99 protein-coding genes and 1 riboswitch are annotated in these 115,343 nt (G+C 64.9%); of the genes, 53 read left to right on the top strand and 46 right to left on the bottom strand.

The features are described 5' to 3' along the window. Positions 1-62: 62 nt before the first annotated feature. On the bottom strand, positions 63-1,577 hold the full coding sequence (locus B0G62_RS23615; protein WP_103706659.1) for an aldehyde dehydrogenase family protein: 1,515 nt from the start codon (positions 1,575-1,577) through the stop codon (positions 63-65). Positions 1,578-1,673: 96 nt separating this feature from the next. Continuing rightward, the gene (gene speB / locus B0G62_RS23610; RefSeq protein WP_103706625.1) at positions 1,674-2,648 is read right to left on the bottom strand and encodes an agmatinase; all 975 of its coding nucleotides are present in this window, start codon (positions 2,646-2,648) and stop codon (positions 1,674-1,676) included. Positions 2,649-2,845: 197 nt separating this feature from the next. On the opposite strand from speB, the gene B0G62_RS23605 reads away from it, so the two are divergent. Then, on the top strand, positions 2,846-3,760 hold the full coding sequence (locus tag B0G62_RS23605; RefSeq protein ID WP_103706624.1) for a LysR family transcriptional regulator: 915 nt from the start codon (positions 2,846-2,848) through the stop codon (positions 3,758-3,760). A 107-nt stretch (positions 3,761-3,867) separates the two neighbouring features. On the opposite strand, the gene B0G62_RS23600 is transcribed toward B0G62_RS23605, so the two are convergent. Both B0G62_RS23600 and B0G62_RS23595 read right to left on the bottom strand, forming a co-directional pair. After that, on the bottom strand, positions 3,868-5,130 hold the full coding sequence (locus B0G62_RS23600; protein WP_103706623.1) for a D-amino acid dehydrogenase: 1,263 nt from the start codon (positions 5,128-5,130) through the stop codon (positions 3,868-3,870). A gap of 158 nt (positions 5,131-5,288) precedes the next feature. Continuing rightward, positions 5,289-5,386: riboswitch (glycine riboswitch) on the bottom strand. A gap of 72 nt (positions 5,387-5,458) precedes the next feature. Beyond that, positions 5,459-6,409, bottom strand: coding sequence for a LysR substrate-binding domain-containing protein (locus B0G62_RS23595; protein ID WP_103706622.1), 951 nt, complete (start codon positions 6,407-6,409; stop codon positions 5,459-5,461). Between the two features lie 103 nt (positions 6,410-6,512). On the opposite strand from B0G62_RS23595, the gene B0G62_RS23590 reads away from it, so the two are divergent. After that, the gene (locus B0G62_RS23590; protein ID WP_103706621.1) at positions 6,513-7,826 is read left to right on the top strand and encodes a D-serine ammonia-lyase; all 1,314 of its coding nucleotides are present in this window, start codon (positions 6,513-6,515) and stop codon (positions 7,824-7,826) included. 154 nt (positions 7,827-7,980) lie between these two features. On the opposite strand, the gene ribA is transcribed toward B0G62_RS23590, so the two are convergent. Next, a complete protein-coding gene (ribA, locus tag B0G62_RS23585) occupies positions 7,981-8,628 on the bottom strand; it encodes a GTP cyclohydrolase II (RefSeq protein ID WP_103706658.1) in 648 nt (215 codons plus the stop codon). A 293-nt stretch (positions 8,629-8,921) separates the two neighbouring features. Between ribA and B0G62_RS23580 the strand changes: the two genes are divergently transcribed. Next, entirely contained in the window at positions 8,922-9,365 is a 444-nt protein-coding gene (locus tag B0G62_RS23580) for a CBS domain-containing protein (protein WP_103706620.1), read from the top strand. Positions 9,366-9,644: 279 nt separating this feature from the next. Here B0G62_RS23580 and B0G62_RS23575 read toward each other — a convergent pair whose 3' ends face one another. The 5 genes from B0G62_RS23575 to B0G62_RS23555 all read right to left on the bottom strand — a co-directional run bounded on the left by B0G62_RS23575 (position 9,645) and on the right by B0G62_RS23555 (position 14,960). Further along, positions 9,645-10,001, bottom strand: coding sequence for a DUF4148 domain-containing protein (locus B0G62_RS23575; RefSeq protein ID WP_103706619.1), 357 nt, complete (start codon positions 9,999-10,001; stop codon positions 9,645-9,647). Between the two features lie 191 nt (positions 10,002-10,192). After that, positions 10,193-10,861, bottom strand: a complete 669-nt coding sequence (locus B0G62_RS23570; protein ID WP_244193347.1) for a DNA-3-methyladenine glycosylase — start codon at positions 10,859-10,861, stop codon at positions 10,193-10,195. Beyond that, a complete protein-coding gene (locus B0G62_RS23565; RefSeq protein WP_103706656.1) occupies positions 10,858-12,234 on the bottom strand; it encodes a cytochrome c in 1,377 nt (458 codons plus the stop codon). Before B0G62_RS23565 ends, B0G62_RS23570 begins: the two co-directional genes overlap by 4 nt. Positions 12,235-12,245: 11 nt before the next feature. Then, a complete protein-coding gene (locus B0G62_RS23560; protein ID WP_103706618.1) occupies positions 12,246-14,501 on the bottom strand; it encodes a xanthine dehydrogenase family protein molybdopterin-binding subunit in 2,256 nt (751 codons plus the stop codon). Positions 14,502-14,504: 3 nt separating this feature from the next. Then, on the bottom strand, positions 14,505-14,960 hold the full coding sequence (locus B0G62_RS23555) for a (2Fe-2S)-binding protein (protein ID WP_103706617.1): 456 nt from the start codon (positions 14,958-14,960) through the stop codon (positions 14,505-14,507). A gap of 335 nt (positions 14,961-15,295) precedes the next feature. Here B0G62_RS23555 and B0G62_RS23550 point away from each other — a divergent pair, with 335 nt between their 5' ends. Continuing rightward, positions 15,296-15,688, top strand: a complete 393-nt coding sequence (locus B0G62_RS23550) for a hypothetical protein (RefSeq protein WP_103706616.1) — start codon at positions 15,296-15,298, stop codon at positions 15,686-15,688. A 25-nt stretch (positions 15,689-15,713) separates the two neighbouring features. Here B0G62_RS23550 and prpR read toward each other — a convergent pair whose 3' ends face one another. Further along, a complete protein-coding gene (gene prpR, locus B0G62_RS23545; RefSeq protein WP_103706615.1) occupies positions 15,714-17,702 on the bottom strand; it encodes a propionate catabolism operon regulatory protein PrpR in 1,989 nt (662 codons plus the stop codon). A gap of 209 nt (positions 17,703-17,911) precedes the next feature. On the opposite strand from prpR, the gene prpB reads away from it, so the two are divergent. The 5 genes from prpB (at position 17,912) to prpF (ending at position 24,375) form a co-directional block, all read left to right on the top strand. Next, positions 17,912-18,805 carry a methylisocitrate lyase gene (gene prpB, locus B0G62_RS23540; protein ID WP_103706614.1) on the top strand — a complete coding sequence of 298 codons (894 nt, stop codon included), beginning with the start codon at positions 17,912-17,914 and terminating at the stop codon, positions 18,803-18,805. 58 nt (positions 18,806-18,863) lie between these two features. Further along, positions 18,864-20,030, top strand: coding sequence for a bifunctional 2-methylcitrate synthase/citrate synthase (gene prpC / locus B0G62_RS23535; protein WP_103706613.1), 1,167 nt, complete (start codon positions 18,864-18,866; stop codon positions 20,028-20,030). Between the two features lie 96 nt (positions 20,031-20,126). After that, positions 20,127-22,721 carry a Fe/S-dependent 2-methylisocitrate dehydratase AcnD gene (gene acnD, locus B0G62_RS23530; protein ID WP_103706612.1) on the top strand — a complete coding sequence of 865 codons (2,595 nt, stop codon included), beginning with the start codon at positions 20,127-20,129 and terminating at the stop codon, positions 22,719-22,721. Between the two features lie 63 nt (positions 22,722-22,784). Further along, positions 22,785-23,195: an endonuclease domain-containing protein gene (locus B0G62_RS23525; RefSeq protein ID WP_103706611.1), complete on the top strand. Its 411-nt coding sequence runs from the start codon at positions 22,785-22,787 to the stop codon at positions 23,193-23,195. Continuing rightward, positions 23,185-24,375 carry a 2-methylaconitate cis-trans isomerase PrpF gene (gene prpF / locus B0G62_RS23520; RefSeq protein WP_103706610.1) on the top strand — a complete coding sequence of 397 codons (1,191 nt, stop codon included), beginning with the start codon at positions 23,185-23,187 and terminating at the stop codon, positions 24,373-24,375. The genes B0G62_RS23525 and prpF overlap by 11 nt, the downstream gene beginning before the upstream one ends. 111 nt (positions 24,376-24,486) lie before the next feature. On the opposite strand, the gene B0G62_RS23515 is transcribed toward prpF, so the two are convergent. Next, positions 24,487-25,344 carry a peptidoglycan DD-metalloendopeptidase family protein gene (locus tag B0G62_RS23515; protein ID WP_181315631.1) on the bottom strand — a complete coding sequence of 286 codons (858 nt, stop codon included), beginning with the start codon at positions 25,342-25,344 and terminating at the stop codon, positions 24,487-24,489. Positions 25,345-26,021: 677 nt separating this feature from the next. Here B0G62_RS23515 and B0G62_RS23510 point away from each other — a divergent pair. Then, positions 26,022-27,122: an OpgC domain-containing protein gene (locus B0G62_RS23510; protein ID WP_103706609.1), complete on the top strand. Its 1,101-nt coding sequence runs from the start codon at positions 26,022-26,024 to the stop codon at positions 27,120-27,122. Positions 27,123-27,263: 141 nt separating this feature from the next. Next, positions 27,264-28,163, top strand: coding sequence for an alpha/beta hydrolase (locus B0G62_RS23505; RefSeq protein WP_103706608.1), 900 nt, complete (start codon positions 27,264-27,266; stop codon positions 28,161-28,163). Between the two features lie 19 nt (positions 28,164-28,182). Here B0G62_RS23505 and B0G62_RS23500 read toward each other — a convergent pair whose 3' ends face one another. Continuing rightward, complete coding sequence (locus tag B0G62_RS23500; RefSeq protein WP_103706607.1) at positions 28,183-29,250, bottom strand: AI-2E family transporter; 1,068 nt, start codon at positions 29,248-29,250, stop codon at positions 28,183-28,185. Between the two features lie 450 nt (positions 29,251-29,700). Between B0G62_RS23500 and B0G62_RS23495 the strand changes: the two genes are divergently transcribed. Beyond that, complete coding sequence (locus B0G62_RS23495) at positions 29,701-30,009, top strand: DUF3331 domain-containing protein (RefSeq protein WP_103706606.1); 309 nt, start codon at positions 29,701-29,703, stop codon at positions 30,007-30,009. A gap of 180 nt (positions 30,010-30,189) precedes the next feature. Here the strand turns inward: B0G62_RS23495 and B0G62_RS23490 are convergent, their stop codons facing one another. Further along, positions 30,190-30,720, bottom strand: a complete 531-nt coding sequence (locus B0G62_RS23490; protein ID WP_103706605.1) for a thioesterase family protein — start codon at positions 30,718-30,720, stop codon at positions 30,190-30,192. A 154-nt stretch (positions 30,721-30,874) separates the two neighbouring features. Here B0G62_RS23490 and B0G62_RS23485 point away from each other — a divergent pair, with 154 nt between their 5' ends. Continuing rightward, positions 30,875-33,406, top strand: coding sequence for an adenosylcobalamin-dependent ribonucleoside-diphosphate reductase (locus B0G62_RS23485; RefSeq protein WP_103706604.1), 2,532 nt, complete (start codon positions 30,875-30,877; stop codon positions 33,404-33,406). A 4-nt stretch (positions 33,407-33,410) separates the two neighbouring features. Here B0G62_RS23485 and B0G62_RS23480 read toward each other — a convergent pair whose 3' ends face one another. After that, positions 33,411-34,286: a LysR family transcriptional regulator gene (locus tag B0G62_RS23480; protein WP_103706603.1), complete on the bottom strand. Its 876-nt coding sequence runs from the start codon at positions 34,284-34,286 to the stop codon at positions 33,411-33,413. 165 nt (positions 34,287-34,451) lie between these two features. Here B0G62_RS23480 and B0G62_RS23475 point away from each other — a divergent pair, with 165 nt between their 5' ends. The 3 genes from B0G62_RS23475 to B0G62_RS23465 all read left to right on the top strand — a co-directional run bounded on the left by B0G62_RS23475 (position 34,452) and on the right by B0G62_RS23465 (position 38,814). Then, positions 34,452-36,212 (top strand): acyl-CoA dehydrogenase family protein, encoded by a 1,761-nt coding sequence (locus B0G62_RS23475; RefSeq protein ID WP_103706602.1) that lies wholly within the window; start codon positions 34,452-34,454, stop codon positions 36,210-36,212. Between the two features lie 10 nt (positions 36,213-36,222). Continuing rightward, complete coding sequence (locus tag B0G62_RS23470; protein ID WP_103706601.1) at positions 36,223-37,434, top strand: CaiB/BaiF CoA transferase family protein; 1,212 nt, start codon at positions 36,223-36,225, stop codon at positions 37,432-37,434. Positions 37,435-37,506: 72 nt separating this feature from the next. Continuing rightward, positions 37,507-38,814 carry an MFS transporter gene (locus B0G62_RS23465; RefSeq protein WP_103706600.1) on the top strand — a complete coding sequence of 436 codons (1,308 nt, stop codon included), beginning with the start codon at positions 37,507-37,509 and terminating at the stop codon, positions 38,812-38,814. Positions 38,815-38,830: 16 nt separating this feature from the next. Here the strand turns inward: B0G62_RS23465 and B0G62_RS23460 are convergent, their stop codons facing one another. The 3 genes from B0G62_RS23460 to B0G62_RS23450 form a co-directional block, all read right to left on the bottom strand. Beyond that, positions 38,831-40,876 (bottom strand): EAL domain-containing protein, encoded by a 2,046-nt coding sequence (locus B0G62_RS23460; protein ID WP_103706599.1) that lies wholly within the window; start codon positions 40,874-40,876, stop codon positions 38,831-38,833. 231 nt (positions 40,877-41,107) lie between these two features. Then, positions 41,108-42,061: an NAD(P)-dependent oxidoreductase gene (locus B0G62_RS23455; protein WP_103706598.1), complete on the bottom strand. Its 954-nt coding sequence runs from the start codon at positions 42,059-42,061 to the stop codon at positions 41,108-41,110. 41 nt (positions 42,062-42,102) lie between these two features. Continuing rightward, positions 42,103-43,146, bottom strand: coding sequence for an AraC family transcriptional regulator (locus B0G62_RS23450; RefSeq protein ID WP_103706597.1), 1,044 nt, complete (start codon positions 43,144-43,146; stop codon positions 42,103-42,105). A 249-nt stretch (positions 43,147-43,395) separates the two neighbouring features. Between B0G62_RS23450 and B0G62_RS23445 the strand changes: the two genes are divergently transcribed. Together B0G62_RS23445 and B0G62_RS23440 are read left to right on the top strand one after the other, a co-directional pair. Further along, complete coding sequence (locus B0G62_RS23445; RefSeq protein WP_103706596.1) at positions 43,396-44,448, top strand: NAD(P)-dependent alcohol dehydrogenase; 1,053 nt, start codon at positions 43,396-43,398, stop codon at positions 44,446-44,448. 307 nt (positions 44,449-44,755) lie between these two features. Beyond that, a complete protein-coding gene (locus B0G62_RS23440) occupies positions 44,756-45,712 on the top strand; it encodes a LysR family transcriptional regulator (RefSeq protein ID WP_103706595.1) in 957 nt (318 codons plus the stop codon). 88 nt (positions 45,713-45,800) lie between these two features. On the opposite strand, the gene B0G62_RS23435 is transcribed toward B0G62_RS23440, so the two are convergent. Further along, positions 45,801-46,505 (bottom strand): C39 family peptidase, encoded by a 705-nt coding sequence (locus B0G62_RS23435; protein WP_103706594.1) that lies wholly within the window; start codon positions 46,503-46,505, stop codon positions 45,801-45,803. A 359-nt stretch (positions 46,506-46,864) separates the two neighbouring features. Here B0G62_RS23435 and B0G62_RS23430 point away from each other — a divergent pair, with 359 nt between their 5' ends. Then, positions 46,865-47,719 carry a helix-turn-helix domain-containing protein gene (locus tag B0G62_RS23430; protein ID WP_103706593.1) on the top strand — a complete coding sequence of 285 codons (855 nt, stop codon included), beginning with the start codon at positions 46,865-46,867 and terminating at the stop codon, positions 47,717-47,719. A 21-nt stretch (positions 47,720-47,740) separates the two neighbouring features. Here B0G62_RS23430 and B0G62_RS23425 read toward each other — a convergent pair whose 3' ends face one another. Together B0G62_RS23425 and B0G62_RS23420 are read right to left on the bottom strand one after the other, a co-directional pair. Beyond that, a complete protein-coding gene (locus tag B0G62_RS23425; RefSeq protein WP_103706592.1) occupies positions 47,741-49,576 on the bottom strand; it encodes an ATP-binding response regulator in 1,836 nt (611 codons plus the stop codon). 10 nt (positions 49,577-49,586) lie between these two features. Next, a complete protein-coding gene (locus B0G62_RS23420; RefSeq protein ID WP_103706654.1) occupies positions 49,587-50,084 on the bottom strand; it encodes a putative pterin-binding protein in 498 nt (165 codons plus the stop codon). A 340-nt stretch (positions 50,085-50,424) separates the two neighbouring features. Between B0G62_RS23420 and B0G62_RS23415 the strand changes: the two genes are divergently transcribed. The 3 genes from B0G62_RS23415 to B0G62_RS23405 all read left to right on the top strand — a co-directional run bounded on the left by B0G62_RS23415 (position 50,425) and on the right by B0G62_RS23405 (position 52,797). Beyond that, on the top strand, positions 50,425-51,372 hold the full coding sequence (locus tag B0G62_RS23415) for a phosphoribosyltransferase (RefSeq protein WP_103706591.1): 948 nt from the start codon (positions 50,425-50,427) through the stop codon (positions 51,370-51,372). Between the two features lie 114 nt (positions 51,373-51,486). Then, positions 51,487-52,113 (top strand): glutathione S-transferase family protein, encoded by a 627-nt coding sequence (locus B0G62_RS23410; RefSeq protein ID WP_103706590.1) that lies wholly within the window; start codon positions 51,487-51,489, stop codon positions 52,111-52,113. A gap of 78 nt (positions 52,114-52,191) precedes the next feature. Beyond that, positions 52,192-52,797, top strand: coding sequence for a Fur family transcriptional regulator (locus B0G62_RS23405; protein WP_103706589.1), 606 nt, complete (start codon positions 52,192-52,194; stop codon positions 52,795-52,797). Positions 52,798-52,942: 145 nt separating this feature from the next. Here B0G62_RS23405 and B0G62_RS23400 read toward each other — a convergent pair whose 3' ends face one another. The 3 genes from B0G62_RS23400 to B0G62_RS23390 form a co-directional block, all read right to left on the bottom strand. Beyond that, complete coding sequence (locus tag B0G62_RS23400; RefSeq protein ID WP_227473091.1) at positions 52,943-53,353, bottom strand: response regulator; 411 nt, start codon at positions 53,351-53,353, stop codon at positions 52,943-52,945. Positions 53,354-53,582: 229 nt separating this feature from the next. Beyond that, positions 53,583-55,079 carry a cryptochrome/photolyase family protein gene (locus B0G62_RS23395; RefSeq protein ID WP_322789242.1) on the bottom strand — a complete coding sequence of 499 codons (1,497 nt, stop codon included), beginning with the start codon at positions 55,077-55,079 and terminating at the stop codon, positions 53,583-53,585. Between the two features lie 120 nt (positions 55,080-55,199). Continuing rightward, positions 55,200-55,880, bottom strand: a complete 681-nt coding sequence (locus B0G62_RS23390) for a TetR/AcrR family transcriptional regulator (RefSeq protein ID WP_103706586.1) — start codon at positions 55,878-55,880, stop codon at positions 55,200-55,202. Positions 55,881-55,997: 117 nt separating this feature from the next. On the opposite strand from B0G62_RS23390, the gene B0G62_RS23385 reads away from it, so the two are divergent. After that, the gene (locus B0G62_RS23385; protein ID WP_103706585.1) at positions 55,998-57,527 is read left to right on the top strand and encodes an MDR family MFS transporter; all 1,530 of its coding nucleotides are present in this window, start codon (positions 55,998-56,000) and stop codon (positions 57,525-57,527) included. Positions 57,528-57,540: 13 nt separating this feature from the next. Here B0G62_RS23385 and B0G62_RS23380 read toward each other — a convergent pair whose 3' ends face one another. Next, the gene (locus B0G62_RS23380; protein ID WP_103706584.1) at positions 57,541-59,016 is read right to left on the bottom strand and encodes an aminotransferase-like domain-containing protein; all 1,476 of its coding nucleotides are present in this window, start codon (positions 59,014-59,016) and stop codon (positions 57,541-57,543) included. Positions 59,017-59,145: 129 nt separating this feature from the next. On the opposite strand from B0G62_RS23380, the gene B0G62_RS23375 reads away from it, so the two are divergent. The 3 genes from B0G62_RS23375 to B0G62_RS23365 all read left to right on the top strand — a co-directional run bounded on the left by B0G62_RS23375 (position 59,146) and on the right by B0G62_RS23365 (position 61,660). Beyond that, positions 59,146-60,048, top strand: a complete 903-nt coding sequence (locus tag B0G62_RS23375; protein WP_103706583.1) for a DMT family transporter — start codon at positions 59,146-59,148, stop codon at positions 60,046-60,048. Positions 60,049-60,150: 102 nt separating this feature from the next. After that, entirely contained in the window at positions 60,151-60,702 is a 552-nt protein-coding gene (locus tag B0G62_RS23370; protein WP_103706653.1) for a GNAT family N-acetyltransferase, read from the top strand. Between the two features lie 91 nt (positions 60,703-60,793). Next, on the top strand, positions 60,794-61,660 hold the full coding sequence (locus B0G62_RS23365) for a mechanosensitive ion channel family protein (RefSeq protein WP_103706582.1): 867 nt from the start codon (positions 60,794-60,796) through the stop codon (positions 61,658-61,660). On the opposite strand, the gene B0G62_RS23360 is transcribed toward B0G62_RS23365, so the two are convergent. Next, positions 61,661-62,215 (bottom strand): putative glycolipid-binding domain-containing protein, encoded by a 555-nt coding sequence (locus B0G62_RS23360; protein ID WP_103706581.1) that lies wholly within the window; start codon positions 62,213-62,215, stop codon positions 61,661-61,663. 187 nt (positions 62,216-62,402) lie between these two features. Between B0G62_RS23360 and B0G62_RS23355 the strand changes: the two genes are divergently transcribed. From B0G62_RS23355 to B0G62_RS23330, 7 genes are all read left to right on the top strand, one after another. Next, on the top strand, positions 62,403-63,326 hold the full coding sequence (locus tag B0G62_RS23355) for an urea transporter (RefSeq protein ID WP_103706580.1): 924 nt from the start codon (positions 62,403-62,405) through the stop codon (positions 63,324-63,326). 12 nt (positions 63,327-63,338) lie between these two features. Next, entirely contained in the window at positions 63,339-64,112 is a 774-nt protein-coding gene (locus B0G62_RS23350; RefSeq protein WP_103706579.1) for a class II aldolase/adducin family protein, read from the top strand. Between the two features lie 38 nt (positions 64,113-64,150). Beyond that, a complete protein-coding gene (locus B0G62_RS23345; RefSeq protein WP_027819518.1) occupies positions 64,151-64,339 on the top strand; it encodes a 4-oxalocrotonate tautomerase in 189 nt (62 codons plus the stop codon). Between the two features lie 455 nt (positions 64,340-64,794). Beyond that, positions 64,795-66,267: a cytochrome ubiquinol oxidase subunit I gene (locus tag B0G62_RS23340; protein WP_103706578.1), complete on the top strand. Its 1,473-nt coding sequence runs from the start codon at positions 64,795-64,797 to the stop codon at positions 66,265-66,267. Positions 66,268-66,318: 51 nt separating this feature from the next. Beyond that, entirely contained in the window at positions 66,319-67,323 is a 1,005-nt protein-coding gene (cydB, locus tag B0G62_RS23335) for a cytochrome d ubiquinol oxidase subunit II (protein ID WP_103706577.1), read from the top strand. Further along, positions 67,298-67,459, top strand: coding sequence for a hypothetical protein (locus tag B0G62_RS31780; protein ID WP_167401325.1), 162 nt, complete (start codon positions 67,298-67,300; stop codon positions 67,457-67,459). The genes cydB and B0G62_RS31780 overlap by 26 nt, the downstream gene beginning before the upstream one ends. A 122-nt stretch (positions 67,460-67,581) precedes the next feature. Then, positions 67,582-68,352: a hypothetical protein gene (locus tag B0G62_RS23330; protein WP_146055347.1), complete on the top strand. Its 771-nt coding sequence runs from the start codon at positions 67,582-67,584 to the stop codon at positions 68,350-68,352. 24 nt (positions 68,353-68,376) lie between these two features. Here the strand turns inward: B0G62_RS23330 and B0G62_RS32300 are convergent, their stop codons facing one another. From B0G62_RS32300 to B0G62_RS23300, 7 genes are all read right to left on the bottom strand, one after another. Further along, on the bottom strand, positions 68,377-68,589 hold the full coding sequence (locus tag B0G62_RS32300; protein ID WP_322789241.1) for a methyltransferase family protein: 213 nt from the start codon (positions 68,587-68,589) through the stop codon (positions 68,377-68,379). A gap of 173 nt (positions 68,590-68,762) precedes the next feature. Further along, complete coding sequence (locus B0G62_RS23320; protein WP_103706574.1) at positions 68,763-69,014, bottom strand: PAAR domain-containing protein; 252 nt, start codon at positions 69,012-69,014, stop codon at positions 68,763-68,765. 63 nt (positions 69,015-69,077) lie between these two features. Continuing rightward, positions 69,078-69,749: a hypothetical protein gene (locus B0G62_RS31430; protein WP_146055346.1), complete on the bottom strand. Its 672-nt coding sequence runs from the start codon at positions 69,747-69,749 to the stop codon at positions 69,078-69,080. Further along, on the bottom strand, positions 69,746-71,899 hold the full coding sequence (locus tag B0G62_RS31425; RefSeq protein WP_146055345.1) for a M23 family metallopeptidase: 2,154 nt from the start codon (positions 71,897-71,899) through the stop codon (positions 69,746-69,748). The genes B0G62_RS31430 and B0G62_RS31425 overlap by 4 nt, the downstream gene beginning before the upstream one ends. Before the next feature lie 20 nt (positions 71,900-71,919). Further along, positions 71,920-74,439 carry a type VI secretion system Vgr family protein gene (locus B0G62_RS23310; protein ID WP_103706652.1) on the bottom strand — a complete coding sequence of 840 codons (2,520 nt, stop codon included), beginning with the start codon at positions 74,437-74,439 and terminating at the stop codon, positions 71,920-71,922. A 213-nt stretch (positions 74,440-74,652) separates the two neighbouring features. After that, positions 74,653-74,955, bottom strand: a complete 303-nt coding sequence (locus B0G62_RS23305; RefSeq protein ID WP_103706572.1) for a hypothetical protein — start codon at positions 74,953-74,955, stop codon at positions 74,653-74,655. A 47-nt stretch (positions 74,956-75,002) separates the two neighbouring features. Then, positions 75,003-75,845 carry an arylamine N-acetyltransferase family protein gene (locus tag B0G62_RS23300; RefSeq protein ID WP_103706571.1) on the bottom strand — a complete coding sequence of 281 codons (843 nt, stop codon included), beginning with the start codon at positions 75,843-75,845 and terminating at the stop codon, positions 75,003-75,005. A 312-nt stretch (positions 75,846-76,157) separates the two neighbouring features. Here B0G62_RS23300 and B0G62_RS23295 point away from each other — a divergent pair, with 312 nt between their 5' ends. The 6 genes from B0G62_RS23295 to B0G62_RS23270 all read left to right on the top strand — a co-directional run bounded on the left by B0G62_RS23295 (position 76,158) and on the right by B0G62_RS23270 (position 84,099). Next, complete coding sequence (locus B0G62_RS23295; RefSeq protein ID WP_103706570.1) at positions 76,158-77,627, top strand: carbohydrate porin; 1,470 nt, start codon at positions 76,158-76,160, stop codon at positions 77,625-77,627. A gap of 96 nt (positions 77,628-77,723) precedes the next feature. Then, positions 77,724-78,881 carry an NHL repeat-containing protein gene (locus B0G62_RS23290; RefSeq protein ID WP_244193344.1) on the top strand — a complete coding sequence of 386 codons (1,158 nt, stop codon included), beginning with the start codon at positions 77,724-77,726 and terminating at the stop codon, positions 78,879-78,881. A 3-nt stretch (positions 78,882-78,884) separates the two neighbouring features. Continuing rightward, the gene (efeB, locus tag B0G62_RS23285) at positions 78,885-80,198 is read left to right on the top strand and encodes an iron uptake transporter deferrochelatase/peroxidase subunit (protein WP_103706569.1); all 1,314 of its coding nucleotides are present in this window, start codon (positions 78,885-78,887) and stop codon (positions 80,196-80,198) included. 62 nt (positions 80,199-80,260) lie between these two features. Further along, on the top strand, positions 80,261-81,280 hold the full coding sequence (locus tag B0G62_RS23280; protein ID WP_103706568.1) for an iron ABC transporter substrate-binding protein: 1,020 nt from the start codon (positions 80,261-80,263) through the stop codon (positions 81,278-81,280). Positions 81,281-81,345: 65 nt separating this feature from the next. Then, positions 81,346-83,001, top strand: coding sequence for an ABC transporter permease (locus B0G62_RS23275; protein WP_103706567.1), 1,656 nt, complete (start codon positions 81,346-81,348; stop codon positions 82,999-83,001). 45 nt (positions 83,002-83,046) lie between these two features. After that, positions 83,047-84,099 (top strand): ABC transporter ATP-binding protein, encoded by a 1,053-nt coding sequence (locus B0G62_RS23270; protein ID WP_103706566.1) that lies wholly within the window; start codon positions 83,047-83,049, stop codon positions 84,097-84,099. On the opposite strand, the gene B0G62_RS23265 is transcribed toward B0G62_RS23270, so the two are convergent. Next, complete coding sequence (locus B0G62_RS23265; protein WP_103706565.1) at positions 84,087-84,956, bottom strand: LysR family transcriptional regulator; 870 nt, start codon at positions 84,954-84,956, stop codon at positions 84,087-84,089. The two genes, B0G62_RS23270 and B0G62_RS23265, sit on opposite strands and share 13 nt — an antisense overlap. Before the next feature lie 106 nt (positions 84,957-85,062). Here B0G62_RS23265 and B0G62_RS23260 point away from each other — a divergent pair, with 106 nt between their 5' ends. Next, positions 85,063-86,004, top strand: coding sequence for a DMT family transporter (locus B0G62_RS23260; protein ID WP_103706564.1), 942 nt, complete (start codon positions 85,063-85,065; stop codon positions 86,002-86,004). A gap of 39 nt (positions 86,005-86,043) precedes the next feature. Here B0G62_RS23260 and B0G62_RS23255 read toward each other — a convergent pair whose 3' ends face one another. Then, complete coding sequence (locus B0G62_RS23255) at positions 86,044-87,342, bottom strand: MFS transporter (protein WP_103706563.1); 1,299 nt, start codon at positions 87,340-87,342, stop codon at positions 86,044-86,046. A 210-nt stretch (positions 87,343-87,552) separates the two neighbouring features. Between B0G62_RS23255 and B0G62_RS23250 the strand changes: the two genes are divergently transcribed. Genes B0G62_RS23250 through mdcH form a run of 8 tightly spaced genes read left to right on the top strand, consistent with a single transcriptional unit; the run spans position 87,553 to position 94,642 of the window. After that, positions 87,553-88,440: a GntR family transcriptional regulator gene (locus B0G62_RS23250; RefSeq protein WP_103706562.1), complete on the top strand. Its 888-nt coding sequence runs from the start codon at positions 87,553-87,555 to the stop codon at positions 88,438-88,440. Continuing rightward, complete coding sequence (mdcA, locus tag B0G62_RS23245) at positions 88,424-90,118, top strand: malonate decarboxylase subunit alpha (RefSeq protein ID WP_103706561.1); 1,695 nt, start codon at positions 88,424-88,426, stop codon at positions 90,116-90,118. Before B0G62_RS23250 ends, mdcA begins: the two co-directional genes overlap by 17 nt. Positions 90,119-90,123: 5 nt before the next feature. Then, positions 90,124-91,047 carry a triphosphoribosyl-dephospho-CoA synthase gene (locus B0G62_RS23240; RefSeq protein ID WP_103706560.1) on the top strand — a complete coding sequence of 308 codons (924 nt, stop codon included), beginning with the start codon at positions 90,124-90,126 and terminating at the stop codon, positions 91,045-91,047. After that, positions 91,035-91,340 carry a malonate decarboxylase subunit delta gene (locus tag B0G62_RS23235; protein WP_103706559.1) on the top strand — a complete coding sequence of 102 codons (306 nt, stop codon included), beginning with the start codon at positions 91,035-91,037 and terminating at the stop codon, positions 91,338-91,340. Before B0G62_RS23240 ends, B0G62_RS23235 begins: the two co-directional genes overlap by 13 nt. Continuing rightward, positions 91,337-92,221: a biotin-independent malonate decarboxylase subunit beta gene (locus B0G62_RS23230; RefSeq protein ID WP_103706558.1), complete on the top strand. Its 885-nt coding sequence runs from the start codon at positions 91,337-91,339 to the stop codon at positions 92,219-92,221. Before B0G62_RS23235 ends, B0G62_RS23230 begins: the two co-directional genes overlap by 4 nt. Continuing rightward, positions 92,218-93,033, top strand: a complete 816-nt coding sequence (gene mdcE / locus B0G62_RS23225) for a biotin-independent malonate decarboxylase subunit gamma (RefSeq protein ID WP_103706557.1) — start codon at positions 92,218-92,220, stop codon at positions 93,031-93,033. The genes B0G62_RS23230 and mdcE overlap by 4 nt, the downstream gene beginning before the upstream one ends. After that, the gene (locus B0G62_RS23220; protein ID WP_103706556.1) at positions 93,033-93,710 is read left to right on the top strand and encodes a malonate decarboxylase holo-ACP synthase; all 678 of its coding nucleotides are present in this window, start codon (positions 93,033-93,035) and stop codon (positions 93,708-93,710) included. The genes mdcE and B0G62_RS23220 overlap by 1 nt, the downstream gene beginning before the upstream one ends. Continuing rightward, the gene (gene mdcH, locus B0G62_RS23215; protein WP_103706555.1) at positions 93,707-94,642 is read left to right on the top strand and encodes a malonate decarboxylase subunit epsilon; all 936 of its coding nucleotides are present in this window, start codon (positions 93,707-93,709) and stop codon (positions 94,640-94,642) included. Before B0G62_RS23220 ends, mdcH begins: the two co-directional genes overlap by 4 nt. Positions 94,643-94,736: 94 nt before the next feature. Here the strand turns inward: mdcH and B0G62_RS23210 are convergent, their stop codons facing one another. Continuing rightward, positions 94,737-95,336 carry an alpha-ketoglutarate-dependent dioxygenase AlkB family protein gene (locus B0G62_RS23210; protein WP_103706650.1) on the bottom strand — a complete coding sequence of 200 codons (600 nt, stop codon included), beginning with the start codon at positions 95,334-95,336 and terminating at the stop codon, positions 94,737-94,739. A 76-nt stretch (positions 95,337-95,412) separates the two neighbouring features. Next, entirely contained in the window at positions 95,413-95,736 is a 324-nt protein-coding gene (locus tag B0G62_RS23205) for a hypothetical protein (RefSeq protein WP_103706554.1), read from the bottom strand. A gap of 414 nt (positions 95,737-96,150) precedes the next feature. Between B0G62_RS23205 and B0G62_RS23200 the strand changes: the two genes are divergently transcribed. Beyond that, the gene (locus B0G62_RS23200; protein WP_103706553.1) at positions 96,151-97,308 is read left to right on the top strand and encodes a metallophosphoesterase; all 1,158 of its coding nucleotides are present in this window, start codon (positions 96,151-96,153) and stop codon (positions 97,306-97,308) included. Positions 97,309-97,422: 114 nt separating this feature from the next. Next, positions 97,423-98,520, top strand: coding sequence for an AI-2E family transporter (locus B0G62_RS23195; RefSeq protein ID WP_103706552.1), 1,098 nt, complete (start codon positions 97,423-97,425; stop codon positions 98,518-98,520). Positions 98,521-98,532: 12 nt separating this feature from the next. Here B0G62_RS23195 and B0G62_RS23190 read toward each other — a convergent pair whose 3' ends face one another. The 6 genes from B0G62_RS23190 to B0G62_RS23165 form a co-directional block, all read right to left on the bottom strand. Further along, entirely contained in the window at positions 98,533-99,981 is a 1,449-nt protein-coding gene (locus B0G62_RS23190) for a heavy metal sensor histidine kinase (RefSeq protein ID WP_103706551.1), read from the bottom strand. Continuing rightward, complete coding sequence (locus B0G62_RS23185) at positions 99,978-100,667, bottom strand: heavy metal response regulator transcription factor (RefSeq protein ID WP_103706550.1); 690 nt, start codon at positions 100,665-100,667, stop codon at positions 99,978-99,980. The genes B0G62_RS23190 and B0G62_RS23185 overlap by 4 nt, the downstream gene beginning before the upstream one ends. Positions 100,668-100,726: 59 nt before the next feature. Beyond that, positions 100,727-102,283: an efflux transporter outer membrane subunit gene (locus B0G62_RS23180; RefSeq protein WP_244193343.1), complete on the bottom strand. Its 1,557-nt coding sequence runs from the start codon at positions 102,281-102,283 to the stop codon at positions 100,727-100,729. Between the two features lie 5 nt (positions 102,284-102,288). Then, positions 102,289-103,527, bottom strand: a complete 1,239-nt coding sequence (locus B0G62_RS23175) for an efflux RND transporter periplasmic adaptor subunit (protein WP_103706549.1) — start codon at positions 103,525-103,527, stop codon at positions 102,289-102,291. A 55-nt stretch (positions 103,528-103,582) separates the two neighbouring features. Beyond that, positions 103,583-106,780, bottom strand: a complete 3,198-nt coding sequence (locus B0G62_RS23170) for an efflux RND transporter permease subunit (RefSeq protein ID WP_103706548.1) — start codon at positions 106,778-106,780, stop codon at positions 103,583-103,585. Between the two features lie 267 nt (positions 106,781-107,047). Continuing rightward, a complete protein-coding gene (locus B0G62_RS23165) occupies positions 107,048-108,112 on the bottom strand; it encodes a LysR family transcriptional regulator (protein WP_103706648.1) in 1,065 nt (354 codons plus the stop codon). A 223-nt stretch (positions 108,113-108,335) separates the two neighbouring features. Between B0G62_RS23165 and B0G62_RS23160 the strand changes: the two genes are divergently transcribed. Further along, a complete protein-coding gene (locus B0G62_RS23160) occupies positions 108,336-109,043 on the top strand; it encodes an MgtC/SapB family protein (protein ID WP_103706547.1) in 708 nt (235 codons plus the stop codon). 175 nt (positions 109,044-109,218) lie between these two features. After that, positions 109,219-109,470: a GlsB/YeaQ/YmgE family stress response membrane protein gene (locus B0G62_RS23155; RefSeq protein WP_103706546.1), complete on the top strand. Its 252-nt coding sequence runs from the start codon at positions 109,219-109,221 to the stop codon at positions 109,468-109,470. Between the two features lie 82 nt (positions 109,471-109,552). On the opposite strand, the gene B0G62_RS23150 is transcribed toward B0G62_RS23155, so the two are convergent. From B0G62_RS23150 to B0G62_RS23140, 3 genes are all read right to left on the bottom strand, one after another. After that, positions 109,553-111,085, bottom strand: a complete 1,533-nt coding sequence (locus B0G62_RS23150) for an acetyl-CoA hydrolase/transferase family protein (RefSeq protein ID WP_103706545.1) — start codon at positions 111,083-111,085, stop codon at positions 109,553-109,555. A gap of 184 nt (positions 111,086-111,269) precedes the next feature. After that, a complete protein-coding gene (locus tag B0G62_RS23145; RefSeq protein ID WP_103706544.1) occupies positions 111,270-111,488 on the bottom strand; it encodes a hypothetical protein in 219 nt (72 codons plus the stop codon). A gap of 169 nt (positions 111,489-111,657) precedes the next feature. Beyond that, positions 111,658-113,874, bottom strand: coding sequence for an FUSC family protein (locus B0G62_RS23140; protein ID WP_103706543.1), 2,217 nt, complete (start codon positions 113,872-113,874; stop codon positions 111,658-111,660). A gap of 269 nt (positions 113,875-114,143) precedes the next feature. On the opposite strand from B0G62_RS23140, the gene B0G62_RS23135 reads away from it, so the two are divergent. Further along, complete coding sequence (locus B0G62_RS23135; RefSeq protein ID WP_103706542.1) at positions 114,144-115,145, top strand: LysR family transcriptional regulator; 1,002 nt, start codon at positions 114,144-114,146, stop codon at positions 115,143-115,145. The last annotated feature ends 198 nt before the right edge of the window (positions 115,146-115,343 follow it).

Here is a 115,343-nt window from a genome sequence, read left to right as displayed (position 1 = left end):
GTGTGCCCCATGTCGTAATGGACGATGCTGCGTGAAGATAAGATGCGCGTTAAGACATCGCCTCAGGCGTCGTTCAGCGTGATCCAGACGGCTTTCGTCTCCATCAGCGAGTCGAGTTGCTCGGAGCCGAGGTCCTTGCCAAAGCCCGACTCCTTGAAGCCGCCGAACGGCATCGCGGGATCGATCGTGCTGTGCGCGTTCACGTAGACGCTGCCGACGCGCAGCTTCGGCACCAGCGCATGCACGCGGTTCAGGTCGCGCGAATAGATCGCGGCGGCAAGGCCATAAGGCGTGTCGTTCGCGAGCGCGACGGCCTCGCTCAAGTCGTCGAACGGAGCGCTCACCAGCACGGGGCCGAAGATTTCCTCCTTCACGATCCGCATGTCGGCGCGGCAATGCGTGAAGATCGTTGGTTGAACGAAGTAACCTGAGCCTTCCACATTGCGCCCGCCGTACACGAGCTCCGCGCCTTCGCTGCGGCCCGTCTCGATCCAGGACGTCACGCGCGCCTTCTGCTGCGCCGAAACCAGCGGGCTGATGAAGCAACCGGGGTCGAGACCCGGCGCAATCTTGAGCGTACGCGTGTAGTCGATCAGCGCGGCGACAAAGCGCTCGTGTACGCCGCGCTGCACGTAGAGGCGGCTGCCCGCGTCGCATACCTGCCCCGAGTTGAAGAACATGCCGTTGGCCACGGCGCGCGCCGCGGCCTCGATGTCCGCGTCGTCGAGCACGAGCACCGGGGACTTGCCGCCCAATTCCAGCGTGACGCGCTTGACGCCGTCAACCGCCGCGCTGCCGACGCCGCGCCCCACCGCTGTGGAGCCCGTGAACGTCACTTTGTCGATGCCGGGATGGCGCGCCATGGCCGCGCCGATCACGTTGCCGCGCCCGGTCACGACATTCACCACACCATCGGGAATGCCGGCCTCCTGCACGAGCTGTGCGAAGCGCAGCGTCGAGAGCGAGGTCAGCTCCGCAGGCTTGATCACCGCCGTGCAGCCCGCCGCGAGCGCGGCGGCCAGCTTCCATGCCAGGGTTTGCAGCGGGAAATTCCACGGCACGATGATGCCGACCACGCCCACCGGCTCCTTGCGCGTATAGGCCAGGTAGTGGCCGGGCAGCGAAGGCTCGACGGTGCGGCCGTGCAGCTTGGAAGCCCAGCCCGCGAAATAGCGATACGTATCGACGGTGCCCTGGATATCCACGTCGCGCGCATGCGCCACCGACTTGCCGACGTCGATCGACTCGATCTCGGCAAGCTCGTCCGCGTGGGCCTCGATGAGATCGGCGAGGCGGTGCAACAGGCGCTCGCGTTCGAGCGGCTTCAGACGCCGCCACGCACCGCCGTCGAACTGCGCGCGCGCCGCCGCGACCGCGCGATCGAGGTCGGCGGTCGTGGCGAGCGGAATCTGCGTGATGACGCCTTCGGTAGACGGCTCGATCACGTCGAGCACCTCGCCGTCGCCGCCCGAAACGAACGCACCGTCGATCAACATGCGTTGCGGCTGTTCGAGAAAGCGCCGCGTCTGGTCGCGCACGCAGAACTGCTCCAGATAGTTTCGTACGATGGAATCCATCGTTATCTCCCGATATTGCGCGGCGCCGTGCGGGCGCATCGCGCTTTCATGTTGCGTGCCGTTGCCGGCGCACATGCTGTGGATGCCGTCGATGCCTCAGCGCCGCTGCTGGCTGCGCGCGTGAAAGATGAAGCCGATGGAATTCAGCAGCAGTTGGGCAGCGAGAATCGGCGTGACGCCTGCCGGATCGTAGGCCGGGGCCACCTCGACGAGATCCATGCCCACGACGTTGCCGTGGCTGCGGCGCGCGAGCCCCTGGATGATTTCGAGCACCTCGTAGTAGGTGAAGCCGCCATGGCTCGGCGTGCCCGTGCCCGGCGCGATGGACGGATCGAAGCCGTCGATGTCGATCGTGATGTAGTAAGCGCGCCCTTCGGGAATGCGTGCCAGCACGGCCTCGGTGCCCAGCCGGCGCACGTCGCGCACCGAGAGAATGTCGGAGCCCGCTGCGCGCGCCGCATCGTAGTCGCTACGGTTCGACGAAGACACGTTGCGGATGCCCAGTTGCGTCATGCCGCTGATATGCTGCATTTCCGAGGCGCGCCGCAGCGGATTGCCGTGCCCGTAGCGCACGCCATGACGCTCGTCGACGAAATCCAGATGCGCGTCGAAGTGCACGATATGAATGGGGCCGCGGCCCTCGAATGCCTGGATCACGGGCGCGTGAATCGAATGATCGCCGCCGAGCGTGATGGGCATCGCGCCGTTCGAGAGGATCTTGCGCACCGCGCTTTCGATGTTGGCATTGCTCGCCGCCATGTCGGTATGGACAATGTCGGCGTCGCCCACGTCCACCATGCGGACCTGGTCGCGCGTCAGATAGAGCGCGTCGTCTTCGTGGTCGTAAGCGCCCGCATGGCCGAACGAGAACAGCGTGGACGCTTCGCGAATGCTGCGTGGTCCGAAGCGTGCGCCCGAGCGCCACTGCGTTCCCATGTCGTTGGGTGCGCCAAGAATCGCCACATCGGCGTCGATGCGGTCCCAGTCGAGGCAGACCGGCGATTTCGCGAATGTGCAGTGTCCGACGAACGGCAAATCGAGCCGCCCGCTTTCGTAGGTATTGCCCGGCATGAGTGTCTCCGTGTGTGATCCGCTGGCTGATCCAGTCCCTAATCGGCAAGCGATCGGTGAACGATCGGTGAACGACCCGGTTTTTGTCGAGCCGCCGCTTTGAGACACTATGTGCGTGTTTTTTTTGACCAAAAATCCCGGGTATCAGATGTTCATATCGGAATATCCGAAGCAAGCGATCATGGAGAGCGCGGGCAATGATGCAACTGCAAGACGTGGATCTCAAACTACTCAGGGTTTTCATGCATGTCGTGCGATGCGGCGGCTTCTCGGCGGCCCAGGCGACGCTGAACGTGAGCCAGTCGACCATCAGCGAGCAGATGACCACGCTCGAAGCGCGCCTCGGCCTCAAGCTGTGCGAGCGCGGCCGCGGCGGCTTCCGTCTGACCGAGCACGGCCTCGCGACCTATGAGGCGGCCCAGCGCCTGCAGGTTGCCGTGGAGGCGTTCTGCATGGACACGGACGCGCTCAAGCAACATATCGCGGGCCGGCTCTATCTGGGCATCATCGACAACACGGTGACGGACAGCGCCTCGCCGCTGCCGCAGGCCTTGCAGAGGTTCGTCTCGCGCGGCGACGACGTGCATGTCGACGTCTATATCGGTACGCCGGCGGAGCTGGAAGAGCGCGTGCTCGACGGCCGGCTCCATGTCGCGATCGGCCACTTCCCGATCCACGTGCCGGGCCTCGCCTACTCCGAACTCTATCTTGAGCCCGATGGGCTCTACTGCGGCAAGGGGAACCCGCTCTTTGCCGGCGCGCGGGAAAACGGCATTCAGACCGAAGCCATCGCCACGAGCCGCATTGCCGCGCGCGGCTACCTGCAACAGCACGATCTGAAGATGCTCAGCGCGAGCAAGGCCTCGGCGACCGTCGACAATGTCGAGGCGCAGGCGATCCTGATTCTCTCGGGGGCATACATAGGATTCCTGCCGAATCACTACGCGGCACGCTGGGTCGAGCGCGACGAGATGCGGCGCATCGGTCCCGAGCAGTTCGGCATGCAGTCGCCCTTTTGCGCGGCGACGCGCCGGGCGTCTGCCGTGCCCTCGATTCTGCAGGCCTTTATGGTCGACCTGCACGAAGTCTGGGTGCATGAACACGCAGGCTAGCACGCGGACGAAAAGCGGCCCGCGCGCCACAAATAGCCGCGCGCCCGCGTGCTTGCGCGGGCGGCCAGGCGGGGCTGCGGCCAGGTCATGCGACCATGCCGCGACGGTCAGGAGGTCGCGAAGCGAATGCGACGGTCACTCCGGTCACTCCCCGCCATGCCCTCGATCAGCGCGGCGACGTTCTCCGCCGTGGCCGCCGACAAGGTCCAGCCCAGATGCCCGTGCCCCGTGTTGTAGAACACGCCCGGCATGCGCCCCTTGCCGACTTTCGGCAACATGCTCGGTAACATAGGCCGCAGGCCCGCCCACGGGATCACACGCGAGGTGCTGACCTGCGGAAACAGTCGCCGCGTCCATTCGACGAGCGGCGCGACACGGTCCGCGCGAATATCGCGGTTAAAGCCGTTGATCTCGGCCGTGCCGGCCACACGGAACCTGTCGGCGCCCAGCCGGCTCGTGACGATCTTCGCGCTCTCGTCGAGCAAGCTGACCCATGGCGCCGCGCGCTGGCTCATCTCGTCGTCCAGGCACACGGTAATCGAATAGCCCTTCACCGGATAAACGTTCACGCGATCGCCCAGCATCGACGCGAATGCGCGACTGTTGACGCCCGCGCAAACGACGATGCGATCAAACCTTTCGTCGTGCGAAACACCTTGCTCCGTCGCACAAATCGTGAAAACGCCGTCCGAATCACGCTGGATCGCCGTGATCTGCGTGTCGTGGTGGAACTCCACGCCGTGCCGCATGCACGCTTGCGTCAGGCCGCGCGTGAACTTGTGGATGTCGCCGGTCGAATCGGAGGGCGTGAAGAAACCGCCGAAAAACGCCCCTTCGAGCGTGGGCTCGATCTGCCGGATCTCGGCCGCCGTCACGGGCCTGCGGTCGAGTCCGCCTTCGTTCAGGATGGCGTTGACCTTTGCGGAGGCATCGAAGCTCTTGCGATCCTTGAAAATGTGCAGAATACCGCGCTGCTCCAGGTCGAATTCGATCTCTTCCTTGCGCGCGGTCTCGAACAGGTGCTCGCGGGCCGCCATGGCGAGGCGCACCGTTTCGAGCGTGTTCGCCCGATAGTTCGGGATCTGCCGCAGGAACTCGGCCATCCACGAGTATTTGTGCCAACCTGGCAGCGGATTCACGAGCAGCGGCGCATCGCGCGTGAGCATCCAGCGCAGGCCTTTGAGGACGGTGGCGGTGCTGTTCCAGACTTCGGCGTTGCACGCGGAGAGTTGGCCGCCGTTCGCGAACGAGGTTTCCATCGCGCTATAGCGATGGCGTTCGAACACGGTAACGCGAAAACCGCGTTTTGCGAGGGCGTAAGCGGTCGTGACGCCGGTAATCCCGGCGCCAATGATGGCGATTCGTGACATGACATGGTCCAGATTGGATTGAGCACTGTCGTTTCCGACACCTGTGCCCCATCTGTCCATGTACCTGAGAGTTTCTTTCCGTGCCGGCACTGCACGCGCAAGACGCGCCGGACGGAAATCTCCTTCGGTGGGCGCGTTCGCGCCGCTCTCCAGATGTTCTCGCCGCAGGGTCCTTGTGCCTGAGAGTTTCCGGGGCGGTTGCTCCGTCGGCGCCGTCGAGTGCTTTCGCAGTGACGGTCTCTCCCGCTGCAGTTGATCGAACAGCGCAAAGATAGCGGGACGTTATTGCGGCTGCAAGCGTTTTTTCGCCCAGGCTGATTCAATCGATTCACAGGCGCCCATTCAAAAGCCGCTGCATCCGTGCCTCATCGAAGCGCGCACACTCGGTTTTGAGCCAGTCTGAAAAGAGCGCAGTACGCGGGTCGTCGGGGTTGCGGGAAAGCAGCACGTAGCGCGCAGGCGCGCGCACATGCTGGCCGAACACGTCGACAAGCCGGCCACTCACGATCTCGTCGTGAACCAGCGCCGAGCGGCCCATCGCCACGCCTTGATGGTTCAACGCGGCGGTCATGGCCAGGCTGGAGAAGTTGAATTGCGGACCGTCCAGATGCCCGGTCCACTCAGGACGGGCTTGCGCAAGCCAACTGCGCCACTCCACGAATTCCGGCGCGCCCGCCCAGGGCGCGGCGTCGTGCAGCAGCGTGACACCGTCGAGCGACGCTCCCGCCGCGAAGCCGGGATGCTGCGCCAGATAGGCGGGCGTCGCGACGGGAAACAGATATTCATCGAGGACGACATCCGCGTGCAGCCGGTTGTATTGGACGGGGTCGTAACGCAACGCCACGTCGATATCGTCGATATTCATGGCTTGCCGGTCCAGCATCTGGAACTCGGCTTTCAGGCGCACGCAGACGCCCGGCTGTTGCCGGTGGAATTCGGTTAAACGCGGCATCAGCCATTGCAGCGCGAGCGACGGCAGACAACTTACCTGTAGAGGCGCGTTCGACATGCCGAGTGTTTGAAGCGTCTGATTGATATCCGCGAACGCACTCGATATCGTTCCCAAAAGGACCTCGCCCTTTTCGGTCAGCTTCAGCCCACGCGCCTGGCGCACAAAAAGGGCATAACCGAGCCGGTCCTCCAAATGACGAATCTGCTGGCTCACGGCGCTTTGCGTCAGGTTGAACGCCTGCGCGGTTTTCGTGAAGCTCAGGAGGCGGCCCGCCGTTTCAAAACACAGCAGCGCGCCAAGGATCGAACCGTCCAATCGACTAAGCATAAGTCAGGCTAATGCATCCATTAAAAATCAACGCTTTTTTGCGGCCCGTGAGAATCGTAGCATTGCTAGTCTTGAATCTGTATAAGCGAATCCTGGGTAAATCATGCACGCCCCGTTCCAATCGACCGAGCTATTAGCTGAACTACACTCTCGCCGCCCACTGCTGTGGCTGAATCCCGATGTCGGCAGCCCTTTGCCCCACGATGCCCCTTCGTTCGACGACATTGCCAGTGCCGAGGCGAGGCTGGCCCGCTGCGAACCGCTGATGGCCGAGCTTTTTCCCGAACTAGCCGAACGCGCGGGAAAAGTGGAGTCGTGCCTGATGCCCGCCAATGGCTTGCGAGATGCGCTATCGCCATCAAGCGAGGAGCAAGGCGCCTGGTTCATCAAACGCGACGACGCCTTGCCGATCGCCGGTTCCGTCAAGGCGCGCGGCGGCTTTCACGAAGTCCTCGCGCTCGCCGAGTCGATCGCCATCGAACACGGGTTGCTCAATGCCGATGGAGATCGGCGAATCCTCGCGTCAGCCGCCGCACGAAAGTTGTTTTCGGAGCAAGCGGTTATCGTTGGCAGTACTGGCAATCTCGGTTTGAGTATTGGTGTGATGGCTGCCGCGCTGGGGTTCGAGGCTGTCGTTCATATGTCCACGGACGCGAAGCCGTGGAAGAAGGAGCGCCTAAGGAGACGTGGTGTTCGAGTGGTCGAACACGACGGCGACTATGCGCAAGCCGTCGCTGCCGGACGGTCGGAGGCGCGGAATCAGCCACACTGCCACTTTGTTGACGACGAACGCTCCTTGATGCTGTTTCTGGGCTACGCCGCGGGCGCTCGCCATCTGGCGGTGCAACTGGCCGAGGCTGGCCGCATCGTGGATGCGGCGCATCCGCTCTTCGTCTATATCCCGTGTGGGGTCGGCGGCGCGCCGGGTGGCATCACCTATGGCCTGAAAGCGTTGTTCGGCGAGCACGTTCATTGCTTTTTTGCCGAGCCCGTTGCCTCGCCGTGCATGCTGGTTCAGCTTGCGCTAAGTCGCGACAAGCCCGTATCTGTGTACGATGTGGGCCTGGACAATCGCACCGAGGCTGATGGCCTTGCCGTCGCGCTGGCGTCGCACCTTGTCAGTCCGTTGATGGCATCCCAGCTGTCAGGTGTATTCACCGTAAGCGACAATCAGCTCTACGAATGCTTGCTCGCCATGCAACGCGTCATGGGAGTGGAACTGGAGCCATCGGCGGCGGCGGCCATCGGTGGCCCGGGCTGGCTGACACAATCGCCCGGCGGCCGCCACTACCTGCGTAGCCTCAATGCCGGCATGTGCCAGGCGACACACGTAATCTGGACTACGGGTGGATCGCTGGTCCCACCGGAGGAGCACCGCCGCTTCCAGTCTCACGCGAAAGCGCTCGGCCGCTTGTGAGTAGTGGGGCACCTGCGCAAGCGCATTTGCGTCGCGCCATCGGGTTTTGGCCAATCCGAAGCGCGACGCGAATAAAGCGAAAAAAAGCTTATAGATCAAGCGATTGTGAGCACGTCACCCAAATCAGGACGGGCTCTGCCCGCCCAACCCTGAACTACTCGTTCTCTTCGAAGTAGTGGCCGAACTTGACCTGCTTCGTGCGGATATAACGCTCGTTTTCCTCACGCATAGGAATCGCCAGCGCGACGCGCTCGATCACCGGAATACCGTGCTTCGAAAGCGTGTCGAACTTCTTCGGGTTGTTGCTCATCAGGCGCACCGAAGTGACTTTGAGCATACGCAGGATCGCCGCCGCCGAATCGTATTCGCGCGCGTCGTCAGGCAGGCCAAGGTCGAGATTCGCCTCGACCGTGTCGCGGCCCTGCTCCTGCAGTTGATACGCGCGGATCTTGTTCGACAGGCCGATGCCGCGGCCTTCGTGGCCACGCAGATAGAGCAGCACGCCGCGGCCTTCGGCGGCGATGTAGCGCAGCGCAAGATCGAGCTGTTCGCCGCAATCGCAGCGATAGGAACCGAACACGTCGCCGGTCAGACATTCGGAATGCAGGCGCGCGAGCACGGGCTCGCCGCTACCCACGTCGCCCATCACGAGCGCGCAGTGTTCGGCGCCGCCGTCCTTCACGCGGTAGACGTAGGACTCGAAGGTGCCGTAACGGGTCGGCAGCGTGGCGCTCGCGTCAAGCACGACGCATTCGTTGGCGTTATCGCCGTCAGCGCAGGACGGCTCTTGAAGCGTAGGCATGATCTGGAACAAATGGCTGGCAAAAACCGGCCTGAAGCCGGGTTGGAGTTAGGAATCGGAGTGTACCGCCATTTGGCCAGGGCCGCCCCGCCCCTCGCGGGCGCCCCGACGATGGCCGGGGGACGCGCGCGGGAGCGCACAGCGCCGCGCACGGGCCAACCCCGCGCATACCCCAACGCCGCGCGAGCGGCCATCCGCCTATACTTCAAAGGCTTTCATAGCTTGCTTTTCGGCAATAAGCGGACAATGAACGCACCAATCGAACGACAAGAAGGACGAACTGGAGTCGCCCTATGACGAGCGTTGCACAGGTACTTAAATCCAAGCCGGAACAGGTGGTCCACACGATCGGCGCCCACGATTCCGTCTACGACGCCATCCGCCTGATGGCCGACAAGCAGATCGGCGCCCTGGTCGTCGTCGACGGCGGCGCGATCGTGGGCATCGTCACCGAGCGCGATTACGCGCGCAAGATCGTGCTGATGGACCGCTCGTCGAAAACGACTGCCGTGCGCGACATCATGAGCCCGCACGTGCGTTTCGTGCAGCTCGACCAGACCACCTATGACTGCATGGCGCTCATGACCGAGCGGCGCATGCGTCACCTGCCGGTCATGGAAGACGGCAAGCTCGTCGGCATGGTGTCGATCGGCGACCTGGTGAAGGAAATCATCGCCGAGCAGCAGTTCACCATCTCGCAGCTCGAGCACTACATCACCGGCGGTCCTGGCACCTGACCGCGCTGCCGCATCCTTTCATACGTTCGAGCGCACAGGCTTCAGCGAAAAAAGCCCAATCCGGGGTGGGTTGGGCGAAGCCACCTTGCGGCGGCGGAGGTTCGACGCATGAAAATTCGCGCGACGGTGTGGAGCGTGGCATAACCGGCTAACGCCAGGCGCGACCCGCGCAACACGGGCCGCGTGTTTCGTCACGCCGCGACGACAGCAGGTTTGCAACAGATTTGGGCTAAAGCGCGTTCCGGCTCAATGGCCGCTCAGTTACCGCTTAGTTACCGCTCAATTACCGAAATACACGCGCTGCGACGGTGCGATCGTCTCAGGCTGGGTGCCCGATTGCGATGAACCCGTCGATGCGCCGCCATAGCCGGTGTCGGCGTTCGGCTGCGTCTGCGCGACACCCTGTCCTTGTTCCTGCGAAACACGCGCTTCCGCGGCCTGGATATCGCTCGGATAGTTGGAGTCGTTGGCAGTTGCCGGGTTGTAGCCGGCCTGTTCGATCTGGATCAGCTCGGCGCGGACCTCGGCGCGGGTTTTGGGAGCATTGTTCTGGTCCACCGACTGCGCATAGGACAATGCCGGTGCGGCCACGAGTGCCGCGACGAACGCGGCCTGAATCAGGGTACGAGCCTTCATGATATTTACCTCCATCGCTTGTTGTGCCCGGCCTCGACGCCGCGATGCTAATCGGCTCGCGTCGGGCCAGTCCTTCAAGTCTATGAAGCGAAGCGACCAGGGCAAATACCGATTTCCCCAAAATACAGTTCCGCCAGCAGCAACAATACAGTGGCCGCAAAAATCGGCTTAAAAATGCGACTCGACCCGTTTCAACTGGTTGAAAGCAGTTTGCGCGGACCACTGACGAAAGGACTGCCGATCTCGTAGAACCGCAGCGGACGGTCCTGTTCGCGCGACAAGCCGATGCGTGTGGTCACGCCGGGTTCCGCCGCCGGGTGCCTGGCCGCGTTCAGACGCCCGATCCATAAGCTCTTGCCCGCGCAAAGATCGATGCCGTCGAAACTCGCGCCGATTCCGAACGCCTGGGTGAGCCGCCCCGGCCCGCGCGTGAGATCGCGCAGCGTCGCGCCCGGCCTGCGCGCGGCCATCGAGGCGAGGCCTTCGAGCGGTTCGACGGCGCGAAACAGCACGCCCGCGCCCACGCCCTCGGCTTCGCTCGACATATTGAGCATGTAAGACAGACCGTAGGTGAGCCGCACATAGGCATGTCCGCGCGCGAGAAAGAGCGACGCGTTCCACCCGCGCGGCCCGATGAAGGCGTGTCCCGTCGAATCGCCGGGCGGATAGCCCTCGACTTCGACGAGACGCCCCACCAGGCGCCCCTCGGGCAAGTCGTGAACGAGGTACTTGCCGACCATGTAACGCGCGAGCGCGACCGTCTCCACGGGCAGATCGTCGCGCCGCAACGGCACGACCGGCAATGCCGAAGGCGTGGCGGCCAGCGCCTGCAACGCGTTGGCCGCCACTGCCCGCTTCACTGCGCCTGCCCGGCTTGTGCCGATTGTGCTGATTGCGCCTCGGGTTGCGTCGCCGCGCGCAGCTTCGCGACATCGCCCGCGCCGACCGCGCCCGCGCGGTTGTTCCAACCCGCGCGGATAAAGCTCAGCACGTCAGCGATCTGCTGGTCGTTAAGCTGGTCGCGATACGGCGGCATCGGATACGGCGCCGGAATGCCCTGGATCACGAGATCGCCCGTGCCGTTGAGCGTCACGTTGATGAGCGACGCGGCCTCCTTTTCGAGTACGTTCGGATTGCCCGCAAGCGGCGCGAACATGGGCGCGAAGCCCCGTCCGTCGACGCCGTGGCAGTGCATGCAGAACGCCGCGTAGACGCGCGCGCCCGCATCGTTCGCAGGCCGCGAGAGCGATACCTTCGTCGCCTGCGGATCGTAGGCATAAGCCTCGCCGCCACTGCCGCCCGCCGGCGGCAGCGACTTGAGATAGCCCGCGATCGCGTTGACGTCGGCGTCGTTCATCGCCTGGGTGCTGTTGTTGATCACGCTCGTCATCGCGCCGAACGCCGACGCGTGCTGGTTCGCGCCCGTCTTGAGGAACTGCGCGAGATCGGCCTGGCTCCAGCGTCCGAGCCCGGTGTTGTGCTCGCCGGTGAGGTTCGAGGCGAACCAGTTATCGAGTAGCGCGCCGCTCAGAAACTCCGTGCCGCTTTCGTCGAGCGCCTGCTCATTGAAACCGATGCCGCGCGGCGTATGGCACGAGCCGCAGTGCCCCAGGCCCTGCACGAGATAGGCGCCGCGATTCCATGCGGCGTCCTTGCCCGGTTTGTCCTGGTACACGCCTTTCTTGAGAAACACGAGGTTCCACAGCTTGAGCGGCCAACGCATGTTCATCGGCCATTTGATGTCGCTGTCGCGATTGGCCGCCTTGATCGGCTGCACGCCATGCATGAAGTAGGCGTAGAGCGCGGCCACATCGTCGTCGCGCACTTTCGCGTAGGACGGGTACGGCATCGCCGGATAGAGGTTGTGGCCGTCCTTCGCCACACCCTCGCGCAACGCGCGCGCGAAATCGTCCAGCGTATAGCCGCCGATGCCCGTGTCCGGATCGGGCGTGATGTTGGTCGTGTAGATGTGGCCGAGCGGCGTGGACATCGGCAGGCCGCCCGCGAACGGTTTGCCGCCCGGCGCCGTGTGGCAGGCCGCGCAATCGCCGGCCTGGGCGAGGTACGCGCCGCGCTGGATCGTGGCGGCATCGGCGCTGGACGGTGCGGTGGCGGCGGAATCCGCAGCAAACGCCAAACCCGGCGCGAAAGCGATCAAAGTCGCGGCGAGCGCCGGGGCCAGGCAGTTAGTAGCAAATCCTCGCGCGATAGAGGATGCGTCGAATGGCTTCATCATCGTCCTCCTCAGGCGGTTTGCGGGTTCATGAGCTGACGGCCCACGGGCAAATGCCGCAGGCGCTGGCCCGTCGCCGCGTAGATCGCGTTGGTCACCGCGGGCGCGAGCGCCGCCGTGCCCGGCTCGCCGATCCCGCCGGGCGCCTCGCCGCTTGGCACGATATGCACTTCGATCACGGGCGACTCGTCGATGCGCAGGATGCGGTAGTCGGTGAAATTGCGCTGGGTCACGCGCCCGCGCTCGATCGTGATTTCGCTGTAAAGCGCTGCCGAGATGCCGAACACGATGCCGCCCTGCACCTGCGCCTCGATGGTCGTCGGATTCACCACCATGCCGCAGTCGACCGCCGCCACCACGCGGTTCACGCGCACTTCGCCGTTGCTCACGGTCACGTCGGCGACCATCGCGAAGTAGCTGCCGAACGCGTGCATCACCGAAACCCCGCGCCCTTGTCCCTTCGGCATGGGTGGTCCCCAGTTGGCGGCGCGCGTGGCCACGTCGAGCACGCCCAGCGCGCGCGGCGACTTGCCGAGCAGATTGCGCCGGTACTGCACCGGATCGGTCTTGGCGGCCACCGCGCATTCGTCGATAAAGCTCTCCACCACGAAGGTGCCGCGCGTCGGCCCGACGCCGCGCCAGAAGGCGGTGGGCACCGTATGCGGCTCCTGGCGCACGTATTCGATCAACTGGTTAGGCAGGTCGTAGGGCAGATCGGCGGCCACTTCGACGGCGTCCGGGTCGATGCCGTTCTTGAAGGCCGGCGGCGCGAAGCGCGCCATGATCGACGAGCCGACGATGCGGTGCTGCCACGCCACCGGTTTGCCGTTGGCGTCGAGTCCGGCAGAAATGCGGTCGTAGTAGAACGGCCGGTACATGTCGTGCTGGATATCTTCCTCGCGCGTCCAGAACACCTTGACGGGCGTGCTCACCTGCTTGCCGACCTTGAGCGCCTGGGTGATGGCATCGACTTCCAGACGCCGCCCGAAACCGCCGCCGAGCAGGTGGTTGTGCAGCACGATCTGTTCGGGCTTGAGGCCCGTGACGGCCACGCCCGCATCGACGGCGCGCGTGGGCACCTGGGTGCCGACCCAGATCTCGCAGGCGTCGCCGCGCACGTGCACGGTGCAGTTGATCGGCTCCATCGTCGCGTGCGCGAGGAAGGGCTGCTGATAGACGGCATCGACGCGCGTTTTCGCGCCGCCGAAGGCCTGCTGCACATCACCGTCCCTGCGCGCGACGGCGCCGCTCTGCTGCTGCGCGGCGTTCGCCAGATCGCCGACGATCTGCCGCATCGACAGGTTCGCCGCCGCGCCCTCGTTCCACTCGATCACGAGCGCCGCCGCGCCGCGCTTCGCGGCCCAGGTGTGCGCGCCGATCACGGCCACGGCGTTGTCGATCTTGACGATCTGCGTGACGCCGGGAATCTGCTTCGCGTGCGTGTCGTCCACGCGCGCCAGCGTGCCGCCGAACACGGGGCAATTGACGATGGCCGCATAGACCATATTGGGCAGGCGCACGTCGAGACCGAACAGCGCCGAACCATCGACTTTTTCCGGCGAATCGAGCCGCTTCGTGGGCTTGCCGATGATCGTGAAATCCTTCGGACTCTTGAGCGTCACGTTTTGCGGGGCGGGCAGCTTCGCCGCGGCATCGACAAGCTGGCCGTATGAAGCGCGCCGCCCGCTGGCGTCGTGCAGCACTTCGCCGCTCTTCGCGTGACACGCGGCGGGATCGACCTGCCATTGCTGCGCCGCCGCCGCGATCAGCGCCACGCGCGCCGTCGCCCCCGCGCGGCGCATCGGTTCCCACGCATAGCGGATCGAGGTCGAACCGCCCGTGAGCTGGCCGCCCAGCAGCGGATCGGTGAACAGTTTCGCGTCGGGCGGCGCGTGATCGAGCGTCACGCTGCCGAGCGGCACTTCGAGTTCCTCGGCGATCAACATCGGGATCGACGTGTACACGCCCTGCCCCATCTCCACCTTCGGGATGATGAGCGTGACCTTGCCGGTGCGGTCGATCTGCACGAAGGCATTCGGCTCGAACACGCCGTCCTGCGGCGTTTCGTTGCCGTCGCCGCCCACGACCGACTGGCGCGCCGCGCTGTCGCCCTGGGCACCCGCGCCAAAGCTGAAGCCGAGCAGCAGACCGCCGCCCGCCGCCGCGCCGAGCTTCAGGAACGTGCGCCGCGACAGCGAAGAAGCGGAAGAAGAAGAAGAAGCAGCCCGCGCAGTGCCGTTCTGCGCATCGAGAAGACCTTGTGACATGGCTCAGGCCTCCTTCGCAGCTTGCTTGATCGCCGCCCGAATGCGGCTATAGGTGCCGCAGCGGCAGATATTGCCGGCCATGGCGGCATCGATATCCGCGTCGCTGGGGTTCGCGTTCTGGGCGATCAGCGCCGCCGCCGACATCACCTGCCCCGACTGGCAATATCCGCACTGCACCACGTCGATTTCGCGCCATGCCTTCTGCACTTTCTGGCCGGCGGGCGTCGCGCCCACGGCCTCGATCGTCGTGATCTTGCGGCCTTCGAGCGCCGCGACCGGCAGCACGCACGAGCGCGTGGCCTCGCCGTCCAGGTGTACGGTGCAGGCGCCGCATTGCGCGATGCCGCAACCGAATTTGGTGCCCGTCAGTCCGATGATGTCGCGCAGCACCCAGAGCAGGGGCATGTCGGGTGGCGCGTCGATCGTGTGGGTCTCGCCATTGATAATTAGCGTCGTCATGAGGCGGCTCTCCGGTATGGGGATGTCGATGATTGTTGACTGCATTCGATCAATCGAAGGCCATGCATCCGCGTTGTTCCGGCAGCGTGCGCAAATCGTGGGGTATTTGCACGAGCGGCACGCGAATGCGGCCTTGCGAGCGAGTGTGTGAGAACCCGGCGAGTGTAGCGCCGACATTATTCGCGCGCTGGCAAGTGCGCCGAACGCGTCATTCAGAACGCTAACGACATGCGTTGCGGCGTTGCGCTACCATCGTTCGATGGGCGCGCGCCTTGAAACCGCGCGATATCGAACGCATATGAAGCACCTTCATGCACCCCCAAGGAGCCGCCACGATGGACGAAGCCCGCGCGATTCAATTTCTTTCCGAAGTCCGCAAGCCGCTGCTCAACCTGCACAAGGCGATACTCGATCACGAACGCGCCGAATACGAGCGCGAATTCGGGCCGACCACGCCCGCGGCCTTTCTCCAGGTGCTCATCAACGGCACGGGATTTCGCTGGCTGATGCCGTTTTCGACGGTGATCGCCAACGTCGACGAAACACTGGACGCGAAAGACGCCCAACCCGAAGACCGCATCGGCGCGGTCGAGGGTGTGACGGCGCTGTTTTCCGGCGAGGAGTCGGCGGAATTCTTCGAGCGTTATCAGGCGCTCCTGCGGAAGAGTCCCGACGTGCTGCAACTGCATGGCGTGGTCGCGCAGTTGCTCAACGGCATCAGGAACTGACGTTGCCGCTCAGGCCGCGCGTTCATCAGGTAACGTCGCGCGCGGCCTTTTTCGCGGCGCTCAAACGCCGCCACAACGTCGTCTTGCTGATGCCGAGCATGGCGCACACGCGGTCGCGGTCGCCGCCGCAGGCATCGAGCGCCGCGCGGATTTCATCGGCTTGCACGTTCAGGCTGCGCTCGCGCAGCGTAAGCGGTTCGACTGCGCGATCCGCCGCTTCCTGAGGCGCACCGCGCGCGGTCTCGAACACCTCCGGCGCGATCGCGCGCAACACTTCGGGCGTGAGCACATCGACGTCCGAATCCGCAAGCTCCACCACCATCCGCTCGATCACGTTCTGCAGCTCGCGCACATTGCCGGGCCACGGGTGACGGTCGAGCGCGTAACCGATGGCTCCAAGCGCGCGCATCGCGTCGTCCTGGGTGCGGATGCGCAGCGCCACGCGCGGCTCGCGACGTGCCGATTGCAGCAGCAATTCCGCCGCCAGCGGCACGATATCCTCGCCCCGCTCGCGCAACGGCGGGATCGCCAGATTGAGAATGTTGAGGCGATAGAACAGGTCGGCCCGAAACTCGCCGCTTTCGATCTGCTCGGTGAGCGCGCGATGCGTTGCGGCCACCACGCGCACATCGACGCGCGTGGGTTCCGTCGCCCCCAGACGAACCACTTCGCGCTCCTGCAACACGCGCAGCAAGCGGCTTTGCAGCGGCAAGGGCATCTCGCCGATTTCGTCGAGAAAGAGCGTACCGCGATGCGCCGCCTCGATCAGCCCGACCTTGCCGCCGCGCCGCGCTCCCGTGAACGCGCCCTCCTCGTAGCCGAACAATTCGCTCTCCAGCAACGCCTCGGGAAACGCGCCGCAATTGATCGCGACAAACGGAAAATCGCGCCGCGGGCTTTCGCGATGGATGCCCTGCGCGACCATCTCCTTGCCGGTGCCGCTCTCGCCGCGAATCAGCACGGTCGCGTCGGATTTCGCGTAGCGCTGCGCCAACTGACGCACGCGCGCGATGCCCGGCGTGGCGCCGCTCAAGTCGCCGATCCGATAACGCGCCACGAACTGCTGCGTGCGCTGGCGCGTGCGCAAGGTGCGGTCGAGCCGCTCCACCGCGCGCGACTCCTGGAACGTGAGCACCGCGCCCGTCGTCACGCCGTTATCGACCAGCGGGCCGCGATGCACGACGTAGCTGACACCGCGAATGGTTTCGAGCGATTCGCCGTCGGCGTCGGGCAGCGTGAAGGCGATGTCGGGCGCGAGCGACGCCAGCGGCTGGCCCGCCGCCGTCGCGGGATCGATACCGAGCACGCCCGCGAGCCGCTGGTTGATCGCCTCCACGCGCCCGCGCGCATCGAGCGCCACCACGCCGTCGCGCAGATGCTGAAGCACGCTGTCCAGACGCTGACGGCGCTGCGTTTCGCGCCAGGTGGCCTGCACGACTTCGAGCGCATTGTCGAAGGCCGCGCGCACCGACGAGCGCGAATACACGAAGAACGGCACGAGGCCGAAACGCGCCGCCAGATCGTTGACATGGCCCGGCCCGACCACCGCGCCTACGCCGCGATCGCGCAGATCGAGCACGCAGGCTTCCGCGTCCTGCACCGTGCGATACGAGGCGAACACCACGTCGATGCCGTAGGCGCTCGCGAAACGGCGCACTTCCATCGGCGTCTCGCCATAGGTCACGAGCGCGACCAGATCGGCCTCGCGGCGCGCGCGCGCCAGCGCCTGCATCACGTCGAAGCCGGTCGGCTGCACGAGCACCACGGGCAGGTCGATGCGCGCCTTCAGATACGTGCCGTTCGAGCCCGCCGCCACGACCACGTCGGGGCGCTGGTTCGGGCCCGCCGCCGCGATTTCCGCGACCGCCTCCTCGAAGCCGCGCGGCACCACGCGCAGATCGGCCAGCTCGTCGTACTCGCCCGCGATATCGCGGAACAGATCGCGCAGGCGGCTGATGCCCATCGCCCAGACGCGCGGGCGGAAGGGTTCGGAAGCGGAGGGGAAGCGGTTCATGAAAGACTCAAGGCAAATTTCCAGGGCGGTTTCATTATCGCGCGCCGATTTCACATTTGAAATCGACATTTCACAAGAGAAATCGGGGCGAGAACCCCATCGGCGGCATTCAGGCGCAAAATCAACGCCTTGGGCAAGGCCTGACCCACCGCTTTCGCGCTGGCACGGTATCTGCAGTATCAGCGCCAATTCCTTCGGAGACATGACGCATGAACAGCAAATCCCTCGCAAGCGCCGGCGCGAAATTCCGCGCGGCCGTGGCTACCGAACAACCGCTGCAGGTCGTGGGCGCGATCACCGCCTACGCCGCCAAACTGGCCGAGCAAACCGGCTTCAAGGCCGTCTATCTGTCGGGCGGCGGCGTGGCCGCCAACTCGCTGGGCGTGCCCGACCTGGGCATCAGCACGATGGACGACGTGCTGATCGACGCGCGCCGCATCACCGACGCCGTCGAGATCCCGCTGATGGTCGATATCGACACCGGCTGGGGCGGCGCCTTCAACATCGCGCGCACGATCAAGTCGTTCATCAAGGCGGGCGTCGCCGCCGTGCACATGGAAGACCAGGTGGGCCAGAAGCGCTGCGGCCATCGCCCGAACAAGGAAGTCGTGCCGACCGACGAGATGGTGGACCGCGTGAAGGCCGCCGTCGATGCGCGCACCGACGACGGCTTCGTCATCATGGCCCGCACCGACGCCGCCGCCGTGGAAGGCATCGATGCCGCCATCGAGCGCGCCATCGCCTATGTGGAAGCGGGCGCGGACATGATCTTCCCCGAAGCCATGAAGACGCTCGACGACTACCGCCGCTTCAAGGCGGCCGTGAAGGTGCCGATTCTCGCCAACCTGACCGAATTCGGCTCGACGCCGTTTTTCACCACCGACGAACTCAAGAGCGCCAACGTCGATATCGCGCTCTACTGCTGCGGCGCCTATCGGGCGATGAACGCCGCCGCGCTCAACTTCTACGAGACGGTCAAGCGCGACGGCACGCAAAAGGCTGCGGTTTCGACCATGCAGTCGCGCGAGGATCTCTACCAGTACCTCGGCTATCACGCTTACGAAGACAAGCTCGACGCGCTGTTCGCATCGTCGAAGAAGTAATCACGCATAGCGCGTCCCCACGACGTTAAACCCTATTAGATCGAGAGAGGAAGACACCATGAGCGAAACGGACAACGCCACGCAAAGCGCAGGCGGTTTCAAGCCGAAGAAGTCGGTTGCCCTGTCGGGCGTGACGGCGGGCAACACGGCGCTGTGCACCGTGGGCCGCACCGGCAATGACCTGCACTATCGCGGCTACGACATTCTCGACCTGGCCACGGCCAGCGAGTTCGAGGAAGTCGCTTATCTGCTCGTGCACGGCAAGCTGCCGAACACGGCCGAACTCGCCGCCTACAAGACCAAGCTCAAGGCGCTGCGCGGCCTGCCCGCGAACGTGAAGGCGGCGCTCGAATGGGTGCCCGCTTCCGCGCACCCGATGGACGTGATGCGCACGGGCGTGTCCGTGCTCGGCACCGTGCTGCCCGAGAAGGACGACCACAATCTGCCCGGCGCGCGCGATATCGCCGACCGCCTGATGGCCTCGCTCGGCTCGATGCTGCTGTACTGGTATCACTATTCGCACAACGGCAAACGCATCGAAGTGGAAACCGACGACGATTCGATCGGCGGCCATTTCCTGCATCTGCTGCACGGCGGGGAGCCGTCGAAGTCGTGGGTCGATGCGATGCACGTTTCGCTCAATCTCTATGCCGAGCACGAGTTCAATGCGTCCACGTTCACGGGCCGCGTGATCGCGGGCACGGGCGCGGATATCTATTCGGCCATCACGGGCGCGATTGGCGCGCTGCGCGGCCCGAAGCACGGCGGCGCGAACGAAGTGGCGTTCGAGATCCAGTCGCGCTATGAAGACCCGGATCAGGCGGAAGCCGACATTCGCGCGCGCGTCGAGAGGAAGGAAGTCGTGATCGGCTTCGGCCATCCGGTGTATACGATTTCGGACCCGCGCAACAAGGTCATCAAGGAAGTCGCGAAGAAGCTGTCGAAGGAGCAGTCGAATCTGAAACTGTTCGACATCGCCGAGCGCCTCGAATCGACGATGTGGGACGTCAAGAAGATGTTCCCGAACCTCGACTGGTTCAGCGCTGTTTCGTATCACATGATGGGCGTGCCGACCGCGATGTTCACGCCGCTGTTCGTGATCGCGCGCACGGCAGGCTGGAGCGCGCACATCATCGAACAACGCGTCGACAACAAGATCATCCGCCCGAGCGCCAACTATACGGGTCCGGAGAATCTGAAGTTCGTGCCGCTCGGCAAGCGCTGATCGCGTCATTGGCCGTTCGGCTAATGGGAACGGGAGGCTGGCGCGCGTAGAGTTGCGCTGGTCTCCGCCCGCTTACTACATATTGGTCCCCCAGCCGTGAATACTGCTCACCGCAAGCCTCTTCCCGGCACCCGGCTCGATTACTTCGACGCGCGCGAAGCCGTCGAAGCGATCCAGCCCGGCGCCTGGGACACGTTGCCCTATACCTCGCGCGTCCTCGCCGAAAACCTCGTGCGCCGCTGCGAGCCGGCTCACCTCGCCGCCTCGCTCAGGCAGCTCGTCGAGCGCCGCCGCGACCTCGATTTCCCGTGGTATCCGGCGCGTGTCGTCTGCCATGACATCCTCGGCCAGACGGCGCTCGTCGATCTGGCGGGCCTGCGCGACGCCATCGCGGACCAGGGCGGCGACCCCGCCAAGGTCAACCCGGTCGTGCCGGTCCAGCTGATCGTCGATCACTCGCTCGCCGTGGAATGCGGCGGCTTCGATCCGCAGGCGTTCGAGAAGAACCGCGCGATCGAAGACCGTCGCAACGTCGACCGCTTCGACTTCATCAACTGGACGAAGAAGGCCTTCAAGAACATCGACGTGATTCCGCCCGGCAACGGCATCATGCACCAGATCAATCTGGAGAAAATGTCGCCCGTGATCGGCGTGATCGACGGCGTCGCGTACCCGGACACCTGCGTGGGCACCGACAGCCATACGCCGCATGTGGATGCGCTCGGCGTAATCGCCATCGGCGTGGGCGGACTGGAAGCCGAAAACGTCATGCTTGGCCGCGCCTCGTGGATGCGCCTGCCCGATATCGTCGGCGTGGAACTGACGGGCAAGCGCCAGCCGGGCATTACGGCCACCGACATCGTGCTCGCACTCACCGAATTCCTGCGCAAGGAAAAGGTAGTCGGCGCGTATCTGGAGTTTCGCGGCGAAGGCGCGTCGAGCCTCACGCTCGGCGACCGCGCCACGATCTCGAACATGGCGCCCGAGTATGGCGCCACGGCGGCGATGTTCTTCATCGACAACCAGACGCTCGACTATCTGCGCCTCACGGGCCGCGAGGAAGAGCAGGTCAGGCTGGTCGAAACCTACGCGAAAACGGCGGGCCTGTGGGCCGATTCGCTCGCCCGCGCGCAGTACGAACGCACGTTGACGTTCGATCTGTCGAGCGTCGTGCGCAACATGGCCGGCCCGTCGAACCCGCACAAGCGCCTGCCCACTTCGGCACTGGCCGAGCGCGGCATCGCGGGCAAGTGGGAGGAAACGCCGGGCCAGATGCCCGACGGCGCGGTCATCATCGCGGCCATCACGAGCTGCACGAACACCAGCAACCCGCGCAACGTGATCGCCGCCGCGCTGCTCGCGCGCAACGCGAACGCGCGCGGCCTGACGCGCAAGCCATGGGTGAAAAGCTCGCTTGCGCCGGGATCGAAGGCCGTCGAACTGTACCTGGAAGAAGCGAAGCTGCTGCCGGATCTGGAAAAGCTGGGCTTTGGCATCGTCGCGTTCGCGTGCACGACATGTAACGGCATGTCGGGCGCACTCGACCCGAAGATCCAGCAGGAGATCGTCGATCGCGACCTGTACGCGACCGCCGTGCTATCGGGCAACCGCAACTTCGACGGCCGCATCCATCCGTATGCCAAGCAGGCGTTCCTGGCCTCGCCGCCGCTCGTCGTGGCCTATGCGATTGCGGGCACGATCCGCTTCGACATCGAAAAGGATGCGCTAGGCACGGACCAGAACGGCCAACCGGTCTACCTGAAAGACCTCTGGCCTAGCGACGAGGAGATCGACGCGATCGTGGCGCAGAGCGTGAAGCCCGAGCAGTTCCGCAAGGTGTACGAGCCCATGTTCGCGCTCACGGCCGAAAGCGGCGAAACCACGGACCCGCTCTACGACTGGCGCGCGCAAAGCACTTACATCCGCCGCCCGCCGTACTGGGAAGGGGCGCTTGCGGGCGAGCGCACGCTGCGCGGCCTGCGGGCGCTGGCCGTGCTGGGCGACAACATCACGACGGACCACCTGTCGCCGTCCAACGCGATCCTGCCGGACAGCGCAGCGGGCGAATACCTCACGAAAATGGGCTTACCCGAAGAGGACTTCAACTCGTACGCCACGCACCGCGGCGACCACCTGACGGCGCAACGCGCGACCTTCGCGAACCCCACGCTCATCAACGAGATGGCAGTGGTGAACGGCGTGGTGAAGAAGGGTTCGCTCGCGCGCGTCGAACCGGAAGGTAAGGTCGTGCGCATGTGGGAAGCCATCGAAACCTACATGGAACGCAAGCAGCCGCTCATCATCATCGCGGGCGCGGACTATGGCCAGGGATCGTCGCGTGACTGGGCGGCCAAGGGAGTGCGCCTGGCGGGTGTGGAGGTGATCGTGGCGGAGGGCTTCGAGCGGATTCACCGCACCAACCTGATCGGCATGGGCGTATTGCCGCTGGAGTTCAAGGCGGGCACGAACCGCACGACGCTAGGCATCGACGGCACGGAGACCTTCGACGTGATTGGCGGCCGCACGCCGCGCGCCGACCTGACACTGGTGATCCAGCGCAAGAACGGCGAACGCGTGGAAGTGCCGGTCACCTGCCGACTGGACACGGCGGAGGAAGTCTCGATCTACGACGCGGGGGGCGTGTTGCAGCGCTTCGCGCAGGACTTCCTGGAGTCATCGAAAGCAGCCTGACACAAAGCCCCTCTCCCTGAAGGGAGAGGGGTTGGGGAGCGGGGAAAGGAGAAAGGGGGGGCGATGAACCAGCTACAGCTAGCCAGGCATCTGCGCAAAAACATGACCGAAGCGGAACAACTGCTCTGGCGTCATCTTCGCGCGCACCGCCTCTGCGGCGAGAAGTTCCGTCGGCAACACCCGATCGGGCCATATATCGTGGATTTCGCGCATCTCGGCGCGCGTGTAGTCATCGAAGCCGATGGCGGACAGCACAACGGCAACGCCGACGACATAGTGCGCGATGCGTGGTTACGGAGCCGAGGCTTCACCGTGCTGCGCTTCTGGAACGACGAGATCTTGCGGAACCTCCACGCGGTCCTTGAGGCGATCCTGTTAGAAGTCAGCAAAAGGCGCGTCATCCTCCCCCCCGGCCCCTCTCCCTTCAGGGAGAGGGGAGAACACACATCGACACGGGATTTCCATGAGCTCTAAACCCCAGATCAAGATTCCCGCCACGTACATGCGCGGCGGCACCAGTAAAGGCGTGTTCTTCCGCCTGCAGGATCTCCCCGACGTCGCCCGGCAGCCCGGCGCGGCGCGCGACCAACTCCTGATGCGCGTGATCGGCAGCCCCGACCCCTACGGCAAGCAGATCGACGGCATGGGCGGCGCGACATCCAGCACGAGCAAGACTGTGATCGTCTCCAGGAGCACGCGGCCCGGTCACGATATCGACTATCTCTTCGGTCAGGTCGCCATCGACAAGGCCTTCGTCGACTGGAGCGGCAACTGCGGCAATCTGTCCGCGGCCGTCGGTCCGTTCGCGATCAGCAGCGGCCTGATCGACCCGAACCGCGTGCCCGATAACGGCGTCGCCACCGTGCGCATCTGGCAAGCCAACATCGGCAAGACCATCGTTGCGCACGTCCCCGTCACGAACGGCCAGGTACAGGAAACCGGCGACTTCGAACTCGACGGCGTCACCTTCCCCGCCGCCGAAGTGCAACTCGAATTCCTCGACCCCGCCGCCGAGGAAGAAGGCGCGGGTGGCGCGATGTTCCCCACCGGCCATCTCGTCGACGACCTCGAAGTGCCGGGCGTCGGCACGCTCAAGGCGACGATGATCAACGCGGGCATCCCGACCATCTTCGTGAACGCCGAGGCAATCGGCTACACGGGCACGGAATTGCAGGACGCCATCAACGGCGACGCAAAGGCGCTGGAAAAGTTCGAGACCATCCGCGCGCATGGCGCGTTGCGCATGGGCCTCATCAAGCACCTCGACGAGATCGCCACGCGCCAGCACACGCCCAAGATCGCGTTCGTGGCGAGACCCGCGGCCTACGCGGCATCGAGCGGCAAGCGCGTGGAATCCGGCGATGTCGATCTGCTGGTGCGCGCCATGTCGATGGGCAAGCTGCACCACGCGATGATGGGCACGGCGGCCGTCGCGATCGGCACGGCCGCGGCAATCCCGGGCACGCTGGTGAACCTCGCGGCGGGCGGCGGCGAGCGCCATGCCGTGCGCTTCGGCCATCCGTCGGGGACGCTGCGCGTAGGCGCCGAGGCAAGCCAGCAAAACGGCGAGTGGACGGTCACCAAGGCCATCATGAGCCGCAGTGCGCGCGTGCTGATGGAAGGCTGGGTGCGGGTGCCCGGAGATGCGTTTTAAGGGGCTGTTTTAAGGCGCACATCCAGAGACGTGCGCTGTTCGCGGTTTTTGCTCAAGCAGGCCCACTGTTTCATTGCGGCATTGGCTACGTCGATAACAGAAACCGCGATCTCAGCTCTGCGGCGTCGGCAGATACGGCATCGGATCGACGGGCTTGCCGTCGCGGCGAACCTCGAACAGCACGGCCACGCGGTCGTTGTTCTCGTTGCCCATTTCGGCGATCTGCTGGCCCTGATGCACGGTGTCGCCGGTCTTCACGAGCAGACGGCGATTGTGCGAATACGCCGTCAAAAAGTCCTTGTTGTGCTGGACGATGATAAGGCTGCCGTACTCGTTCAGGCCGGTGCCCGCGTACATGACCTTGCCGTCCGCAGCGGCGAGCACGGGATCGCCCGCCTTGCCGCCGATCTCGATGCCGCGCGTCGTGCCCGGCGCGAACGGCTCGACCACGTGGCCGCGCGCCGGCCACATGAGCGCCACACTATTCGCATGACGGCCGACTTCGGCAGCCACCGCACGGCTTTGCGCCGGGTTGGCCGCCGGCACTGCACCGCCCTGCACGGGCGTAGCCTGCTGCACGGTGATCGTCTGAGTCGAAACCAGCTTGAGCGACTGGCCCGCGCGCAGGCGGCCGTTCGGCTTCAGGTGGTTCCATGCGGTCAACTCCCGCACCGAAACGTTATGGGCCGATGCAATGCGCTGCAGCGAATCGCCGCGCCGCACGCGCACATAGGTCGTTTTGGTGACGGTGCGCTGGACCGGCACGCTGGCCGCCTGCTGCGCGGCAGCGCTGGCCGCGGCGTCCGACGCCGGGTTTGCCGCCGCCGACGAATCGGGCTGCGGCTGCGGCGTTTGCGGCTCGCTAACGTTAGCGCAAGCGCCCAGCAGAAGTGTCAAGCCAAGGCCTGTCAGGCCCATCCAGAACCGCGTCAGACCGGAGGCTGTCTGCCCCGTACGATCCTCGAACATAATCGATACTCCTTGTTGCAAGGCGGCGCGCCCGTACCGATCGGCAAGAAACGGTTTGCAGCGTTCCCACGCGCTCCCGTCCCACCTTATCGACCCATGGTGCCAGCCGCCTTCATCTTCATTCAAATCGCGTGCTTTATCGAATAAAAGTGCCCAGCGTCGCGTAATTCCTCGTTGCGACCCCTACACTCCTATCCCAAAAGCGATCCGGCATTGTAATGCCCATTTCATACTGAGCATTCAGGCCACTACACTCTGATACAACTCTTGCTCGCCTGAATTTTCGCTCCTGTGCCGCCTGTCAAAGGCGCCAGATCCTGCCCCGGATCTCTTCTGCATAACGGCACGCCGTACGAGAACTTGAACACGCCCTATCCAAATGGCCAGCATACGGCCAGGCGTGCTGAAAGCACTTTGAAATTAATGTAGTATTGCCAACATCCCGGTAGAATCCGCCCCACGGGAACGCCATCGCGTCAATCGGGTCATTTCCTGGGCAACCCGCGGACTTCGTCCATCGCGGGGTACATTCCGTTTCCACCCACTTTTGCCGCGGCCTCGCGCAGCCGCCGCCGTAGAGCCTTTGCTCCGGCAGCGGACCCTCGCAGCGGCTTTTTGCTTGCGCCAGCAAGGCCGTGCGCGCTTTTCGAGCGTGCCAGCCAGACAGCGCCGGATCCATGTCACAGTCATCCAATCGTCTTGTCGAACTCGATTTCTTTCGCGGGCTCGTCCTGCTGATCATCGTCGTCGATCACATCGGCGGCAGCATCCTGTCGCGCGTCACGCTGCACGCCTACGCGCTGTGCGACGCCGCTGAAGTGTTCGTCTTCCTAGGCGGCTTCGCCACCGCCACCGCCTGGGCCGCGCTCAGCGCGCGCCGCACCGAGGCCTCCGCGCGCCAGCGCTTCATCAAGCGCGCATTCGAGATCTATCGCGCGTTCGTGGTGACCGCACTGCTCATGCTGCTGGTCACAGCGATTCTGGTCGCGTGCAATGTCGACGCGCCGAATCTCGCCACCACCGACCTCGACGATCTGACGCTCGCGCCCGCCGCCGCGCTGCGCGACATCGTGCTGCTGCGCCGCCAGCCCTATCTCGCCGGCGTGCTGCCGATGTACGCATGTTTCGCGCTGGCCGCGCCGCTGGCGTTGCCGCTCGCGCGCTCGCGGCCATGGCTGCTGGCGGCGATCAGCTTCGTGCTGTGGGCCGTCGCACCACACCTGGCGCCGTATCTCCCGCACGTCGACGACATCAACTGGGACTTCAATCCGTTCGCGTGGCAGTTGCTGTTCGTGGCCGGCATGATTGCCCAGGCGCAGCCGGTGTTCCAGAACATCACCGCCAGACCGAAGTCCGGCGCGCTCGTCACGCTGTTCGCGCTCGCCGTGGTGGGCGCCGCCGCGATCTATCGCCTGCATCTGGGCAATACGGCGCTCGACGCCGACTTCAAGCGCAACCTCGCGTGGTTCCGCGCGCTCAACTTCTTTGGCATCGCGTGGCTCACGGCGCACGTGATCCGGCTGGGCTGGGCGAAAAAACTCGCCATCGCGCTGCCCTGGGTGGGCCTCGTGGGCCGCAAGGGGCTGCTCTCGTTCGTGGCGGGGGCCGTGATCTCGCTGACCGTCGATTCGGTGCTCTACTGGTACACGGACGGCTATCTCGATGTGCCCGCCGGCCTCGCCGCCGACGCCATCGCACTGACTGCGCTCTTCGTCGTCGCGCGCGCCTCCGATCCGCTCAAACGCCTGCTGCCCTCGCGCGCGAAAGCATCGGCCTGAACGCTTGCCGAAACCGCGCCCCGCTTCGCGCCGTGCGCGCGGGCATGGGCGCACGCGGCACGGTTTCCAGCCGTCACGGGTCGCTGCTAGTATGTTGTCCCCCGCGCCCCAGGCGCGTCCTCACCCGCCCGCTTTCCTGCCATGCGCAGACACCCACGCACCGCGCCGTTCGCCTCGCTGCGCAATCTGTTCCGCAACGCCCTGCATAGCGCCTTCGCGGCGCTCGTGGCGCTCGTGGCCGGGGCCGGCTTCGCGGATAACGCCAGCGCCAGCACGATCGTGTCACGCACCTTCCACGCCAACGCGCTCGAACGCGACTGGCCCTACGTCGTCTACCTGCCCACCGGTTATCGCGCCGAAGGCGTCCGCTATCCGGTGCTCTACCTCCTGCACGGCAACAATGGCGAGCCGATGGACTGGGTCACGCAAGGCAATCTGCAAGGCACGGTCGACGCGCTGATCGCGCACCATGAGATTGCGCCGGTCGTGATCGTGATGCCGCAAGGCGGCACCGACTGGTACGTCGATCGCAAGGAAAAGATGGAGACGGCGTTTTTCTCGGACCTGATGCCCGAGATCGAGTCGCACTTCGCCGTCGCCGATACGCGCGACGGCCGCGCGATCGGCGGCGTTTCGATGGGCGGCTTCGGCGCGCTGCGCTACACGCTGGAGCATCCCGACAGGTTCTGCGGGACGATGCTGCTGTCGCCCGCGATCTATTCGGGCGACCCGCCGCTGGCCTCGTCGGCGCGGCGCGTGGGTGTGTTCGGCGAGCATCAGTTCGACCCGCACATCTGGCGCACGCTCAACTATCCCGCGCTCTGGAGCGGCTATGTCGGCCGCCCGTGGCGCGTGCCCTTCTTCATCGCCTCGGGCGACGACGACCTCGTGATCCAGGCCGAATCGTCGCTGCTCTACACGCGCCTGCGCGAAGCGGGCAATCCGGCGGCGCTGCGCATCGTCGATGGCGGCCACGTCTGGCCGGTGTGGCGCGAGTTGCTGCCCGCCGCGCTCAAGTACACGCTCGCCTGCCTGCGCTGAACGCGCGCGGCCGGGCGCGTTATTCCGCCCAGTTCGCCCACAGCACCATCAGCACCGTCATGAGCGCGGGGCCGATGAAGATGCCGATCAGGCCAAACGTCGTCGCGCCGCCCAGGATGCCGAACAGCACGAGCAGGAAAGACAGGCGCGTCGAGTTGCCGATCAGCACGGGCCGCACGAAATGCTCGGCGACGAACACCACCACCACGCCCGTCACGGCCAGCACGATGGCGCCCACAATCGCGCCCTGGGCCGCCAGCCAGAGCGCCGCGCCGCAGAACACGAGCGGCGCGCAGAACGGCAGCATCGCCGCGATCGCAGTGACGGTGGCGAGCAGCGCCGCATGAGGCACGCCCGTGAACATGTAAGCGATGCCGAGCAGCACGCCTTCGCCCAACCCGACCACCACGAGTCCCGTCACCGTCGCGCGCACGGCCGCAGCCATGCGCTGGAGCAACTGCGCGCCGTCCGCGCCGAAAGCGCGGCGCGCGCCACGCATCACCGTGGCCGAGAGGCGCGGCCCCGCTTGCAGGATCACGAACAGCGTGACGAGCATGAAACCGAAGGTCATCGATGCGCGCACGGCACGCGCGCCGAAATGCCGCCCGAACGACACGATGGCGTCGCCGTGCAGGCCCTTCATCGCGGGGGACTCCTTGAGCGGCTGGGTGAGATTGGCCTGCCACCAGTCGCTCACCTGACGGCTGCCGAACGGCAGATGCGAGACGAAATCGGGCACCGGCACGCCGTTCTCCTGCGCGGTGCGCGCCCAGAGGTAGAGGTCATGCGCCTCGCCGCCCGCCTGGATCGCCATGAGCGCGATCGGCAGCACGACCAGCAAGGCGATGGCGACCGTCAGAACGGTCGCGAGCCAGGTCGTGCGGCCCCGGAACGCCGGGTGCCGTTCGATGGCCTGATAGGCCGGCCAGAGAACGATGGCGAGCACGCAGGCCCACGCGACGGCGGGCAGGAATTCGCGCACGACCCACAAGGCGAGCAGAACGAGCACGGCGAACAGGGCGGCCGAGGCGGCGCGCTGGAGCTTTTGCTCGTTTGCGGAATTCGGAGCAGGCGGGCGATGAATCATGTAACCTCGTGAAAATTCGGCAGGACAGTTCGTTGCGGCACCACACATCGCGCCGCGCTCTCAAGACGGAACCAGGGCAATCAGAACCCCACGGCCCGCTCAAGACGAGCCGCCAGCATAAGTGCGACAGACCAAAAACGCGAACCAGCCGCCCTCGCCCGACGCGGTTTTCAGTCAGAGTCGCATCCGCCTTCAGCGTTCCACGGCGCATTCCAGCCCCGCTGCACCGCCCCTCTCCAGGCCGATTTTCATGTCGCGCCTCGCACAACACTGCGTTGCACAAATTCGAAGGGTGGATCCCGATCGCCCGCAAACCCGCATTCCTTCGTTAACCCGTATATGTGCCGGATCGATTGTTGCCAATTTTGGAATGGTGTTTCAACGGCGACACAATGGCACTTGACGGCTTAGAGGAATACATTCGCGGCAACCCCACTTACGGAGCCGACGATGAAGAAAATAGCGTGCCTCGCGCTTGACGGAGCCAACGGTGAACGCATCGAAATCCTCGAACAAACGGATTCCGCGCTCGTGATCCGCTGGGTGGAACCCGGCCGTTGTCATTACGGCGAGCAGCGCTGGCGGCGCCGCTCGGCGCATACGTCGGGCACTTGCGCCGTCTCGCGCCGCAAGATCCGCCGTGGCGACGCCGTATTCAAGCCGGCCGAGCGCCCCGCGCCGCTCAATGCGTCGGTGATGATCGCGGCTGAAGTGTTCGGCGATCTCGTCGCCAATGTGCCGTATAGCGAAGCGGCTTAACGAGCCACAAGCGATCAGAAACAGTCAGAAACGGTTAAAAGCGGCCCATTCCGGCCAACCGGCGACAAAGCGATTAGGTGAGATTCCCGTAATAATCGCGATCCAGGCGATCGCACACGCCTCGGGCGGACACGGACGACTCCCAACGCTTTCGCCGCCAGGTTCGACGGTTGACCGTGGCTAACCGGTAGCGCTCCAGCCCAGAGCCCGTCGCACCGGAGCCAGTGAAATCGACCGCCCGGCATGGCGCGCCGTCATCCCCGCAGACTCCTCGCCCAGCGCAGCCACGCGCGCGAGCACGTCGGCGTCGAACGGCACGGCGCGCGGCCCCGCGCGGTCCACATGCAGCAACAGTTGCTCGCTCGCGCACACCGGCGTTGCCGCTTTGCTGCCCGCTTCGCCACCCTCGTCGGCGAACATCTCCAGATAGACGCGCACGCGCTTTACGTCGTGCTCCAGCACCCGCACCTCCACCCGCAGCGGCGTGCCCTCCCTGACCTCGCGCAGATAGTTCACATGCGCCTCGACCGTGTACATCGAGCGCCCACGCGCCTCGCGCTGCGCGGCGTCGAGCCCGATCGCGTCGAGCAGCAGATCCGTCGCATGGCTGTAGATCAACATGTAGAACGCGTCGCGCAAATGGCCGTTGTAATCGACCCATTCGGCGCGTACGCGGTCGCGATAGACGACGCTGGTGGCGTGGTCGCTCATCTCCTCTCCTCCTTGTTCTGGCTTGATCCGAAGCGGCGCGCCCAGTTTAACCACTGTCACCACTGGCCGGACGCGGGCAGCGGCAATTACGCGGGCACGCGCGCTGCCTCTGCGTTACTCTGAGCCAACGCAGAACGATCGCAAGGATCCGGCCATGGCAGAACACTCGCAACCGAAGCCCGACGTACAGACTTTCTCGCTCGACGTGATGCTGGAGAAGTACGCCAAAGGCGACGAGCGCAGCGCCGACGACATCTACCGGCGCGTCGCCCACGGCGTCGCGCAGGCCGAGCCGCCCGCGCTGCGCGCGCAGATCGAGGCGCGCTTCGTCGATAACCTGCGCCACGGCGCGCTGGGCGCGGGCCGCATCATGAGCGCGGCGGGCACCGGCATCGAAGCCACGCTCATCAACTGCTTCGTGCAGCCCGTGGGCGACAGCATCCAGGACATCGACGACGAAGGCCGCCCCGGCATCTACGTCGCGCTGTTGCAGGCCGCCGAAACCATGCGGCGCGGCGGCGGCGTGGGCTACAACTTCTCGGCGATCCGGCCGCGCGGCGCGCTCGTCCATTCGACCGGATCGAGCGCCTCGGGGCCGTGCAGCTATATCGACGTGTTCGACGCCTCGTGCCGCACGGTCGAAAGCGCGGGCGCGCGGCGCGGCGCGCAGATGGCCGTGCTCGATTGCGATCACCCCGATTTGCCCGAATTCATCGAAGCGAAGCATTCGAAGGGACGCTGGAACAACTTCAATGTCTCGGTGGCGGTGACCGACGCCTTCATGCGCGCCGTCGAAAACGACGAGACCTGGCAACTGGTCCACCGCGCCGAACCCTCGCCCGCCTTGCGCGCGGCGGGCGATCTGCGGCAGCGCGACGACGGCGTGTGGATCTACGCCGAAAAGCGCGCGCGCGCCATTTGGGACACGATCATGCGCTCGACCTATGACGTCGCCGAACCGGGCGTCGTCTTCATCTCGCGCATGAACGAGGACAACAATCTGCGCGCCGTCGAAAGCATCCGCGCGACCAATCCGTGCGGCGAACAGCCCTTGCCCGCCTATGGCTGCTGCAACCTCGGCCCGCTCGATCTCACGCGGTTCGTGCGCGACCCGTTCGCGAAGCCGTCGTTCGACTGGGACGAGCTGGTTGCGCGCACAACGACGCAGGTGCGTTTTCTCGACGATGTGCTCGACGTCACGCTCTGGCCGCTGCCCGAGCAGCACCGCGAAGCGATGGCCAAGCGGCGCATCGGCGTCGGCTTCACGGGACTCGGCGACACGCTGGTGATGCTCGGCATCCGCTACAACTCCGAAGAAGGCTGCGCATTTGGCGCGCGCGTGGGCCGCACGATGCGCGACGCGGCCTATCGCGCATCGGTCGAACTCGCCCGCGAGCGCGGCGCATTTGCGCTCTTCGATGCGGCGACCTACCTCGCGCCCGGCACCTTCGCCTCGCGCCTGCCCGACGACCTGCAAACCGCGATCCGCACACACGGCATCCGCAACAGCCACCTGCTCTCGATCGCGCCGACCGGCACCGTGAGCCTCGCCTTCGCCGACAACGTCTCGAACGGCATCGAGCCCGCGTTCTCGTGGACCTACCAGCGCACGCGCCGCATGGCCGACGGCAGCCATGAGACCTTCGCCGTGGAGGATCACGCGTGGCGCCTCTATCGCACGATGGGCGGCGACGTGAATGCGCTGCCCGACTATTTCGTGAACGCGCTGCAGATGAGCGCGCAGGAACACGTGGCGATGATGGCGGCGGTGCAGCCCTTCGTCGACACGTCGATTTCGAAGACGGTGAACGTGCCCGCCGATTATCCGTTCGAGGCCTTCGAGGACCTGTATCTGGATGCGTGGCAGCGCGGGCTCAAGGGGCTGGCGACGTATCGGCCCAACGAGACGCTGGGCGCGGTGCTGCAGACGCTGCCCGCGAATGAGGACACGCCCGCCGATGCGCAGAGCGACGCCTTGCTCGATCCGCTGCGCGTGGCGATCGACCATCGGCCCAAGGGCGAGTTGCCCGCCGTGATCGAGAAGATCGAATACCTCACGCAGACGGGCAAGGTATCGCTCTATGTGGCGGTGTCGTTTCTCGAAGTCACGGGCCAGGTGGGCGGCGAATCCGTGACGATCGAGCGGCCCATCGAGTTCTTTATTCCCGTGGGCCAGCGTGACGAGTCGCAGCAATGGATCACGGCGACCATGCGTTCGCTGTCGCTTGCGGCGCGCGGCGGTTTTGTGGCGCGCAACCTGCAGGATTTGCGCAAGGTGTCATGGGATCGCGGACAGGTGCGTTATGGCGAAACGCAGCGGCTCGATGGCAAGCGCACACCGTTGTGGCACGACTCGGAGGTGGCTGCGATTGCATATGCGATCCAACAGATTCTGCATCGGCGCGGGTTTCTCGATGCGGAGGGCAGGCAGGTGCCGTCGCGCTTGCTCGCCCAGCGGCACGCGGCTTCCGGTTTTTCCGGCGCGGCGCAAAGAGACGATGACATGGAAGCGCGTGCCGGGGATCAGGTGCTCGACGGTCCCAACGCGCTGCCCGCCGATGCAACGTTCGGCGCCCAGCACGCGATGTTCGGACGCAAGTGCGGATCGTGCGGCGCGAATGCCGTCATTCGCAAGGACGGCTGCGATTTTTGTACGGCGTGTGGAGAGATTGGAGTTTGCGGGTAGCGCCTCACGCTTTCCCCAGATACCTGGCAAACCCCTGCACGATCGCATCGGTCTCTCCGGCGCGCACGAGTTTCAGTACCTGAGACTCATAAGGATTACTTGCCAATGGCTTGAACACCGCCCGCTCGCCGCCCATGCGTCCGAGCGCGGCGGGCACCAGCGCGACACCCATCCCGAACTCCACCATCGTCACCACGGTCTGCCACAGGCGCGCCTCGTGGCGAATCTGCGGGCTAAAACCCGCCTCCACGCAAGTCGCGATGATCTGATCGTGATAGTGCGGCGACACCGAACGCGGAAACAGAATAAACGGCTCGCGCGCGAGCAATGCCAACTCGATGCGCCGCTTGCGCGCCAAAGCATGGCCCGCCGGCAGGCAACACAGAAACGGCTCGGAAAACAGCGTTTCCGACTGCACCTCGGCGGGAAAGCGCCCCCAATGCGCGAAGCCCAGATCGATATGAAAGCGCTGTAGCGCATGCACCTGCTCGATGGTGTTCATCTCGCGCAGCACCACTTCCACGGCAGGATGATCCGCCTCGAAGCGTCGCACCGCTGCGGGCAAGCCACGATACAACATTGAATTGACGAAGCCGACGCGCAAGCGCCCCGCGAGCCCATGCGCCGAGCGCGCCGCGATACGCCGCACCTCGTCGGCCTGCTCCAGCAGCCGCCGCGCCTCTTCCAGCAACACATAGCCCGCGTTCGTGAGCGTAACGGCTTTGTTGGTGCGTTCGAGCAACTGCACGCCCAGTTGCGCCTCGAACTTGCGGATATCGAAACTCAGCGCGGGCTGTGAAATAAACAGCCGCCGCGCCGCACGGCCGAAATGCAGTTCTTCGGCGACGGCCACGAAATAGCGCAATTGCTTGAGTTCCATCGCGATGTCTCCTGTCGCGTGCGCGATCTTTATCGATAGATGGCGCTTATCGTACAGGACATCGGTTGTATTGGACGCTTATCGAAGCCTTGCCTAAGCTGGGTTCCACGCTTGCGCCGCGCCGCCCTACGCGAGCCGCACGACAGAATCCAAGGAGACAATTCGATGAACGATCATTCCGCCGTCGCCGCGCAGGCCGACGGCGCGGCCAATATTCCCGATAGCCGCGGCATCAACTTCTACACGAGCGATCCCGCTCTGGCCCCGCTGCTGCGCAGCTATCTCGGCGAAGCGGCCCATGCCGACGTCGAGGCGCAGCTCATCTCGCTCGGCCAGCGCGCCTCCGACGAACTCGACGCCCTCGCTATCGTCGCCGATCACAACCCGCCGACGCTGCGCCAGCGCACCCGGCGCGGCGAGCCGATCCAGCAGATCGACAAGCATCCCGACTATGTGGCGCTCGAACGCGTCGCCTATGCCGAACTCGGTCTGGCCGCGATGAGCCACCGCGATCATGCCCCCGCGCCGCTCGTCAAATATGCGCTCACCTATCTGTTCGTTCAGGCCGAATTCGGGCTGTGCTGCCCCGTGAGCATGACCGATTCGCTCACGCGCACGCTGCGCAAATTCGGCACGCCGGAGCTGATCGCGCGCTATCTGCCGATGCTCGCTTCGCAGGATTTCGACACGCTCTATCAGGGCGCGATGTTCATGACCGAGCAGGCGGCAGGGTCGGACGTCGCGCGCATCGCCACGCGCGCGATCCGTAGTACAGGCCCGCAAGGCGAGGACATATGGCATCTGCATGGCGACAAATGGTTCTGCTCGAACGCCGACGCCGATCTCGCGATGGTGCTCGCGCGCGTCGATGGTGCGCCTGCCGGCATCAAGGGCCTCGCGCTCTTCCTGTTGCCGAAGACCTTGCCCGACGGCACGCGCAACGCCTACCGCATCGTGCGCCTCAAGGACAAGCTCGGCAGCCGTTCGATGGCGAGCGGCGAGATCGTGCTCGAAGGCGCGCAGGCGTTTCTGATCGGCGAAGTGGGTCGCGGTTTTCATCAGATGGCCGACATGATCAATATGTCGCGCCTGTCGAATGGCGTGCGCGCGGCGGGGTTGATGCGCCGCGCGCTTACCGAGGCGCTGCACGTGGCGCGCCATCGCGAGGCGTTCGGCCGCAAGCTGATCGACATGCCGCTCATGCAGCGTCAGTTGCTCAAGATGATGCTGCCCACCGAGCAGGCGCGCACGCTGTTCATGCGGATCGCCACGCTGCTCCCGCGCGCCGATCGCGGCGACGAACCAGCCGCGAAGTGCGTGCGCATCCTCACGCCGCTCATCAAGTTCCGCGCCTGCCGCGACGCGCGCCGTGTCACGGGCGACGCGATGGAGGTGCGCGGCGGCGTCGGCTATATCGAGGAATGGAGCGATCCGCGCCTGGTGCGCGACGCGCATCTGGGCTCGATCTGGGAAGGCACCAGCAACATCGTCGCGCTGGATGTCGCGCGGGCGGCCCGACGCGAAGGCGCGCTCGACGCGCTGGGCCATTACGTGCGCGCCGAACTCGCCGAAGCCGGCCTGCCCGATGCCAGCGCGGCGCTGCTGCGCGCGTCGTTCGAGCGCGCCGCTGCTGCACTCGATTCCGTGGCCGAGTGTGGTCGTGACGAATCCGTGCGCCAGGCCGCCAGCGCCCTTTACCACGCCACCACAGCCGCTTTCATGGCGTGCGAGGCGCAGCAGATTTCGCGCGATGCACACGATTATCGGCGCCTTGCACTGGCGCATCTGATCGTGCGTCACAAGCTGCTGCCGCGCGATCCTCTCGCGCTCGATGAGCGCGACGCGCATTGCGGGCAGTTGCGTGCGCTGGTGGACGAACAGCCGATGCCGCTCGCTGACGCGATGCTGCTCCTGCCCGCTCATTGAGATCCGGAAAATGTCCAATCATCAGTCATCCGAACCATCCGCCGTGAACGGCGCGCTGCATGGCCTGCGCGTGATCGACCTGAGCCGCGTGCTGGGCGGACCATATTGCACGCAGGCACTCGCGGACCACGGCGCGCAAGTCATCAAGCTCGAACCACCCGACGGCGACGAGACGCGAGGCTGGGGGCCGCCCTTCCTCGACGACACCGCCTGGTATTACGTGGGCGTGAATCGCAACAAGCAGGGCATTGTCGTGGATCTGTCGTGCGAGGAAGGCCGCGCGATCCTCTGGCAATTGCTCGAAGGCGCGGACGTGCTGGTCGAAAACTTCAAACCCGGCACACTGGCGCGCTGGGGCATGGACTATGAGCGCGATCTCAAAGCGCGCTTCCCACGCCTGATTCATTGCGCGATCTCGGGCTTCGGGCCGGATGGTCCGCTTGGCGGCCTGCCCGGTTACGACGCGGTGATCCAGGCCATGGCGGGCCTCCTGAGCGTCAACGGCGCAAGCGACGGCCCGGCGCTACGCATCGGCCTGCCGATCGTCGATATGGTCACGGGTTTGAATGCGCTCGCGGGCATCCTGCTCGCTCTGGCCGAACGGGAAAAAAGCGGCCACGGCCAGTCGGTCGATATCGCGCTGTACGATTGCGGCGTTTCGCTGCTGCATCCGCATCTGCCCAACTTCTTCGGCAATGGCCGCACGCCGCAACGCAGCGGCAACGCACACCCGAACATCACGCCCTACGACAGTTACGCGACCGGGACCGCACCGATCTTTCTCGCCGTGGGCAACGATCGTCAGTTCTCCAGATTGTGCGAGCACCTGGGCGTCCCCGAACTCGCCGACGATGTGCGCTTTTCCGACAATCGCAGCCGTTGCGCGCATCGGGCCGAGTTGAAAGCGGCGCTCGAAGCGCGACTTGCGTTGCACGACTGCGAACCGCTCGCGCGCGCGCTGATCCAGGCGGGTGTGCCGTGCGGGCCCGTGCAGACCGTCGACGCGGTGGCCGCGCATCCGCATACGCGGCATCGGCGGATGCTGGTGGAAATGGACGGCTATCGGGGCACCGGCGCCCCCGTCAAGCTCTCGCGCACGCCCGCAACCTACCGCACGCCGCCGCCCGCATTGGGCGCCGATACGCGCAAGGTGCTGGACGCGTTAGGCATCGATATCGACACGCAGCGCAAGCTCTTCGAGGCCGGCGTCGTGAAGGGATAGTCCATCGCCAGCCACGACGAAGACCGGCTCCAGCCGGCTCGGCAAGCCCCAATCAGGTTAAAGGAGACAAACATGACGAACCAACCCGGACGCCAGCCCGCGCGCGCCTCGCTGGCCGCTTTCGTCGGCACGACGATCGAGTGGTACGACTTCTACATCTATGCCACGGCGGCAGCGCTGATCTTCGGCAAGCTGTTCTTTCCGTCACACGAGCCGTTCTATAGCACGCTGGCTTCGTTCGGTACCTTCGCCGTGGGCTTTTTCGCGCGGCCGCTCGGCGGTCTGGTGTTCGGCCATCTGGGCGACCGCATCGGCCGCAAGAAGGCGCTCGTCGCGACGCTCTCGATCATGGGCGTGGGGACAGTCGGCATCGGCTTTTTGCCGACCTACGAGAGCGCAGGCGCGCTCGCGCCCGCGTTGCTGGTGGCGCTGCGTATCGCACAAGGGATCGCCATCGGCGGCGAATGGGGCGGCGCGGTGCTGATGGCAGGCGAGCACGCACCGAAGGACAAGCGCACCTTTCTCGCCTCGTTCGCGCAATTGGGCAGCCCCGCCGGTTTGATTCTCGCGCTGCTCGCGTTTCGCAGCGTCGCGCATCTGGATCATGCCGCGCTGTTTTCGTGGGGCTGGCGTCTGCCGTTCATCGCGAGCGCGGTGCTGCTCGTGGTGGGATTGCTGATCCGCTCGGGCGTCGGCGAATCGCCTGAATTCGAGGCGATCAAGGCGCAGCGCCGTACCGCGTCGCTGCCGATTCTCGACGTGCTGCGCGACAGTTGGCGCGTCGTGCTGCTGTGTCTTGGCGCGAATGTGATCGGCGTGGCGGGTGCATGGTTCGTCAACACGTTCATGCTGAACTATACGACGCAGACGCTCGGCCTCGACCGTGGCCTGATTCTCGATTGCCTGTTCATCGTCGCGTTCATTCAGCTCTTCACGCAGCTCGCTTCGGGCTGGTTTGCGCAGCGCGTGGGCGCGGGCCGTTTCCTCACGCTGGCCGCCGCGCTGGCGATGCTCTCGCCGTGGCCGATGTTCATGCTGGTATCCACGGGCAAGCCGGTGGCCATCGTGATCGGCATCGCGATCACGGTGATGTGCATGTGCAGTTCCTATGCGGTGATGGCAGGGTTCATGACCAATGCGTTCGCCGTGCGCGTGCGCTACTCCGCTATTTCGATATCCTATCAATGTTGTGCGGCGCTCGCGGGCGGTCTCACGCCACTGCTCGGCACGCTGCTCGCGCATGATTTCCCCGGCCAATGGTGGCCCCTCGCGCTGTTCTACAGCGCGCTTGCCGGTATTTCGCTGGTCTGTATCGCGGTGCTCGAACGCCGGCAACCGCGCGCGTCTCGCGGCGAGGTCCCGCTCGCGATGCCCGAGTAGAGGCTCAGTGAGAGACTCAGTGCGCGTGAGCCGTTGCCGTTGCCTCTTGCGCCGCCGCTTCGATGGCCTGCATCAGCCGCGCCATCGCAGCGCGCCACGCGGCGCTTTCGCGCCCGCCTGGCAGCGCGCGCAGCAAATCGCGCTGGATCGCGTCGCGCGTTTCGCCCGCAGGCAGGATATCGCCCAGACCCATCAGCGCCTCGGCCAGCGGCTCGCGCAAATCGTTCGCGCCCAATAGATCGCGTGCGGCGCCGGGCATCGCCGCGATCATGCGAACCCGCTCCTCCCACACGATGAAACGCGCGAGCCGCGCGAGCACACTTGCCGCCGCCCCGGCGTCCGAAACACGCGCCGTGCCGCCAATCCAGACGGCGAGTTCGTCGGCCGGCATCGGCCGTGCGATCACGTAACCCTGCGCGCCATCCACCCCCAGAATCGCGAGCGCTTCGAGCAGATCCGCCGCATCGACGCCTTCCGCCAGCACCAGCTTGCCGAGCGAGTGCCCCAGACGCGTCACCTGGTAGACGACCCGCAGCGCGTCGAGCGTGGTCACGCCGCCAAGATGGGCGATCTCGCGATCGATCTTGATCCAGTCGAACGGTAGTTCGCGCAGCCGCGCCAACCCGCTATGCCCCGAACCTAGATCGTCCTGGGCAAGCAGCACGCCCAGCGCGCGAAACTTCGCGAGAATCGCGCGCTGCCCCTGGTTCAGCGATAACGCTTCGTTCTCCAGAACTTCCAGCGTGAGACGGGCGCTCGGGCATGCATGCGCTGCCAGCAATTCACGTGTGGCGTCGAAGTAGCGGATATCGTTGAGCGCGGCGGGCGGCAGATTGATCGACACTTCGAGATCGTGCCCCGCCGCGAGCCATTGCGCGCGATCCGCAAGTGCCTGCGCCAGGCCGCGCGCAAACAGTTCGAGTAGATCGTCGGAAGCCAGCGCGAACAGGAATTCGTCGGGCATGAGCAGTCGATCGCCGTCGCGCAGCCGCGCGAGCGCCTCGACCTTGCCGCAATGTCCGCTCGCGAGGCTCAGCAGCGGCTGGTAATGCATCTCCAGCGCGCCGGTACGCACAAGCGCCGCCCAATGCTGGCGCACGCTCATCGGCACCGCGGCCACGTGCAGACCGTCGTGCGTCTGCAGTCGCGTGACCGCGCAGCCCAGCAGCGTTTGCAGCAACTCGATGAAAGCGACTTGATCGGGGCCGACGAAGCCGCCCGGATACGCGCTGTAGAGCATCAGGATCGCGATCGGCGTCTGGCCAGGCGCGGTCAGCGGCAGCGCCACCGCCGAGCGCAGTCCTTCGCGTTCGGCGACTTCGCGCCAGTGCGCCACCAGCGGATCGGTCTGGTAATTGACCACGCGCTCGGGATTGCCGCTGCGCCACGCGCGCCCCACGGCGCCCTGTCCGTGCGCATGGTCGGCCCGCACGCTGATCTCGTGGCCCAGCGTCGTCAGCACGTTGAGCAGGGCGTCGCTGCCGTTGCCGCCGCCCGCGCCCGCTTCGAAATGGAAAATGCCATTCGCGTCGGGACGGCCGATGGCGCAGGCGGTGACTTCATCGTGTGCGGCGAGCGTTGCAATCACCTGATCGATGAAATGCGTGTAGCCGCCCGCTTCCCAGACGATGCGCGTAATGCGCTGGAGCACCTCTTGCTGCGAGTCTTCGACGGATTGATAGGCTTTTAATTGCCAGGCGGTATCGGAAGTCAGGCGGCGTGAGTAGAGCGAGAGCGACTGGCTGCTCACGCTGCGCCCAATCAGTTTGTAGACGAGTTCTTGCAGGATGCCGCGGCTGCGCACCAGTTCCTCCTTGTCGAGCCCGACGATCGCGTGAATGCGGCCGATACGCATCGCCATGTCGGCGTGCGCCTTCGACGCCAATCCGGGCTGCGCAATCGCGAGGAGATTCTGGACCTGCCGCATTTTGAGGTGGGCGAGTTCCTGCTCCGACAGCATTTCCAGAATGCGTCGGGACTTGGGCAGGCGAGCCAGTTCCTCGTAGAAACGGTTCACCACGAGGTCTGCAGTGCCTTGCAATGCCTCGATGAGTGTTTGCATTAACGCCTCTTGGCTCCCGGGCGGGGAAGTCGGCCGTCCATGCGCGGCGCGCGAGACAACGGGCGAGACAACGAGCGAAGCGGCGAGCGAAAACGCGACGCTTTAGGCGCAATGATACGGCATGGCTGCACACATTGCCGTGCCCCAGCGTACATAGCCGGCACGCGCGGCGGGAAAGCGCCCGACAATGGCGGCAAACAGCGGACCGGCCCAGGCGGCTTTAAAGCGGCATCAAAGCGGGGTGAGCAGCGCCTCGCCCGCGAAACAACGCATGGCGTTGTCGATAAAGTTGCGCACCGTGGCGGCGCGCACGTCGGGCGAGGTCCCGGCCACATGCGGCGTGAGCACGATATTCTCCAGCGCAACGAGCGCCTGGGGCGGCGCCGGCTCGCCTTCGTAGACATCGAGGCCCGCGCCGCCCAGCGTGCCTTCGGTGAGCGCGGCGGCCAGCGCGGCCGTATCGACCACGCTGCCGCGCGAAACATTGACGAGGAAACCCTCCGGCCCGAGCGCGTCGAGCACCGCGCGGTCAACCAGATGCCGCGTCTGCGCGCCGCCGGGCGTGGCGATCACGAGGCAATCGCTCCACTGCGCGAGCGCGAGCGTGGAATCGAAGTAACGTGCCTGCGCCTCTTCGCGCGGCGAACGATTGTGATAGCCGATGGCCATATCGAAGCCCGCCGCGCGACGCGCGATTTTCGCGCCGATATGTCCATAGCCGACGATCCCCAAGCGCCGTCCCGTAAGCGTGGGCCGCATCGGCAGCGCGTCGCGCCAGACGCCTGCGCGGCATGCCGCGTCGTACTGCGGCACCGCGCGCACGGCGGCGAGCAGCAGCGCCATCGCGTGATCGGCGACACAATCGGCGTTCACGCCCGCGCCGTTGCACAGCGCGATGCCACGCGAGCGCGCGTGATCGAGCGCGATGTTTTCGACACCGGCGCCCAACGCCGCCGCCAGTTCGAGCGCGGGCATCGCGTCGATTTCGTCAGCCGTGAGGCCGGTCGTGCCGTTCGTGAGCACCGCCCGCACCGTCTTGCCCTGCTGGGCCACCGCCGCCGCGCGCTGCGCCGCCTCGGGCGCGTACAGTACGTCGAAATGTTCGGCCAGCATGGCGCGATCGTTGCCGGTGAGCACGATCAGCACGAGCAGGCGGGGCTTGTCGGCAGGCGCGGCGGCATTCATATCGGCCTCACTCCTTCGGTTTGCTAATCAAATTTTTATCTTCAGGCCGCGGTCGCGTAACGCGCCACGGCTTCCACGCGCGGCGCGGCGGCTTCGGCGGCGGTGCGCGCGCGGCGCATCTCGTCGGCGGGACTGCAGCCGAACAGACGCTTGAATTCGCGGCTGAATTGCGAGGCGCTTTCGTAGCCCACGCGCGTCGCCGCCGCGCTCACGTTCATGCCGTCGTGCGCGATCAGGATGCGCGCGTGATGCAGCCGCGTGGTCTTCACGTACTGCATCGGCGAAGTCAAGGTCACCGCCTTGAAATGCGCGTGAAATACCGCGAGGCTCATGCCCGCTTCGGCGGCGAGCGTCACGACGTCGAGGTCGCCGTGGAAATCGGCGTGAATGCGGCGCAGCGCCTTGGCGATGCGGCCAAAGTGATGCTGATGCGTCAGCGCGGCACGGATCGCGTCGCCCTGCTCGCCCGTCAGCACGCGGTAGCAGATCTCGCGCACGATCGCGGGACCGAGAATGCGCGCGTCGCCCGGATGCGCAAGCGCTTCGAGCAGACGCAGCACCGCATTCGAGAGCGGCGCGTCGAGCGGCGTGGCGTAGATGCCCACGGGTTCGGCCACGGCGCTGCCGCGCGTGTCGTCGAGCGCCATCAGCAGTTCCGCGACCATCGTGAGATCGACGCGCACCGAAATGGCGAGCAGCGGCGTTTCGGGCGTCGCTTCGGTTTCGCATTCGAACGGCAGCGGCACGGACAGCACGAGGTATTGCTGCGCGTCGTAGATAAACACCTGATCGCCGAGAAAACCGCGCTTGCGGCCTTGGCAGACGATGAAAATGCTCGGCTCGTACATCACCGGTCTGCGCGGATGCCCTTCGCTGCCGCGATAGAGACGCACGCCGTCGATCGCGGTCTGATGCGCGCCATCGCGCTGCGTGAGCTGCAGGAGCAGGTCGACGACGCGGCGCTGCAGCGCGTCCTCGTTGTGGACGCCGGCCGGGCTGAGCGGCGTGGGCAAACTGGCGGGCAGGGAAACGGCTTCGGAAGCCGTGCCGGCCAGCGCCCTATCGGCGGTATGTGGATTTTTCATGACAGAAGCGCCCCTAAATTCATCGACAAAGGCGGAGAAACAGGCTTGCCAATCTATCACCGAATGCACAGCTGCGTCGTTGGCCAGGAGAATCAGGCAAGTCTTCGATAGATTCAGGTATTCCCTGGGTGAGGCCCGATCCTTACGATGGGAACCCTGCCGCAACACCCGAACCGTACAGCGCCTCAACGCGTTGCGCTTCGGCGTTTGCGCTGTTTTTTCCGCGCTGTTTTACAGGAGTCACACGATATGTACCCGACTTACGGATATGCCGCCCGCGATGCTGAGTCGCCGCTCGCCCCATTCGAATTCCAGCGCCGCGACCTGCGCGAACTCGATGTGCGTATCGACGTGCAGTACTGCGGCGTGTGCCATTCCGACCTGCACCAGGCGCGCAACGAGTGGCGCAACACGCTGTTCCCCGTCGTGCCGGGCCACGAGATCGTGGGCCGCGTCGCGGAAGTGGGCAAGGGCGTCACGCGCTACAAGGTGGGCGAGCTTGTCGGCGTGGGCTGCCTCGTCGATTCGTGCCGCACCTGCTCAAGCTGCGAAGAAGGCCTCGAACAGTATTGCGAAAACGGTTTTGTCGGCACCTATAACGGCACCGACCGCGTGAGCGGCGACGTCACCTTCGGCGGCTACTCGACGCAGCTCGTCGTGGACGAAGCATTCGTGCTGCGCGTGCCGGAAAACCTCGACGCCGCCGCGGCCGCGCCGCTGCTGTGCGCCGGCATCACCACGTATTCGCCGCTGCGCACGTGGGGCGCGGGCCCGGGCAAGAAGGTCGGCATCGTCGGTCTCGGCGGCCTTGGCCACATGGGCGTAAAGATCGCCCACGCGATGGGCGCGCACGTCGTCCTGTTCACCACGTCGCCTTCGAAGATCGAGGACGGCAAGCGCCTGGGCGCCGACGAAGTCGTGATCTCGAAGGATCCGGAGCAGATGGCGAAGCACGCCAACAGCTTCGATCTGATCGTCAACACGGTGGCCGCGCAGCACGATCTGAATCCGTTCATCGAACTGCTCAAGCGCGACGGCACGCTCACGCTGGTGGGTGCGCCCGAGCACGATCACCCGTCGCCGCAGGTGTTCAACCTGATCATGAAGCGCCGCCGTCTGGCGGGGTCGCTGATCGGTGGCATTGCGGAAACGCAGGAAATGCTGGACTTCTGCGGCAAGCATGGCATCACGTCCGATGTCGAAATGATCAAGATGCAGGACATCAACGACGCCTACGAGCGCATGCTCAAGAGCGACGTGAAGTACCGCTTCGTGATCGATATCGACACGCTGCGCAAGTAAGCGCGCAACCCACGACGTCATTGCCTGCCCCGCCGGGCCGTCCATTCCGGACGGCCCGCCAGCCCCCGCTTCGAGGCCAACCTTTGCGGCCTCCCGTAGTCGAGCCGGCGCACCCATGCGCCGCCACTTAACAAACCGTTTGCCGCCCCACCGCGGGTCACCGCTGCCGTGCGTCGCTTTCCGCGAGACGCCGGCTTCGCAATGCGTTTGCGACGCCTTGCGGCTCACGCCTTTCCAGTCGTTTCGCGGAAATCGTTCCAAACCGTTTTAGCCCGGTTTTCAAGCCCGTTATTGAAGGAGCTCGCCCGTGATCGACCGCATCCAGGCGATGCGTACGTTCGTGCGCATCGTCGACACCAATAGCTTCACCAAAGCCGCGCAGTCGCTGGACATGCCGCGCGCCAGCGCCACCACGCTGATGCAGAGCCTCGAAGCGCTGCTCGGCACGCAATTGCTCGTGCGCACCACGCGCCGTCTTGCGCTCACGCCCGAAGGCGCTGCGTATTACGAACGCGCCTCGCAGATCCTCGCCGATATCGACGATGCCGAAGCGAGCGTGCGCCAGACGCCCGGCACGATCGGCGGACGTCTGCGCGTGGAAATGCCGGGGCTGATCGCCAACGCGATCGTGCTGCCCGCACTCGGCGAGTTCCACGCGCGCTATCCGCAGATCGATCTCGTGATCGGCGTGAGTCTGCGCAACGTCGATCTGGTCGGCGAAGGCGTGGATTGCAGCATCCAGCTCGGCGAATTGCCGGATTCGGGTCTCGCCGCGCGCCGGCTCGGCCTGCTGGAGCACGTGACCTGCGCAAGCCCGGCGTATCTCGCGCGCCACGGTGCGCCAACTTCGCTCGACGATCTCGCGCAGCATCCCGTGGTGAATTTCCTGTCGCCGCTCACGGGACGCCCGTACGAGTTCGATTTCGAGGTGGACGGCAGCCCGGCCAAGGTGAAGGCGGACGGCTTCGTGCATGTATCCGACGAATTCGCCTATCTCACCTGCGGGCTGCAAGGCTACGGGCTGGTCCAGCCGCCGCTGCTCGCGGCCCAGCAGTATCTGGACAGCGGCGCGCTGGTCGAGGTGCTGCCGCAGTGGAAGCCGCTGCCGACGCCGGTGTCGGTCGCGTTCGTGAAGTCGCGTCAACCCGCGCCACGCGTGCGCGTGTTCATCGACTGGCTTGCGGAGCTGTTCGAGGACGCGGGCGCGCTCAATCGCGATCTGTCACGTGTGCGTCAGTTGCTGGGAGGGTTGCAGCCGGCGTGAACGGAAACGGGCGGCGATTTCGGGCAGGTGCGGGCGGCCCCGATCGAGCCGCCGCACCGTTCGAGCCGGGTTCGAGCCTTGTTCCGGTTCAATCCGCCAGCCCATCCTCGGTCACGCGCGTGAGCGCCATGCCGCGCCGGGCATGAAAGCGCGCCATGGTGTCGTAGGGCAGCCAGGCATCGGCCTGATACGGCGCCACGCCCGACGGGTTGTGGAACCACACGCCGCCCTCGCTGCGCCCGTGCAGCAGGATCAAATGACCGCCCTGGCTCGCGTTGGCGCGCTCCGGATAGCGGATCTCGGGACTCACGGATACGATCGCGAGCGTGTCGGCGGCGAGGCGCGCGGCGCTCGCCTGAATGTCTTCATCGGTCATCACTTCCACGCGCACGCCGTAAGCCGCCTCCGCCCAGGCCGCGAACGGATGGTAGATCAGCCCATCCACGCCGCCGTCCTCGCGTATGCGATAGACGCCGTGGCGCAACGCGTCCTGGAGCATCGCGGCGCGCGGCGCATGCTCGATGCCCCAATAGTCGAGCGCCGATTCGAAACAGGTCAGGCCGCACAGCCGCTTGGCCCAGAAGCGGTATTCGTCGGGCTGCGCAAAACCGCTCGCGCGCCACGCCGGGTCGTCGCAGGGATCGATATCGTCTTCTACGATGCGCTCGACCCACTCCGGGCTAGCCCACTGGCTGTAATACGGCACGCCAAAATGGCGGATTTCCCGCTCGTGGGCAAGCGCCCGGCGCTGCCCGCTTCCCAGTTCGGCTGCCTGTTCGCGCAATGCTTGCATATTGATTTCGTTCAAACTTTTCTCATCCCACTGTCGTTATGCAACCGTAATCGGTCTGGAGGGCACACCCGCGCCCCGGCTCATGAAATGCGCGTACAAAGTCCATTGTCGCAAAGCATCGTGACGCGCGCGGGTGCCGTGCACCGGCGCCGCGCCCGGGCAGTTCACGACGCTCGGGCCGCCGTTGGCATCGACATCAATCCGACCCTTAATGTTGTCATACAAAAGCCAAGCGATTGTCAAATGATGCGTTTAGAATATTGTGCGCCCGCGCTCCGTCAGAATTATTTGTTCCAGCGGCAGCATAGCGGCACGCGATAATTGTCCCAATCCGACTCGATCCTCCCTCCATTAGCAGTATGTCGAACGTTGCACACACAACCGACTCGGCCGCGGTCGCGGAGCGCGTACGTGAGCTGATGAGCCGTCATGGCATCGGCAAACGCCAGCAAACCACCGAGCTGTGCCGGATTCTTGAACTGAGCTTTTCTCAGGGGCACCGCAAGTTGCGCGGCAACAGCCCGTGGACGCTCGCGCAGATCAAGAAGGTGGCCGAGGCGTTCGGCGAACCGGCGGGCCAGTTGTTCGGTGCGCAGTTGCTCGACCCCGGCATGGTGGGCGCGACCGCGCAGGACGCGCTGCTGTGCGTGAGCGCCGTCGAGCTGGCGTGTACCGCCTGGATCGGCATGCCGGTCGAACCGGGCACCCGCCCCGACTTCGTCGCCTACGAGAAGCAGGGCCAATGGCGCGTGGTGCGCCCCGATGGCGCGCTCTACCTGAACGCGCGCGAAGTCCACAAGATCGAGATCTACCCGCGCCGCGCCGAAGCCGACAAGCCGCTCATCGCCGTGGTGGACGACGATCAGGCGTCGGCCGACAACCTGCGCGACTATCTGGAGCACAGCGGCTACGCAGCGCAGGCGCTCTACGGCCTCGCTGCCTTCACACAGGCGCTGGAGCACAACGTCTTCGACGGCGTGGTGATCGACTGGCTGTTCGGCAGTCAGACCTCCGCCGAGGCGATCCGCCAGGTGCGCGCCTCCGAGAACCCCGACGCGCCGATCTTCGTGCTCACCGGCGAGCTGCTGACGGGCAAGGCGAGCGAATCGGAAATCAGCCAGGTGGTGCGCCATTACAACGTGGCCTGCTACGAAAAGCCCGCCCGCATGGCGATCCTCGTCGCCGATCTCTCCAAGCGCCTCAACCGCATCTAAAAGCCGCCGCGCGCAGCGAGGCTAGACCGAGCGCGCGCCATGACCGGCGCGCGGCGTATTGAACGCACGCTGCAAGGCCGCGCGCAACACTTCGTAGTGCACGGGCTTGGGCAGCGTGTCGAAGAACGGATTCTCCCCATCGGCCGACGACGCGAGCGCGGCGACATCGGCGCTCACGGCGATCACGCGCGACGTCCAGCCAGCCCGCGAACCCAGCCCCTCCACGAACGCGTAGCCGTCGCGGCCCGGCATGTGCAGGTCGAGCAGCACGACGTCGCAGTACGTGGCGTCGAGGCTCGCGAGCGCGCCGTCCGTATCGCTTGCGGCGAGCGCCGCGTAGCCCATATGCGCGACCATTTCGCACAGCGATTCGCGCACCAGCGGATTGTCGTCCACCACCAGCACCAGCCGCGGCGCGGCCTCGTCGCGCATGGGCGGCACGGGTGCGTCGGGCGCCGGCGGCTCGATCGCCGTCACCGGAACCGTCACCGTGAAGGTCGTGCCCTCGCCCACGCGGCTGTCGGTCTCGATCGTGCCGCCGAACAGATCGACCAGCCCGCGCACGATCGCCAGTCCCATCCCCGCCCCGTCGAAACGGCGCGTGCGCGACGTATCGAGCTGCGTAAACTCCTTGAAAATCAGCGGAATCTGCTCGGGCGTCACACCCGGCCCGGTATCGCTCACGACGATCGCGAGCGTCTGCGCGCCGCTGGCCTCGTCGCTGAGCGCGGCGAATTCGATGCGCACCGAACCGCGCTCGGTATAGCGGATCGCATTGGTCACGAGATTGTTGGCAATCTGGCGGATACGGTGAGGATCGGCCACGACCTTGAGCTGCGGCCCGCGCCACGCATGCCCGAATTCAAGGCCGCGTGCGCGCGCGGCCTGCTCGTTTTCGTCGACGATCGACTGGAGCAGTTCGCGCGGACAGAACTCCTCCTGGCGCAGTTCCAGCTTGCCCGCGCCAAGACGCGCGTAGTCGGTCAGATCCTTCATCTGCGCCTCAAGCTGGCGCGCGGCCGTCTCCAGCCGTTGAATCACCTTGCGGTCGGCCTCCGAATGCGAGGTGAAGCCGAGCAGTTCGATCGACGAAACGATCGCGTGCAGCGGCGTGCGCAGTTCATGGCCGATCATGCCCAGGAACGCGTCCTTGGCCATGCTCGCCTCGCGCGCGGCGCGGCTCGCCTGGTGTTCGGCCTCCAGCGCCGCGTGCTGCTGGCGAATCAGGCGCGTGCGCCGGTAGCCGTTCATCACGAGCAGCACGGCCGCCGCCGCCGACAGCATCAGCAGCACGAGACCCGCCGCGAACAGCTCGCGGCGCTTGCCGATGAAGTCGCGGCGGATTGCCTCGCGCTCGGTCACATCGGCGAAGCGCCGGTTGAGCGCGAGGTCGGTCACGGCGGTCCAGTGCGTGTCGAGCGCGGTCAGCATCGGCACGGCGCGCTCGGGGTTCTCGGCGAGCGTGGCGATCTGCGCGTCGAACGGCGCGATGGTCGCGTCGATCACGGCCAGATCCTGCTGCTGCAGCTTCATCAGGCCCGGCATGCCCGCGAGCGTGCGCGTCGAGCCCTTCACGACATTGAGCTTCGATTGCAGCAGTTCGTAGCGCAGCCTCACCTTGTCAAGGTCGCGATCGACGCCGTCGGCGTACAGCAATAGCTGGCTTTCGAAGCGCGCATAGGCGATCTGCATCTGCGCGGCGTCCCAGTAGAGGCCGTCGTAGGTGCCGGTGAGGCGCTGCACGACCTTGGGGTTGAGCAGATTCGCGTAGAGCAGGTAGCCGACCGCCATCACCGGCGGCGCGAGCGCGATGATCCAGATCAGCACATGCAGGAAGCGCCGCAGCGGACGGGGCATTACGTGGAACTCAAGGCTTGATGGTCATCGAAACGATCTGCCAGGCGAATTTCGAATCGCCTGCCGCGCCATCGAGTTCGAGCGGGAACTGGTCGCGCGGATAGATCAGGAACAGCGGGCCGAAGTCGCTCACCTTGAGGCGGCGGCCGTTCATCGCGTAGGCGAGCACCGCGCCATAACGCGCGGCATCGGACACCGGCACCATGCAGGTGTAGTCGTCGATGGTGTGAATCTCGATCTGGCTGCCGTACGCGCCCACGATATCGAGCACGTCGGCGAGCCGCGGCCCCGTGAAGGTCGAGCGCGGCGTCCAGGTCGTGGCGGTCGAGATCGAATACTGGCGCAGTTTGAGCAACTGCTCCTCGCTGAAGTGATAGGACGTGTGCGCGGCGTCGTTGGTCACGTGGACCTCGCCATTCACGTCGAGCGACAGAGCGCAGCCCCCGGCTGCCCTGGCCTCGCGCGGCAGCGGCAGCGCGGCCGCCGTCAGCAAGCCCGCGAGCGACATGGCGAAGCGACGGCGCCCGCCGTTCGCGGGCCGCTCTTGCTGCCGGCGTTCGTTCCGCGTGTCGTCCTGCTTTGTCTCCTGCTCATTCCCCAGGACATTGCGATCCTGCATCTGCTCGCTCCCTGGCGCAAAGTGGTCTCGTGGTTTTACGATCGGACCCCATCATGCCCGGCATTGGCGGCGTGGGGTCCCGGGTCCAGCCCGTCGGCCGCGGGTCTGCATCCCGCGGCAAGCATAGGCATAATATCGTCAAACATTACTCCGACAATAGACGCGTTCTTCGCCGACACATCTGTGAGCGTCGCGTAACTGACCGTCATCGTGTTGCATTTGCCATCAAATGAATAAACCCGTCGTCCCGCTCACTTACGAACAGCTCGACCATTGGGTCGAATCGCTGCAGCCGTTGTTGATCGAGGAGGAATTCGACGTCGTCGTCGGCATCCTGCGCGGCGGTGCGCCGCTCGCGCTGATGGTCTCGCACGCGACCGGCGCAAGCGTCGCGTTCCTGCGCTACTCGCGCGAGACGCGCGAAGTCCGCTGGGACTCCACGCTGCCCATGCCGGAGCCGGGCGCCAAGGTGCTGCTGTGCGAGGACATCGCCGGCCGTGGCCATACGCTGGTCGATTGCATCGCGTTCCTGCGCGAACACGGCCTTGTCGTGCGCACGCTCACGGGCGCCTATGACGACCTGAGCCGGCTGCGCCCCGACTATTCGATCGACGCGAGCGGCTACTTCGCGCTGTTCCCGTGGGAGCGCCAGGCCTACACGGACCGCTATCGCGCCGACTGGGTCCGCGACGGCGCGCGCGAAGGCACGCGCATGGCCGACGACCACGATTACACGGTCTACGCGATCGACCTCGACGGCATCCTGCTGCCGGACATCGCGCTGGCGCGCTACGACGAGGACCTGGAAGCCGCGCTGGCGGAACGCGACGCGCTGCTGCCGCTCGACCGCATTCCCGACATCGACCTGAAGCACGCCCGCGCAATCATCACCGGGCGTCCCGAAGTCGACCGCGAGCGCACCCAGGCGTGGCTCGACCGCCACGGCTTCGGGCATCTCGAACTGATGATGCGCGCGCCGGGCGAGCACGACGACACGCCCTCGGGCGCCGCCGCGCACAAGGCCGCCGCCGCCGTGCGCTGCGGCGTGACGCACTTCATCGAGAGCGATCCCGTGCAGGCCATCTATATCGCCCAGCAGGCGCCGTTGCTGCGCGTGATCTGGTGGAACGCGCAGGCGCGCGTGGGAACCATGATCGGCGCGTCGGCCTGGGGTTAAGGCCGCTCCAGCGTCTATTCTGTGTAGATCGCCCGCGCGAAATAATGCGCGCCACATCGTGTATCGTTGCGATCCCAATCTGCCCTGTTATTGCTGCAAAGGAGAACGCACCGGATGATCAAAATCTGGGGACGCGCCAATTCGGTCAACGTCCAGAAAGTACTGTGGTGTTGCGATGAACTCGTGCTGCCGTTCGAGCGCATCGACGCGGGCGGCAAGTTCGGCCATCTCGACGAGCCGGCCTATCTCGCCATGAACCCGAACGGCAAGGTGCCGACGCTTCAGGACGGCAACTTCGTGCTGTGGGAATCCAACGCGATCCTGCGCTATCTCGCGATGCAATACGGTCCGTCGAGCGTGCTGTACCCGAACGAGCCGAAAGTGCGCGCCAGTATCGAGCGCTGGCTCGACTGGTCGATCGGCACGCTCGCGCCCGCCGAACGTCCGCTCTTTCTCGCGCTCGTGCGCACGCCGCCCGAGCAGCGCGACGCCGCGAAGATCGCCACCGATCTCGCCAATACCGCCGCGCTGTGGACGCTGCTCGACCAGCATCTGCAAGGCCGTTTCTTCCTGGAGAACGAGCGCTTCTCGCTCGCCGATATCGTGCTGGGCTCGTTCGCGCGGCGCTGGTACGGCCTCGAAGGCGTCGAGCGCCCTGTGCTCCCCAACCTCGATCGCTGGTATCAGCGGCTCACGCAGCGTCAGGGCTTTCGCAAGTACATCGACCTGCCGCTCACCTGATCCGCAACCGCTTGCGCACCCGTTGCGGGCGTCCGCGAGCGCCGGGCACGCGCGCGGCGCGGCCCGTATAATCGCAGGATGAAGACAGCAAAACCGTCCCCGGACACCGCGGCCCTGCATGCGCATGAATCGGCGCAGGCAGTGGCCAACCCAGCGGCACACGACCACGATCACGCGCACGGTCACAGTCACGCAGCGGGCGGCGCATCGGTCGAAAGCGCGCTCGCGATGGCCGAGGCCTACTGCCGCGAGCGCGGCGAAAAGCTCACGCCGATCCGCCGCAAGGTGCTCGAACTGCTGCTCGCATCGGGCCGCGCGACCAAGGCCTATTCCCTGCTCGACGAAATGCGCCAGATCCATCCCGGATCGGCGCCGCCGACTGTCTATCGCGCACTGGACTTCCTGCTGTCGGCGGGACTGATTCACCGCATCGAATCGATCAACGCATTCGCGGTCTGCCACGATCTCACGCAATGCCAGCACGGCATTCTGGTGGTCTGCCAGCAATGCGGCAACGTCACCGAACTGCACGAGCCCAAGCTGCGCCAGGCGCTGGTCGCGCAGATCGAGGCGGCGGGCTATCGCCTCTCGGGCGACGGCATCGAACTCAAAGGTGTCTGCGCGCAATGCCAGGCCAGCGAGCAGGCAAGCGCCGAAGGCGCGAAAGCCGCTGCGCACTCCTGAACGCTTTCCATCGCTGGATTTGAGGGCTGAATCAGCCCGGGACGGTTGCGCGTGCTCCGCGCGGCGGAGAAGCCGCGTGTGAATGGCGCACGGCGGCTGTGAGCAGCCTCCCACGCCACCGCGTTTCGTCAGACCATCAGGACCATCAAGACGACTGGCGCGCGTCGATCGCGTCGCTGAGCAACGCAACCAGCGCCTCCGGCTGGGCCGGCTTGGTCATGAAGTGCTGGAAGCCCTCGCCGATGCTGCGCAAGCGCCAGCTTTCGTCGGTGTGGCCGGTAAGCGCCACCGCGACAGCCGGTGTGTGATCGCCGCGAATCTCGTGATCGCGCAGGCGCTGGATCAGGTAAAAACCGTCCATCGCGGGCAGATCGAGATCGCATACCACTGCATCGGGGAGCAGGCTGAGGGCCGCTTCGACGCCCGTTTCGGCGTCCTCCACCGCAACGACCCGGGCCCCTTCCGCCTCCAGCAGCGAGGCGAGGGAATCCCGGCTCTGCGGGTCGTCTTCGACCAGCACGATGGTCGCCTGGTCGAGCTTGTGTACTGCGTTCATTGTGTTTGCTTGAATGCCGTTCTGTCTGTTTGGCTTGCCGCGCGGCCCGGCAGGCGGCGCGGTTCGCATCTGGCAACCCGTCCCGGGAGCGCGCATTCGACAGTACGACTGCGCGTGTCCGGGCGCTCCATTAGAGCAATATTGATGCCCTGCGTTCAGCACCGCTGCACGATAATCGCCGCCAACCTCACGCCGACAACACCCGCGCGGCGCTGCCCTTTTTGCCGATTTATTGCTTCGCCTTGCGCTCGTCATCGACAGGCTGGCTTTTTCCCTTGCCGGTTTTCGCGAATGCTTCGAGCGCCCGCTGGCGCGCCCTATCGTGTTCGACCAGCGGCAGCGGATAGTCGGTGCCGAGCCGCACGCCGGCTTGCGCCAGCTGCGCCTCGCTGGCCTTCCATGGCTGATGGACAAACTTGTCAGGCAAACCTGCGATTTCCGGCACCCATTGCCGCACATAGAGGCCGCGCGGATCGAACTTCTGCCCCTGCAAGACGGGATTGAAGATGCGGAAATACGGCGCCGCATCCAGGCCCGAGCCCGCCACCCACTGCCAGTTGGCCGGATTGCTGGCGCCATCGGCGTCCACGAGCGTGTCCCAGAACCAGGCTTCGCCCTCGCGCCAGTCCAGCAGCAGATGCTTGGCGACGAACGAGGCAACCACCATGCGCACGCGATTATGCATCCAGCCCGTGTGCCACAACTCGCGCATCCCGGCATCGACGAGCGGATAGCCCGTCTGGCCGCGCTGCCACGCGCGCAGCGCCTTCGCGTCGCGACGCCACGGCATGGCGTCGAAAGCCGCGCGCAAGTTGCGTTCGGCGAGGTCGGGCCAGTGAAAACGCTGGTAGTAGCAGAATTCCCGCCAGCCCAGCTCGCCAAGGAATTTTTCCGCGCTGGTTTCGCCGCGCGTGGCCGACTGGCCGTGCCTGCCATGCTGCGCCGCCTTCAGCGCCGCGAAGGCCTGGCGCGGCGACAGCGCACCCACGGCCAGATACGGCGAAAGGCGACTGGTGGCCGCGCCGCTCGGGTCATCGCGTTCGTCCGCGTAGGCTTCGAGGTCGCTGTGAAGAAACGCGCGCAAACGCTCCAGCGCCGCCTCTTCGCCCGCCGGCCACGCGTCGCGCATACCGGCCGCCCAATCGGGCTTTTTCGGCTCGAAGCCCAGAGCGTCGAGCTTCGATGCGAGTTGGGTAAGTCCTGCCGGTAGCCGTTGAAAAATCATCCGTTCCGGCGCGGGTTCGGGCGGCGGCGGGTCGCCCGCGCGACGGCAGGCTCGCCAGAACGCCGTATAGACCTGGAACGGCTCGCCTGACTGGTTGAGCACAGTCCACGGCTCGTAAAGCAGCGCGCCGCTGAAGCTTTCGACCGTCAGGCCGTCATCGCGCAGACGCGACTTGAGCGCCGCATCGGCCTCACGCGCCTTGCCGCCGTAGCGACGGTTCCAGAACACGCCGCTCGCGCCGCTCGCCGCGATGCAGGCGTCGAGCACCTCGTCCTGTGCGCCTTCCACGATCAAAAGACGCCCGCCGTGCTCGCGCAGCGACGCATCGAGCGCCTTGAGCGTGACGTGCAGCCACCAGCGCATGGCGGCGCCGGGCGGGCGCTCGCCGGCCGCCTGCGGATCGTGGATATAGAGGCAGATGAGGGGCTGGCCCGTCGCGGCGGCGCGCGCGAGCGCGGGTTGGTCGGCGAGACGCAGATCGTCGCGAAACCAGACGATCACGGGGGCGGAAGCGGATTTTTTCGGATTCGGAGACAGACGGACCTCGGCGAAGGACTGCCGTACGCGGCGGCCACGGTTTGCGACGCGCAGCGTACCATGCCACGCGCGCGCCGCCCTCCCTCAAGCAGGCCGTATGCCTTGCGTGATGAGCGCGACGGCATGGCGGGCGATTTCCTCCGCCCCGACGTTGCGAGGCACGACGTCCTTGCGCCAGACCGGCGCCGTGGCGAGCGGCAGCAGCGTGAGGCCGAGCAGCGACTGGAACAGCAGCGACGGCTCCAGCGCCGGATTCAGCTTGCCTTCGCGCTGCCAGCGCACGATGGCGGCGTGCACCCGATGCTGCTGCGCCTGGCCGAAGCGCTCGTGCATACGCTGGCGCAACAGGCCGCCCTCGCTGATGACCTCGCGCACCCACAGCGGCGCGAACCACGGATTGGCCTGCCCTACCTCGACGAAACGGCGTGTGAGCGCCGTGAGCGCGGCGACGGGATCGTCGGGATGCGCCTCGAAGCAGCCGCCGAACGCCGCGCGCTGCGGCAGAAACCGCTCGTCGATCAGAACGTCGATCAAGTGGTCGCGCGTCTTGAAGTAATAGTGAACCATCGCGGACGTGACGCCCGCCTCGCGCGCAATCGCGGCGAGCGTGGTGTCGAGAATGCCCTGGCGCGCGAACAGGGTGAGTGCGGCCGCAATCAGGCGCTCGCGCTGCTCGGCCCCGCCTCCGCCGCCGCTCGGGCGGCCGGGACGGCGCACGGCGGGTTTGCCCGGGCGGCTCGGTGTGGATGGGTTCGACTCTTTCATCTGGTTACGTCTTCTGACTTTGACCGGCAACAGGAATTATTCTAATATTAATCGTCGCGTTAATTAATTTCAAGATTCCAGATGCCGTCAAGGACTCGTAAGGCTGGAGACTCCCCGATGCAAACCGAAATACAACCTGTCACGCAAACCGTCGGCGCAGCACCCGACCTAGCGACAGCGGCTCATCCGCCGCTGCGCCTGCTGTTTCCCGCGCTGCTGCTCGTCATGCTGCTGGCCGCGCTCGACCAGACCATCGTGTCGACCGCGCTGCCCACCATCGTCGGCGAACTGGGCGGCCTCGACCGGCTCTCGTGGGTCGTGACCGCTTACCTGCTCACTTCCACTATCGTCGTGCCGCTGTACGGCAAGTTCGGCGACCTGTTCGGCCGCAAGATCGTGCTGCAAACGGCCATCGTGATCTTTCTGGCTGGATCGGCGCTCTGCGGCATTGCGCAGAACATGCCGCAGTTGATCGCGCTGCGCGCCCTGCAAGGCATCGGCGGCGGCGGCCTGATGGTCGTGACGATGGCCGCCGTCGGCGACGTCATTCCGCCCGCGCAGCGCGGCAAGTATCAAGGCATGTTCGGCGGCGTGTTCGGAGTCGCCACCGTGGTCGGGCCGCTGCTCGGCGGCTTTCTCGTCGAGCATCTGTCGTGGCGCTGGATTTTCTACATCAACCTGCCGCTGGGCGCGCTCGCGCTGGTGGTGATCGGCGCGGTCTTCAAGCCGCGCGTCCAGCACGTAAAGCACGTGATCGACTACATGGGCGCGGGCTGGCTCGCCGCCGCGCTCACCTGCCTGATCCTGTTCACGAGCGAGGGCGGCTCGCTGCTGCCGTGGAATTCGCCGCAACTCTGGCTCACCTTGCTGATGGGCTTGGTGGCCGTCGCGGGCTTTATCCACGAAGAAAAGCACGCGGTCGAACCCATCATGCCGCTGGCGCTGTTTCGCGAACGCACCTTCGTGCTGTCGAGCCTGATCGGCTTCATCGTGGGCGTGTCGCTGTTCGGCTCGGTGACGTTCCTGCCGCTCTATCTACAGGTCGTGAAGGGTTCGACGCCTTCGCAGGCCGGCATGCAAATGTTGCCGATGATGGGCGGCGTGCTGGTCATGTCGATGGTAGCGGGCCGCATCATCAGCAAGATCGGCAAGTACCGGATGTTTCCGATCCTTGGCACGGGCTGCGTGGCCGTGGCGATGATGCTGCTCGCGCGGCTTGAGATCGCCACGCCGATCACGCAGATGTATCTGTACATGGGGCTGCTCGGCTGCGGACTCGGCATGGTCATGCAGGTGCTGATCCTCGCCGTGCAGAATACGGTGGAATTCCGCCACATGGGCGTGGCGACGTCGGGCGCGACGCTGTTTCGCTCGATTGGCGGGTCAGTGGGCGTGGCGGCGTTCGGCGCGGTGTTCTCGCACGGTCTGCATACGCGTCTGGCCGCGCTGATCAGCGCCGATGTGGCATTGCCCCAACCGCTCACGCCCGACGTGATCCGCCATCTGCCGCCCGCGCTGCACGCGCAGTATCTCGACGCGTTCGCGGGTGCGCTGCACACCGTTTATCTGTCGGCGGCGTGCGTGGTGGTGCTGGCCTTCGTGCTCTCGTGGCTCATGCGCAATGCGCCGTTGCGCACGCATCATTGACCCGGGATATCGCTCAGGCAGGCGTCGCCGCGCGCTCCATCGCGCGCTGCAAGGTCTCGTAGACCTTCGGCCGGTTGCACTGCGAAACATTGAAGCGCAGAAAACTCGCCGCGTTGCGCGTCACGCTGAAGACGTTGCCGGGCGCGAGGACCACGCCGTGCGCCAGCGCCTCGCGCGCGACCTGCGCGGCGTCTAGGCCGCCAGGTAGTTGCGCCCACAACAACATGCCCGCCTGCGGCCGCGTCCAGGCCGTGAGGCCCGCCGACGCGAGACGGCGCAAGGTCTCGCCCATGGCATCCGCGAGCTGCGCGCGCAGACCATCCAGATAGCGCCGATACGTGCCGTCCACCAGCAGACGCTGCACCAGATCGGCGGCCAGTTCCCCGTTGCCGAACGACACCGCGAGCTTGAGATCGACGAGCGGTTCGATCCAGTCCGCGCGCGCCGCGATATAGCCGCAACGCGCGGCCGCCGTCATGGTCTTCGAGAAACTGCCGATCGTCACCACGCGCGCGAGACCGTCGAAGGCCGCGAGGCGCGGCGCGGGATCGGTCTCGAAGTCGGCGAAGATATCGTCCTCGACGATCAGGAGGTCGTGCTCTTCGGCGAGCTTGAGCAGCCGGTGCGCGATCGCGGGCGCGAGCGTCGCGCCAGTCGGGTTGTGGATCGCCGAGTTGGTCACGTAGAGGCGCGGCCGATGCGTCGCGAGCACACGCTCGAACGCCGCGAGATCGGGCCCCGTGGGCGTGTAGGGCACGCTCACGACCTGCACGCGATGCACGCCTAGCAGCGCCTGGAAGTTGAAATAGCACGGATCGTCGACGACCACGGTGTCGCCCGGTTCGAGCAGGAAGCGGCACAGGATATCGAGCGCCTGGCTGCCGCCATCGGTGAGGACGATCTGTTCGGGCGCGGCCTCGATACCGTGCTGCCCGAGCCGCCAGGCAAGCTGCTGGCGCAGCGCGGGCAAGCCGAGCGGCGTGGCGTAATCGGTGAGCTGGGCGCGCGGATCGCGAGCGATGGCGCGCAGCGCCCGCCGCACTGCCTCCTGCGGCAGCCACGCGGCGGGCAGCCAGCCGCAGCCCGGACGCAGCGCGCGCGCGTCGGTTTCGAGCGACTGGCGCGTGAGCCAGAGCGGATCGATTGCGCGGTCGATTTTCGGGCCTGGCATGGTGGACATGCCGGACATGCCCACCATGCCGATCTTCCCGCGCGCGAGCGCGGCCCCTTGACCCGCAACGAAGAAACCGGAACCACGCCGCGCCGCGAGCGCCCCTTCGGCCACCAGGCGCTCGTAGGCCTCGACCACGGTGGACTTGGATACGCCCATCTGCTCGCTCATCGCGCGGATCGACGGCACACGCGCACCCGCCGCAAGCGCGCGTGCCGCGATGCGCTCGCGCACGGCCTGCATCACCTGCTCGACGCGGGTAAGCGCAGGCACGATCCTCCCCGCTGCCCCGCCCGCTGTCTGGTGCGTGTCTTCCATCTGTACTGCTCCGTATTCAATACAGTTTGTCGAAATTGTACTGATGCTTAGCTTACCGGTTTGTCCCCGCACGCGCATGATCGGCCGATCGGCTTAGGCCATCCTTCGTGCTTCCTGAACGTTCCCTTCATGCGCAAACCCCTCGATTCCACCACCGACGGCTGGCTCTGCGGCCTCGCAGGCGTGCTGATCTTCAGCGGCTCGCTGCCCGCCACGCGTCTGGCCGTGCTCGGCCTCGATCCGCTCTTTTTGACCGGCGCGCGCGCCACGCTCGCCGGTGCGCTCGGCGCGCTGCTGCTCATGCTGTTTCGCGCCGCGCAGCCCGAACGGCGCGAAGTCTGGCCGCTCGTGATCGTGGCGCTGGGCGTGGTGGTGGGCTTTCCGCTCCTCACGGCGCTGGCTTTGCAGCATGTGAGTTCGGCGCATGCGATCGTGTTCGTCGGCCTGTTGCCGCTTTCGACGGCGCTGTTCGGCGTGCTGCGCGGCGGCGAGCGTCCGCAGCCGGTGTTCTGGCTGTTCTCGGCGCTCGGCAGCGCCGCCGTGGTCGCCTTCGCGCTGCGTCACGGCGCCGATGCCTCGCCCATCGGCGACGCGCTGATGCTCGCCGCCATCGTCGTCTGCGGGCTGGGCTACGCGGAGGGCGCACGGCTCTCGAGGCGGCTCGGCGGCTGGCAGGTGATCTGCTGGGCGCTGGTGATTTCGCTGCCCGTGATGGTGCCGCTCGCGTGGTGGTTCATGCCGGCCTCGTTCGCGAACGTCGGCGCGGCGTCGTGGTGGGGACTCGCCTACGTGTCGCTCTTCAGCATGTTGATCGGCTTCGTGTTCTGGTATCGCGGGCTCGCGCTCGGCGGCATCGCGGGCGTCGGCCAGTTGCAGTTGCTGCAACCGTTCTTCGGTTTCGTGCTCGCCGCACTGCTGCTTCACGAAGCCGTGCCGCCCGCGATGATCGCCGTGACGGCGATTGTGATTGGCTGCGTGGCGGGCGCGCGGCGCTTCGGACGCGCCACGCCGGCCCCGGCGCGGGCGAGTTGAGTCCGTCACGATGGCGGATTTTTGACGCGCTTCATTTCGGTGCGCGCGCAGGGCATAGTGGATGCGAGCGCCGCGCTGCTCGCGCGGCACACCAAACCACGCATGCCGATCATGAACGCACCGCACACCGCCGCGCCGCTGCTGCGCGACGCCACGCCCGCCGACTTCCCCGCCATCGCCGCGATCTACGCCCATCACGTGCAGCACGGCGCCGCTTCATTCGAAGAAACGCCGCCGTCGCTCGACGAGATGCTGCGCCGTCACGCCGCCGTGCGCGAACACGGCCTGCCGTGGATCGTCGCCGAGATCGACGGCCGCGTCGCCGGCTACTGCTACGCCACACCCTATCGCCCACGCCCGGCGTATCGCTACACGGTCGAAGATTCGATCTATATCGACGAGAACTTTCGCGGACGCGGTCTGGGCCGCACGCTGCTCGCCGCGCTGATCGAGCGTTGCGAAGCCGGGCCGTGGCGGCAGATGATCGCCGTCGTCGCGGATCCCAAGGGCGGCTCGCTCGCGCTGCACGCCAGTCTTGGCTTCGAGTCCGTGGGAACGCTGCGATCGGTGGGCTTCAAGCATGGCGCCTGGCGCGATACGGCGCTCATGCAGCGTGCGCTGGGCGAAGGGGCGCAAAGCGTGCCGAGCGATTGAAGCTACACGGGTGCACGTGCCCTTAAAATAGGTCCTCCACGCGAGTCGCGTCCACACCGGCCCGCCCGCTTACCTTGAGGATCATCGCCCCATGCAATCGTTATTCGCGCACATCCACCCGTCCAACTGGAGTTTCCTGTGGGACGCGCTCACCGCCTTCGCGCTGCGCCTGTGCGCGGCGGTGGCGATTCTCTGGATCGGCTGGTGGATCGCGCGGCGCGTGGGCAACTGGCTCTCGCGCCAGGGCAGCATCGACGCCACGCTGCGTCCCATCGTGCGCGACAGCGCGGTGTGGGGCGTGCGTCTCATCGCGATCGTCGGCGCGCTGTCGCAGATCGGCATTCAGACCGCGAGCATCGTCGCCGTGCTGGGCGCAGCGGGGCTGGCCATCGGTCTCGCACTGCAAGGCACGCTGCAGAATATCGCCGCGGGCATCATGTTGCTGCTGCTGCGCCCCTTCAAGGTAGGCGACTATATCGACGGCGGCACCAACGTCGCGGGCACGGTCGAGGAGGTCAATCTCTTCACCACGCGCCTCACCAAGCCCGACGGCATCTGCGAATACGTGCCGAACAGCGCGCTGTGGAGCAACTCGATCCGCAATTACAGCCGCAATCCCACCCGCCGCCTCGATCTCGAAGTGGAGATTTCGGTGCGCGACGATGTGAACCGCGCCATCGACGCGCTGCGCGCGCTCGCCGCCGCCGACCCGCGCGTGCTGGCCGCGCCTGCGCCGCAAGTGATGGTGACGCGTTTCGACGATAGCATCGCAGTGCTGAATATTCGCGTCTGGGCCAACATCGACACGTTCTGGGACATGCGCTGGGAACTCTCGCGCCAGGTGCGCCAGACGCTCAACGACGCGCACTTCGCGCTGCCGCTGCGCACGCGCGAACTGCATATCGTGCAGAACAGCGAAAGCGCCGCCGACGCGCCCGCCGCGCAACTGACGCCGTAATCACGCGGGCGAAGGCAAACGGCGAAACAAGGTGGGATAGTCGATCACGAGTCCGTCCGCGTCGATCTTCAGTCTCGCGGTGAAGTCGCGAAAAATGCCTTCGTAGCGGTATTCGCGATCCGGCTCGATGCACACGTACGCCTGGGCGACGCGCGTGGGCACGAGTTCCGGCGCGGCAATATAGGCGACCTCGATCGGACGACGCTCGCCGCGCGCGAGGCCCAGGCGGCGGATCGGCAGCGAATTGGTAAACGGCGTGGCCGCAAGATCGATGTCGATACAGCCTTCGATCGCGTCGATCGCGCGGCCTTCGCCGTCGCGCCAATGGCCCAGTCCGTCACCGTACATGGCGAAGCTCGCACCACCCATCACGCGAAACGCGGCATACGTCACGCGCCAGAGCGAATCGCAGTGCACCGTGTAACAAAGGCCGTAAGCCTCGCCGTAACGCTGGCCGACGACCACGCTTTCCACGCGGATCCCGTCGCCGTCTGAATCGAATGCCAGATGCTCGATGCCTTCGCTTTCCTTCGAAGCCCAACGTACTTCGCGCATGGTGCTCTCCGTATTGAATGTTCCGCGTTAGCCGTCAACGGCTATCCTGACACAGCCCGCAAATAGCGACTATCACGCTTGCGCATGCGCAAGACGGCGCGCTTCGCCTATCCTCGCGTAGCGGCGCACAGCGCCGCCTGGCGTCGCCTATTCGCGCCTGCCCGCGTTCCTTCGCTTTCGTCCCGCCATGTCAAGCCACGCGACCGTTCGAGCCGCTTCAGTCGACTCCGCCGCCAGCCTCGCCGAGCCGTTGCGCACGCTGCTGCGCAGCCTCGGCCAGATCGTCCTGCAAAAGCACGCGGGCACGGGCGTCTGCGTGCTCGCCGCGCTGGCGCTTTGCGACCTGCGGCTGGCCTGCGCGGCGCTGATTGGCGCGACCACCGCCAATGTCTGCGCGCTGCTGGGCCGCGCGCCGTTCGATGCCATCCGCGACGGTCTGGCGGGCTTCAACGGGGCGCTCGCGGGGCTGGCGGCCGTCACCTTCTGCGCCGATTCCGCCACGGCGTTCGCGCTCGCGCTGCTCGCGGCGGCGTTCAGCGCCTGGCTCGGCACGCCGCTTGTGCGCGCGTTGAGCCGCGCGAATCTGGCGGTGTATTCGGCGCCTTGCCTGGCCGCGACGTGGCTCTGGCTCGCGCTGGGCGCGGGCGGCGAGCGCGCCGTCGCAGCCGCCTCCCCGATGCCTGCTGCCGTGAATGCCACCGACGCGTTTGCGGGACTGTTGAGCGGTCTCGCACAAACCGTATTCGCCTCCGGGGCGCTGCCGGGCCTCGTCCTGCTGGCGGGCATCGCGTGGTCGTCGCGGCGCGCGGCGGCTTACGCGCTTGGCGGCGCGGCGCTGGCGAGCGCGCTCGAATACGTGCTAGGCGCGCCGGGCGCGAGTTTCGCCGCCGGCCTTTGCGGCTTCAACGGCGCGCTCGCGGCGCTGACCGCAAGCTCGCTCGGCCCGCGCGCCGCGATCTGTGCGACGATGCTGGCCGCAGCCTTGCATCTGGCCGCTGTGCGGCTGGGCCTGCCCGCGATGACCGCGCCGTTCGCGCTCGCGGGTTGGGGCGTGCATCTCGCGTGGCGTTTGCGGCCGCCGCGCCAGCCGAATCACCCTCCCGTCCGCTGAAGGAGCGCCGCCATGTCATTCGCCCATCGCCCGGCCGGTATCGCCGACGCCACGCCGATTTCCGCAGCCGAGCGGCAACTGCGCGTCGATCTGGCCGCCGCCTACCGGCTGATCGCGCTGTACGGCTGGGACGACCTCATCTACACGCACGTCTCGGCCGCCGTGCCCGGCGAGCCGGGCCGCTTCCTCATCAATCCGTTCGGCCTCGCCTTCGACGAAGTGCGTGCCTCGAATCTCGTCAAGATCGACACCGAGGGCCGCATCGTCGGCAACAGCGAGCATCCCGTCAACGCGACCGGCTTCGCGCTGCACGCGGCCGTGCATCTCGCGCGCGCCGACGCCGTTTGCGTGATGCATCTGCACAATACTGCGGGCATCGCCGTGTCGATCCAGCGCGACGGCCTGCTGCCCGCCTCGCAGCACGCGCTGCGCTTCTACGGCCACCTGGCCTGGCATGATTACGAGGGCCTGGCGTTCACGCCCGCCGAAGGCGCGCGCCTGACCGCCAGCCTCGGCGACAAGCCCGCGATGCTGCTGCGCAATCACGGCACGCTCACCACGGGCCGCACCGTGGCCGAAGCCTGGGTGCTGATGGCCACGCTCATCAAGGCCTGCGAAATCCAGTTGCAGGCGCAGGCCGGCGGCGTGCCGCTCGTCATGCCGCCGCCCGAGGTCTGCGCGCGCACCGCCACGCAGTGGTACGACGGCGGCGCGATCGAAGGCGAGCTCGAATGGCCCGCGCTCCTGCGCAAACTCGACCGCCTCGACCCGTCGTATCGCGACTGAAACCCCTCATCGTTCTGAACATCCACCAGGAGATCCCCATGCCCACGTTCCACGTCGAACTGTTCGAAGGCCGCAGCGTCGAGAAAAAACGCGAACTCGCCGCCGCACTCACCGAAACCACCGTCAAGGTCCTGGGCTGCGATGCCCAGTCCGTCGATATCATTTTTCACGACGTCAAACCGGAAAACTGGGCGACGGCCGGCAAGCTCTGGAGCGATCCGCGCTGAGCCTCACACCACTGTTTAAATCGGTATCCTGATTATTTTTTTGCGAAGCGTCGCTTTGCCCGCGACGCTTCATTTCTCCCTTCTGGCTTCCGCTCAAAAATTCCGGTTCGAACACCGTTTCTTTGCGCACCTGGGCTAATTGACGCACCGCGCGCACCCGCCCCGAAAATTGACGCATATTGCCGCAGTGCGCACACCTTGCGCTAAATCAAGCGGCAGCAAATCTCGCGTTAAATTAATCCATATCAATGCTTTAGCGCATGAAATCGTCGGCTGACGATTGACGGCTGCGACATGCTGGCGCATAGGGCGGCGCAGCAAAACGCGCGCGCTTCCCCTACGCTTACGTCCATTCGCACGACGCTTCGCGCGACGGTCTCCCCGCCGCCGCGCTGCGCGCGCCGCGCGGTGTTTCCGACGAACCAGCAAGCCACACGTACGCACAAAGCACGCCCATGCCCCCGTCACTCCCCACCTTGCCGGCGCTATCGGCATTCGATCTGGCCCGGCTCCAGTTCGCCTTCACGGTCTCCTTCCACATCGTCTTTCCGGCGCTCTCCATCGGCCTCGCGAGTTTCATCGCCGTGCTCGAAGCTTGCTGGCTCAAGACGCGCAAACCCTTCTACAAAGAGCTTTGCCACTTCTGGTCGAAGATCTTCGCCGTGGCCTTCGGCATGGGCGTCGTCTCCGGCGTCGTGATGAGCTACGAGTTCGGCACCAACTGGGCCGGTTTCTCGTCGTTCGCCGGTCCCATTACCGGGCCGCTGCTCATGTACGAGGTCATGACCGCGTTCTTTCTCGAAGCGGGCTTCCTCGGCATCATGTTGTTCGGCTGGAACCGCGTGAGCGAGCGCGCTCACTTCGGCGCGACGCTGATGGTCGCCGTCGGCACGCTGATTTCGACGTTCTGGATTCTCGCCTCGAATAGCTGGATGCAGACGCCGCAAGGCTTCAAGATCGAGAACGGCCACGTCGTACCGACCGACTGGCTCAAGATCATCTTCAATCCGTCGTTCCCGTACCGCCTCGCGCACATGGCGATCGCCGCCTTCATCGTCGCCGCGCTCGTGGTGGCCGCGACGGGCGCGTGGCACCTGCTCAAGGGCCGCCGCGATCCGGCCGTGAAGAAGATGTTCTCGATGGCGCTGGGCATGCTGCTCGTGCTCGCGCCGGTGCAGGCTTTCGTGGGCGATGCGCACGGCCTGAACACGCGTGAATACCAGCCCGCCAAGATCGCTGCGATCGAAGGCATCTGGGACACCGAACACGGCGGCACCGCGCTCAATCTGTTCGGCATTCCCGACATGAAGGCGGAAACCACGCGCTACGCCGTGCAGGTGCCGCACCTTGGCAGCCTGATCCTCACCCATAGCTGGGACGGCGAGATTCGCGGTCTCAAGACGTTCCCGCCCCAGGATCGCCCGAACTCGACGCTGATTTTCTGGACCTTCCGCGTGATGGTTGGCCTGGGCATCCTGATGATCGTGCTGGGCGTTAGCGGCTGGTGGCTGCGCAAGCGCGGCACGCTCTACGAATCGAAGCTGTTCCAGCGCTTCGCGCTGGCGATGGGGCCGACGGGCTTCATCACGCTGCTCGCGGGCTGGATCACGACCGAAGCGGGCCGCCAGCCGTGGGTGGTCTATGGCGTGATGCGCACGTCGCAGGCGGTGTCGCCGCTCACGTCGCAGCAAGTGGGCATTTCGCTGATGGCCTTCGTGTTCGTGTATTTCCTCGTGTTCGGCACGGGCATCTACTACCTGCTCAAGCTCATGCGCAACGGCCCGGCGCTGCCCGGCGAGCCTTCCCACGGTGGCCACGATGGCCACGGCGATCACGACGGCGGCGTAGTCGTTGCCCACCCCGCGATCGCCGCGAACCAGACCGCGCGCCGCCCGATGGCCGCCGCCGGTGAACTGATCGACGCCTGACGCGCCGCTGCGGCGACCCTTCATACGCATACAGAAACGAGGCAACGCAACATGGATGTCACCGTCATCTGGGCCGCGATCATCGCGCTCGGCCTTTTACTCTACGTCGTGCTGGACGGCTTCGATCTGGGCATCGGCATCGTCTTTCCGTTCTTCCCCGACGAGGAAGAGCGCAACCTGATGATGAACACGGTCGCGCCCGTCTGGGACGGTAACGAAACCTGGCTCGTGCTGGGCGGCGCGGGACTGTTCGCCGTGTTCCCCGTCGTCTACTCGACGGTGCTCTCGGCGCTCTATCTGCCGCTCGTCTTCATGCTCGCGTGCCTGATCTTCCGGGGCGTGTCGTTCGAACTCCGGGCCAAGGCCAACCGCACCCGGCATCTGTGGGATCTGGCCTTTATCGGCGGCTCGACGGGCGCGGCGTTCTTCCAGGGCATTGCATTGGGCGCTTTCCTGCAGGGCATTCCGATGCAGGACGGCGTTTTCGCGGGCGACGCCTTCGGCTGGCTCACGCCGTTCAGCCTGCTCACCGGCTTCGGACTGGTGGCCACGTATGCGCTGCTCGGCAGCTGCTGGCTCGTCGCCAAGACCGAGGGCGATCTGCAGCGCCGTCTGCATAAGCTCGTGTGGCCGCTCACGGTGATGCTGCTGGGTTTCATCGCGCTCGTGAGTCTGTGGACGCCGCTGCAAGATCCGTCGATCGCCAACCGCTGGTTCTACTCGGGCCTGTTCTGGCGTCTCGCGCCGGTGCCGCTGCTGGTGGTCGCCTGTACCGTGTGGATGCGCTGGGCCGTGCAGTCGCGTCATCACAAGACGCCGTTCGTGGTCGCGCTTGCGCTCGTGCTGCTCGGTTATGTCGGCCTGCTCGTGAGCCTGTGGCCCTACGCGATCCCGCAGCATCTGACGCTCTGGGAAGCCGCCGCGCCGCGCGAAAGCCAGATTTTCACGCTGATCGGCGCATCGTTCATCCTGCCCATCATCCTCGCCTATACGGCGCTCGGTTACTGGGTCTTCAGAGGCAAGCTCAATCATGGCGACGCTCACCACTATCACTAGGAAGCCGGGTAAAGAGCGCACCCTGCCCGGCTGGCTCTGGTTCGTGCTGCTCTGGTGCGGCGGCGTGGCCGGCGCGGTTTCGCTCGGCTACGCGTTCAGGATTTTCATGAACCTCACGCTGTTCGCCGTGAAATAGGCCGAATAATCCGCACGAATCGACACGAAGCGGCGCGCCCAGCCACGCCAAACGCCCACGCCGCGTTAGACTGTAGGCCATCTGTAACTTCGATCATAAGAACCATGCAACAGATGACCTTCATGGAATGCGTTAAACGCGCGTGGGTGAGCGCCGGGGAAGCCGTCACGCGCATGCCCGCCGTGATGCTGGGCGCGTTCGCGCTCTACGCCGTGCTCGGCTGGCTCGCGCTGGCCGGCCGGCCGATCCCGGGCGAAGGCGACGTGCCGTCCACCGGCCTCGTCCTGCTGGGCAATCTGGCGTCGATCTTCAACGCACTCGTTTATCTCTGGTTCACGCTGAAGATCTACCGCTTCGTGCTGCTCGACGAGCGCACGACGCCGATCCTGCCCAACGGCGCGCGGCCGATGCTGCGCATGCTCGGCCTGGGCGTGGTGATGATGCTGTTCTTCATCGGCACGGGCGCCGGATTGTGGATTGCACTGCGGCCGCAGACTATGGGCAGCGAAGCCTTTCTCGCACTAGTCGTCGCGGCGATCTGGGCTTTCATCGGCGTGCGCATCAGCCTGCTTTATCCGGCGCTGGCGATCGGCGGGCGTTTCTCGCTGGGCGCCGCATGGCGCGACACCCAGGGGCACTTCTGGAATCTGTTCGGCGTGTCGTGCGTGGCGGCGCTGCCGCTGCTCGTGTGCGGCGTGATCGTGCTGATCGGCATGGGCCTCGCGGGCATCTCGCCCGCCATCGTGCAGACGCCTGGCTGGTTCACGGCGCTGGCGATCGTCCAAAGCATTGCGAATCTCGCCTTCGCGTTGCTCACCAGCACGGCATTGGCGTGGCTCTATCGACGTTATGCGAATGCGCTGGGCGCGTCTGCTGCCTCGCCCGCACGCTGAATACGCGCCAGCTCGCGCCCGGCCTCACCAGACGCCGGGCACGAACCGATACTTCACCCGCTCCAGATACGCGCGATAGCCCGGCAGTTCCATGGCCAGTGCGCGCTCCTCGCGCACGGCGCGCCAGCCGACGCCCGCCACCATCGGCGGCACCCACGCCAGCCCCCACCACGATCCCAGCATGAGCGGCGTGCCCACGAGCAGCAGGATCGCGAATGCGTACATCGGATGGCGCAAGTTCTCTCTATAAATCAAAGGGATAGCTTCTACCGTCTTCCCTCGGCTTCCGCGAAGTGAGCCGCCACCTTGGCTCGTTAGCCACCTCAAAAAGAACGCGCCAAGGCCGACGTAAGCGCGAGGCAGCCTCCTTTCGGTCGCACACCGCCCGGCAAAGCACTCATACTTTGCAATCATGTGAAACTCGAAATTAGGCGACAGCCACAACTCCCGAGATGGCCGTTACGCGCAACTGGCACCCCATGATCCCTGATATTCGAATCGCCCTCTTCAATTACATTGGGGTTGACGTCAGGGTGCTTTGGGCATCTGATCCTGTCGCCCTTTCGAGCCACACCTTTACCTTGGATCATCATGACCTCGGATGCTGTTATGACCTCGCCATCATGATCTGTCGTATCGCCTAACCGAATGACGTTTAGCATCGCTTTTTCCCAAAATTACGCCCGACATTTCAACAACAAAATCGTATTTCGTAAAAATAGAAGTCAATTTGAAAAATGCTTCGCAAGCTCCGAACACTCGCTAGCGGGTGAGATTTTTCCAATTTTTCCAACATAACTAATGCATAGCGGCCTGCCTGCACTTGCAATAATCCGCTTACCGACACACTGTGCGTCGTCACTCACGCTTCCACTTCTGTCAACACATACGCTCCCAGACTGCATAAATTGGATCTCACTAAGCCTTTTGACCTTGCCATCTGAAATTCCATACACTTCTCTCCAAACACCGTCGGCTTGATCAGAGTCAAAGGAGTATTTAAGTCCTCCGAGATCGTCCGCTCCGACCGGGAGATAACCTGCGAAGCTAGCTACTCCGTTCTGAAGTGCGTAGACATTCATCTGTGCGTTAACGCCGGTTCTACCCGGATTTATCATCACAAGGATCGTTTCGCCCCCCGTTGACTGCCCCTTAGTCCATACCGCCCCATCACAGCTATCCGAATCATCTAACTTTTGATCTATTACCACAGCAGCTGCATCGTCTTTCTCGTTGCCGGAGGTCACCTTGATTTCAGAATCCAAGCCGCACAAGAATGTAAATTCCTTTCCACCCGAGCTGACTTTTATAATCTGAGACGCCTGCACTGGTGATCCAAAAGCTTCACTCACTACCAAAAAAACCAAAAAAACGAAGCCAAAAATCTTCAATCTCAAGATAACACCCCTTTAATTCTCTGCGTTTCTGACAACCGCTCAGGGAAATGTGCCGCGACAGGAAAATCGTCCGCAGTTGTCGCGCGATCACCTCTAATTTTGTTCGTCATAGTTATTGCATCGTCGCTGTCAGCAACACTCAACAATAAATTTTTTCCCCAAAAAAATCCAGCAGTATCAATCGCAGTATAAGGATCATCAGACACGACATTTGGATTATCCATAATCGGAGGCCTTAGTGACGAGATCAACTGAGAGACAGTCGCAGCGTTTTGGATCGGTTGCCTATTGGCATCGCCTGACGTGTATGGATGCGTCAGCCCCCACCACCGACCATCGTGAAACCAGTTCGTACTAAAAGCAGAGGCTTGCAGCCATCCTCGATAGACAAAATAGCTTGAGTAATTACCCCGCCCGGTTAGCTGCTTGAAACCCCGGCCACTGAATTTCCCACCATCATTCCACTCAACATTTCCGAGCCAACCCTTATAGTTTTTCGCCACTTCATAGTGCCGAAAATAGTCATATAGATCACCATTGTGCAATTCAGACATATACAAGAGTTGATTCGACTCGACCGATGCCTGCCCAAAGAAGTGCCCTAATCTGAGCGACGTTGTCAAACAATATTTATTGATAGTTGAATTTATATACTCCCGATATTTCTGAATTGCATGTGCCGATGCATGAGGATAGATCTGCTTGAACTCTTTCTCGCTAAACCACTTGCACTTCATGAAGTTTCGAATAAATTCCGTTGGAGGCCAATGCCAACAATCATCCGCAGAGGGTTTCTCTCCTTGAATGTTTTCCCAAAAAGCCAATGCAAGAACGTGGTTTTTCAAAGCCGTGAAATCACTCTCTGACAACGGAGTGCTCAGCGCTTCATGCTCAGTCTTGAGCCAGCCGTAGAGATCATCAACATGTTCCAAAGTCCATTCCGATGTGAAGCGGCAAGCGGATCGTGCGAGGCGCTTTTTCACCTTATCGTTCTGCAACGCAGTTACCATTCCTGCATGATCGATTTGTGTCTCACCTGCTGCGTCGGTCAACCACTTCTTTATCGTTGGAGAATCGCAAAGATTGGTTTTTGCCGAATCGTCCTGAATGAAAGTCCAGCCGGCCCATTCCGGGAAATCTGCGTCACTGTAAACCTGGACGCGCCGATCCGACAAATTGATCCAGCCTTGTCCTTGCGGAATGCTCACCTTCCGCCAGTGATTGAAATTATCAACAGCTTGACCGCCAAGGCAACGCCCGAAGCGCAATAATTCGAAGATGAGGCTCGGAGCTGGAGCATTATCGGAATATTTCCCCTGTAGCTCTACTGTGCGAGGATAAAGATTGTATTCTGCCCCGTTTTCCTCGGGCATTGCAGCGAAAACATCCCAGCTGCCGTCGGCCAACTGTTGGTATGTGGTCAACGTACACGCCCTGTCGTAACGCATCTGGATGGCTAGCGCTGCACTAGATTGGATCGATGCGGGTGGCGCATCCCCCCCTGACGTAGTACTGCCGTTATTTTGACCAGGGTGAGGCTCCGCGGGATATAGGTTTGTCCCGGTGGGAATATAAAACCAGATGTCGCCGTAAATGGAATCCGTACGACCCGCACCTCCCACAGGTCCTGGTGCGCGCCCGAGGAATTTCGTCATGTTCGCGCTATCGCAGACAATTTCAAAATGAATTCGTCCTTGCTGACCATAGATACTCCCGGGTAGCCCCAACTTATCCTTCCGGCGTATGGGCTTCCCGACCACTAACGACTCCACGCTTTGCAAATGCATGTAGATGGAGAAGAAAGTGACCTTTGATTGATCTCCATTTCCTATCACAGTGTCATGTCTGATGACGACACAACCATCATCAGTGCGCATACCTGCGTAACTCAATTCGGGCTTATTATGTTTGTCCGTTTCCCGGACGTACACAATCGTACCGTCCGCAATTGCCACAACTGGAAATAAATGACCCTGACCATCAACCGGCGCGTCCAGATGGGCTCCGCCATGCCATCCGAGATTAAAACTGACAGGGAATGCTCCGTTACCAGGGCCACACTCCAGCATAGGAAAAGAATCTCTTGCAGGATCGACATTCGGATCAATGCCAGGCTGTGCGGGGTTCGGGAATGGCGGACTAATGATCATAGTGAATCTATCGAATAAATTTACAGGGAGTGGAGGTACTTGTTAGCCAGATCGCCAGATGGGAACGATGGATGGGGAACCTGTTTTGAGTCGGCCTCCATAACATCCCAAGAAGCACACCGCTCATGAATCTGACCGGTGGTTCCGTTCTCGATACCAGATGATGTTATGCGGATATACGAGCCACCTACATACAGCCCAATTTCTTGCGACGCTGCGATCACCACCTTGCCGCCGACGCTCTTGATGGAAAGGTCTTTCTGCGACGCAAGATCCATCTCGGCACCCTGCGCCTGAATCTCTATCTTTCCCTTGGCGGAGAATAGCTTCATTCCGGCGTTCTGAACAAACAGACTGATTTTTTCGGCGACGCTTGCGATCAAGGATTTGCCACTGGCAATAAACAATCCTCCACCGTTGACGATATTGGTCTGCTGACCACTCGACAAATGGACCGATTGCGGTGTCGACAATGCAACTCCTGACGGACTGGCGAATAGCATTACCGGGCTCTTGAATGCGTTGGCACTCCCAGTCCCACCACCTGCCGTGCGACCTCCCGACTGCGCGGCCTGTACATTGCTCCGGGTCGCATCCGTAAATGTTTTCAGGGCGCTTTGCCCATCGCTCAATCCCTCAGCCTGGTGCGTTTCACTAACTTGTGAAAGTGCCTTGATGGTGCCTTCCGCGGATGTGAGCTGCTGCTGAGCCTCATCTACATCGAGTGGCTGGCTATTTACGGACTTCGCATAGGTCGTGACGTACAGCCCTTGCCCCGCCCGCACAGCACCGTATAGATCGGTTCGCAGATCAAATCCCGAACCGAGATACGAGCCCCTCGCATTGCCGCTTTGATAAATCAGATGCCCAAGATGAAGGTGACTATTCGCAGTGCTGCTAAACACCCGTACACGATTCTGCCATGTTGCGTCGTCGAGAACCACTTCGTTGTAGCCAGAGCCAGAATATTCCTTCGACCGGTAGCCCGATAGGATGCCATTGCTATGCCATTGGGGCTTTACATCGCCGTTGTAGACGCGATGCAACACAATCGGCCGGTCACAGTCTCCTCCTACATAACCAATCAAAACCTCTTCGCCGATTCTAGGTACATGGACGCTCCCATAGCCACCTCCGGTATCAGACTGCGCGACTCGAACCCAACATGAGGCAAGATCGTCACCTTGGCTTTGCCGATCCCAGACGAACATAACCTTGATACGATTCAATGAATCGGTATATACCTCTTCGCCTTTTGGACCAACGACAATCGCGGTCTCCAAATGCATTTCAGGCTTCTTGTGTTCGAATGGGCTACGGTACGGAACCGTCACGCGCTGAGCCTCGGCTTCGATCATATAGAATCCCGCCGAACCGTCCGCGCTGGTAAACGTGCCCTCCGCATATTCAGCTTTGGCGCGTTCCAGCTCGCCCTGCAGGCTATAAGGGAAACTCGCCTCCTGCTCCGAAAGCGGAAGGTTGTTCGCAATAAATCGCTTGACCTTAATTGCCGCGAATTCGCGTTGGCTCCCGGCGTCGCAATCGTGAACAGGATGGCCACTCAGCTCAAAGCGGAGTCCTGCATCAATCCCGCGGACGCCACCAATCGCAAAAAATCTCTTCGCCCGAGATTCCCACTCCTCCAAACGAATCCGCGATAGCTGCTCACCGCGATCCTGCTTTTGGAAAGCATAGGTGCCTGTGTACTCATAGACCTCTGACTGATCCGGCAGATCGCCTTGACCGCTCATTGTCGGCAGAGAAGTACCCTTCGGATTTACTGCGGATGACGGCGCTTTGTAGTCAAACGTACGCGTTGTATGTGTCGTACTCTGCAAGGTCCGACTACCCGACCACTGTGTAAAAGAATTTTCCGCGCTGCCTGTGCCGGACCGTGCGAACGACACGGGACCGTCGGGCGCTTTGTCCAGCGCATAGATATCGTCCGTCACTACCAACTTATGCGATTTCCCATCCTCGGCTTGCTGCCAAAAGCCGAACAACCCTTCCTCCTCCATAAGACGATGGACAAAGTTCCAGTCAGTTTCGCTTTGTCTGCAATACGAGCGTTGAGGCAGTGGCTTGCGCAACGCAAACGTGAATTGCCCTGCTGCCTGGGGATGCTGGTTGAATACATCCGTGATAATCGCGTCCGCACTCTTATCCTGCCAATACCGTGCGTCACTGCGAAACCGGAGAAAATGCATCCATGACGCATAAGTTAACTGGTAGCTACTCAAACTGCCGTCACCTCCCAGACGGCGCGCAGTATGAATATATCCATTGACCGGTAGATACGATTTGTCGATCTGCTGTATCCAGAGCGTCATCGGCTTCGCAATTAGCGTTTTTAGCTCAAGGTCACCCGCCGTTGATACCATGTCGAGCGTGACACTAAAATCGCGGCCTAACTCAGAATTTGTGACTGCCCTGCGCGGGACGAGTGCATTCTCCGGCAAAGCCGGAATATCTGTCTTGATCAGGCGATCCTGTTGAATCAATCCATCGCGGATAACCTGTAGCAGTTCAGTCGGGTTCATGAAGTAGTACCTTTGGGTAGCCAGGGTGGGCGGCGCCCGGATAATCGAGGTGCCCGTTGCGGCCACCCTGTATAACTAATCGATTTTAGTTTTCTCGTTGATAGCACGTCAATCTCGCAATACTGCAGTACGCGGACATAATCGCGCACATGCATTGCATGCGTAATGAATTTTTCAGAGTGATCCTGCGGGATAAACGCACGGGAATTGATGTCATGGGTTCGGACAAAGCAGAATAACCAAATTTCTCGAACCGATCCGAAGGTGGATTGCAGACACGCGATCCCATCGCGCCTGCTCGCGCTGCGTGAGCGGCGCGAGACGCTCGGCGAGCAAACCGGGATCCGTGCGCGCGAGCCACATGCCGATCCACGCACAGCACGCGGCCCATTCGAGCAGCCAGAGCCAGGCGGCGGTCCACGCAAACGTGCCCGCCGCGACGAACAACAAGGCGCCCTGAAACACCAGCCAGATGAAGGTTTGCGCGAAGAGCCGCGCGATCAGCGGCTTGTTCATCGTCTCCTCCTTCGCGCTGTCCGTGCGCGCGGGTTTAGCGCAATGCCTCAGCGGTCGCTGCTCGCTTCGCGCCCTTCCACGCGCGCGAACAATGCAGGCAGATCGAAACCCGCTGTATCGAGATTGAAGCATTCATGCAAGCATTGCGCGAGTTCCTCCGCGCTCTCGATAAAGCGCTCGGTCAGGCGCTGGCCGTTGCCGTCACGTTCCGTATAGCGATCGTTGAACAGCACGGCGCGCCGCCCTTCACGCGCGATGCACGCGATCAGGTTATCCCTGAAGAACGATTGCGGCGCGGCCGACGTGTACCAGTTCGCCACTTCGTAATCGACCCATTGCGCGGGCGCATCGTCGAAGCGATAGACGTCGAGCCATGCGTTGCCGTCAAAGGTTTCGAGCTTCCATTCGGTCTGACCGAGCGGCGCGAGACGCGCCGGTTCCAGCGGAGTCTGCTGCACGCCGCGCTGCGCGAACGCGAGCGGAGCGCCAAGCGATGCGCCGCCGAAGCCCACATCGGCCAGCCATGCCTGCCCCTCGATGTTCACGCGAAGCAGCATATGCGTGCGCGGCGTGCTCGCGCCGGCAGGGTGGCCGTACAGTACCCGCGCCGCCAGCGGCTCCACGTCGAAACCCAGTTGCATGAGCACGTGCGCGAACAGCGTGTTGTGCTCGAAACAGTAGCCCCCGCGCCGCGACGACACCAGCTTCGCGACGACCTCATGCAGGGCGACCGACACGCGCCGCGCGGCGAACGGATCGAGATTCTCGAAAGCGATCGCGCACGGATGCAAACGATGCAGCGCACGTAGAACGTCGAGCGATGCCTCGTGCGGACCGTCATAACCGATACGGGAAAAATAATCGTTGAGATTGACCTGGAATTCGGACATCGATCACCTGCCAATGCGTTAAACATCGGAGCCCAAAGCGGCGTTTTGAAGCAGGGATTTTCGCGTCATTTCGTCATACCGTACAGCCTGAAACTGACTGTCTGTAATGATGCGGATCGCCCATGAAAGTCCTACGTAAACAAGGCGCTTACGACACGTAATTAATGTGAGAATCATTCTCATTTGTGTTGACGCCTACAATACCGATGAGTACGATGGCGCCGTCTCGGAGACAAACGATTCAGGCTCGCCAACGACGGCGCGCATGGAGATTCGATCCCGCTACAAAGAATTAAATAAGTAAGGAATACGATGAAACTCAACCGGTCATCCCGTTCGTTCGGACGGCGTGCGCCTGCCCTGCGCGGTCTCGCGATGTGGGCAGCCTGTGCGACTTTCGCATGTGGCGCTGCGCAGGCACAGACGAGCAACCCCGATGCCGCACCGGAAGCTCCCGAGGCCGATCTTTCGATCAAGGCGCAACCGTCGAACTTCATGACCGGCATCTGGGCGCGCCAGAATCTGCTCGGCGATATCGGTGGCCTGCGTCCGTGGCTCGGCAAGTACGGCGTCACGTTCCAGTTGACCGAGACGAGCGAATATCTCGCGAACCTGCGCGGCGGTCTGAACCGCGGGGGCACCTATGACGGCCTCACCACGGCGACGGTGCAGGTGGATACGAGCAAGGCGCTGGGCATTCCGGGCGGCCTGTTCAATATCAGCGCACTGCAGATTCACGGCTCCAATCTGAGCGAGCGCAATCTGGGCACGCTGAACACGGCGAGCGGCATCGAAGCGCAGGACACCACGCGTCTGTGGGAAATGTGGTACCAGCAGTCCTTCCTCGACAAGAAGCTCGACGTCAAGGTCGGTCAGCAGAGTATCGACCAGGAATTCATCGTCAGCCAGTACGCGGCCCTGTTCGTCAACACGATGTTCGGCTGGCCGGCGCTGCCCTCGTACGACATGCCGTCGGGCGGCCCGGCGTATCCGCTTGCGGACCTCGGCGTGCGCGTGCGCGGCCAGATCGCGCCTTCGCTCACCGGTTTGATCGGCGTGTTCGACGGCGATCCGCTCGGCAATAATCCGAACAACCTCAGCGGCACGAACTTCAATCTGCACAACGGCACGCTCGTGATCGGCGAATTGCAGTACGCGATCAACCAGCCGTCCGAAGGCGATCTCGTGAGCGCGGACAGCCACGCGTTGCCAGGCACCTACAAACTGGGCTTCTGGTACAACAGCAATTCGTTCGCCGACCAGCATTTCGACAACACGGGTCTGTCGCTGAACAATCCGTTGACGACCGGCATCGCCGCCCAGCATCACGGCGACTACAGCATCTACGCCGTCGCCGACCAGATGATCTGGCGTCCCGATCCCGACGAGCCGCGCAGCATCGGCGTGTTCGCGCGCGTCATGGGCGCGCCGGGCGACCGCAATCCCGTCAGCTTCTCGGCCAATGCGGGCATCGTCATGAAGGCGCCGTTCCAGGGCCGCGACAACGACAGCGTCGGTCTCGCGCTTACCTACATCAAGGTCAGCAACGCGCTGCACGACCTCGATCTGGACTACCGCGACTTCAACGCGACGACGTACGGCGTGCGCACCCAGGAAACCACGCTGGAAGCGACGTACCAGTACCAGGTCACGCCATGGTGGCAAGTGCAGGCCGACGCGCAGTACACCTTCAACGCCGGCGCCGGCCAGAATCAGAACGATGCGACCGCGCCGCTGCGCAACACCTTCGTGGTGGGCGTGCGCACCAACATCACGTTCTAATCGCCGCATCCGTTTATGTCTAACACCAAGTCCTCACGTCCCCACACCGCACCTGTGAAAGTGCGCGCGTGCCTGCGTGAGGCACGGAGAAATACAATGAATCACGCCATGCGCAAGCTGATGCTGGGCTCGGCTCACGCCACCCGCGCGGCGCTCGCGCTCTGCGCCACCGCCGTGCTCAGCGCGCCGCTCGCAGCGCACGCCGACCCTCAAGGTCTGCTTGAAACCGTTCACCATCACACCACGCTCATCAATACGGTGCCCGATAACGGCGACCAGAACCCGTACGCGATCTTCGTCGCGCCGGTGAGCGCAGGCACCGTGAAACAGGGCGACGTGCTGGTCGACAATTTCAACAACGCCGCCAACATGCAGGGCATGGGCAGCACGATCGTCGACTATCATCCCGATACGAAGCAGATGACGCTGTTCGCGACCATCCCGCGCGACCTGAAGGAATGCCCCGGCGGCGTGGGTCTCTCGACCGCGATGACGATGCTGAAGTCGGGCTGGGTGATCGTCGGCAGCACGCCGAGCAACGACGGCACGACCGGCACCAAGGGCGCCGGCTGCATGATCGTGCTCGACAGCGGCGGCAAGATTGCGAAGGTCATCAGCAGCCCGAACATCAACGATCCGTGGGGCAACATGGCCGTCGTCGACAACGGCGACCATGCCACGCTGTTCGTGAGCAACGCGGGCTTCGGCGTGGGCGGCGCGAACGGCAACCCGCCCGTGTTCAAGCAGGCCACGGTGCTGCGCATGGATCTCGACATTCCGAACGGCCAGGCGCCGGTCGTGAAGAGCGAAACGGTGGTGGCGAGCGGCTTCGGCGCGCAGGCCGATAAGGGCGTGTTCCTCGTCGGCCCGACGGGCCTTGCGCTGTCCGCCGACAACAAGCTGCTGTACGTGTCGGACGCGATCGGCAACCGCATCAACGTGATCGAAGATCCGCTCACGCGCGACACGAGTGCGGGCGTGGGCCGCCAGCTCACCGCCGACGGCCTGCTGCACCGCCCGCTCGCGATGATCCTGACGCCGCAGGGGCATCTGCTGGTGACGAATGCGCTCAACGGCCAGGTCGTGGAAATCGATCCGGTCGCGGCGAAGCAACTCTACGCACGCTGGATCGACACCGACAAGGCGCAAACGCCCCCCGGCAACGGCGACCTGTTCGGCATCGCGCTGACTCCGGCGGGCGACGGCTTCTACTACGTGGAAGACGACGTGAATACTCTTGTGCTGGCGAAATAAATCATGTCCTCCGATGATTCCCACGACCGGCCGCGGCAGCCCGCGCGGCGCGGTTTCCTGAAGGCGGGCGGCGCGGCCGTCGCGGCGAGCGCCACGCTCGGCGCGACGCTTGCGCAGTCGCCGGCCCAGGCCGCCGAGGCGAAGCACCGCCCGGCGGCCGCTGACCCGTACACCGCCGTCGAGCCGTTTTACGCCCCGCATCAGGGCGGCATCGTCACGCCGCAGCAGGCCCATACCTATGTAGCCGCGTTCGATCTGACGACCACCTCGCGCGACGACGTCATCAAGCTGCTGCGCCAGTGGACCGAGTCCGCCGCGCGCATGACGCAAGGCCAGAGCGCCGAGGCGCTCGAAGGCGTGAGCGAAGATAAGCCCGCGCCGGATTCGGGCGATGTGCTCGGCCTCGGCCCGGCTGGCCTCACGGTCACGTTCGGCTTCGGCCCAGGGCTTTTCATGTCCGAGGGCAAGGACCGCTATGGTCTCGCGAGCAAGCGCCCCGCCGCGCTCGTCGATCTGCCGCGCTTTAACGGCGATCAGTTGCTGCCCGAGAAAACCGGCGGCGATCTCTACGTGCAGGCCTGCGCGAACGACGCGCAAGTCGCTTTCCATGCGGTGCGCCAGCTCGCGCGCCAGGGCTACGGCACGCTGCGCATGCGCTGGGGCCAGGCGGGCTTTCTTTCGGGGCCGCGCGGCCAGACGCCGCGCAACCTGATGGGCTTCAAGGACGGCACCAACAATCCGCCGACCGCCGACGCCGCCGCGATGAAGGAATTCGTCTGGGCCACCGCTGCCGACGCGCCGTGGATGCAGGGCGGCACCTATACCGTCGTGCGCCGCATCCGCATCACGCTGGAACACTGGGACCAGATGGAAGTCGGCTTTCAGGAGCAGGTGTTCGGCCGCCGCAAGTACAGCGGCGCGCCCATCGGCAAGGACAAGGAGTTCGACACCGTCGACCTCGACGCCCAGGACAAGGACGGCAATCCGCAGATTCCCGATAACTCGCATGTGCGTCTGTCGAATCGCGCCTCGAACGACGGGGCGCAGATCCTGCGCCGCTCGTACTCGTACAACGACAGCACGAACTTCTATATCGAGCGCTGGCCGCCATGGCGCCAGGAAACCGAATATGACGCGGGCCTCATTTTTGTCGCCCACCAGGCAGACCCGCGCAAGGGCTTCATTCCGATCAACGAGAAGCTCGCGAAGTTCGACATGATGAACCAGTTCACGACCCACGTAGGCAGCGCGATCTTCGCGTGCCCGCCGGGCGCGAAGCCGGGTTCGTACATTGGCGCCGAGCTGTTCGAAGCCTGAAAAACAGGCCTTTTTACACGTATTCGACACACGCAATCGACAAGAACGGATAACGACCGATCATGAAAACAACATTCCCTGGCGCGCGCCTGCGCGCCGCCGCTCTGGCTCTCGCCGTCGCGGGCATGGTGCCGTTCGCCGCGCACGCCGCTTCGATCACGCTCTACAACGCCCAGCACGAGCAGGTCGTGAACCAGCTTGCGAAGGACTTCGAACAACAGTCCGGCATCGACGTGAAGATCCGCAGCGGCGAAGGCCCGGCGCTGGCCGCGCAGCTCGTGGCCGAAGGCGAGAAGACGCCCGCCGATGTCTACTTCACCGAAAACTCGCCCGAGCTGATGCTGCTCGAAGAAAAGGGCCTGCTCGCGCCGGTGCAGAAGAACACGCTGGGCGAAGTGCCTGAGCGCTACAACTCGCCGGCTGGCCAGTGGGTCGCCGTGACCGCGCGCGAAAACGTGCTCGCCTACAACACGGCCAAGGTGCAGGCCGCGCAACTGCCGCAATCGATCTTCGATCTGGCCAAGCCGGAATGGAAGGGCAAAGTGGGCATCGCGCCGAGCGACGCCGACTTCCTGCCGCTCGTCGACGCCGTGCTGGCCGCCAGGGGCGAAGCCGCCACGCTCGCGTGGCTCAAGGGCCTGAAGACCAACTCGCAGGTTTTCGACGACGACGAAGGCGTGGTGGCCGCCGTGAACCGCGGCGCCGTGGCCACGGGCATCATCAACAACTATTACTGGGACCGCCTGCACGCCGAGATCGGCGACAAGCAGACGCGCAGCGCCGTCGCGCACTTCGCCGACGGCGACGTGGGCGCGCTCGTGAACGTCTCGGGCGCCGCGATCCTGAAGGCCGCGCACAACCCGGACGGCGCGCAGAAGTTCCTCGCCTACCTGGTGAGCGAGCGCGCGCAAAAGCTCATGGCGCAAGGCCACATCAGCTTCGAGTATCCGCTGCGCCCCGGCGTCGCGGGCGATCCGATCAACAAGCCGTTCGACCAGTTGAAGCCGCCCGCGCTGACGATCCAGCAGCTCGGCGACGACAGCCAGGCCGCGCGTCTGCTGCGCCAGGCCGGTTTGCTCTGATTTCGCCCTGATTCACAAGGATGTCTGAATAAATTGTGAGTGATGCTGTTTCCCCGGCACGTCCCGTGCCGGATACCTTGGATGGTCTGGACGGCGTGACGGGCAAGCCCGTGCGCCGGCGAGCGCCGCGTGCCTTGTTGCTGGCCGCGGCGCTTGGCCCATTGCTGGTCCTCTTGCCGCTCGCGCTGACGTTCTGGCGCGCGCTTTCGTATGCGCAGGATTCCGGTTTCGCCGATGCCGCCGACCTGATCTTCAGGCCGCTCGTCGGCGAGCTGCTCGTCAATACGCTCGAAATCACGGTCAGCGCGACGCTGGCTTCGGCCGTGCTCGGCACGGCCTGCGCCTGGTTCGTCGAGCGCACCGACGTGCCGGGGCGACGCGCCTGGGCGCTGCTCGCCGCCGCGCCGCTCGCCATGCCGGCGTTCATCACGAGTTATGCGTGGGTCTCGCTGAGCCTCGATCTGCAGGACTTTCTGGGCGCGCTGATCGTCATCACGACCGCCTATTTCCCGCTCGTTTATCTGCCCGTGGCTGCCGCGCTGCGCGGGCTCGATCCCGCACTCGAAGAATGTGCACGCGCGCTCGGCTGCAATCGCTGGACCACCTTCGTGCGCGTGGTGCTGCCGCAGTTGCGCCCCGCCCTGCTCGGCTCAATGCTGCTGGTGGCGCTGGGCGTGCTGTCCGAATTCGGCGCCTTCACGCTGCTGCGCTTTCGCACTTTCACCACCGAGATTTACGCCGAATACCGCACGAGTTTCGATGGCGGCGGCGCGTCGCTGCTCGCCTGCGTGCTGATCCTGCTGTGTCTCGTGTGCCTCGTGTTCGAGTTCCGCGTGCGCGGCAGCGCGCGCTATGAGCGCGTCGATCGCGGCGCGCGCCGCGCCGGCGTGCGTCATACGCTTGGCCGGTGGCGCTGGCCCGTCGCGCTCGGCTTCGTCGCGCTCAATATCGGCACGCTGGGCGTGCCGCTCGGCATGATCGGCTACTGGCTCACGCAGCCCGGCGCGGCGGCGATCACGCCCGCCGATGTCTCGGCCGAACTGCTGGTCTCGACCACCTTCGCCTCGTTGCGGCTGGGGCTGATAGCCGCCGTGTTCACGACGCTGCTGGCGTTGCCGCTTGCGTATCTGCTCGCGCGCTTTCCTGGCCGCGCGGCCACGTTTCTCGAACGCACCGCGTTTATCGCGCAAGGCGTGCCGGGTCTCGTGATCGCGCTGGCCATCGTGTCGCTTGCGGTGCGCGCGCTGGAACCGCTCTATCAAGGCACTACGCTGCTGATCGCGGCCTACGCGATCCTGTTCCTGCCGCTCGCGCTGGTGAGCGTGCGCGCGGCGCTGTTGCAGGCGCAGCAGCGTCTCGAAGAAACTTCGCGCGCGCTCGGCCTCGGCTGGTTCGCGACGCTGCGGCGCGTCGTGCTGCCGCTCGCGGGTCCGGGACTCGGCGCGGCGGCGTCGATGGTGTTCATCTCCGTCGTCACCGAACTGAACGCCACGCTGCTGCTCGCGCCCATCGGCACGCATACGCTCGCCACCCAGGTCTGGTCCGATACCTCGACGCTCGCATTCGCCGCCGCCGCGCCCTATGCCGCGCTGCTCACGGCCCTGTCGCTCGCGGCCTCGGGCCTGCTGTTCGCGTTCGCGGGCAAGTCGGCGCTCGCGGAGCACGCGAGCACGCCTTTGCCCACGCAGGCGGCTGCCGCGCCGTCCGCCGATTCGAACTAATCCCGAACTCCTCCGCGCCGTCTGATCGACGCCTTTTCCGTATCCATGAGCACACTTCGCATTTCCGGCGTCTCCAAGTCCTTCGACGGCCATCCCGTGCTGCACGACGTTCATCTTTCGGTGAAGTCGGGCGCGCTGGTCGCGCTGCTCGGCCCTTCGGGCAGCGGCAAGACCACGCTGCTGCGCCTGCTGTGCGGCTTCGAGCGCGCCGATGCGGGCACGATCGAGATCGGCGGGCGGCGCGTGGCGGGCGACGCGCTGCATCTGCCTTCGGAGCAGCGCCAGATCGGCTACGTGCCGCAGGAAGGCGCGCTGTTTCCGCATCTCACCGTGGCGGAAAACATTGTCTTCGGTCTGCCGCGTGCGCAGCGGCGCGCAAGCCATCGCGTCGCCGAACTGCTCGAACTCGTGGGCTTGCCGCAGTCGTATGCGAGCCGCGCGCCGCAACAGCTCTCGGGCGGCCAGCAGCAGCGCGTGGCGCTGGCGCGCGCGCTCGCGCCCTCGCCAGGCCTCGTGATGCTCGACGAGCCGTTTTCATCGCTCGACGCGGCACTGCGCCTGGAAACGCGCGAAGCCGTGGCGCGCGCGCTCGCGGCTGCGGGCGCGACCGCCGTCCTGGTGACGCACGATCAGGCCGAGGCGCTGTCGCTCGGCCATGAAGTCGCGGTGCTGTGGCGCGGACGTCTGGTGCAGACCGCGGCGCCGCAGACGCTTTATCGCCGCCCCGTCACGCGCGAACTGGCCGCGTTCGTGGGCGAAGCGGTGCTGCTGCCTGGCCGCGTCACGGCGGGACGCGCGCACTGCGCGCTCGGCGAGTTGCCGCTCGCCGAAGGCGTGCGCCCCGACGACGGCGATGTGGATGTGATGCTGCGGCCCGAGCAGATCGACGTGCTCGACCACGGCGCGCAGGGCCTCGAAGCGCTCGTGCGCGACGTCACGTTCCAGGGCCAGGACGCCGCGCTCACGCTCGAACTGACCGCCACGACCACGACCACGCCGACGACGATCCGCGCCCGCGTGCCCGGCTATCGCACGCCGCGCACGGGCGAGCGCGTGCGCGTCGCCGTGGGTGGTGAAGTCAACGTCTATCCGCGCTGACGCCTGATCGACAGATCCTGCATCATCTGTTCTACGAAATAATCGCAGGTGGGCCGGTTCGATTTCACGCTGCGCGCGACGATGATATCGAGCGGCTCGATCTTCGGCAGTCCGTGTGCCTCGCCTAGCAGTTCGAAGCGCGGCGGCACGCTGCAGCGCGTGAGCGCCACCACCGCGATCCCGGCCTCCACCGTCGCCATCAAGCCCATCAGGCTCGCGCTGCTATACGCGGCGCGATAGCGAATACGCGCCGCATCGAGCGCCGCCACCGTATGCGCGCGCGCCACGCTGCCGTGCTCGTACAGCCCCACCGGCAGCGGCGACATCGCGAGCGGCGCGGGATCGTCGGGCGAGCCGACCCACACCATATCCTCGCTGCGCACGAATTCGCCGCGCAGCTTGCGGTCGCGCGTGACGAACGCCACATCGATCTTGTTGTCCGCCAGCATCGGGCCGAGCGCCACGCTCTGCGCGCAGACGATCTCGATCTCCACATGCGGATAAAGCGTCGAAAAGCGCCGCAGCACCGGCGAAAGCAGCGCGGCCATATAGTCGTCGGGCGCGCCCAGCACGACGCGCCCCGTCACCTCGGGCCGCACCAGCGCCGACCACGCCTCCTCCTGCAGATCGAGCGCGCGCCGCGCGTATTCGAGCAAGGTGTTGCCGGGCCGCGTGAGCGCGAGATTACGCGTGTCGCGCGCGAACAGCGTGGTGCCGAGCATCTGCTCCAGCCGCTTGATCTGCATGCTCACCGCCGCCTGCGAGCGATGCACGCTCACCGCCGCCTTCGTGAAACTGCCCGCATCCGCGACGGCCGCGAAGGTGCGCAACAGATCGAGGTCGAATTCGGGATTCATGATTCATCAGCTGCGTTGATGGAATTCTTCAATTTAATTCGTTTGCCGATACCCCGCAACTGACGAATACTGGGCCCGTTTTCAACGCCTCTTGCGCACATCGCCCATGCAACAACCCGATCTCCAGACCGGCCGCCGCCAGGGTGTCGCCATGCTCGCGGGCGGCGGCCTCCTGATGGGCACGATCGGGGTCTTCGTCGAACAGGCGCATCTGGGCGCGCTCACGCTGGTGTTCTTTCGCTGCCTGTTCGGTATGCTGGCGCTCGCCGCGTACTGCGCATGGCGCGGCTGGCTGACGCCGCGCCAGCTCGCCCGGCAGTTCACGCGCCGCACGTTCGCGCTGGCGCTTATTTCAGGCCTGCTGATGGTGACGCAATGGGTCGGCTTTTTCGATTCGATCCATCGCACCAGCATTGCAGTGGCGACGGTCGTGTTTCATGTGCAGCCGTTCTGGGTCGTGCTGATCGGCGCGGTGCTGTTTCATGAGCGTTTAGGCGCGGACAGGCTGGGCTGGATCGCGATTGCATTCGCGGGCCTCGTGCTGGCTTCGGGCGTGCTTGCCGAAAGTCATGTGGCCGATCAGTCGCGCTATCTGATCGGGCTGGCCGAAGCGCTGGGCGGCTCCGTGCTCTACGCGAGCGTCACGCTGATCGCCAGGAGTCTGCGCGACTTTCGCCCGCATCTGCTCACGCTCACGCAATGCGCGGTGGGCGCGATGTGTCTGCCGCTTGTCGCGCCCTTCGTTGCGCCGCTCGAACTCAACGCGATAACGCCCGTGCAATGGGGCTGGCTCGTCGGCATGGGCGTGCTGCATACGGGGCTGTCGTATGTGCTGATCTATGGCGCGCTGCCCAGACTCACGACGCCGGCGATCGCGGTGCTGCTGTTTGTCTATCCGCTTACGGCGATCGCGGTCGATGCGCTCGTCTATGGCCGCGCGCTGAGCGTGCCGCAATGCGCGGGCATGGTGTTGATCGTGACGGCGAGCCTGGGAGTCAATCTCGGCTGGCGTTTGTTGCCGCCACGGCTTGCACTCAAACGGCGCTAAAAGAGACGCGCGCCCCGCACGCGTCTGCCTCTCCCAACATCAAGCCGGCAGCTTGTCGCCCCTGGTTTCCGGCGCGAACGGGATGATGAGCAGCCCGATCACGAACGCGATGGCCGTGAGCGCGACCGGCACGCCCAACGTGTGCATATGCAACACGGCCGCGCCCAGCAGGAAGTTCACGCCCGCACCCACGAAGCGCCCGAACGACGTGCAGAACGCGAACGCCGTGGCCCGCACGCGCGTTTCGAACTGCTCGGGCAGCCACAGGCTGAAAAGCGCGAAGTTACCGCCGAAGAAGCCCAGCACGAACAGAATCGCGATGAACGGCACCAGCCCGTTCCGCAGGTAATAAGCCCAGCCGAAGCTCGCCGCAATCGTCACCGCCATCCCCGCGAAATAGACGGCGAGCGTCCAGCGCCGGCCAATCCGCTCGGCCATCGGCGGGAGTGCCAGACAGCCGAGGATCGTGCCGATCGACAGGATGCCGGTTGCGATCGACGCCGTGCGGATCGCCTCGGCTTTGCTCGCGCCCGCGCGCGTGGCGAGCTGGATCACCGCCGACGGTTCATACACCGCGCCCGCCCACAGCCCGATGATCGCGATGGTCAGCAGCGCGCAGGCCACGATGGTGCGCTTGCGATAACCACTGTTGAAGATCTCGCGCAGGGGACTTCCGCGATGGACGTGGCTCGCTTCGGCTTTCTTCCACGTGGTCGATTCCTCGACGCGCGTGAGCACCAGGATCGCTACCACGACCGGCACCGCGCCCGTGAGAAACATCGCGCGCCAGCCGAAATGCACGCCCACCGTGTAGTTGAGCGCCGCCGCGATAAAGAAGCCCGCGTAATAACCCGTCTGCAGATAGCCCGCGCCCATCTTGCGGCGATCCTCGGGCCACGACTCCGCCACGTACGTGCCCGCCAGCGCCCATTCGCCGCCGATCCCCACGCCCGCGAGAAAACGGTAGAAGCCCAGCGCCCACACGCTCTGCGCCGTGGCTGACAGCCCCGTGAAGATCGCGAACATGAAGATGGTGCCCGCCAGCACGCGCGTGCGGCCGAAGCGGTCGGCCATCGGCCCCCAGATGAAGGACAGCCCCCAGCCGACCAGAAAGAGCGCGAACAGGATCGAACCCGCGAGCCCAATGTTCGACGCCGTGGCGGGATAGCCCGATTTGGGCAGCAGTTCGGCGAGTGCGGGCGTGAGCACGAGCGCGTAGATGAACGAATCCATCCCGTCGAGCGTCCAGCCCGCCCATGCGCCCCAGAACCCTGCGATCTGCGAACGGTTGAGCGGCGTCTTCTGCGCTCGCCGCGCGGACCCGGTAATCGAATTCATGATGCTTGTCTCCTCCTGTGGCTCGGTGGGGTGCCGGGCACCCCTGCCGATCCCGTGCAGCGTGGAATTCACCCTGGCCAAAAGCCAGCGCGCTGTGGAAGCTCGCTGAAAGGCAATCACGAGCTAACTGTTTGACGTCCGCCCATCTATCCTGTGTTGCGGGTTTGCGAGACTTTGAATGTCACCGTTTTATATATAATATTTGATGTCATGAGTAACGCAACGAATGGTTTTCCCCTGGACGGCGATCTGGCGCCCACGTCGCGAACGGCACTCCCGGGCGTGGCGACGCCGCTCGCCGCGCCCACCAGCACCTCGCACGTGATCGCGGACGCCTTGCGCACCGCCATCGTCGAGGGCACGCTTGCGCCCGGCGCACCGCTGCGCCAGGACGCCATCGCGCGGCACTTCTCGGTGAGTGCCATTCCCGTGCGCGAGGCGCTGCGCCAGCTTGCGAGCGAAGGCTGGGCGCGCATCGAACTGAATAAAGGCGCAAGCGTCGCGCCGCTGTCGCGCGACGAGGCACGCGAGATCTACGAGATCCGCTCCGCGCTCGAAAGCCTGGCGCTCGGCCTCGCGATTCCGAATCACACGGCCGAGTCGCTGCGCGAAGTCAGCGCGCTGGCCGCGTGCGGCTCGCACGAAACCGATCCGTCGCTGTACGTCGCGCGCAACGAGGCCTTTCATATGAGCCTCTATGCGCCCGCCGGGCGTCCGCAGTTGATGGACATGCTGACCACGCTGCATCGGCGCGGCGAGCGTTATCTGCGTCTGAAATTCGGCTTTCCCGCCTACAAGGGCGAGTCAGATGCCGAACATGCCGAAATCCTCGCCGCCGTGCAGCGCCGCGATATTCCCGCCGCCCAGGCGCTCGTCGCCGAACATCTGCTGGGCACCGGCGAACTGATCTACCGCTTCCTGAGCGAGCGCGAGGCGGCGAGTGTGGCATCGCCCGCCCGCAAAAAGCGGCGCGCGGTCCAGACCACGCGCGCGGCCGCTTCGTCCAACGCTGCTTCCAACGCTTCCTCCAACGCCGATTCCGCCTCTCCCGCAACACCCCGTTCCCGGAGCCGAACTCCCGATGAAGCCTCAAGCTGAAACGCCCTCCTCGCCGTCGTCGCCCCACGCGCCCGCAGCGCGTTCGTGGACCACGCGCCGCGACGAGAAAGCCCGCCGCCTCGCCGCCGTCGCTCACTGGCTCGAAGACGGCGTGTTGCCCGCCGCGCGCACGACCGATGCACTCGAACTGCTGATCCGTCCGGGCGACCGCGTCGCACTGGAAGGCGACAACCAGAAGCAGGCCGACTTCCTCTCGCGCTCGCTGGCCAAGGCCGATCCCGCGAAACTCAACAACGTTCATCTGCTGATCTCGACCATCAATCGGCCCGAGCATCTGACGCTGTTCGAGCGCGGCATCGCGCATCGCGTCGATTTTTCGTTCGCGGGTCCGCAGAGCCTGCGCGTTGCGCAACTGCTCGAAGACGGCAAGCTCGAAGTGGGCGCGATCCACACCTATGTGGAGCTGTACGCGCGCATGTTCGTCGATCTGATTCCGCAGGTCGCGCTGCTGTGCGCGGAGAAAGCCGACCGTCACGGCAATCTCTACACCGGCCCGAATACCGAGGACACGCCCACGATTGCCGAAGCCGCCGCGTTCAGCCAAGGTATCGTAATCGTTCAGGTCAACGAAATTGTTGATGAACTGCCGCGCGTGGACATTCCCGGTTCGTGGGTGGACGTGGTCGTGCAGGCCGACCGGCCCTTCGCCGTGGAGCCGCTGTTCACGCGCGATCCGCGCCACATCGGCGATCTGCAGGTGCTCACGGCGATGATGACCATCAAGGGCATCTACGCGCCGTACAACATTACGTCGCTCAATCACGGTATCGGCTTCGACACCGCCGCGATCGAACTGCTGCTGCCCACCTACGGCGAATCGCTGGGCCTGCGCGGCAAGATCTGCCGCAACTGGACGCTCAATCCGCATCCCACGCTGATTCCCGCCATCGAATCGGGCTGGGTCGAAAGCGTCCATTGCTTCGGCAGCGAAGTGGGCATGGAGTCGTATATCTCGGCGCGCCCCGATGTGTTCTTCACCGGCAACGACGGCAGCCTGCGCTCGAACCGCGTGCTGTGCCAGCTCGCGGGCCAGTATGGCGTCGATCTCTTCATCGGCTCGACGCTGCAGATCGATGCCGATGCGAATTCGTCCACCGTCACGCGCGGACGTCTCGCGGGCTTCGGCGGCGCGCCAAACATGGGCCACGATCCGCGCGGCCGCCGTCACGCGAGCGAGGCCTGGCTCAAGCTGTTGCGCCGGGCCGATCCGCAATCGCCGATCGCGCGTGGCCAGAAACTCGTCGTGCAACTGGTGGAGACGTGGAAGAAAGGTGGCGAGCCGACTTTCGTCGATGAACTCGACGCCATCGCCGTAGGCGAAAAGAGCGGTATGCCGGTCGCGCCCGTGATGATCTACGGCGACGACGTGAGCCATGTGGTGACCGAGGAAGGCATCGCGCATCTGCACCGTGCGGAAGGTATCGACGAACGCCGCGCGGCGCTCGCGGCGGTGGCGGGTGTCACGCCCATCGGCCTGCGCGCGAAAGCGGAGAAAACCGCCGAACTGCGCCGGCGCGGCATCGTGCAATTTCCCGAGGACCTGGACATCCGCCGTGGCGACGCCAAACGCTCGCTGCTCGCGGCGCGCAGCATCGACGATCTGGTCACGTGGTCGGGCGGTCTGTACACGCCGCCCGCACGTTTCCGTAGCTGGTAAGCGCGATGCAGACCCTCGTACTGGAAGCGCCGCCGTACGCGCGCGAGGCCGCGCCTGGCCCCGAAGCGCAACTGGCGCGCTTCGCCCGCGACGCACTGATCGAAGAAGCGCGCCTCACGCCCAAGCCCGCGCTCGTGGATGCGCGCGGCAGCGGCGCGCACGTTGACCTCGATCTGACGACGATGCTGCGTTCCGCCCACGCGCTCGAACCCACGTTCGAAGCGCTCGCGCGCGCCTCGCGCGGCGCGACGCCAGGCGGTGCGCTGCGCACCGACCTCGCGCGCATCGGCCGCGCCGGCGAAGCGGCCATGATGCGCGCCACGGGCGGCAGCAACGCGCATCGCGGCGCGATCTGGATCGTCGGCCTTCTGGTTGCGGGCGCAACGATCATGCACACACCCGCCGACGATGCGAGCACGTTCGCGCATGCCAACGCTGTCGCGGATACGGCCGCGCGGATCGCGCGCTTCGACGACCGGCTCGCCACGCCCGCTCCGGCGAGCAATGGCGAGCGGGTGCGCGCCCGCTATCGCGTAGGCGGTGCGCGGCAGGAGGCGCAGGACGGCTTTCCGCACGTGATCCGCGTCGGTCTGCCCGCGCTGCACGCCGCACGCACACAGGGCCGCGACGAAGCCACCGCGCGCGTGGATACGCTGCTCGCCATCATGGCGTCGCTCGACGATACCTGTGTCCTGCATCGCGCGGGGCTCGCGGGCCATGAGGCCGCGCGCAGCGGCGCGCAACGCGTGCGCGACGCGGGCGGCATCGCCACGCGCGCGGGCCGCGCTGCATTCGACGCGCTCGAACGCACACTGCTTGCGCTTAACGCTTCGCCAGGCGGCGCGGCCGATCTGCTCGCCGCGACGCTCTTCATCGACAGACTGGTTCAGCACCGCATCGGCGGAAGGACGCTTTCATGGAACAACTGACATTCGACTACCCGGCGCAGCGCGCCGTGACGACGCGCGCCCATGTGGGCGTGGTGGGTTCGGGCGATCTCGAAGTCCTGCTGCAGCCCGCCGCCGACATGCAGGCGCGCGTGGTCGTGCATACGAGCGTGGACGGCTACAGCCACATCTGGAAGAGCGTGCTGGACCGCTTCTTCACGCGCTACGACGGCGCCGCGCTCATCGAGATCAATGACTTCGGCGCGACGCCGGGTGTCGTGGCGCTGCGCCTCGCAGAAGCGGTAGAGGCAACGCAAGATGGAGCGCAATCATGAGCGCACTGCCGAATACAACCGCGCCGAGCGCACTGCTGCGCGAAAGCTTTATCGAACTGAGCGCGCGCGAACGCGCGGCTGCCCTGCTCGACCCAGGTAGTTTCCGCGAACTGCTCGGGCCGTTCGATCGCATCGAGTCGCCGTGGCTGCCGCTGCAGGGCATCGTCTGCCAGGCCGACGACGGCGCGGTGATCGCACGCGGCACCATCGACGGCGAACCCGCCGTGGTGTGCGCCATCGAATCGGCGTTCCAGGGCGGCAGCATCGGCGAGGTGTCGGGCAGCAAGATCGCGGCGGCGCTCGAACTCGCGCTCGCCGACTGCGAGCGCGGCAAGATCGTGCGTCCCGTCGTGCTGTTCGAAACGGGCGGCGTGCGTTTGCAGGAGGCCAATCTCGGCCTTGCCGTCATCTCCGAGATCCAGGCGGCCATCGTCGCGCTGCGCCGTCACGTGCCCGTGGTCGGCGTGATCGCGGGCATGGTGGGCTGCTTTGGCGGGATGTCGCTGGCCGCCGCGCTGTGCTCGTATCTCGTGATGACGAAGCAGGGGCGACTGGGCATGAACGGCCCCGAGGTGATCGAGCAGGAGGCGGGCATCGAGGAACTCGATGCGAGCGATCGCCGCCGCGTGTGGCAACTGATCGGCGGCGAACAACGCGCGCGCACGGGTTTCGCCGATGCGCTCGTCGATGACGCCGTGGATGACGTGCGCGCCGCCGTGCAGGCCGCGTTCGCGCAAGGCGTGCCCGCCGCGCATCGCAGCGAGCGCGTCGAAGCCACGCTCGCCAGGCTCGCGCAGATCGATCCTGCGAGCGTCACACCCGAAACGATGCGCGAGGTTTTCGCCGCGTCGCCGCTGACCATCCCCGGAGAAAAGGCATGAACGATACGACGATGAGCCGGGGCGCGAAATGGCTGCGCGCGCTGGCAGGCGACCAGCTGCAAGGCGCTTGCGTGCAATATGCCGACGCGCTGCTCGACGGCGAGGCGGCGCGTTTCATCGCGGTCGTGCCCGATGCGCAAAACCGCTTCCCGCGTGCGCGCGACAACGTGGTCGGCCTCGAACAAGGCTGGCGTCTGGCCGAGGCCGTGCGCACGGCAATGGCCGAAGACGCCGCCAGCGGCACGCGCCGTCCGATCGTCGCCGTGGTCGATGTGAAGAGCCAGGCCTACGGCTTTCGCGAGGAAATGCTGGGCATTCATCTGGCCTGCGCGGCCGGTGTCGATGCCTATGCAAGCGCACGCCTGGCGGGTCATCCGGTCGTCGCGCTGATCGTCGGGCCTGCAATGTCGGGCGCGTTTCTCGCGCACGGCTATCAGGCCAACCGCATCATCGCGCTCGACGCGCCGGGCACGATGGTGCACGCGATGGGCAAGGAAGCGGCAGCGCGCGTCACGCGTCGCAGCGTGGATGATCTCGACGCGCTGGGCGAAAAGATCGTGCCGATGTCGTACACGATGGCCTCGTTCGCGAAACTCGGTCTGCTGGACGAATTGATCCATGGTGTCGATGCCGATGCGCCCAGCGAGGCGCAGATCGCCCAGGTGCGCGACGTCCTCGCGCAGAAAGTGCGTGAGGCGCGTGGCGACAAGAGCGGTCTCGCGCATCGGCTGCAAGGCGAAGCGGCGCAGCGCACGCGCGCGGCTTCCATCGAGGTGCGCAAGCGCCTCGCGCAGCAGTGGGATGCGGCCTGATGCGCGTGTGCGCCGCCCCGCCGTTTGCCGCCGACGCGCCACGCGTCAATCCAACGCGCTGGCGCCCACACGATCTGTTGCGGCTCACGCGGCTTGAGCCAGTGGACGGCGAGCCGTCGTGGGTGCGCGATGCGTTCGCGCGCGCGCCCTTCGCCGTCGTGCGGCGTGCCGAGGCGGCGCTGGGCTTCGTGGCGGCGGGCGTGCGCGGCGAGACGCGTGCGCAGCGCTTCGGGACGTGGATCAATGTTGAGGATATCGAATCGTCCATTGCTCCCGAATCGCTGCGTGACGTCGATCCTTTGGCGCAACGCGCGGCGTTTGCGGCTTTTGTCGCGCTCGCGGCATTGCGCGACGAGGCCGACGTACTGAATGCATTCGTGTGGGGGCCAACGGGCAGCGCGGGCTTCGAACTCGCCACGCAAGTCCCCACGATCAACGCGTCCAGCGACCTCGACTTGCTGATCCGCATGCCGAAGCGCTGCGACGCGGCAACGATCAAGGCGCTTGCCGACACGCTCGCGCGCGCCGCGCAGCACGCCGGCACGCGTGTCGATGCGCAGATCGAAACGCCCTCGGGCGGCGTCGCGCTCGCCGAACTCGCGGCGGGCAAGCCGCGCGTGCTCGCGCGCGCAATCGACGGCGCGCGCCTCGTCGCCGATCCCTGGCAACCGTCATGACACTCGCCTGCCTGTTCCCCGGCCAGGGCGCGCAAAGCCCGGGCTTTTTGCATCGGCTGCCCGAACACGATGTCGTGCGCGCCACGCTCGACGAAGCCTCGGCCGTACTCGGCGCCGACGTGCTCACGCTCGATAGCGCCGAGGCCTTGCAATCGACCGTTGCCGTGCAGATCGGACTGGTGGTCGCCGGCGTCGCGCATGCGCGCGCGCTCGCACATGCGGGCTTCGCGCCGCAGTTCAGCGCGGGGCTGTCCGTGGGTGCGTATCCCGCCGCGGTGTGCTGCGGCGCGCTCGCCTTCGACGACGCCCTGCGTATGGTGCGCAAGCGCGCCGAACTCATGGAATCCGCGTGGCCTTCGGGCTATGGTCTGGCGGCTGTCTCCGGCCTCAGCGAAACGCAGATCGAAACGCTCGCCGCCGCGCATGCGCGGGAGGGCGGCGAACGCGTCTATGTGGCCAACGTGAACGCGCCGCGCCAGATCGTCGTGGCGGGCGCCGACGCGGCGCTCCAAGCCTTCGCGGCGCGCTCGCTCGCGGCAGGCGCGCGCAAGGCGCAGCGGCTGGCAGTTTCCGTTCCTTCGCATTGCGAACTATTGACCGATGCCGCCGAACGACTCGTGGCCTGGTCGCGCGATATCCCGTTTCGCGACCCCGAGGGCGTGTATATCGACAATCGCGGCGGGCGTCCGCTTTACAGCGGCGACGCCATCCGCGCCGATCTGGCCACCAATATGCGTTATACGGTGCGCTGGTTCGATGCGCTCACGGTCATGGTCGAATCGGGCGCGACGGTTCTGGTCGAAGCGCCGCCGGGCCAGGTCCTGACCGATATCGCGCGTGAGCACTTTCCCGAGACGGCGGCATTGAGCGCATCGACGCTTGAGTTCGACCGGCTGGTCGCGACGGTGCGGCGGCGGTTGGGCGAGGATTGAAGGGTGGTGGCGCTAAATTTTGAATTTGATTTTTATGCGCATAAAGTCGAATTCGAAAGTGCATCGAAATCGACGTCAAATTTTATCAACTCGCTCACTTCTTGCGCAATTCTGGCTTCACCACCCGAAACGTAAGATTGACGCGTTCCCCATTTATCGCGGGTTCTTTCGGCACCCGATGCCGCCATTGCGCCTGCGTCTGGCCGCGCATCACCAGCAGGCTGCCGCCCGAAAGCGCAAACGAACGTGTGACGCCGCTCGCGGTGTGACGCAGATCGAAACGCCGCGTCGCGCCCAGGCTCAGTGAAGCGATGACCGGCTCCGGGCCGAGTTCGGGTTCGTGATCGGCGTGCCAGCCCATGCTGTCCGTGCCGCCGCGATAGCGGTTGAGTAGCACGCTGTTAAAACGCACGTTGCAGAGCGCGGCGATCGCGTCGCGCAATTCGGCCACGGCCGCGGTCCACGGCTGCGGCACATTGCGGATGCCCGAGTAGATATAGACGGCGCCGGGGTCGCCCTGCCACGCGGTCAGACGCGGCTGATCGACCCAGCCGCCGGGCGTGCGGATGCGCTCCTGACGCCAATCGGTTTCGGCGACGATGCGCGCGAGATAAGCGGCAGCTTCGGCGGGCTTGAGCCACGAAGGATGCCAGTCGACGTCGGGTTGCGGGGTGTCGTCGAAAAGATCGAACATCGGAAACGCTTGCATGAGGGCGAAAGCGGCAGTGTCGCACGCTCACCGCTTCCCTCCGGTACAGCGCGTCGAGTCGTCAGGTCAGTAGCGCGATGTAGAACACCACGGCGCCGATCAACGCGCCCACGAAGCAGAAGCCCTCGGGCGCGTCTTCGGTGGTACGCGAGCGCAGCCAGCCGCCCGCCACGCCAAACAGCCCCGCGATACCGAGCGCGACGAACACCATCACGACATCGAACAGCGCACTGCGGCCGATTTCGAGGATATCGACCTGCTTGACGGCGTAGTACAACGCGATCGCCATGATCGAGAGAACGATGAGTGGCAGCATGACGTGGCTGCCCTCATGCCCGACGTGACGACCATGAAGCCCTTGCACTGCCGGCCTGGTGATTTTCATGACCCGTCTCCCCCAGAGCGCCCGAAACCGCGCGGGCCTCGATTCGAGCATAGTCCACAGATGGCGCGGGTTCAATGAACGTTTAATAGCGCACCGCCCACGGGAAAATAGTGCGGCCCGTCCCACATTTTGGCAATCCAGGGTTATGCCGCAGCGCGACACCCTTCGCGCGCAGCCCACTGCAAGCCACACGCAAGGCCGCTGCAAGCTGAATCGTGTTGCAATGCCGCGCTGCGCAAACCTGGCGCAGACCTGCCAGCGTCGCCCGGCCTTCCCCGCCTGCGGCACGAAGTCTGCGGTGTGGCTAGAATGCATCGTGACTCGCGCGCGCTGACTCATTCGCGCATCGGCACACCAGCATTGCGCGTGTCTCCTTCCGCCGTGCTCTTCTCTTCCCTTGTTCCCGCCCCTGCCATGCCCCGACTTTCGTTTCTGGTCCGCTTCATTTCCATCGGTGTGCTGCTGCATATCTATGTGGGCTTCCGGCTCATTCCCGATCTGCCCGTGCCCGCCGCCGGCAAGTGGATCGCGGCGCTCTGGCTCGTGCTGTCGGTGCTCGTGATTCCGCCCGGCCTGCTCGCGCGCCGCTTCGAGCGTCAGCCTTTAGGCGACCGCCTCGCCTGGATCGGCATGCTGGCGATGGGCTTCTTTTCGTCGCTGCTGATGCTCACGATCGTGCGCGATCTCGTGCTGGCCTCGCTCATGACGGTCGAATCGCTCTGGCCCGGCATCGCGGATCTTGCGCACTGGCGCATCGGCAGCGCGGCCGCGGTCGTTGTGCTCGCATTCTGTTCGAGCGGCGTCGGCTTTTTCAACGCGCGGCGGCGCGCGCCCGTGCGCAACGTCGAAGTGCCGATCCGCAATCTGCCCGCCGCGCTCGACGGCTTCACGATCGTGCAGCTCAGCGACATTCACGTCGGCCCGACGATCAAGCATGACTACGTCGAGGCGATCGTGCGCGCCGTGAACCAGCTTGACGCCGACGTGGTGGCCATCACCGGCGATGTGGTCGACGGCAGCGTGCAGCATCTGTCGAATCACACGGCGCCGCTCGGGCGGCTTGCCGCGCAGCACGGCGTGTATCTGGTCACCGGCAATCACGAATATTATTCGGGCGCCGACGCATGGGTCGCCGAGTTCCGCCGCATCGGCTTGACCGTGCTGATGAATCAGCACGTGGTCATCGAACACGATGGCGCGCGGCTCGTGCTCGCGGGCGTCACCGACTACACGGCTGGCCATTTCGATCCCTCGCACCGCAGCGATCCGCAAGGTGCATTGCGCGGCGCGCCCGACGACGTGAACACGCGCGTGCTGCTCGCGCATCAGCCGCGCACGGCCCACGCCGCCGCCGATGCGGGCTATACGCTGCAACTGTCCGGCCACACGCACGGTGGCCAGATTTTCCCGTGGAATTTCATGGTGCGGCTGCAACAGCCGTTCACAGCGGGGCTCGAAAAGCTCGGCAGCCTGTGGGTCTACACGAGCCGCGGCACCGGCTACTGGGGGCCGCCCAAGCGTCTGGGCGCGCCTTCGGAGATCACGCGCGTGCGTCTGGTGGGCGCGCATTGATTTTGTTGTGTGCGCATCGAAATCGCACCGCTGGCGGCTTCGCCTGCCGGCATTCGTAAAGCCGCTATCATGCTCTGACTAGTCCTTGCCCGGACCCACAGGAATCCATCGCTCATGGACGGCAACAAGCCTCTTCATCAAGCCGCCTTTTACCTGCTGCTATTCGTCGTTTCCATTGCGCTGTGCTTCGTGCTCGCGCCGTTTTTCAGCACCGTGCTGTGGGGCGCGATACTCGCGCTGATCTTCCAGCCCGTGCAGCGCCGCATCGTCGCGCGCCTTGGGCGGCGGCGCAATCTGGCCGCGTTCATCACGCTCGCCATCTGTCTTGTGATCGTGATCTTTCCGCTCACGCTGGTGGCCGGCACGCTGATCCAGCAAGTGGGCTACGCGTACGCTCAGGTGCGCGCCGGCAGTCTCGACTTCGGCGCGTTTTTCAGCCAGATCGTGCATGCGCTGCCGCAGTCGATCCAGAACGTTCTCGCACGTTACGACCTCATGGACCTGCCCGGTCTGCAACAGCGTCTTTCGGCGGGCGCGGCCCAGATCAGCCAGTTCGTCGCCACGCGCGCGCTCAGTCTGGGCCAGAATACCGTGCAGTTCGTGGTGAGCTTCTGCGTGATGCTCTATTTGTTCTTTTTCCTCGTGCGCGATGGCCGCGAAATCTCGCGTCTGATCCGCGATGCGATTCCGCTCGACGAGTCGCACAAGCAGCACCTGATCCGCAAGTTCACCACCGTGATCCGCGCGACGGTGAAGGGCAACGTGGTAGTGGCGGTCGTGCAGGGAACGCTGGGCGGCATCGCGCTCTGGGTGGTCGGCATTCAGGGCGCGCTGCTGTGGGGCTTCGTGATGATGCTGCTTTCGCTGCTGCCCGCCGTCGGTGCGGCTCTGGTGTGGCTGCCGGTGGCGATCTACTTCATTTCGACGGGCGCGCTCGTCAAGGGCATCGGGCTCGCGCTCTTCGGCACACTCGTGATCGGCACCGTCGATAACGTGCTGCGCCCGGTGCTGGTCGGCAAGGATACGCGCCTGCCCGACTGGGTCGTGCTGATTTCCACGCTGGGCGGGATTTCGCTCATCGGCATCAATGGCTTTGTGATCGGGCCGCTGATTGCCGCGCTCTTTATCAGCAGTTGGGATCTGCTGCGGCGCGACCAGCATAATCGCGGCGATGGCGTGGCCGCGCCCGGGCAGGACGACGATCCGGTCTGACGCAGCGCACGCTCAGGAGGAAACGTGCAGCGGCAAGCCCGCGCGCCCCTGACGCGGCGGTTCGGACACGACCGGGGTGTTCGCGCCCGCAACCGCGCCACCCTGCGCTGACACCGAAAATCCGAACGTATTGATACCATTGGCACTCCGTACGAACACGTCGCCACCGTGCATTTCGGCGACCGCCTTGACGATGGATAGCCCAAGACCGTGATTCTCGTGGCTATTCGAGCGCGCTTCCTGAATGCGGTAAAAGCGGTCGAAGATATGCTCGCGCACCTCTGGATCAAGCGGTTCGCCCGGATTCGATACGGCAACCTCAACGTGCCCGTCCTGCGGCGCGATGGTCGCCTGCAAGACCGTGCCCGGCCGCGAATGCTGGATCGCATTCACAAACAGATTGCTTACCGCGCGGCCGATCAGCGAGGTATTGACCCACGCCCGCGCATCGCCCTGCACCTCCACCCGCAGTTGCGCCTCTTCGAGCGGCATGTCCAGGAACTCCAGCATGCGCTCGACTTCGCCACGCAACGAGACCTCCGCGAGATCGCTCGCGCGCTCGCCGCGATCGCTGCGCGAGAGGAACAGCATGTCGTTGACGATCACGCGCAATCGTTCGAATTCCTCAAGATTCGATTGCATCGTCTGCTGCAATTGCTCGACGGAGCGATCGCGCGTGAGCGCCACCTGGGTCTGGCCGATCAGGATGCTCACGGGCGTGCGCAATTCGTGCGCGACATCCGCGTTGAACGATTCGAGCCGCTCATAGGCTTTGTCCAGGCGTTCCAGCGCGCCGTTGAACGACGTGGCCAGTTCGTGCAGTTCTTCCGGCAATTCACCCGAATGCAGGCGCTGACGCCGGTTCGACGGACTCAGTTGCGCCGCCTCGCGCGAAAGGCGTGTGAGCGGCGCGAGGCCAAAGCGCGTCACCGCGCGGCTGAGCAACGCCACCGCGATCGTGGACAGCGCGATCAGCACGCCCAACGCAATGCCGAAGCGCCTCAACATGCTTTCGGTGCGCACGCAGTCGCTCGACACGACGAGCGTGACTTCGGGACGATCGCCGCTCGCGGGGACGACGATGCTCGTCACGATCACGTCGTAAGTACAGCCGGGCGGGCGCACGAGTTGATGATTCGGGCCAACGTCGCCCGTGATCTTGCCCACAATGGGCGCACCGAAGCGAAAGCGCGGATCGGGGCCCTCCACGTAGTAATGCATGCGGCTGTCGGCGGGCGAGAGATCGCGCAGTTTTTCCTGCACGAAGGCCCATTTCTTGACGTCGGGCGCGTGCGAAACGATCAGGGCGGCAATGCGCGCACGCGTGTCGAGCGTTTCGCGCAACTCGTTGAAAAGCTGCCTCTGCATCAACAGAAAGAGCCCCGTGCCGGTGAGCGTGAAAACGACCAGCGACACCGCCGCGAACATCGTGGACAGCCGCAGCGAAATCGAGCGCTTCATGACAGCGCGCCTCCATCCTCCCGCACTTCGAGCACGTAGCCCATCCCGCGGATCGTGTGCAGCAGCTTCGCCGCGTGCGGGCCGTCGAGCTTCGCGCGCAGCCGTTTGATGGCGGTTTCCACCACGTTGGCGTTGCTTTCGAAATTCACGTCCCAGACCAGTTCGGTGATGAGCGTCTTCGAAAGAATCTCGCCGCGACGCCGCGCCAGCACCGAAAGCAACTGAAACTCCTTCGCCGTGAGATCGAGGCGCACGCCGTCACGCGTCGCGCGGCGGCTGATCAGATCGACTTGCAGATCGCCCACGGAAATGAGCGTCGATTCCTGGGCGCGCGCGCGGCGTGTCAGCGCGCGCAGACGCTCGACCAGTTCGAGGAAGGAAAAGGGCTTGGTGAGATAGTCGTCGGCGCCGTCGCGCAGACCGTGCACGCGGTCGTCCACGCGATCGCGCGCGGTCAGCATGATGACGGGCGTTTCCTTTTTCGCGCGCACCGCGCGCAGCACGCCAAAGCCATCGAGCTTCGGCAGCATCACGTCGAGCACGATCACGTCGAAATCGTATTCCGTGGCCATCCACGCGCCCTCTTCGCCGTCCATCGCCACATCGACGATCCAGCCCTGCTCGCTCAAGCCGCTGCGCAGATAGTCAACGACTTTGCGTTCGTCTTCGATTACCAGTACTTTCATGCTGCCCTCCACTTCGCGCGCGGCTTCGTGGGCCGCGTCGAATCGTATTTATCGTGCCGTCAACCGTGTCCGGGCGCTGCGTTCTGCGTGTCCTGCGAGTCCTTTACTCCCGTCGCGCCGCTTGCCGGCACTTCACGACAGGTTCCCATGCTGCACGCGAGTGCGCGATCGTCCGCGCTCCAGCCGCCGCCCAGCGCCTTAGCCAGATATACCACCGTGGCCGCCTGTTGTCCGTGAATCTGCACCTCCGTGCGCTCGCTGGCAAGCAAAGTCTGCTCGGCGTTGAGCACGTCGATGAACGCGACGAGGCCGCCCTGATAGCGGTCGTTGGCGAGATCGAAGGATTGACGTGCGTCGTCCACGGCCGCCTGGCCGTCCGTCGAGGCGCTCTGCAGAACCGAGAGGCCCGTCACCGCATTCTGCACCTCCTGGAACGCCGTGAGTACGGTCTGCCGGTACGACGCCTGCGCCGACTCGTAGCCCGCCTGTGCGTAATCCACGCCGGCCGCGCGCTTGCCACCGTCGAACAGCACTTCGCTCGCGCCCGCGCCTAGCGACCACATCAGGCTCGGCACCGAAAACAGATTGCTAAAGCGCGTGGATTCCCAGCCCAGCGTGGGCGACAGCGTGATGTCCGGAAAATACGCGGAGCGCGCCACGCCGATCTGCGCGTTGGCTGCGGCCATCGCGCGCTCGGCGGAGGCGACGTCGGGGCGGCGTTGCAGCAGTTCGCTGGGCAGACCGGTGGGCAGCGCGGGCGTCGGCAACGGCGTGACTTGCGGCGCGAGCGCGAACTCCGGCGCGGGCTTGCCGATCAGCACGGCGATCGCATGCTCGTCCTGCTGACGTTGATTTTCGAGCAGATGCACCTGGGTCTTGGTGGCGTCGAGTTGCGCCTTCTGCTGCAACAACGTCAATCCCGATACCGCGCCCAGGTCGTGCTGCGCGTTGACGAAATCGAGCGCCTTCTGTTGCAGCGCCACCGAGCGATTGACCACGTCGATTTCATCGTCGAGTTCGCGCAGCGCGAAATAGTCGGTCGCGAGTTCGGCGCTCAGCACGAGGCGCGCGTTGGCGAGATCGTCGCCCGCTTCCTGCGCCGAGGCCTGCGCCGACTCCACCATGCGCCGGATGCGTCCGAACAGGTCCAGCTCGTAGCTGACGGTCGGCCCGACCTTGATGTCGTTCTGCACGGTCGACATATTGGGCGTCACGTAGGTCGTCTGCGGGCGATTCGCCGAGACGCGCTCGCGCGCGATCGAGCCGTCGAGCGACACCTGCGGCGCCTGCTGCGACGACACCGAACCCAGCGTCGCGCGGGCTTGCGCATAGTGCGCGGCGGCGACGCGCAACGTCTGGTTTTCCGCCAGCGCCTCGTCTTCCAGGCCGTTTAGCTCCGTATTGCCGAACACCTTCCACCACTGCGGATCGAGCGGCGCATGCGAGGGCTGCGCGGCGTGCCAGTAGGCGTCGGCGGGATCGACTCGCCATGCGGCCGGGCTGGTCGTTTGCGGCGCATGATAGTCGGGGCCGACCGTGCACGCGGCAAGGCTCGCCACCGCGCTCGCAAGCAGCGTAGCGCGCGTGCATTGCAACGGAAACCACGGAAAATGCACGGCCCTCACGTCGTACCTCGCGGCGCGGAAGCCGCGCCCTTCTGCGGCGCGACCACGACGACACTGTCGCCATCGGCGATCGAATCGCCCGGATTGAGCACGACGCGATCGCCCGGATCGAGCCCATGGCTGATTTCGAGCGTCTGACCGAGATCCTGGGCGATTTCCACGGCCTTGAGCTTGATCTTGCCGTTGGCGTCCACCACGGCCAGGCGCGGACCTTCCGCGCGGAACAGCAGCGTGTTGCCGGGAACCGTCAGGAGTCCCTTCGAATCGGTCTGCAGCGCCGCTTGCACATAAGCGCCTGGCAGCAGCTTGCCATCGTGATTGGGCAGCGAGATTTCCACCTGAAGCGTGCGCGTGGCGACATCGATGGCCTGTGCGGTGCGCGTCACCGTACCGTCGAAGACGACGCCGGGCAGTTCCTGCTCGCTCACGCTCACATGCTGGCCCACGGCCACTTGCGATGCGTAGGTCTGCGGCACGTCCAGATAGAGACGCAGCGGATCGGACTGCGCAATCGCGAACAGCGCGCGGCCCGCGCCGCCGTTGCCCGCATTGACCAGATCGCCGATATCGACGTTGCGTTGCGTAATCACGCCCGTGATGGGCGCGACGATGCGCTGGAATGATTTGGTCTGCTGAAGACGCCGCACGTTGGCGTCGGCGGCGGCGAGGTTCGCCACGCCCTGGTTATAGGCGCCCTGACGGTCGTCGAGTTCCTGCTGCGAGACCGCATCGCGCTGGCGCAACTGCTGCGCACGATCGAACGACGTCTTGGCAAGCGAGAGCGTGGAGGCCGACTGATCGCGCTGAGCCTGCGCCTGCGCGAGTTCCTGGTCGATTTCGGGCGTGTCGATTTCGGCGAGCAACTGGCCTTGCTGAACGTGTGTGCCGATATCGGCGTACCACTTGAGCACATAGCCGTTCGCGCGCGAGTAGATCGGCGCTTGCACGTAGCCGCGCAGCGTGCCCGGCAGCACGATGCGGCCGTCCGCGCCCGCCGGCGTCGGCTGCACGACGCTCACGTACTGTTTCGCGTTCTGCTTCGTGACATCGGCGAGATTGTGCGAGTTGAGCACGTTCGAGACGATCGTGCGGGCCGCGCCCGCCGCCAGCAGCAAGGCGACCACGATCACCGCGAGGCGCGCCCGGCGGCCCGCCTGGGCGCGCGCGGGCAGATCGAGACCCTGATCGCCGGCCACGGAGATGTCGAGGGAAGAATGGTGGTGAGGTTCGTTCATGTCTTCAACCAGGAATTTCGTAAGCGTTTGCGTAGCGTTTGCCTGAGTGTGCGCGTCACCGGTTATCCCGCTGCGCGCCGCGCGCGTGCTTTGCTTCGGCACGGCGGGCGAGTCGCGAGTGGACGGTCGCGAACATTAGCGGTACGAACAACAGCGTGGAAACGGTCGCGAACAGCAGTCCACCGATCACCGCACGTCCGAGCGGCGCGTTCTGCTCCGCGCCCTCGCCCAGACCCAGCGCCATCGGCACCATGCCGATCATCATCGCGAAGGCGGTCATCAGCACCGGGCGAATCCGCGTCGCGCCCGCTTCCAGTGCGGCGGCAAGCGGCGTCGCGCCGGCGGTCAGACGCTGACGCGCGAACGACACCACCAGAATACTATTGGCGGTGGCCACGCCCACGGTCATGATCGCGCCCGTCAAGGCGGGCACGCTCAGGTGCGTGCCGGTGATGAACAGCATCCACGCGATGCCGGCGAGCGCCGCCGGCAATGCGCTGATGATGATGAGCGGGTCGGCCCACGACTGGAAATTCACGACGATCAGCAGATAGACGAGCACCACCGCCACCGCAATCCCCACGCCCAGCCCGATGAACGAGGAACGCATCGTGTCGATCTGGCCGCGCATGACGATGGTGGTGCCGCGCGGCGCATGAGCCTGCGCCTGCTTGATGAGATCGTCGATCTGCGCACCCACCGAGCCGAGGTCGCTGCCCTCCACGCTCACGAGCAGATCGATCACGGGACGGATGTTGTAGTGCGTGACGAGCGCGGGGCCGGTGTGCGGCCTGAGCTGCACGAGATTGCTCACGAGTTGCAGCGGCGCACCAGGGTTGCCGGCACGCGCGGATACCGGCGTGCCCATTACTTCGTTAAGCGAAGCTTCGCGGTATTGCGGCGTCTGCACGGCAAGCGGATATTCCACGCCGTTTTGCGGGTTCACCCAGAACGCGGGCGACGTTTGCGAACTGCCCGAAAGCGCGACCAGCACATCCTGGGCCACGTTTTGCGGGCTCAGATTCAATTGCTGCATGCGCGAGCGGTCCATCGCCAGCATCAGCGCGGGTTCGTCGTTGCGCTGTTCGATATGCGCATCGACCGCGCCCGGCAGTTGACGCACCTGCTTGAGCAGCGTGCTGGCGAGCGTCATGTTCTTGCCAAGGTCGGAACTGACCACCTGCACGTCGATGGCCGCGGGCTGACCGAAGTTGAGAATCTGCGTGATGATGTCGGCAGGCTGGAAGAAGAATTCCACGCCCGGAAAGCGCTGCGGCAAGACCGTGCGCAGCTTGTCGATATAGATGTGCGAAGGATCGTGGTCGGGCTTGAGCGCGATCTGGATTTCGCCGTCGAGCGTCCCCATCGTGCCCGAGTTGCTGTACGAGAGGTTGATGCCGCTATATGGCAGACCCAGGTTGTCCACGATCGTCGCGAGCTGGTCGGCGGGCACGACCGTGCGGATCGTGCGTTCGACTTCATCGGCCAGACGCGCGGTTTCCTCGATACGATAGCCCGTGGGCGCGCGCATATGCAGGCGGATATTGCCTGCATCGACGGTGGGAAAGAAGTCGCGCCCGAGGAAAAACACGAGTCCCAGCGAGAGCAGGCAGAACGACAGGAACGACACGCCAAAGAAACGCCGCCGCGCGAGCAGAACGCTCAGGAGCGCGATGTAGTTGGCGCGCACGCGCTCGAACCCATGATTGAAACTCTCATGCACGCGCGCGAACATCGACACGCGTGCGCCTTTCTTCGGATGCGTCGCCGGATCGTGGCCCGTGAACAGCAGCATCGCGAGCGTCGGCACGAGCGTACGCGAGAGCACGTACGAGGCGATCATCGCGAACACCACGGCTTCCGCGAGCGGCACGAACAGGAAGCGCGCCACGCCCGTGAGGAAGAACATCGGCACGAACACGATACAGATACAGAGCGTCGAAACGAACGCCGGCACCGCGATTTCGCCCGCGCCTTCAAGAATGCCGTCGTGCAGATCCGCGCCCAGGTGCAGGTGCCGTTCGATGTTTTCGATCGTGACCGTTGCGTCGTCAACCAGAATGCCCACGGCGAGCGCGAGCCCCCCCAGCGTCATGATGTTGATCGTTTCGCCCAGCGCGTAGAGCGTGATGATCGACGCCAGAATCGACAGTGGAATCGACACCGCGATGATGAGCGTGCTGCGCCAGTTGCCCAGAAAAAGCAGGATCATGGCGGCCGTGAGGGCGGCGGCGACCAGCGCTTCGCGCACGACGCCCTGCACCGCCGCCGACACGAAGATCGACTGGTCGAACAGCGGCTGGATCACCAGGTCCTGGGGCAGCGTCTCGCGCACCTGCGGCAGCAGGCTCTTGAGCTTGCCCACCACCTGCAGCGTGGACGCATCGCCGCTCTTGAGAACTGACATCAGCACGCCGCGCTGGCCGTCCTGACGCACGACGTTGGTTTGCGGCGTGAAGCCGTCGCGCACGTGCGCGACGTCGCCCAGATAAGTGGTCGCGCCATTGACCGTCTGCACGGGAATGCGATTGAGACCCGCGATCGTGTCGGGCGACGCATTGGTGTCCACGCGGTATTCGGTCTGGCCGAGTTTGGCCGTGCCGGTCGGCAGAATCAGGTTCTGCGCATTGACCGCATTGACAATATCGGCGGGCGTGAGGCCCCTGGAAATGAGCGAGCGCGTGTCGATATCGACGGAAATCACGCGCGACTTGCCGCCGTAGGGATACGGCACCTGCGCGCCCGGAATCGTGATGAGCTGCGGGCGCAGGAAGTTCAGGGCGATGTCGGCGAGCGCCTGCTCGCTCATCGATTTACTCGACAGCCCGAGCTGGATCACTGGAATGCTCGACGCCGAATAGCTGATGACGAGCGGCGGCGTCGCGCCCGGCGGCATCTGCTTGAGCTGCGCCTGCTCCGACGCGACAGCCTGGGCGATGGCGGTTTGCAGGCTCGCGCCCGGTTGCAGGAACAGCTTGATGATGGCGATGCCGGGCAGCGACTGCGATTCGATGTGCTCGATATTGCTCACCGTGGTCGTGAGGCTGCGCTCGTTGACCGAGGTGATGCGTTGGGCCATGTCCTGTGCGGAAAAGCCCGTGTACGACCAGATGATGCTGATGACCGGAATGTTGATGTTCGGCAACACGTCGGTGGCCATCGACATCAGCACGAACGGCGTGGCCAGCACGATCATGATGGCCATCACGATAAACGTGTATGGCCGCTTCAGCGCGAGGTTAACTATCCACATGAGGCGGTTTCGGGTAAATCAGACGAAATCGGACGAGAGGAAATACGCGCCTTAAATACGCATCGCGCATCGATCAAACGGTGCCGCATCATAGGCAATCGCGGTGGCAGGTTGCTGGCGCGAATATGGCGAAATTGTCAGCCACGGCGAGCCGCGAATACGCGGCTTGTGTGGCGCGCCTTTGCCGATCGTTCGCAAACGTCGGACGCACCGCTCCCTGCGCGTGACGCGCGCGTATTTTTCTGTTTGTGCTTACTGGATGAGCGCCTAGTTGACGAGGCGCAGATGCTCTACCTCGTGCTTGTCGTGCTTCTCGGTTTTCGCCCGCGATTTGGCGTGCGAAGCCGTGTGCAACGGGTGTGCCTCGCGCAGCGGCGCAGTCGTGCTGCGTCGCGACGGCACATTGCAGGTCGCGAGCGCGCTCTCCTGCTCGGTGAGTACGAGCGGCACCTTCTCACGCAAAAACTCGACGAAGGTGCGGATCTTCGCGTCCAGGTAGCGGCGCGACGCATAGAGCGCGTAGATGTTGAGCGTCTGCAAACGATGCGTGGGCAAGACGCGTACGAGCGAACCATCGGCGAGACCCGGCAGCGCGACCGGCACCGGCAGCGGCCCGATGCCCATGCCTTCACGGATCGCGAGCGCAAGCGCTTCGGGGTTATTCACCTGAAAGGGCGTGACGCCGGTATGGCGGAAAGTTTCGCCGTGCGGGCCTTCGGAGACCCACTGGCCGGCCGGCAGGCTTGCATCGGTGAGATGCAGGCAGGTATGCATATCCAGATCGTCGAACGACTGCGGCACGCCGCGCGCGCGCAGGTAGTCGGGCGATGCGCACAGGATGGCGGCGGTACTGCCCAGTTGCTGCGAGATCAGTGCGGAATCCTCTAGCTCGGTGGCCACCACCACGGCCACATCGAAGCCTTCCTCGATGATGTCGGGCATCTCCTGCGCGATCGTCAGGTCAACGGAGACATCGGGCAGATGCTGCTGATAACGCGCGATCAACGGCATTACGTAGTGCTGGCCGAAACTCGTGCCGCCGTAGACGCGCAGCTTGCCCGCCGGATTCGCGTGCGCAGCGGCGGCCTCGGCCTCCGCCTGTTCGATGTCGGCAAGAATGCGCTTGCAGCTTTGCAGATAGCGCTCGCCCGCCTCGGTTAGCGACATGCGCCGGGTAGTGCGGTTCAGGAGGCGCGTGCGCAGCCGCGATTCGAGATCGGTAACGGCGCGCGAGACCTGCGCCGTCGTCATCGCTTCGTTAGTGGCGGCGCGCGTGAAACTGCCCGACTCCACCACTCTTACGAAAATACGCATGTTGCGTAACGTGTCCATCAGCGGCTCCTCTGCATCGTCTTTGCTCTTCCCGGCGTGATTCATTCTGAATGGCGCCAGTCTCGCCTGGAGGCCGTGGCCACATGCTGACTTCCAAATGGCAGGCTTGTCAGCTTGGCGAGCCGCCTTGTCCCGCGTATGATCCACCGCGCCCCTTCAGGGCGAATCGCCCGCGCGGCAAGCGTTGCGAGGCATCCCTGCGGCCGCTTTTCATGACAGAACGATGACTTACGAATTCGCGTTGCGACTGCTCGCGGCGTTCGCCTGCGGCGTCGCCATCGGACTGGAACGCCAGATGCGTCAGCGCACGGCGGGCCTGCGCACCATCACGCTCGTCGCGAGCGGCGCGTGCCTGTTCGTCACGCTCGGCGTATTGACGGGCAACGGCACCAGCGGCGTCACGCAGATCGCGGCCTATGTGGTGTCGGGCGTGGGCTTCCTGGGCGGCGGCGTGATCATGCGCGACAAAGGCTCCATCCAGGGCATCAACACCGCCGCCACGCTCTGGTGCTCGGCCGCCGTGGGCGTGCTGTGCGGCGCGGGTCACTACGTCCCGGCCGTCGCGGGCACGGCGGTTGTGCTGCTCACCAACACCGTGCTGCGCGAGGTGAGCCGCATCATCAACCAGTCGCCCGTCTCGAACGCCGATCTCGTGCGCGTCTACGAGCTGACGGTCGTATGCCGCGAAGAGGACGAAATCCATATTCGCACCGTGCTCTCGAACTCGATGTATTCCACGCCGCTCTCGTTCCAGAGCCTCACGAGCGAAGACCTGCCGGGCGATCCGCAACGCCTGCGCGTGACGGCCACCATGCGCCTGCATCCGAAATATCAGTCCAAGCTCGAACTGATGGCGAGCCGCCTCAGCATGGAAAAAAGCGTCTCCAGCGTAAGCTGGATGGCAGTGGAAACGGAAGTCTCGCCTGAGTGACGTAAAAACTCGCATTCCTTACGAATTCATTTCACTCTCGTTGCACTAATTGAAACAGTGCGCAACGGATTTCAAGAACTGTCAATTCTGGCCGCGTTTCGTGGACTCGATCCCGCCCTTCGACTAAGCTCCAGTTCACCGTGATTAATTCACACCAACGAGGGGAGTCTTCTATATGGAACACGGCATCATCGCCTGGCTCATCATCGGCGCCATCGCTGGCTGGCTCGCAGGCGTTCTCGTCAAGGGCGGCGGCTTTGGATTGATCGTCGATATCATCGTCGGGATCGTGGGCGCGTTCATCGGCGGCTGGCTTGCCGGCTTGCTCCACATCCAGATCGGCACCGGCATCATCAGCTCGATCATCACCGCCATCATCGGCGCGGTCATTCTGCTGTTCGTCATCCGGATGTTCCGCAGGGCGTAGCGCCACGGCTGCGGACAAATAAAAACGGGAGCACCGGCGACGGCGCTCCCGTTTTTTTATGCCTGAACGTCAGATTTGACGCTTAAGCGTTCGCGACGAGTTCGCCTGCGTCCGGTGCGCCCGGCAACATCGAGCCAGTCTCGTTGAAGCGCAGATGCATCTCGTACGCACGGGCGAGGTTGTGCGGCGTCTGACCGCCGATCTTCTGCGCGTCCTTGTAGTAGTCGCGCAGCAGATCGCGATAGAGCGGATGCACGCAGTGCTCGATGATGAGCGTCGCGCGCTCGCGCGGCGCAAGACCGCGCAGATCGGCGAGACCCTGCTCGGTCACGATCACGTCGACATCGTGCTCGTTGTGGTCGACGTGCGGCACCATCGGCACGATGCTGGAGATCTTGCCGTCCTTGGCGATCGCCTTGGTCGCGAAGATCGCGCACGACGCGTTGCGCGCGAAGTCGCCCGAGCCGCCGATGCCGTTCATCATGTGCGTGCCGCCCACGTGGGTGGAGTTCACGTTGCCGTAGATGTCGCATTCGAGCGCCGTGTTCAGCGCGATCAGACCGAGGCGGCGAATCACTTCCGGATGGTTGCTCACCTCCTGCGGACGCAGCACGAGCTTGTCGCGATAGCGGTCGAGCTCGGCGAGCACCTGGGCCTGGCGCGACGCGGAGAGCGTCATCGACGCGCCCGAGGCGAACACCATCTTGCCCGCATCGATCAGGTCGAAGGTGGAGTCCTGCAGCACTTCCGAGTACATCGTGAGCGCTTCGAACGGCGAATCGACGAAGCCCGACAGCACCGCGTTCGCGATCGTGCCGATGCCGGCCTGCAGCGGCGGCAGTTGCGCGCTCATGCGGCCATGCTTCACTTCATGCTGGAGGAAATCGATGAGGTGACCCGCGATGCGCGCGGTTTCCTCGTCGGCGGGCAGCACGGTCGAGGGGCTGTCCGGTTCGTTGGTGATGACGATGGCCGCGATCTTCTCGGGCGGAATCTCGATCGCCTGGGTGCCGACCCGGTCGTTTACGCGCACGATGGGCAGCGGATCGCGATGCGGACGGCGGCCCGGAATCCAGACGTCGTGCAAGCCTTCGAGACCGAGCGGCTGCGCGAGGTTGATTTCGACGATCACTTTCTCCGCGAGAATCGCGAAGCTCGCCGAATTGCCAACCGAAGTCGTGGGGACGATGGCGCCCGTCTCCGTGATCGCCGCGGCCTCGATGATCGCGAGGTCGAGCTTGCCAAGCAGGTTCGCGCGCAACATCTCGACCGTCTCGGAGAGATGCTGGTCCACGAACATGACTTCGCCGCGATTGATTGCCTTGCGCAGCGTGGTGTCCACCTGGAACGGCAGGCGGCGTTCGAGCACGCCCGCTTCGGTCAACATGCGGTCTACGTCGTGGCCGAGCGAGGCGCCCGTCATCAGCGTGATGCGCAGCGGTTCCTTCTCTTCGCGCGCGCGGCGCGCCAATTCGATCGGCACGGCCTTCGTGTCGCCCGCGCGCGTGAAGCCGCTGGCGCCCACGCGCATGCCATTGCGCACGAGTTGAGCTGCCTCGGCAGCCGACGTGATCTTCCCGCGCAGAGCGGCACAACGGATACGGTCTTCGTACATCAAAGTCTCCACAAACTCTCTGATCGCCAAGTGCCCATTTTCAGGTCTCGCTTTGGCGGCTTTGCATGACGGCTTCGCAATACAGTCTTGCAGCCGGAATGCGCAAAAGCCGCAGGGCCTCACAGGAAGGCGCCGCGGCATGAATTTCAAGCTTGCGCCGGCACATGGCGGCGGTTACTCGATCTCAGCTACCGAAATAAATGTTGCAGAAGCTGGCAGGTCCGACGCATTCGTCTTTCTTTGCCGGCGTCATTTCACGGTGCGCGGGCGCTTGAGCAGCAGGCTGTGCTGTGCTTTGGGCGACCTGCTCGGGGACGCCCGCTGCCGTTGCGTCGTTCTGTGCATAAGCAGCGGCGGCGGCAAACATGGAACAGGCAACAACAGCGATCTTCAGGGACTTCATTTCACTCTCCAGTGCTAACGGGTACTGCCGAAGCAGTGATGTCACTATATGACCGGGGCCTGGATTGATTAAGGAGCCGGGGTGGAAGGCATATTTCCAGACTGCGGCAAGATCACGCAGGCGCCCGGTTTACGGCTCTTTGCGCCCGTTTGCACCCCTTCGCACCGCTTCAGGACAGGCGCAGACGCAGCGCGCGGCGGCGGCGGCGAGCCTGACGCGCATGCGCGCCGAGCGGCGCGTCGCGGTCGATCAGCGCGCTGCGGATGAAGTGGAGATGACTCAGAAGCCGCTGTACGTCGTGGCGGCGCTCGCGGTCGTGGTGGACATGCGGAAGCGCCTCTTGAGCGATCCAGGTGGCTGTACGCACGGCCTGGAGCGCACGATCGAGCTGCGCGGCGTCGGGCTGCTCGAACAGGCGGGCGATGTCGGCGAGCACGCGTTCGAGCGCCTGGCGCCATCGGCTGTCGGTATCGGCGAGCCATGCGGCGGCTTGGGCGTCGTGGCGCAGGTCGATGACGGCATGTCCGACTTCGAGCGTCACCAGCATCCAGCGCAGCGCGCGCCGGTGCGCCTGCTTGCGGCCATTGAGCAGCAGCCGCAATTGATGCATCAGGTCATGCGCGCCCGACTGGAAGTGCTGCCCGATGCCGGAAAGGTCGCCGCGGCAGGCGAGCACGACCTGCCCGCGCAACGCGGCGCACATGCGCTCGACGAGCCAGCCCATGTGCGGCGGAAACACCACCGAGAACGCGAGTGCGGCCACAACCATCGCCGCAACCACGGCGATGCCGTTATTGATCAGCAGATCGGGAGCGTAGGCAATCACGTTGTCCGGCCCCGCGAGCAGGCACAGGAACACCGAGAACCCGACCCCGAAGCCGGCGATGCGCGGGCGCGTCGCGAAAAACGCACCCAGGGCAAGCGCCGGCGCCAGCGCCGCGCAAAGCAGCGGGAAGCCGTCGACGTTCGGATAGACGTAGCACATCAGCAGATAGCCGACGACCGCCGCGCAGCCCGCGCCCGCCGCCATCTGGAAGGCCATGCGCGTCGCGCGCGGCGCCGACGACGTGAGCGCGCAGGCGAGCGCGGCGGCGATCATCGCGAGTCCGCCGCTCGGCCAGTCGGTCTCGACCCAGAACCAGCCCACGGCCGCGACCACCACGGCCGTACGCATGAAGGTGAACGCCACCACATACCAGCTGGTGCGCGGCACGTAACGCGTGACGCGCGGCTCGGGCGGCAGGCCCGCCTGGGTCAGCGACGCCCAGGTGCGGCTGTAGCGGGCGATTTCGGCCGTGAAGCGGTAGATCAGTTCGGCGGAGGTGTCGAAGTCCTGTAGCGTGTCGGGCGGTGCGGTTTCAAGCGGTCGGCGGGTCTCGCGCACGTGGCGCGGCAGCGTGCGCTGGAACGATTCGAGATCCTGCGCGAGACGCAAGGCGTAGGCGCGATCCGACTCCTTCAGGCTCGGCCGCTGGGCCAGCAGCGCCGCAAGCTCGCTGAAATAAGGGGCCAGCGGCGCGATGGAAGCGTCGCTCCAGCGCAGACGCTTTCTCAACTGACGCAACGCGTGCAACCGTGCGCTGGCATCCATGAACTCGCCGTTCAGACGGGCGAGCAACTGGCTGCGCGAACGCATCGTCGGGTCTTCGAAAAACGAGAAAGCACGCGTGGCCTCGAAGCCGACGATTTCATCGACGAGCTTCGCAAATCGCCCTTCGAATGCGTCCCTTTCAAGGCCGCCGGACAGCACGCGCGCGGCGAAGGAAGTAAAATCGAGATATCGTGTGCGCAAGGTGCGTTCGAGTACCGAGCCCGATTGCCGAGGCACGATAACGGCGCTGACGACACCGGAGCACAAGATCCCCACGGCCACTTCGGCCCCACGCCCAAGCGCGGCGAGAAACAGGTCATTGGGCTGCATCACGAGGGGAATGCCGATCAGCGCAGCGGTATAACCGGCCAGCACGAACGCGTACCAACGAAAATGCCGATTCCGCATGGCAGCCGCCGTACAGGCGGCGACCCACACCGTCATCCCGGCGATATAAAGCTCGGGCTGCTGGATGAACACGGCCCCCAGCACCACCGCCGCGACCATCCCGACCGCCGTGCCCACGATGCGGTACACGCTCTTCGCGAACACCATGCCGGAGAGCGGCTGCATCAACACGAACACGGTGGTCATCGCAATGCGCGGCTGCGGCAGGTCCAGCAGCATCGCAATGCCCATCGCCAGCAATCCCGCCGTCACCGTCTTGAGCAGATGCAGCCAGATTGCACCGTGCGTGGCCTGCCAGTCGCGCAGGGCGCGCCGCGCGGCACGCCAAATGATTTCGGCGCGACGACGCGGGTCGCTCGCACGATGGATCGCTGGCTGCCGGTTCATGGAAAACGCACTACGCTCGGGGTTCTTACGACGATTACGACGATCACGGAGAAAGACGCTGCCAGGGCAGGCCGTCTGCTCCGGTTGGGATCCAGGCAAGCGCTCAAGCGCAAACCTGGACCGACAAAGCGCCGATTGTAGGAGCGTCAATAAAGCGAATTAACGGGACGAGGAAGGAACGTCCGTTCCAGATCGCTCAACAATGCAAGGGCCCGCGAGGCGGACAATATCGTTTTCGTGCCAAACAAGAAGTTCTTAAAGAAGGTCTGATGGATACGCTACAAAACATGCGGGTGTTCGTCCGCGTCGTCGAAGCCGGTAGTTTCACGGCCGCCGCCCAATCGCTCGATTCGACGACGGGCGCCATGTCGCGCGCGGTGTCGGAACTGGAAGCGCATCTGCGCACGCGTTTGCTCAACCGTTCGACGCGGCGGCTCGCGCTGACACCCGCCGGCGAACGGTATCTGAAACGCTGCGGGCAGATTCTCGCGGACGTCGACAGCGCGGAAGAAGAAGCCAGTTGCGCTCACGAGCGTCCCGTGGGCGCGTTGCGCATGCATAGCTTTGCGAGTATTGGCCAGCAATATGTGCTGCCGGCGATCTCGCGCTATCGCGCTTTGCATCCCGAAGTCACCGTCGAGCTGACGCTTTCGCAACGCTTGCCGGATCTATTCGAAGGCAGCAGCGATGTGTCGGTGGTGACGGCAGCTTCGTTGCCGAATTCGGATCTCGTTTCGCATCAGCTCGGTTCGACGTGCAGCATCCTGTGCGCCTCGCCCGCGTATGTGCATACGCACGGCGCACCGCGCACGCCCGCCGATCTGGCTCATCACGACTGCCTGATTCTCAAGACGCCGACGTCGGATGCGCATGAATGGATGCTGGAAGGTCCGGACGGCAACGTCGAGATGCACGTGGACGGTCCGGTTCAGGTGAATATCGCCGAATCGCTTGCAGTAGCGATTCGCGAGGGCATGGGCATCGGCACGTTGCCGGTGTATGCGGCGATCGAGGGGCTGCGTAACGGCACGCTGGTGCGTGTGCTGCCGCAGCACATCCTGCAGAAGAGCAATGTGTATGCGCTGTATCCGTCGCGCAAATTCGTCGATGCAAAAACGAAGACGTGGGTGGAATTTTTGCGTGCGCATCTTCCGCAAGTGATTGCGCGCGATATGGCGCTGCTCGAAGAGCTCACGCAGGAGCAGCTCGCCGATGCGGCAGCGTTGGCGCCGCAGGTTTTACCTGGTGGGGAACAGAATCTGGCGCACTGAGTTGCGCTGGTGAGTCGGCTGGCGATTTGAATGCAAAAAGCCGTCCCCTGGGACGGCTTTTTGTTTGCCTTGTTTTTGGCTCTGGCGCGTACGATGTGTGCGATTCACGCGCCGAAACGCCAGAACCCCGGCTCTCACTGGGAGAGGCCGGGGTTCTGGACGCACTGCATAAGGAGCCTGACGATTACCTACTTTCAC

The organism is Paraburkholderia eburnea (genome assembly GCF_002917095.1).
In the GTDB taxonomy this organism is placed as follows: Bacteria; Pseudomonadota; Gammaproteobacteria; order Burkholderiales; family Burkholderiaceae; genus Paraburkholderia; species Paraburkholderia eburnea.
This window is presented reverse-complemented; position numbering and strand designations above follow the sequence as displayed.

Coding starts and splice junctions, on each gene's coding strand:
- B0G62_RS23615 (WP_103706659.1), bottom strand. CDS start 1,577: ATGGATTCCATCGTACGAAACTATCTGGAGCAGTTCTGCGTGCGCGAC.
- speB (WP_103706625.1), bottom strand. CDS start 2,648: ATGCCGGGCAATACCTACGAAAGCGGGCGGCTCGATTTGCCGTTCGTC.
- B0G62_RS23605 (WP_103706624.1), top strand. CDS start 2,846: ATGATGCAACTGCAAGACGTGGATCTCAAACTACTCAGGGTTTTCATG.
- B0G62_RS23600 (WP_103706623.1), bottom strand. CDS start 5,130: ATGTCACGAATCGCCATCATTGGCGCCGGGATTACCGGCGTCACGACC.
- B0G62_RS23595 (WP_103706622.1), bottom strand. CDS start 6,409: ATGCTTAGTCGATTGGACGGTTCGATCCTTGGCGCGCTGCTGTGTTTT.
- B0G62_RS23590 (WP_103706621.1), top strand. CDS start 6,513: ATGCACGCCCCGTTCCAATCGACCGAGCTATTAGCTGAACTACACTCT.
- ribA (WP_103706658.1), bottom strand. CDS start 8,628: ATGCCTACGCTTCAAGAGCCGTCCTGCGCTGACGGCGATAACGCCAAC.
- B0G62_RS23580 (WP_103706620.1), top strand. CDS start 8,922: ATGACGAGCGTTGCACAGGTACTTAAATCCAAGCCGGAACAGGTGGTC.
- B0G62_RS23575 (WP_103706619.1), bottom strand. CDS start 10,001: ATGAAGGCTCGTACCCTGATTCAGGCCGCGTTCGTCGCGGCACTCGTG.
- B0G62_RS23565 (WP_103706656.1), bottom strand. CDS start 12,234: ATGAAGCCATTCGACGCATCCTCTATCGCGCGAGGATTTGCTACTAAC.
- B0G62_RS23560 (WP_103706618.1), bottom strand. CDS start 14,501: ATGTCACAAGGTCTTCTCGATGCGCAGAACGGCACTGCGCGGGCTGCT.
- B0G62_RS23555 (WP_103706617.1), bottom strand. CDS start 14,960: ATGACGACGCTAATTATCAATGGCGAGACCCACACGATCGACGCGCCA.
- B0G62_RS23550 (WP_103706616.1), top strand. CDS start 15,296: ATGGACGAAGCCCGCGCGATTCAATTTCTTTCCGAAGTCCGCAAGCCG.
- prpR (WP_103706615.1), bottom strand. CDS start 17,702: ATGAACCGCTTCCCCTCCGCTTCCGAACCCTTCCGCCCGCGCGTCTGG.
- prpB (WP_103706614.1), top strand. CDS start 17,912: ATGAACAGCAAATCCCTCGCAAGCGCCGGCGCGAAATTCCGCGCGGCC.
- prpC (WP_103706613.1), top strand. CDS start 18,864: ATGAGCGAAACGGACAACGCCACGCAAAGCGCAGGCGGTTTCAAGCCG.
- B0G62_RS23525 (WP_103706611.1), top strand. CDS start 22,785: ATGAACCAGCTACAGCTAGCCAGGCATCTGCGCAAAAACATGACCGAA.
- prpF (WP_103706610.1), top strand. CDS start 23,185: ATGAGCTCTAAACCCCAGATCAAGATTCCCGCCACGTACATGCGCGGC.
- B0G62_RS23515 (WP_181315631.1), bottom strand. CDS start 25,344: ATGTTCGAGGATCGTACGGGGCAGACAGCCTCCGGTCTGACGCGGTTC.
- B0G62_RS23510 (WP_103706609.1), top strand. CDS start 26,022: ATGTCACAGTCATCCAATCGTCTTGTCGAACTCGATTTCTTTCGCGGG.
- B0G62_RS23505 (WP_103706608.1), top strand. CDS start 27,264: ATGCGCAGACACCCACGCACCGCGCCGTTCGCCTCGCTGCGCAATCTG.
- B0G62_RS23500 (WP_103706607.1), bottom strand. CDS start 29,250: ATGATTCATCGCCCGCCTGCTCCGAATTCCGCAAACGAGCAAAAGCTC.
- B0G62_RS23495 (WP_103706606.1), top strand. CDS start 29,701: ATGAAGAAAATAGCGTGCCTCGCGCTTGACGGAGCCAACGGTGAACGC.
- B0G62_RS23490 (WP_103706605.1), bottom strand. CDS start 30,720: ATGAGCGACCACGCCACCAGCGTCGTCTATCGCGACCGCGTACGCGCC.
- B0G62_RS23485 (WP_103706604.1), top strand. CDS start 30,875: ATGGCAGAACACTCGCAACCGAAGCCCGACGTACAGACTTTCTCGCTC.
- B0G62_RS23480 (WP_103706603.1), bottom strand. CDS start 34,286: ATGGAACTCAAGCAATTGCGCTATTTCGTGGCCGTCGCCGAAGAACTG.
- B0G62_RS23475 (WP_103706602.1), top strand. CDS start 34,452: ATGAACGATCATTCCGCCGTCGCCGCGCAGGCCGACGGCGCGGCCAAT.
- B0G62_RS23470 (WP_103706601.1), top strand. CDS start 36,223: ATGTCCAATCATCAGTCATCCGAACCATCCGCCGTGAACGGCGCGCTG.
- B0G62_RS23465 (WP_103706600.1), top strand. CDS start 37,507: ATGACGAACCAACCCGGACGCCAGCCCGCGCGCGCCTCGCTGGCCGCT.
- B0G62_RS23460 (WP_103706599.1), bottom strand. CDS start 40,876: ATGCAAACACTCATCGAGGCATTGCAAGGCACTGCAGACCTCGTGGTG.
- B0G62_RS23455 (WP_103706598.1), bottom strand. CDS start 42,061: ATGAATGCCGCCGCGCCTGCCGACAAGCCCCGCCTGCTCGTGCTGATC.
- B0G62_RS23450 (WP_103706597.1), bottom strand. CDS start 43,146: ATGAAAAATCCACATACCGCCGATAGGGCGCTGGCCGGCACGGCTTCC.
- B0G62_RS23445 (WP_103706596.1), top strand. CDS start 43,396: ATGTACCCGACTTACGGATATGCCGCCCGCGATGCTGAGTCGCCGCTC.
- B0G62_RS23435 (WP_103706594.1), bottom strand. CDS start 46,505: ATGCAAGCATTGCGCGAACAGGCAGCCGAACTGGGAAGCGGGCAGCGC.
- B0G62_RS23430 (WP_103706593.1), top strand. CDS start 46,865: ATGTCGAACGTTGCACACACAACCGACTCGGCCGCGGTCGCGGAGCGC.
- B0G62_RS23425 (WP_103706592.1), bottom strand. CDS start 49,576: ATGCCCCGTCCGCTGCGGCGCTTCCTGCATGTGCTGATCTGGATCATC.
- B0G62_RS23420 (WP_103706654.1), bottom strand. CDS start 50,084: ATGTCGCTCGCGGGCTTGCTGACGGCGGCCGCGCTGCCGCTGCCGCGC.
- B0G62_RS23415 (WP_103706591.1), top strand. CDS start 50,425: ATGAATAAACCCGTCGTCCCGCTCACTTACGAACAGCTCGACCATTGG.
- B0G62_RS23410 (WP_103706590.1), top strand. CDS start 51,487: ATGATCAAAATCTGGGGACGCGCCAATTCGGTCAACGTCCAGAAAGTA.
- B0G62_RS23405 (WP_103706589.1), top strand. CDS start 52,192: ATGAAGACAGCAAAACCGTCCCCGGACACCGCGGCCCTGCATGCGCAT.
- B0G62_RS23400 (WP_227473091.1), bottom strand. CDS start 53,353: ATGAACGCAGTACACAAGCTCGACCAGGCGACCATCGTGCTGGTCGAA.
- B0G62_RS23390 (WP_103706586.1), bottom strand. CDS start 55,880: ATGAAAGAGTCGAACCCATCCACACCGAGCCGCCCGGGCAAACCCGCC.
- B0G62_RS23385 (WP_103706585.1), top strand. CDS start 55,998: ATGCAAACCGAAATACAACCTGTCACGCAAACCGTCGGCGCAGCACCC.
- B0G62_RS23380 (WP_103706584.1), bottom strand. CDS start 59,016: ATGGAAGACACGCACCAGACAGCGGGCGGGGCAGCGGGGAGGATCGTG.
- B0G62_RS23375 (WP_103706583.1), top strand. CDS start 59,146: ATGCGCAAACCCCTCGATTCCACCACCGACGGCTGGCTCTGCGGCCTC.
- B0G62_RS23370 (WP_103706653.1), top strand. CDS start 60,151: ATGCCGATCATGAACGCACCGCACACCGCCGCGCCGCTGCTGCGCGAC.
- B0G62_RS23365 (WP_103706582.1), top strand. CDS start 60,794: ATGCAATCGTTATTCGCGCACATCCACCCGTCCAACTGGAGTTTCCTG.
- B0G62_RS23360 (WP_103706581.1), bottom strand. CDS start 62,215: ATGCGCGAAGTACGTTGGGCTTCGAAGGAAAGCGAAGGCATCGAGCAT.
- B0G62_RS23355 (WP_103706580.1), top strand. CDS start 62,403: ATGTCAAGCCACGCGACCGTTCGAGCCGCTTCAGTCGACTCCGCCGCC.
- B0G62_RS23350 (WP_103706579.1), top strand. CDS start 63,339: ATGTCATTCGCCCATCGCCCGGCCGGTATCGCCGACGCCACGCCGATT.
- B0G62_RS23345 (WP_027819518.1), top strand. CDS start 64,151: ATGCCCACGTTCCACGTCGAACTGTTCGAAGGCCGCAGCGTCGAGAAA.
- B0G62_RS23340 (WP_103706578.1), top strand. CDS start 64,795: ATGCCCCCGTCACTCCCCACCTTGCCGGCGCTATCGGCATTCGATCTG.
- cydB (WP_103706577.1), top strand. CDS start 66,319: ATGGATGTCACCGTCATCTGGGCCGCGATCATCGCGCTCGGCCTTTTA.
- B0G62_RS31780 (WP_167401325.1), top strand. CDS start 67,298: ATGGCGACGCTCACCACTATCACTAGGAAGCCGGGTAAAGAGCGCACC.
- B0G62_RS23330 (WP_146055347.1), top strand. CDS start 67,582: ATGGAATGCGTTAAACGCGCGTGGGTGAGCGCCGGGGAAGCCGTCACG.
- B0G62_RS23320 (WP_103706574.1), bottom strand. CDS start 69,014: ATGCTAAACGTCATTCGGTTAGGCGATACGACAGATCATGATGGCGAG.
- B0G62_RS31425 (WP_146055345.1), bottom strand. CDS start 71,899: ATGATCATTAGTCCGCCATTCCCGAACCCCGCACAGCCTGGCATTGAT.
- B0G62_RS23310 (WP_103706652.1), bottom strand. CDS start 74,439: ATGAACCCGACTGAACTGCTACAGGTTATCCGCGATGGATTGATTCAA.
- B0G62_RS23305 (WP_103706572.1), bottom strand. CDS start 74,955: ATGAACAAGCCGCTGATCGCGCGGCTCTTCGCGCAAACCTTCATCTGG.
- B0G62_RS23300 (WP_103706571.1), bottom strand. CDS start 75,845: ATGTCCGAATTCCAGGTCAATCTCAACGATTATTTTTCCCGTATCGGT.
- B0G62_RS23295 (WP_103706570.1), top strand. CDS start 76,158: ATGAAACTCAACCGGTCATCCCGTTCGTTCGGACGGCGTGCGCCTGCC.
- B0G62_RS23290 (WP_244193344.1), top strand. CDS start 77,724: ATGAATCACGCCATGCGCAAGCTGATGCTGGGCTCGGCTCACGCCACC.
- efeB (WP_103706569.1), top strand. CDS start 78,885: ATGTCCTCCGATGATTCCCACGACCGGCCGCGGCAGCCCGCGCGGCGC.
- B0G62_RS23280 (WP_103706568.1), top strand. CDS start 80,261: ATGAAAACAACATTCCCTGGCGCGCGCCTGCGCGCCGCCGCTCTGGCT.
- B0G62_RS23270 (WP_103706566.1), top strand. CDS start 83,047: ATGAGCACACTTCGCATTTCCGGCGTCTCCAAGTCCTTCGACGGCCAT.
- B0G62_RS23265 (WP_103706565.1), bottom strand. CDS start 84,956: ATGAATCCCGAATTCGACCTCGATCTGTTGCGCACCTTCGCGGCCGTC.
- B0G62_RS23260 (WP_103706564.1), top strand. CDS start 85,063: ATGCAACAACCCGATCTCCAGACCGGCCGCCGCCAGGGTGTCGCCATG.
- B0G62_RS23255 (WP_103706563.1), bottom strand. CDS start 87,342: ATGAATTCGATTACCGGGTCCGCGCGGCGAGCGCAGAAGACGCCGCTC.
- B0G62_RS23250 (WP_103706562.1), top strand. CDS start 87,553: ATGAGTAACGCAACGAATGGTTTTCCCCTGGACGGCGATCTGGCGCCC.
- mdcA (WP_103706561.1), top strand. CDS start 88,424: ATGAAGCCTCAAGCTGAAACGCCCTCCTCGCCGTCGTCGCCCCACGCG.
- B0G62_RS23240 (WP_103706560.1), top strand. CDS start 90,124: ATGCAGACCCTCGTACTGGAAGCGCCGCCGTACGCGCGCGAGGCCGCG.
- B0G62_RS23235 (WP_103706559.1), top strand. CDS start 91,035: ATGGAACAACTGACATTCGACTACCCGGCGCAGCGCGCCGTGACGACG.
- B0G62_RS23230 (WP_103706558.1), top strand. CDS start 91,337: ATGAGCGCACTGCCGAATACAACCGCGCCGAGCGCACTGCTGCGCGAA.
- mdcE (WP_103706557.1), top strand. CDS start 92,218: ATGAACGATACGACGATGAGCCGGGGCGCGAAATGGCTGCGCGCGCTG.
- B0G62_RS23220 (WP_103706556.1), top strand. CDS start 93,033: ATGCGCGTGTGCGCCGCCCCGCCGTTTGCCGCCGACGCGCCACGCGTC.
- mdcH (WP_103706555.1), top strand. CDS start 93,707: ATGACACTCGCCTGCCTGTTCCCCGGCCAGGGCGCGCAAAGCCCGGGC.
- B0G62_RS23210 (WP_103706650.1), bottom strand. CDS start 95,336: ATGTTCGATCTTTTCGACGACACCCCGCAACCCGACGTCGACTGGCAT.
- B0G62_RS23205 (WP_103706554.1), bottom strand. CDS start 95,736: ATGAAAATCACCAGGCCGGCAGTGCAAGGGCTTCATGGTCGTCACGTC.
- B0G62_RS23200 (WP_103706553.1), top strand. CDS start 96,151: ATGCCCCGACTTTCGTTTCTGGTCCGCTTCATTTCCATCGGTGTGCTG.
- B0G62_RS23195 (WP_103706552.1), top strand. CDS start 97,423: ATGGACGGCAACAAGCCTCTTCATCAAGCCGCCTTTTACCTGCTGCTA.
- B0G62_RS23190 (WP_103706551.1), bottom strand. CDS start 99,981: ATGAAGCGCTCGATTTCGCTGCGGCTGTCCACGATGTTCGCGGCGGTG.
- B0G62_RS23185 (WP_103706550.1), bottom strand. CDS start 100,667: ATGAAAGTACTGGTAATCGAAGACGAACGCAAAGTCGTTGACTATCTG.
- B0G62_RS23175 (WP_103706549.1), bottom strand. CDS start 103,527: ATGAACGAACCTCACCACCATTCTTCCCTCGACATCTCCGTGGCCGGC.
- B0G62_RS23170 (WP_103706548.1), bottom strand. CDS start 106,780: ATGTGGATAGTTAACCTCGCGCTGAAGCGGCCATACACGTTTATCGTG.
- B0G62_RS23165 (WP_103706648.1), bottom strand. CDS start 108,112: ATGGACACGTTACGCAACATGCGTATTTTCGTAAGAGTGGTGGAGTCG.
- B0G62_RS23160 (WP_103706547.1), top strand. CDS start 108,336: ATGACTTACGAATTCGCGTTGCGACTGCTCGCGGCGTTCGCCTGCGGC.
- B0G62_RS23155 (WP_103706546.1), top strand. CDS start 109,219: ATGGAACACGGCATCATCGCCTGGCTCATCATCGGCGCCATCGCTGGC.
- B0G62_RS23150 (WP_103706545.1), bottom strand. CDS start 111,085: ATGTACGAAGACCGTATCCGTTGTGCCGCTCTGCGCGGGAAGATCACG.
- B0G62_RS23145 (WP_103706544.1), bottom strand. CDS start 111,488: ATGAAGTCCCTGAAGATCGCTGTTGTTGCCTGTTCCATGTTTGCCGCC.
- B0G62_RS23140 (WP_103706543.1), bottom strand. CDS start 113,874: ATGAACCGGCAGCCAGCGATCCATCGTGCGAGCGACCCGCGTCGTCGC.
- B0G62_RS23135 (WP_103706542.1), top strand. CDS start 114,144: ATGGATACGCTACAAAACATGCGGGTGTTCGTCCGCGTCGTCGAAGCC.